This window comes from Streptomyces sp. NBC_01506 (assembly GCF_045040295.1).
GTDB lineage: Bacteria > Actinomycetota > Actinomycetes > Streptomycetales > Streptomycetaceae > Streptomyces.
In genome coordinates this window covers 6,360,940-6,473,339 of the sequence record NZ_CP109422.1, presented here as the reverse complement: position 1 = coordinate 6,473,339, position 112,400 = coordinate 6,360,940, and the positions used below count along the sequence as shown (strand labels likewise).

The following is a 112,400-nucleotide window of genomic DNA, read 5'->3' as shown; positions in this document are numbered from 1 at the left end:
TCGCGTCCGTGGACGCCCCCGGAAGACGTCCATGGACGCGGTCCGGAAAGCGTCCGTGGCGGGGGTGGACCATATCCCCTCTACCTACGGTAGAGACCCACTCCCTGACGAAGACGCCGCTGGCCTTTCACCTCAGCCACAGGCCGTGGGGGCGCGCGCGGACGAGGGAACGGTTCCTCCCTCCGAACAGCCGGACGCCCCCGAGCAGGACCCGCCGACGCTGCACGCCCTGCCGACGCCGCCCGGTGCCCACGCCAGGCCACAAACCGGCGGCGGCCAGAGGCCGTTACTGCTCGCTGTGCGTACGGCCGCTGCGGTCAGCCCCGAGGAACGTGCCGCGCTGCGCCGCGACGCCACGCCGGACGAGATCCGCCAGGCCATCGCCGAGCTGGGCCGCACAGAGGCCATCGCCCTGTACGGCCTCCTGCTGACCTCCCCGTACCTCATCGACCACGGCCTCGAAGGAGACGCCCGTGAGACCGCCCAGTAGCCACGTGACCACCTGCCGACGGTGCCCCGCCCCCATCTGCTGGGCGCTCACCACCGCCAACGGCCGCCGCCAGCCGGTCGACGCCGAGCCGAACTCCGCAGGCAATCTCGCCGTCTCACGAGGCCCGGACGACGTCCTGTACGTCCGCGCCCTGACCACCGACCGGCCCGAGCTGAAGGCCGGCGAGTGGCAGGCGATGCCCCATCACGCCACGTGCACGAACCCGCCGCCCAAGCGCAGCGGCAGCGGGGGGCAGCGCCGCCGTACGAGCGTGCGGCCCGCCCCGTGGCGGGGGACGGCAGCATGACGGCCGCGCCCGATGAGTCGCTGTTCGCCAAGCCGTTCCGCCTCCACCACAGCGGCCAGGTCTTCGACGGTGTCGAGTTCCCCGGCGGCCGGGTCATGGTGCTCGATGACCCTCAGTTCGGTATCTGCACCGGGGCCGAGTCGGTGGAGGCCCTGCTCGCCGGATACCACCGCAGCCACATCGAGTGGCCCGGCCCGCGTCGCTGCCGCATCCCCGGCTGCCGCAGCGACGCCGTACGGCACAGAACGCTGTGCAGCCTCCACCGCGGACGCACCTACCGCCACGGCGACCCGCTCCAAGAACGGGCGCTGCCTGATCCGTTCGTCGTCGCTGCGGCGGTGCAGGAACGCCGCGCGCTTCCCGGCATGACCCGCAAGGAACGCACGGCCGCCGGCCTGGCCCTCACTGGCCTCGGACTCCCCGCTACGGAGATTGGCCGCATTTTCAACGTCACCCCACGCACCGTCACCCGCTGGCGCGCCGCCGCCACGAAAGAGCTGACATGACCGACCAGACCATGCCCGACCCGCTCGCCTACGGCCCTACCGGATACCTGTGCGGATACGGCAAGAACGCCCACTCCAACCTCGTCCCCTGCCAGCCCGGCCCAGATCCGGATTCGCTGACTCCCGAGGTAGTTCTGCCGCAGGGCGGCGATCCGGACTGTGAACGCTGCGACGGCACCGGCCTCGACCCCGACGCCTACACCGAGCAGCAGAACCCTGACGGCGACATCAGGTACCACGCCGAGCCGTGCACCGGGCTGCTGTGCACTGCCGCCCGGCACGGTGTGGAGCAGTGACCGCGTTGCTGGACGCGCTCGCGTTCATCGCTGTGGTCATCTCGGCCACCAGCCTGCCGCTGGCCCACCATCTGATCGAATGGCGCCGCCGATGACCGCTGAACGGTTCGCCGGTGCCACACCGGTGCTGGTGATCCTCGCCTCCGGGATCGTTCTCACGGTCCTCGTCATCGGTGAGGCCCGCCGCGTCCGCCGCGCCGAGGCCCGCGCGGCCGAGCGCGCCGCCCGGCCGCACAGCGTGCATGTCGCCACCGCCGTCCAGGACGCGGCAGCCATCACCCAAGCCGCCATTGACGCCGCATCACTCGAGCACCACGGAGCACACGATGGCTGAACCCCTCGTCACACCCGCGCGCTGTCTCCTGTGCCACCGAGCGGGCGACAGCGGCTATCTGTGCGTCGGCTGCACCAAGGACACCGTCGTACGGCTCGAGGCGCTGCCGGTCCTGTACGAGGGCCTGGCGCTCTTTCTCGCTCCTGCGGTCACCGGTGGGCCGGGGCGCGGCGCTGCGCCGGTCTGTGCCCCGCTGCCCGTCGTGCTGGACATCCTCGATCTGCGCGGGCCCGGCGGCATCGTCGGCGTGGTCGAGAGCTGGCTCGGCATCATCCGGCAGGCCAGGCGCCACTCGCCGCCATCGCGAAGCCCTCTCGCCATCGAAGCCAGGGTCACGTCAGGAGTCGCCGCCCTGATCGGGCACATGCCCTGGGTCTCGGTCTCCTGGCCGGACGCCGGCGCCTTCGCTGCGGACATCCGCGAGCTGACCCGGTCGCTGTCCTCGATCATCAGGCCCGGCGAACCAGCCGACCGGGGAACGACGTTGGGACCGTGCCCGGCGGATGTCGGCGACGGCGCGCTGTGCGGCGCGGTCCTGCGGCTGTACGAGGGTGCCAAGGTCGTGACGTGCGCCTGGTGTTCGAGTACCTACCCGCCGGCCACGTGGGCGGGGCTGAAGGTCCTGATGGACGCGGACGAGAAGGCAGCGGCCGGTGCCGCCCGAGGCTGGACTATCACTGCCCCCCAGTGATACGGTTCGGGGGATGGAAGCGAAACCCTGGCGGGACCGCGTACGAGAGGAAGACGAGCTGCTGGAACAGCTCGCCACCCTCACCAGCGAGGCCGCCAAACGCAGGGCGGCAGCCCTCGCCGAGGGCGTCGCCGAACTCGGCAGCGTCTACAAGGTCGCGAAGGACCTCGGTAAGGGCTGGACCACCGTTGACCAGGCGATCAAGAAGAACGGACCCGCTGGAACGGGCTCCACCACAACCCCATAACGCAGAACGGGAGCCAGCCGACAGCTCCCCCCGGTGCTGGAACACCGGAGGGGCGCGCGCGTCGCCCGACTCCCTGACCGAAGAACCCCTGATCTCACCAGGAGGACTCGGCTATGCCGAATCGTATTGCTACAGCAACACGCGAGTCACACCCCACCGCGCCCCCGCCCGACCGACGTCTGATCGCCGTCGGTACGATCACCCGCCGCGACGGCCGCACCACCACCGTTCGCGCCACCCCGGCCGGCGTCACCGGAAGCATCACCCTGGCGGTGAAGCGGTGAACACCCCGCCCACCGTCACGGCCGCCGACGACGTCCGCGAGATTCTGCTCGCTCTCGCCGACCAGCTCGCCACCGGCCCGCACTACCGCATCCTCACCGAGGCCGACCGGCTCGCCCTGATCCTCAACGAGGTCACCACCCGCCACGGCTACGGCGTCCCCGCGCTCAACCTCGACCAGGAGGTCCGCCGGCACGCTCCGGCCGTCGACTGGGAGATCAGCCGCGGCGAGTACGCGCTCATCGTCCGCCGCGCCGCAGGGGGCGCGCTGTGAACGCGATCCCCGAGCCGACCCATGACCTGCTTACCGCAGCCCTCGAAGCGCTCGACATCCCGCACCCCGCGACGGTGGGCGATGGTGAGGCTCACGCGAAGGTGCTCGCCGACCGCGTGATGCACACCGTGATCGCACTGCGCAACGTCCTGGACGGCTACCCGCTCGGCATCGAGTGGACCACCGAATACCTGCGTGAGCGCCTGGCCGAACACCCCCCGACCGGATACCGCGCGTGGGGTGCCCCGAGGGACGGGGCTGGCCAGTGAAGCGCGACCCGCTGCTCTGGGGCGCCCTGGTGGCCGTCCTCGTCGTCCTCGCTTCCGCCGAGTACGAGCTGGCCCGCGCGTGCGGGTTCGGGAAGTACGTCGCCGCCGGCGTCCCGGCCGCGCTCGACATCTACGCCATCAAGGCGCTCCGCTCGAAGCGCGATGTCCCGCTGGCCGTGATTGCGCTGATCGCGGTGAACGCGGCGTCGCACCTCGTCGCATCCGGGCTCCTGCCCGTCGACTGGCCGCTGATCGTCGCCGTGTCCGCGATCGCCCCGCTCGTGCTGTGGCGTGTCCACCGGCTCAGCGAAGAACCCTCCGTTGCCCAGACGGCAACGGAGGTCGAGGCCAGTCGTGTCGAGTTCGACACGACAAGCGAGCGACGCAGCGATCCGGTGGTCACCTCGCACCGCCTCGAGGTGGTACCCACCGGGGTCGACCTCCTGCCCATCGTGTCCGTACGCGATACCACCGAGATGACCATCGAACGGGTCGACACCCGGCCCGAGCAGGTGGTCACCCGGCCCGCGATCGAGACCGGCTGGAAACCCCTCGAGTGGCCGATCGCGGCTACCTCGGGCCGCCTTCGCCCGGAGACCGCGGTGACCGTCTCCGTGCCCGCTGCGGATCTCCGCCAGGTGGTCACGGTGCCGGTCACCATCACACCTGCTGAACTGCGCAAACAGGCCCGGAAGCTCAACCGTGAAGCGGTCAGCGACACCGGTCGCCCCGTGACCATCGCCGCCCTCATGGACGGGCTCAACCTCTCCCGCCGGGACGCCACCGACCTTCGCCGTCACGTGGTCGACGGGAGCCGGTCATGAGCGACCCGCGCATCATCCCGCCGCCGCCGAACTACCCGCCCAACGCCGGGGTCCACCAGGCGCCCGCCGAGCCCACGATCATCGTGGTCACCTCCGAGACCGCCGCCGAGCACAAACCCGGTTTCCTCGCGAGCCTCCGACCGGTGCGCAACCTGACCGCGCTCGGGGCCGCGCTCGCGCCCGTGTTCGACGGCTACAGCCTCGCCACCACCACCGGCACCGCCCTCCACGAGATCGTCAAGGACGGTCACCTAAGCGGCGCCTGGACCATCGACGTCGCCGTCCTCGCCATCACCGCGTACCTCGACCACACCCGCGACGGCTGGGTCTACCGGGTTCTGCTGTCCGCCGCGATCCTCGGCACCCTCCTGGCCCTGCCCTTCCTCGACGCCGTGCTGTACCTCATGACTGGAGTCACCCGATGACTACGCCCCTGACCGTGGGCGGTCTCGCCGTCGGCCTCTCCGTCCTCGTCTGGTACCTGCTCCGCTGGTGGCACTCCCAGAGGGCCGGCAAGACCAAGGACTGGCGCAGCCTCGCCCCGTTCGGCTCCGGCATCGCCCTCGGCATCCTCGCCGCCTCGTGCGCCGGCGGGATCCTCGGAACCGTCGCCGGATGGATCCGCGGCCTCTCCAACACCGCAGGCGACAAGGTCGTCACCGGAGCCACCGGCACCAACGCCCAGACTCTCGGCACCGCCGGCATCCCGCAACTCACCGGCGGCGGCGCCTTGCTGACCGTCGTGGCGTTCGTCGCGCTCGCCGCGCTCTGGAAGAAGATCAAGGACCCGTCCAGGAAGCCCCTCGGGTTCGGCTCCGTCTGTGGCTGCACCCTCGGCATGTCCTCCGGCATCGCCGGAAGCATCGCCCTCGCCCTCATCCCCCTCGTCAACAGCGCGGGCGACAGCGTCCTCGGGGTGATCTGATGACCCCGCTCCAGCGCGCCACACGGCGCCTCGTCACCGGCCACCGTCTCAACATCGCCAACCTCACCGGCTGGGTGAAGGAGAAGCGCGAGACCAAGTCCACCGTCCTCCGTACCGCGGTCCTTGCCGCCACCGCCTGGATCCTCTGGCAGACCATCGGCCGAACCCCCGGCATCCTGTGGGCCGTTGTCCTCGGCTGGCTCGTCACCGCCTGGCGTACGGCCAAAAACGCGCCCGCCGAGAAGCCCACCCCGGCCGCCAAGACGCCCACCCCCGCAGACACACCCCAGCAGTCCATCGCCCGCTGGATCGCCGAACGGATCGGCGACCGCCCCGGCATCCACCTCGCCGAGCTCTACCCCGCGATGCGCGATCTGGACGGCATGGCCACGCACGACGACCAGGCGCTCCGCAGCGCCCTCCGAGAGCTGAAGATCCCCGTCGAGCGGACCATCCGCGTCGGCGACGTCGAAGGCCGCTCCGGCATCCGCCTTAAGGACTTGGCGCCTCTCCTCTCCCCCACCAGGGAGACCACCCGATCTCCGGACGGAGACGCAGGTCAGGAGAGTGGAGAGCGCCCGGAGAGCAGTGTGGAGAGCCCTGGAGACCGGTCCGGAGAGGAGGCGAAGGCCGCATGATCCGCCAACTCATCCGGGCCCTGCTCACCTTCGAGCAGCCCACTCTCGACTACTGCCCGCAGCACGGCGGCTGGTACCCGCCGTCCCACTGGAACGACCACTGAGCATCCAAACCCACCAGCACCACCGGTAACGAAAACGGGCAATCGGCTGCCCCATCACCACCACGGCCCTTACATAGAACCCAGGTCCGCACAGCACCGACCGAAAGGATCACCACGATGAGCGAGTCCTACATCGGAGACGACGCGGAGCCCGACGCCCATCGCGACACGCTCCTCGGCCAGACCTTCCCCGGCCTCAGCCCCGAGTCGTCCGACCTGGTGCGCGCGGAGATGGCACGCCGAGAGGCCGCCGGCCTCCCTGCCGTCCCCGAGATGTCCTGGGAAGACTGAACCCGCCATTGGGTTGTCAGACCCGGCCAGTACGCTGCCCGCGTCCACGTTGCTGGCTGCTGCTCGGACCCCGGCCCCGCCGCGCACCTCGCGCGGCGGGGCCGTTCTGCGAGATCATGGCCGCATGACCGCACGACTCACCACCGCCCTGGCCGCGCTCAACTGCGGCGTCCGGCCGGCCACCATCCGCGACTGGGTACGGCGCGGCATCCTCACCCCCAGCGGCGGCACCCCCAAGCGCCCGCTGTACCGCCTCGAGGACGTCGAGAACGCCCGCCGCGCACCCAAGCCCAACCGAGCCGGGCAGCGCGCCACAACCGCCGCTTGACGTGCGCCGAGCCGTGCGCCACGATTTGAGCACAACAAGCATGTCCAGACATACGGACACCAAGCCTTGACCGTCGGTCAGGGCCTTCGCCATTTCCAGTCTTGGAAGAGAAGGACGGCACACAACTCGCTTGCCTGGCGCACGCGACCCCGGAGGCGCTATGTCCGCCTGGACCCTTCACCATGGAGACGCCCTCACCATCCTCCCCAACCTCACTGGACCTGTCGACGCGGTCATCTGCGACCCCCCGTACAACAGCGGCGGGCGCACCATGACTGAACGCACCACCCGTACGGCACGCCAGAAGTACCTGAGCGACGACGGACGCAACCACGGCCACGACCTGGGCGACGTCACCGGCGACAACCGTGACCAACGCAGCTACACAGCCTGGCTCGCACTCATCCTCGCCGAGTCCTACCGCCTCGTACGGCCCGGCGGCGCCGCGCTCGTCTTCACCGACTGGCGCCAGCTCCCCGCCACCACCGACGCACTCCAGGCCGCCGGGTTCACCTGGCGCGGTATCGCCGTCTGGCACAAGCCGATCGCCCGCCCCCAACCCGGCAAACCCAAGCAGGACTGCGAGTTCATCGTCTGGGGCAGCGTCGGCGCAATGATCCCCGGCAACGAACCCGTCTACCTGCCCGGCCACTTCACCGGCAGCCAGCCCCGCGGCGACGCACGGCTACACATCACCCAGAAGCCACTCGACGTGATGCGCCAGCTCGTACGCATCGTTCCGCCCGGCGGCACTGTGTTGGACCCGTTCGCCGGATCCGGCACGACCGGGGCCGCCGCCCTCGCCGAAGGCCGGGCATTCATCGGCATCGAGGCGTCGGCGCGCAACGCAGGCATCATCCGAACTCGGCTCACCGCATCTCAGCCATAGCGTCACCTTCGCCCAGCACCCCAACGCCAATCGGGGACCTTCTCAATCCCGCCACACGCACACCGGACATGGCGGAAGATGTCCCCCTCATCACGCAACGTCCTTGGGGGGACAGCATGGGCTTCATCAACGACGCCAAGGCTCAAGAGGCCGGCAAACGCGCACGCCAGGCATTCGACAACGGCGACTACGTCCTCGTCTACAAGTTCATCGAGGCCAACACCAACAGCAAAGCCACCGCGCCCATGACCGGCATGGCCGGCCAGATACAGGCAGTCGAGTCCAACGGGTGGATGCTGTCGAACATGGCGGCCTCGGAAGGCAAGGCATTGACTGGCGAACGCGTCGCGCTCATCTGCCTGTTCCGCCGCCGCCCCTGACTCACCAGCCCCACGCAGGCCCGGCCCGCGCGCCACCACGCGGCCGGGCCTTCGCACGCCCGGAGGTGAGCGTGGCCGACCGTACCGACCTCACCAGCTACGACTACCGCAAGGCCAGGGCCCGCGTCCTCGCCGAGTCCGACACCTGCATCGTCTGCGCCCACGGTCAGGCTGACGCCGTCGACCACATCCAGCCCGTGGCACGCGGCGGCGCCAAGGCCGACCCCGACAACCTCGCCCCCATCCACGGTGTCAAGGGCTGCCCCACCTGCGGGCGCAAGTGCAACAACGAGAAGGCCGACAAGTCCCTGGCCGCCGTCACCCAACTCGCCACCTCACGCGACTGGTACGCCAGCCCCTGACCCACGGAACGCCATGCCCGAGACCGAGCCGTGGACCCTCGAACACAAGGTCACCTGGTTCGTACAGGTACGCACCCTCAACAGCCGTCCCGACAGCGAGGGCGCGCGCTGGCGCGAGACCGAGGCCACCGGCCTGGTCCTCGCCGTGTGCAACTGCGGACTCAACACCGGCTGGATCCCCAAGGCCGACATGACCGCGCAGCCCGCCCTCGCCGACGTCCAGCAGCACGCCGCGCTCATCGCCCAGGCCGAAACCGATAGGAGCCAGCGATGCCGGAGCTGAACACCGAGCACGTCACACACCACGTGGTCCGCCTCACCGCCACGGAGCTGGAGTCGCTGCGCGAAGCCGCACGCATCGCCCTCGACACGATCGACGGCCCGTGCGTGCACACCACCGACTGGCAGGCCCTGCGCCGACTCGGCCTCGGCCCGACACGCAAGGCACACGACCTCAACACCCTCGCGATCAACGGACTAGATGAGGCACTGCCTCGCAGATCAGAGGCATGATCACGTCCCGATCCGAGCCCGGAACTCCCTCCGTTTTTGGGGAGATCATCTTCTCAGCCCCGCGCCCAGCTTTTATTTTTCTCTCCCCGGCCCGATGAGGGGCCGCCATGATGGCGGGCGCGTGCGCCCTGTAACCGGCGGGAGGTGCCCGGATGGCGTCGCGCACCCTGCAACTGGGCCTCGTCGGCGAGCACTTGGCGACTGTGGTGGCCGAGCTGCGACGTCAGCGGACGTGGGACCAGCGCACCCTCGCCGCCCGGGTCACCAACTGCGGCCGGCCCATGAGCGCGTCGGTCGTCGGCAAGGTGGAGGCCGGCACCCGTCGGGTGGACGTGGACGACCTGGTGGCGATTGCCGCCGCGCTCGACGTCCGTGCTTCCCGGCTGCTGCCCCCCAGCGCCGACGACAACCAGGACGTGGAGCCCGACCTGTTCGCCCTGGGCCTCGTACGGGCCCGAGTGTTGGACGACATCGCCGCCCTGGGCGACCTCGAACAGCTCGACGCGACGGCGCCGACGCTGGCCGCGGTCGCGGTCCGCCTCGCGCAGCAGATCGACGCCCCCGACGCGTTCGCCCTGCACTCGCTAGCCAAGGAGCTGCGCGCGGTCCTGGCCGAGCTGCGCTCGCTCGCGCCGGAGGAGCCGGACGATGACGACGACCTTGGAGACCTGGCCTCTCCAGACTGACGGCGAGCCCTCGTGGCGCCCGCCGCCCGAGTTCGCCGAACAGTGCCGCGAGCTGTACGGGCTCACCTGCCCGCCGCTGTGGGGGACACCGCGGCGCCCGGAGTTCCCGACGCTCGGGCACAAGGTCGCCATCGTGATGGAGCGACTGGGCTACACGCCGATGCCGTGGCAGCGCTACGTCTGGGACGTCTCGCTGGAGATCAACCCGGCGACCAAGGTGTTCGCGTACCGCAACGTCGGACTCAGCGTTCCGCGGCAGCAGGGCAAGACCGGCAGCATCCTCGCCGTCAAGGTCCACCGTGCCCAGGCCTTCAAGCGACAGCGGATCGTCTACGCCGCGCAGACCCGGAGCATGGCCCGTGAACGGTGGGAGGATGAGTTCTGGGCGACGATCGAGGCCTCCCGGATCGCGCGCCGGTTCGTCATCCGCAAGGCCAACGGCCACGAGGCGATCATCAGCCGCGCGACCCGTTCGCGGATCGGCATCACGTCCAACACGGAGAAGGCCGGGCACGGCCCGCCGCTGGACCTCGGTGTCATTGACGAGGCGTTTGCCCACGAGGACGACCGGCTGGAGCAGGCGTTCTCCCCGGCGATGCTGACCCGTCCGATGGGACAGCTCTGGTGGGCGTCCGCCGGCGGCACGGAGAAGTCGGTGTTCCTGAACAAGAAGCGTGCTGCGGGGCGCGCGCTCATCGAGGAGCTGTGGCGTACAGGGGTGCACGGGCGCGCCGCGTACTTCGAGTGGTTCGCCCCCGAGGACATGGACCGAGCGGACCCGGCGACCTGGCGGGCCACGCTGCCGGCACTCGGCTACACGGTCACTGAGGAAACGATCCAGGCCGAGTTGGAGACCATGCACCCGGGCGAGTTCGACCGGGCCTATCTCAACCGGACCCGCAAGGCCGAGCCGCCGGCCGACCCGAACGTCCCCAAGGGCAAGTGGCCGGGGCTCGTTGACAAGGAGTCGAGGACCGGGCCGCGGGTGGCGTTCGCCATCGACGTGTCGAAGGACCGCGCCTCCGCGTCCATCGGCGTCGCCTCCGTGCGGGACGACGGGCGAGTGCACCTGGAGGTCGTCGACCGGCGGCCCGGAACGGACTGGGTCATCCCCGCCGTCGTGCGCCTAGCCCGGTTGTGGAAGCCGCTCGTCATCGCGGTGCCCAGCAGCGGCGCCCCGGCCGGGTCGCTGATCGACGGCCTCGTCACCGCAGGGATCACCGTCCCCGAGGACACGGACCGGCCGCACCGCGGACACCTGGTTGTCATGCGGACCAACGACAGCGTGGAGGCCTGCGGTCAGTGGGCCGACGCCATGAACCAGGGGACGGCCGTGCACCTGGACCAGACGCCCCTCACTGCCGCGGTGAACGGGGCCCGCACTCGGCGGGTGGGCGACGCGTGGGTGCTGGACCGTACGGGCTCCCTAACCGATGTCTCTCCCCTGGTCGCGGTGACCCACGCCCGTTGGGCGCTTCTCACCAAGGGACCCGCCGCAATGGACGACTACGACGTACTGGATTCAGTGCTGTGAGGAGGGATCTGTGGTGAGCCCGACTCGAGGCCCCGAGACGGCCGGTGGATGGCGCCGGGCAGGGCAGATGCTGGCGGCCCCGTTCCGGTGGCTGGCCAGCGTGAGCAAGCGCGCGATCACGTCCGTGCCGTGGACGGCGTTCGGGCAGGGCACCGGATCGGTGTCGTCCCGCCGTGCGCTGACGCTGATCCCGCTGTTCGCGTGCGTGCGGATCCTCGCGGACTCGATCGCGTCCCTGCCGATCCAGACCTACCGCAAGAACGGGGCCTCGCGGGAGATCCTGACGTTCGTCCCCTCGCTGCTGTTCCAGCCGGCCGCCCGGGACAACCTGTTCGAGTGGATCCACAAGTGCGTCATGTCGATGGCGCTGCGCGGCAACGCCTACGGGCTGATCACCGCGCGGGACGACTTCGGATACCCGACCTCGATCGAGTGGCTGAACCCTGATGAGGTGTGGGTGGACGAGCTGCGGCCGACGCAGCCGGTCTACTACTGGCAGGGCCACGTCGTGCCGCGCGAACAGATCGTCCACATCCCGTGGGTAGTCCTGCCCGGCAAGGTCGTGGGCCTGTCCCCGGTGCAGGACTTCGCCCGCACGATCGGCATCGGCCTGTCCGCCACCGAGTACGGACTGTCCTGGTTCGACAACGGCGGCACACCGCCGTGGACCATGAAGAACAGCAGCAAGGCACTGAACGCGGACGAGGCCGATGAGATCAGCGACCGCCTGGCCGCCCGCGTCCGGGCCCGCAAGCCGCTGGTCTACGGCGCCGACTGGGACTTCAACGCACTGAAGGTGAACCCCGAAGAATCTCAGTTCATCGAGACGATGCGGCTCAACGCCTCGCAGATCGCGGCGATCTACGGGGTGCCGCCCGAGATGGTCGGCGGCGACTCCGGCGGCTCGATGACCTACGCCAACGTCGAGCAGAACGCCATCAACTTCACCGGCTTCACCCTCCGGCCGTGGCTGGCCCGCCTGGAGGCCAAGCTGTCCGCGCTGATGCCGGGCAAGGAGTTCGTGAAGTTCAACGTGGACGCCATGATCCGTGTCGACCTCATCTCGCGCTACACGGCCTACGGCATGGCGCTGGGGCAGGGCTGGCGCAACCGCGACGAAGTCCGTGCGATCGAGGACCTTCCGCCACTGCCGGACGGGCAGGGGCAGGTTTACCTCCCCGTGGCCATGCTCGGCGGCCCCGAATCCGAGGCCGAGCTGGCGCCCGCTCCCCCCGCTCCACCCGTCCCCGGGCCCGAGCCCCGAACCACTCTCGGAGCGACGGCCCGTATGGCGCTGCTCGCCCGCGAGGGATCACCCAGCATTCCCATACAGTGAGGAGGCCGACCGTGGCCGATCTGGAGAGGCGCTACACGCCGGTGCCCGTCGAGCTGCGGGCAGCCACCGAGCAGCGCACCATCAACGGCTATGCAGCCGTCTTCAACCGTGAATCGTCCAACCTCGGCGGGTTTGTTGAGGTAGTCGACTCCCGCGCCTTCAACAAGTCGCGCGGCGACGGCTGGCCGGACGTCATCGCCCGCTACAACCACGACGACAACATGCTCCTCGGTACGGTGGCCGGCGGCACGCTGCGCCTGTCCGTGGACGACACGGGGCTGATGTACGACGTCGACCCGCCTGCGGCACGGTCCGACATCCTGGAACTCGTCTCGCGCGGCGATGTCCGCAAGTCGAGCTTCGCGTTCCGCACGATCACCGACGACTGGGGCATGACCGACCAGGGGTTCCCCAAGCGCACGCTCGTCGCCGCGCAGTTGGTCGACGTCGCTCCGGTCAACGTCCCCGCCTACCCCGACAGTTCGGCCGGTCTGCGGTCCCTGGCGGTGCGCATGGGCGCGGAGTTCGAGGAGGTCCGGTCGCTGGCCGCGAAGGACGAGCTGCGGAAGTTCTTCGTCCGCACCGACGGGCCGCCCGGACCGGAGAAGCCCAAGACCCTGGGCGCTGCGGCCCGTATGGCGCTGCTCGCCCGGCGGGAGTCCCCTCACGCGTAACGCCCAACCCCTGGGGCAGGCCGACAGCCACCCCAACGCCCGTTTCACCGGCCCGCCTTTGTGCGGGCCTTTCGCATGCGCGAGGCAGGCCGACAGCCACCTCGGACCCCCATCACCCAGGAAGCAAGGAGACCGGACGATGTCCGAGGTAACGAAGGCCCTTCAGGAGCGCCGGGCGCGCGTCTGGGAGCAGGCCAAGGCGCTGGCCGACACGGCGGCGGACGAGAACCGCAACTTCTCCGGCGAGGAGGAGTCGTCGTGGCAGACCCTGAACGCCGAACTCGACGCGCTCGACAGCCGTATCAAGGCGGTTGTCGACGGCGAGCAGCGCGCGAAGGACGCCGAGGACGCCATGACCAAGCTGCGCGGCGAGCCGCGCGGCCAGGGCGGTGGGCCGGGCAGCGTCGACACCGACGAGCTGCGCGCGTTCCTGCGCGGCGACACCAGCGCCCGGACGTTCGCGATCGCGGCGACCCCGGTCCACCGGCGTGACCTGAGCAGCACGACCGGTTCGGCGGGCGGCAACACCGTGCCCACGTCGTTCTACGGGCAGCTCGTTGAGCACATGACCGAGTCGGCGGCGATCCTCCAGTCCGGCGCGACGATGCTCAACACCGCCGGCGGCGAGACCCTTCAGATTCCGAAGACCACGGCGCACACCACGGCCGCGATCCAGACCCAGGGCAGCACGTTCACCGAGGCCGACCCGACGTTCGGCCTGGTCGAGCTGGGGGCGTACAAGTACGGGCGCATGGTCCAGGTCCCGCGTGAGCTGGTGGACGACACCGGCGTGGACCTGGAGGGCTACCTCGCCAAGTCCGCCGGCCGTGCGCTCGGTGACGCGTTCGGCGCGCACGCCATCGTCGGCACCGGCTCGGGCCAGCCGCGCGGCATCGTCCTGGACGCGTCGGCCGGCAAGACCGGCCCGGCCGCGGTCGGCGGCGGGTTCGGTACCCAGTCCACGGCGGGCCAGGGCGGGGACCTGCTGATCGACCTGTTCCACTCGGTCATCGCCCCCTACCGGCGCAGCGCCGCGTGCAACTGGATGATGAACGACCAGACCGCCGCGTCCGTCCGGAAGATCAAGACGACGGAAGGCGCTTACATCTGGCAGCCGTCGCTCATCGTCGGCCAGCCGGACACCATCCTCGGCAAGCCCGTCCTCATCGACCCGAACGTCGCGGACATCGCGGTGGCCGCCGAGTCGGTCCTCTTCGGTGACTTCTCCGCGTACTACGTGCGCCTCGCGGGCGGTATCGCCTTCGAGCGCTCCGACGACTTCGCGTTCGGCGCGGACATGATCACCTTCCGGGCCAGGATGCGCGCGGACGGCGCCCTGGTCGACCTGACCGGCGCCATCAAGACCTTCACCGGCGGCGCGGTCAGCTAACCGCACACCTTGCCCCTGGGGTGCGGGCCGCCTCACTGCGGCCCGCACCCCGGGGCGTCCTTGAGGAGGGACACGTGTCTGTGTACGACAGGACGATCACCAAGGTGGCAGTGGCCCCGGCGCTGCTCACGAACGGCACCGTCAACGGCACGGCCGTCGACCGCACCGCGAACGGCGGCATGCGCGACGGCATGCTCATCGTGACCACCGGTGTGATCACCGACGGGTCCCACGCCGTCGCACTCCAGGACTCCGCCGACGGCTCCACCGGCTGGACAGCCGTGGCCGCCGGGCTGTTGCAGGGCAGCGCTCCGACCGTCGTCGCCGCGAACGACAGCACGGTCTTCGAGGTCGGTTTCGGCGAGACCCGCCGCTACGTGCGCGCGGTCGTCGTCACCTCCGGCGCCACGACCGGCGGCATCGTCGGCTGCCACATCGCCCTCAGCTCCCCCCGGTACGCGCCGGTCACCCGCCCCTAGAGAGGACACCCGTGAAGATCCGCATGAAGGTCCAGATGTCCGGGACCCGCAACGGCCAGCGGTGGCCCAAGGTCGGCGAGACCGCCGACATTCCCACCGGCGAAGCGACCCATCTGGTTGCCTCCGGCATCGCCGAACAGGCCCCGGACGAGCAGCCCACGCAGACCGCGACCACCCCCGACTCGGAAGTCACCGAGCCGCCGGCCGCCGCAGTCACGGAGCCGCCGACCGCGACGAAGCGGGCGGGCCGGGGACGGAAGCCCGCTCCGGCCGGGGCCGACACCGCCAAGGGGTAAACGGTGGCCAACGAGTACGCCGACCGGGCCACGCTGAAGCAGCGCATGAACATCGAGGTGGACGACACCACCCGCGACGAACTCCTCGACGGCGTCCTCGCGGCAGCGTCGCGTGGGATCGACACCGCGACCGGCCGCCGCTTCTACCGGGACGAGACGGCCACGGCCCGCACTTTCGGGATCTCGGGCCGTCTGGTCCGCCGAGACGGCGCCGTGCGGCTGCTGGTCGATGACATCGGCGCCGACCCGGTGCTCGTAGAGACCGGATTGGGCGGCTCGTGGGCCTCCCTCTCCGACTACGACACCGCGCCGGACAACGCCCTGATCCGCGGGCGCCCCATCACCGCGCTGGCCCGTCCCTCTTCGTGGGGCAGCGCCTCGCGCGCACGCGTGACCGCGCGCTGGGGGTGGCCCGCCGTACCGGCCGAGATCACCGAGGCGACGCTCATCCAGGCATCCCGCCTCTACAAGCGCAAGGACAGCCCCGAGGGTGTGACCGGCTCGGCCGAGTGGGGCGTCGTCCGGCTCTCGCGCCGCGACCCCGACGTGTGGGCGCTGATCGAGCACTTCGTGCTCCCCGGTTTCGGATAGGAGACGCCATGCAGATGTCCGGCATTCGTGAGGCCATCGCGGAGGCGGCACGTGTGGTCGTCCTGCCCGAGGGGATCGCCAAGTTGACCTGCTCCGGGTACACCCCGGACTCGGTGACGGCCCCGCACTTCTTCGTCGGAGAGTTCTCCGTCGACTTCGACCGGGCGATGCGCCGATCCCTGGACGAGGCCGAGATCACCGCCCGCGTCCTCGTGGGGCTGAACGACGACCGGGCGGCGCAGCGCATCCTCGACGCGATGCTGTCCGGCGCCGGCCCCGCCTCGCTCAAGCAGGCGATCGAAGCGGCGCGCGGTGCCCCCGGTGAGTACGCCCTCGGCGGCCTGGCCCACGACCTGCACGTGAAGCGCGTGCAGGGATACCGCTGGTACGAGCACCAGGGGACCCAGTACATCGGCGCCGAACTGATCATCCGCGTCATCGGAGAGGGAGGCTCGTGATGGCCCACATCCTGCTCAACTGCCGCCTGTTCGCCGTGGGCGCCGACCTGTCCGGCCACTCCAACAAGATCGAACTCTCGGCCGAGGTGGAGGACAAGGACGCCACCAACTACCGTTCCGGCGGCTGGACGGAACTCCTCGGCGGCCTCGGCTCGGCCGAGATCTCCGCCGAGGGCCAATGGGAAGCAGGGGATCCGTCCCTTGTGGACGATGCGTCGTGGGCGCAGCTCGGCGGCGTCGGCCCGTGGACCGTGTGCCCGCAGGACTCCACCGTCGGGGCGCTCGCGTACTTCACCAAGGCCCTGAGCGCGGACTACCAGATCGGTGAGGCCGTCGGGGAGATCGCCCCATGGACCGGCACCGCCAAGTCCAGTTGGCCGGTGGTGCGCGGGCAGATCGCCCACCCGCCGGGCCTGGCCCGCACCGCGAACGGATCCGGCACCGCGCTGGAACTCGGCCCGCTCGCAACCGGCCGGCGCCTGTACGGCGCCCTGCACGTCCTGTCCCTGGCGGGCACAGGCACGCCGGCCATCACCGGCCGCATCGAGTCCGACGCGGACCCCGCGTTCGGCTCGCCGACCACCCGCCTGACCTTCAACGCGGCGACCACCGCGGGCGGGCAGATCCTGCGCACCGACGGTGCCGCCATCACGGACACGCACTTCCGGGCCGCCTGGACCGTATCCGGCACCACCCCCTCGTTCATGTTCGCCGCCTCACTGGGAATCAGGTGATCCGCTATGCCGAAGATGGTTCTGCTGGCCGAGTACGTCAGCCTCGCCGGGAACGACCTCTCCGAGTACACGCGCAAGGCCGAAGTGTCGGTGGAGGTGGAAGACAAGGACGTCACCACCTACGCCAGCCTCGGATGGAAGGAACTCCTCGGCGGTCTCAAGTCCGGCGAGCTGGGCCTGGAGTTCCTTCAGGACGTGGCCGCCTCGGAGATCGACGCGATCATGTGGCCGCTGCTGGGCACGGTCGTACCCTTCGAGGTCCGCCTCGACAACGCCGCGGTCGGGACCTCCAACCCGGAATACTCCGGGAGCGTTCTGATCAACGGATGGAACCCGATCGAGGGGTCCGTCGGTGACGAGGCGTCGGTGTCCGTGGGCTACCCGACGTCGGGGGCCGTGGCCCGCGCGACCGCCTGATGACCGGGAGCGGCCCGCCGTTCCAACTGAGCTGTACGCACGAGGGCCTGGACGCGCTCGTCAAGGCGATCCGCCGCGAGGCCGACGGCAAAGCGCTGCGTAAGGACCTGGCGCGCAACATGCGCGAGGTCCTGAAGCCCGCGGCCGCAGAGGCCAAGTCCTCGATCATGGCCATGGGTTCGTCCGGCACCGGCACCGGTCCCGGCCTGCGGTCGGGCATCGCGAAGAAGATCCGCCCCGAGGTCAAGCTCGGCGGCCGATGGACCGGCGCCCGCATCAAGGCGTTCAAGACCCCCGGCCTGCGGCACTTCCCCAACGCCGCGAAGCGCACCAACCGCCGCAACGGCGGGTGGCGCACCCTCTCCTACGGCCGCGAGCCGTGGCGTACCCAGGACGGCAAACGCAACTGGTTCGACAGGTCCTTCGAGGGCCGGGCGAACGAGTACAGCCAGGCCGTGAAGGACGCCATGGACGACATGGCCCGCCGGCTCATTGCCCGCATCCCATCCGGATAGGACCTGCGATGTTCCTGATCTACCAGCCCGAGGGCGCCGACGAGCCCACCAAGTGGCGCTACAACCCGAAGAAGCTCATGTCGGTGGAGCGCGAGGACATCGAGCGCCGCACCGGCAAGAACTTCACCGACTTCACCACCGCCGTCCTCCAGGGCAACTCGCTCTGTCGCAGGGCCCTGTTGTTCACGTTCCTGCGGCGCGAGCACCCCAAGACGCGCTTCGAGGACGTCGACTTCGCATGGGACGAACTGACACTGGACTACTCCCGCCAGGAGTACGAGCGGATGCGGGAGAAGGTCCTGGAAACCCAGCATGGCGACGCGCTCGCCACAGCCCTGGCCGGGATCGACAAGGCCCTCGAGGACGCGTACGACGACACGGCCGAAGAGGGAAAAGCGGGACTGCCGATCGCCGACTGAGGCAGCTCGGCAACGCCGCCCACCTCCTCGGCATCCGCCCCTGGGAGTGGGACCTCATGACCGTTGAGCAGGCGGACGCGGCCCTGAGCTGGCTCGACGCGTACAAGAAGGCCAACGACGAGGCCGCCGCCAAGCTGAAGTGACGCACAACTGACACAGGAGGTGATCCTGTGTCGGACACCTCCCTGGTCTTCAACCTCGTGGCGCGCGACCAGGCATCCGGCGAAGTGTCCGCGATGGGCGAGCGCTTCAACACCGCGGCCGCCGGCATCGGCCTCGGCTTCGCCGCCGTCCTCGGCGCGTCCGTCATGCAGGCCATGGACATGGAGGCGGCCGGGGACAAGCTGGCCGCACAGCTCGGGCTCGGACCGGCAGAGGCCGCCGAGGTTGCCCAGGTGTCCGCCGGCGTCTTCAAGGCCGGGTGGGGCGACAGCATCGAGACCGTCAACCTGGCGGTCAAGGGTGTCTACCAGAACATCGGCGACACCAGCACCGCCGAGGGCGGCCTCGAGGGAGTCACCACCAAGGCCCTGGCGCTGGCGTCGACGTTCGACCAGGACGTCACCGTGGCCACGGCCGCAGCCGGTCAGATGATGCGTACCGGCCTGGCCGACAACGCCGACGAGGCGTTCGACATCATGACCGTCGGCCTGGGCACGAGCGCCGACAAGGCCGGCGATCTGCTGGAGACGATCAATGAGTACTCCACACAGTTCCGGCGCGTTGGTCTGGACGGGCAGACCTCGATCGGTCTGATCACGCAGGCCATGGCGAACGGCGCGCGGGATGCCGACCAGGTCGCCGACGCGATCGGCATTTTCGGCGAGACCGCGCTCAAGGGCGGCACCGCCGTGGACGCCGCGTTCACGAGCATCGGTCTCAGCTCCGCCGACATGTCGACGAAGATCGGCGCCGGTGGGGCCAGTGCCGAGCAGGCGTTGCAGATGACCATGGACGCCCTGCGCGGAACCGGTGACGAGCAAGTCCGGCTCAACGCGGCAGCCGCCCTGTTCGGCGACCCGGCGAACACCATGGGCGACGCGCTGTACGCGCTCGATCCGGCGACCGCCGCTGCTGCGGCGGGCATGGACAAGGCGGGCGGCGCGGCCGACCGCATGGCCAAGCAGGTCGGCGACAACCCCAAGGCCGCGTTCGAAAGTTTCAAGCGGACCGTCATGGTCGAACTCGGCGAAGCCGCCGGGTTCATCGGTCAGTTCGCCATGGAGAACCAGGGCGCCATCAAGCCGCTCATGTACACGTTCGCCGCCCTGGCCGCCCTGGTGCTCGTCGTCAAGGGCGCCTTGATGGTCTACGCCGCCGTCTCAACGGTTGTCACGGCCGCGCACACGGTCATCTCGGCGTCCTGCTGGACCGTCATCGGCAACTGGACCCGGATGATGGCGATGGGCCTCATGGCCTACGCCCGCATCGCCGGCGCCGCAGTGCTCTCCGCCGCGACGACCGGCGCCGCGTGGGTCGGCAGCGCCCTGGTGTCGATCGGTACGTGGATCGCGGCCGTCGTCCGAGCCGCCGTCACATCGGCCGCGCAGTTCGTTCTCATGGCCGCGCGCGCCGTCGCGTGGGCCGCCATCATGGCCGCACAGTGGATCATCGCCATGGGCCCGATCGCCTGGGTCATCGCGCTCGTCGTCGGCCTGGTCGCCCTCATCATCCTCAACTGGAACAAGATCAAGAGCGCGACGTCCACCGCGTGGGCGCTGGTCTGGTCCAAGATCAAAAGCTTCGGGTCGATGATCCTGGGCGTCATCAAGGGCCTGCCCCTGGTCAGCTCCTTCATCCAGCACTGGGACCGGATCAAGTCCGGCACCGTCTCCCGGATCTCGGGCCTGATCTCCACCGTGAAATCCATCCCCGGACGGATCAAGTCCGCGATGGGCGGGCTGGGATCCCTCCTGCTCGACAAGGGCAAGGACGTCGTACGCGGACTGCTGCGGGGCATCGTCAGCATGGGCGGCTGGCTCAAGGGCCAGCTCATCTCGTTCGCGAAGAACATGGTGCCCGGCCCCATTGCCAAGGCGCTGGGCATCGGCTCGCCCTCGCGGGTCCTCGCGGACCAGGTCGGACAGTGGGTGCCGGCCGGTATCGCCATGGGCGCCGAGGACAACCGAGGCGTCCTCGACAAGGCCATGTCGTCGCTCGTCAGCATCCCCTCACCAGCGGGCGCGATGAGCATGGGCCGCGGCATGGCCCCGGCCATGGCGGCACCGATGTACGGGCCCGGCTACGGCGGCGGGCAGCAGGTCGTGCGCTTCGAATTCACCGGCGCCGACCGCGAGTTCCTGACGTTCTTCAAGAAAATCACCCGAACAGACCGGGGCTGACCCCGTCCCTGAACAGTGAAGGAGGGGGGCTGTGGCGTTCCCCCACGACCCGCTGGAGACCGACGTCAGCATCCTCATCGACGGCCAGTGGGAACAGGTCGCCGCCGAGGTCTACACCCGGTCGCCGATCTCCATCGAGCGCGGGCGCGCCAACGAGGCGTCCGCCGTCGCCCCGTCCAAGGCCACGCTGGTCTTCAACAACAGGAGCGGAGACTGGTCGCCGCGCAACCCGCGCAGCTCCCGCTACGGAAAGATCGGCCGCAACACCCCGCTGCGTATCGCCCTGCCCGGCACCGTGCCGTTCCTGGCGCTCACCGGGGACCCCGCCGACTTCGCCGCCACCCCTGACACGGCCGCCCTGGACGTCGTCGGCGATCTGGACTTGAGGGTGGAGTTCACCGCCACCCGGAACGGGCCCGCGACACAGAACCTGATCGGGAAGTGGGACGACACCGCCGGAACGCAGATGTCGTACCTGCTCCAGCTCTCCACCACCGGACAACTGCGCCTTCGCTGGTCGTCGGACGGGGCCGGTACCGGGGCCAAGAGCTACACGTGGCCCATACCCGCAGAGCTGCCGCGCCGTGTGGCGGTGAGGGCCGCTCTGGACGTCGATGACGGGGCGTCCGGTTACATCGTCCGCATGTACTGGGCGCCGTCCCTGGCGGGGCCCTGGGCCCGGTTCGACGCCGATGTGCGAGGCGCCGGGACCACCAGCGTCCACGCCGGAACCGCGCCCCTGAGCATCGCGCCCACCAGCCCGGCATCGGTCACACCGGGCGTTCCCCTGAACGGCATGGTCCACGCGGCCGAGGTCTACAACAGCGCGGGCACCCTCGTCGCCTCGCCCGACTTCACGGCCCACCCGGTCGGCACCACAACGTTCGCCGACGACACCGGCAAGGTGTGGACCCTGGCCGGCGGGGCGGAGATCACCAACCGCCGGTTCCGGCTCCACGCAGAGGTGCCGTCCTGGTCCCCGCGCTGGGACGTCTCGGGCCAGGACATCGAAACCCCGGTCGAGGTCGCGGGCATCATGCGCCGGCTACTTCAGGGCGACAAGGCCCTCGACAGTGCGCTGCGCCGCAGCGTGCCGACCTCTCAGGGGATATTGGCGTACTGGCCCATGGAGGAGTCGGCCGGCGCCACACAGGCGTACTCGCCGATGGCGGGCGTCAAGCCGATGAAGGTCACCGGCATGCAATTCGCCCAGGTCGACACCCTGCCGTCGTCGTCTCCGCTGCCCACCCTCAAGGCTCCGTCCTCGATCCTGGCTACCGCCCCGGCCCCGCCCGCCGGTTCCACCGGTTGGTGTGTGACCTGGCTCTACCGGCTGGACCAGGCCCCGGCGGTCGAGCGCACGTACATGGGCATCACCGGCAGCGGTACGGTGCGCCGGTGGGCGTTCACGTTCGCTGCCTCGATCTCCCGCATCGTCGGCTACGACTCCGAGAGCAACGAGGTCGTGAATCAGGCGGTCGCCACGTCCGGCGACTTGTTCAACCAATGGGTACAGGTGATGTTCCGCGCGCGGCAGTCCGGCGGATCGGTGGAGTGGCGCATCGACTGGCAGGACCCCGGTGGCGACGCCGGCGGCTTCTCGGCCACCTACACCGGAACGATCGGCCGGTGCACCGGAGTCACCAGCCCCTCGGCGGGCTTCCACGCGGACCTCGACGGCATGGCACTCGGGCACATCGGAATCTTCTCGCTCTACCAGCCCGCCGCCTACGCCGGCGCGGTCACCGGCTACGCCCCCGAGACGGCCCTGTCCCGGATGGCCCGGCTCACGTCCGAGGAATCGAACGTGCCCCTGTCATGGGTCGACGGCAACAACGAACAGGACTCGGAATGGATGGGCCCCCAGCGACCCGGCAAGCTCATGGACCTGCTCCAGGAGGCGGCCGACGCGGACGGCGGCGTGCTGTACGAGAACCGTGACGCGCTCGCCCTCATCTACCGGGACCGCGGCACCTTCTACAACCAGACACCCGGCCTCGTCCTTGACTACGCGGCCGACGGCGAGGTGGCCCCGCCGCTCGAGCCACTGGACGACGACAAAGACGTACGCAACGACCGCACCGTTTCACGCCTGGGCGGATCCAGCGCACGCGCGGTTGTCGAAGACGGGCCGCTGTCCGTCCACGCCCCGCCGCTGGGCGTCGGCACCTACGACGACAGCGTCACGCTCAACGTGTTCTCCGACGCACAGACCGAGCGGATCGCCAACTGGCGGGCGCACTTGGGCACGTGGGACGAAGCCAGATACCCCTCCGTCCACGTCAACCTCGCCGCCGCACCGCACCTGATCGACCACGTCCTCGACCTCGACATCGGCGACCTCATCCGCATCAACAACCTGCCCGAGTGGATGCCCCCGGGCCCCGTCGACCTGCTCATCCAGGGCTATTCGGAGGTCATCGACCAATACGCCTGGGACATCACGTTCAACTGCACCCCGGCCGGCCCGTGGGAAGTCGGTATCAGGGATGACGCGAACCAGGGCCGACGGAACACCGCAGGGTCCGCGCTGGCCACCGCAGTGGACGAGGACGACACCACCCTGTCCGTAACGACGACGGCCGGCCCGCAGTGGGTGGACGCCTCCGTCGCGTACGAGTTCCCCCTGGACGTCATCGTCGGCGGGGAAGCCATGACCGTCACGGGGATCACCGGGTTGGTGCAGGACGTCTTCGCCCGCACCGTCACATCCGGCTGGGGCATCGCTTCCAGCGGCCAGGCGTGGACCACCACCGGCGGGGCCGCCGCCGACTATGCAGTACAGGGGGCGTGACGTGGCTGACCTGTATCCCTCCTACGCGGCCCTCGCGGCGGCCGAGACCGAGGGCGTCGACTACACCCGTACGTCGGTCATCCCCTCGGGCGCGACGTGGGCGTCGATCGCGATCCACGGCGGCGGAATCGAACCCGGCTCGGGGGAAATGGCGAAGGAAGTCGCCGGGACCCGGATGAGGTTCTTCGAGTTCGCCGGGATCAAGACCAGCGGGAACGTCGACCTCCACCTGACGTCCACCGTGTACGACGAGCCGACCGGTATCGCGCTCGTCGCCGGGGCCCGCCGCTGCCTCAGCTTCCACGGGTACGCGGGGGATACGGATGTCGCGGACACGGCGGTCGGCGGTCTCGATGCGGTGCTCGTCTCCCGCGTCTCGATGGCGCTGCGGGCCGCTGGTTTCTCCGTGGTCGACGCGCCGTCGGAGATCGCGGGCACGGACCCGCTCAACATCTGCAACAAGACGACCACCGGTGCCGGTGTGCAGTTGGAGTTGTCCCGCGCGCAGCGGGCCGCGTTCTTCCCGGGCGGCGACCTCAGCAGGGCCATGAGGGACAGCGGGCAGAGAACGCCCGCCTTCTACGCCTACGCCGCGGCGGTGCAGTCCGTCTACGAGGGCCGTGGCCTGGTGTCCCTGACGAGCATCAACGTCAGCCGGTACACGCTCATCCCCGCACCGGGCGCCGATGTCGACCTGACGGCCACGGTCAGCACGGACAAGCTCGCCGTCGGCGGCAGCCACCTCCCCACCCTCGTCGCCCGCTACGCCGACGCGTCCAACTCCTACCTGGCCCGGCTCGACTTCACGGGCACGCAGACCGTGATCCTGACGCTCCGCAAACGCCTGGCGGGCACCGAGACCCTTCTCATCCAGCAGACAACCGACTTCACCCACGCCGCCGACCGGCGGTTCCGCATCCGATTCCAGATCCTGGGCACCACGCTGCGCGCCAAGACGTGGCTCGACGGCCAGGGCGAGCCGCCCGCGTGGAACACCGAGACCACCGACACCAGCCATTCGGCGGCCGGGCAGATCGGCACGCGCTCGATCCTGTCCACCCTGAACACCAACGTCCTTCCCGTCACGGTGTCGTGGGGGGACTTCCTCGTCGCCGGACCGCAGACCTTCACCGTGACCCGCTCGGTCAACGGCATCGCCAAGCCGCACGCGGCCGGGGCCGGCGTCGAGGTCGTCCGGCCCACCGTACGAGCACTCTGAAAGAGGCAGCATGCCCGATCTGCTGGCGGGGTCCACCGTGACCGGCCTGGATACGCCTGCGACGCAGTACGACGACGACCAGACCGACGTCAGTGTCAGCGGCATCGCGTTCGTCACCGGAAGTCCGGTCGTCGGCGTCGCCTTCACCGCACCCACCACCGGACGAGTACGGATCGACTGGCACTCCCGATTCCAGCCCGCCACCGCCAACCACATGCAAGTCGGGTTTGCCCTGCGCACCGGCGCCATCATCGGCAGCGGAACCCTGATCCAGGACGGATTGAACGAGACGTGCCTGGAAGCGCCTCCGGTGTCCGGCCCGTCCGGGCGGGTACAGGGCGCCATGTTCATGATCCTGTCCGGCCTGACACCAGGGGCGACGTACAACGCCGTCACCTGCCACCGCATGGTCGTCGCCGGTACCGGAACAGCCTTCTCGCGATCCATCGGCGTCACCCCCTGCACCTGACGAAAGGGCCCACTCCAATGGCGAACCATGTCCTGCTCACCGAGGCGGGCGCGCGGCTCGCGCTCCTGTCCTGCGTACTCCGCAACACAGGCAGCGGGTGGGAGATCCTGGCCGACACCGGGCACAACCCCTCGGGCGTCACGGGGGTGACGCAGCACGCCACGTACCTGGAACTCCAGCACACGACCACCGCCGCCAAGGTGTCGTCAATGCAGGTGACGCCGGACGAGACGTTCGCCGCGCGCGGACTGCGCGTCGGCGCGTCCGTGGGCTTGGCCACGACCCGCCTGTATCTGTACACCGCGCTGCCCACCGGCGGCGCCGCGGTCCCGCCGGCCGATCCGGCGACGGTCGTCGCGTCCAGCGGCAACCTCTGGGTGAGCGCGTTCATGGAACTCCCGCCCGCGCCGTAGACCCACCCCGCGTTCCGAGCCTCGAGCCGCGACGGCCGGGGCTTCCGTCATGCCCCGAGGAGGGCCCATGAAGCTCGTCACGCGCTCCCAGTGGGGGGCCCGCGCCTACCTGACACCCAACGGCGCCACCCTGTACAGCCGTTCACGGCGGGGCGTGAAGGTCCACTACCTCGGCACCGCCTACACCGACCGCGCACACGACAAGTGCGCCGCCTACGTGCGGCAGATCCAGGCGCAGCACATGGACGGCAACGGCTGGTCCGACATCGGGTACAGCTTCGTCGTCTGCACGCACGGCTACGTGTTCGAGGGTCGCGGCCTCAAGCGCCGCAACTCGGCGAACGGCAACACCGCGCTGAACGAACAGGACTACGCCGTCATGGCCCTGGTCGGCTCGTCCGGCCTCACGAAGCCGACCGGTCCCCAGCTCGACGGCGTCCGCGACGCCATCGACCACTGCCGCGAGACCGGCCCGGCCGGTAACTGGCTCGGCGGGCACCGCGACGGCTACGCGACCGCCTGCCCCGGAGCCGCCCTGTACGCGTGGGTCCAGAAAGGCGCCCCCCGCCCCACCACCAAGGAAGAGGACGACATGCCCATCAGCGATGCCGACGCCGAGAAGATCGCCACGAAGGTGCTCACCATCGACGGGGTGATCGACAACCCGAACACGGCCACCGCGAAGGCGAATCCGTACATCTCGGCGGAGACCGCGCTCCGCAACATCGAGATCGTTGCCCGCCGCACGGAGACCAGGGTCGCCGCGCTCGCCGCGACGAACACCGAACTCGTCAAGACCGTTGCGACCCTCGCCGCCGGCCTGGGCGATCTCGACCCCGAGGCGATCGTGGCCGACCTCACGGCCGCGATCGAGGGCATCGACATCCGCCTCGACGCCACCACCTGAAGAAAGGGCACCACCATGAGAGTTTCCGCCTTCGCCAAGGCCGTCGCTGCGGCGTTCGCCGCCGGTTCCGCCGCCGTCGCCACCGCTGTCCAGGACGGCACGTTCACCACCGGGGAGGGCGTGACCGTCGCCCTGGCCGTCCTCGGCGCCCTGGGCATCACCTACGCGGTGCCCAACAAGCAGCCGGCCGCCTGATGGCAACGCCCGATCCGGGCGTGTACATCAGCCCGGCGCAGACCTATCAGGAGGTACGGGACCTGGCCAGAACCGTCGACCGCATCGAAGCAAAACTCGACGGCGTCCTGGACGAACAGCGCGACATCCGCAACGACGTCGCCGACCACGAGACCCGGCTCCGCACCCTGGAGCGGGCCCGCTGGCCCCTGCCCACCGTCGCCGTACTCGCCGGAGCAGCCGGCACCGCCACCGGCGTCCTCGCCCTCCTCCGCTGACACGCACCGCGCCCCCTGTCTGGCCTCTTCGGAGGCCGGACAGGGGGCGCCTTCGTCGTGTGTGCGTGGTCAGCGGGTGCCCCGGACTCCTGCCGCGCGGCAGATCTGCCGAACCCGCTCTCGCGACAGCCCGGTGATGGCCACGATGTCCTGTTGCTTCGTCCCAGCTTTCGCGGCGTCGGCGATCGCTTCGTGAAGGGTGCGGAGCGCGGTGTCGGTGGCGGCCTTGAGCCGTTCGTGTTCTGCGTGGGCTGCGGTGACGGTGGTGAGGGGGTCTGTGGCCATGACCCCAGTATGCCACTGCCATTTGGCGTAGGCCAACTCTACTTGACATGCCAAACGGAGTTGGCATAAGATGGTGTCACACCGAGAGAGAGGGGAGGGAACAGAATGAACCGAGAGGATGTGGCCTTCATCGCCACCATCGCCGGTGCGATCCTTACAGGGATCGGCGCGATGGGGTCGGTGGTCGCCGCGTGGTTCGCCCGCGAAGCTGTCAAGCGTCGCGGACGGCACCGCCGGTGACAGGCCGGAGGGGGCGAGATCTAGTCGCCCCCTCCGGGGTCCCATCCTCTCAGACCGCACACCACCCAGCAGCAGGAAGGAGAAACCAAATGAAGCAGACGCTCATCCGGTACGGCGACGTCATCGCCGTCGCGGCCGGCGGAATCACGATCGCGGCGGCCGGCATCCTCGCGCCGGCGCACCCCGCCGTCTGGATTGCCTGGGCCGTCGCGGCGATGGCAGTCGCCGCGGCGAGGCTCTACCGGCACCAGCTCCGCCGCCGGTGACCTCAGCCCCACCTTCCGCGCCCCGCCCTCCTCGAGGGCGGGGCGCCTTCGTCGTCCATGGACGTATGCCGCCGCCGGGCGCACGCTCGTACCCTGGCTACACGCGACAGCAGACGAAGGGGCACACCGTGGACATCCCCGACGACCTCAGCACCGGCGAACGGATCAAGGTCCTGCGCGAATCGCGGGGCATGTCCCGCGCGGTCCTCGCCGGCCTCTGCTCCCGAGGTCCTGACTGGCTCAAGAAGATCGAATCGGGCGAGCGGGAGATCGACTCCCACACGCAGCTCATGCGCCTCGCCGTCGGGCTCCAACTCGCCGACCTCAGCATCCTCACCGGCGTCCCTGGCGGTGTCGCGCAACCCGTACCGCTGGGCAGGCTCAACCATCCCGGCATGCCCGGCATCTGGGCGGCCATCATGAACCGAACGCTCGCGGTTACCCTCGGCGCCCCCGAGGCCGCCACCGCACTCCAGGCACGCGTTGACCAGACGTGGAAACTGTGGCACACCTCCAGCCACAACCGCACGGAGGTCGCCGCGCTCCTGCCTTCCCTCATCCGGGACGCCGAGGCAGCCACACGTGCACACGGCGGCGGCGACCGACGTGCCGCCCTCGTCGCCCTGTCCGACGTGTACCGGCTCACCGGGCAGGCGACCGCCTACGTGGCACCGGCCGAGTTGGCGTGGGTCGTTGCTGACCGCGCGCTCACGGCTGCGCAGAACGCCGACCACCCGGCCGCCATAGCGGCAGCCGCCTGGAACATGGGCAACATCCTCCGAGAGACCTCGTATCCCCATGAGGCCCTGCGGGTGGTGAACGAGGCGGCCGACCTCATCCGCCCACATCTCGACGGCGCCCCGGACGACTGGCGCGGCGTGTACGGCGCCCTCCAACTGCACGCCGCGGTGACGGCCGCCCGCGACGGCCAGGACGGGGACGCCTGGCGGTATTGGGACGCGGGCGACCAGGTCGCCAAGTCGCTGCCGGTGTCGTACGTCCACCCGAGTACGGTCTTCGGCAGGGCCAACGTCGACTTCCATCAGGTCTCCGTGGCCGTGGACTTGAAGCAGTCTCGGAGCGCGCTCTCCCGCGCCGACGACCTGGATCCCGACATCATGCCGTCGACCGAGCGGCGCGCACGCCTGTGGGTGGAGGTCGCTCGCGGGCACCTCCAGCGGGGCGACCGCACGGCCGCGCTGAAGGTCATGCAGATGGCCCATGACATCGGCGCCGAGACGGTTGCTTACACGCCGTCCGCCCGCACAGTGGCCGCCGACCTCTGGCGCAACTCGCCGCGCTCCATGAGGGGCGAGACGGCGGCACTCGCTGAGAAGGTCGGCATTCCCACCGCCGGATAGGGGGACAGGCTGGGACAGGGGGACAATCTGTCCCCCTTCTCACCCGCTCAGCCCCTTACGGTGACGGACCGTCAATCACCCGTCACCACAAGGGGCTTTTCATGTCGTTCACCGCCTCGCACGCCTCCCCACAGCGAGCGGCCTTACCGACCGGTGATCACCTCACCGGCGAGGTACGCGTACCCCTGGCCGTGTACGCGCTCGACCAGGTCCAGGCGCACGTTCCGCTCGTCCTGTCTCGGCGTGAAGCGGAGGATCTGTTCGCGCGCCTGGCCGACCTGCTCGCGCCCGCCGGGCGTCTCGTCGGGGTACCGCGGTGACCGGGCCAGCGGCCACCGAGCTGCCTCCCGTCGAGTCCCTGACCGAGCGCCAACTGCGGGGCGTCGACTGCGTGCTGTGCCAGACGCGCCTCAACAACGCCACGGCCGTTGACCTCGGCCGACGCGAGGTCGACGCGCACGGCATGAGGACGCTGTGGTACCCCCGGACGTGCGCTGGATGTGCGCCGTGACGCGCCTCGGCTGGCAGGTGCGTGACCGGCCGTCCGGCGACGCCCTGTACCGGCAGCGCGTCACCGTTACCGGCGCCGCCGACGTGATGGTCAAGGAACCGGCGCCGGGCGAGGCGGCCCTGCACGCGCTCATGGACCACACCGACAACTGCACTGCCTGCCACGTGCGTACGGACGGCGGGTTCTGCCAGGCCGCCGCCGAACTGGTGCGCGCAGAGAGGAAAGCCAGACGATGACGATATTGGGATCCGGGACAACGCTCGGCCTCAAGCCCCTGTGCTGGGCACTCAAGCCCAGGACACAAATCCGGTGTGTGCGGATCGGCCCCAACCACGACGGCGACCACACCAACACCTACCGCGACGGCGGCGTCGCCTGGCCACAGGTGTCTGAGGAGAAGCGGTCACCGAACAGCGCGGCTGCCTGAGACTCCCTCGCCCGTGGTTGCGGCGGCGCGCCACGGGCGAGGGGCTGAACTGCCCCGGCCGGTGTCCACCCCCGTTCGCCGACCGGGGCGCTCCTTTCGGCTCGTGCGCGTATCCGAGCCGAGAGGAGTACCAAGACCCCCGCCTGGCCGGGCGTATCCCGGCCAGGGCGGTGACCGAAAGCAAGTACGTCTACGGAAGGGGACACCTCATGGGGCACACACTGAGCGCATGCGACCACGAATGGACCGAGTGGAGCGGCAAGTCCCGCTGCCGTAAGTGCGGCGAAACGCAGCAGTAACCGAGTTGGCGGGGGCGTCGGCAATCCCGGCGCCCCCCTTGCGCTACGGAGGGGACACATGATCGAGCGCGTGGAGTGGGAACAGCTACCCGCCGGCCTCCGGGTATCTGTGGAAGTACGGACGGGCGCCGTGGTCGCGGCGGAGCTGGTGCCTCAAGGGCTCAACTGCACGGTCGCGTTGGCACTGACCACACAGCGCGGGCCGCTTTTTTTCAAGGGCGTCCGCGAGGACGACACCGAAGGCGTCGCCGCGCTCCGCTGGGAGGAACAGCTCAACCCCACAGTCAGGGGCGTCAGCCCCACCATCCGCCACACCTTCCGCTCGGACGGCTGGTACTGCGCGGCGTTCGACTACATCGAGGGCAGGAACGCAGACCTCGGACCCGGCTCCGCAGACCTGGACACCGTGGCGCTCACCCTCCACCGCATGCACCAACTCCGCCTGCCCGACCTCACGATCCCGCCGCTCGCCGACCGGTTCAGCGGACATCTGCTGCCAGGCGAGGAGCAGGCACTGGCCGGCGGACACCTCCTGCACACGGACACCAACCCGCACAACATCATGATCAGTGGCGGTAACGCCTACGTAGTCGACTGGGCCATGCCCGCAGTCGGCCCGGCCTGGGTCGACGCGGCATACACCGCGGTCCGCCTCATGGAGTACGGCCAGTCTCCGGCCACGGCGCTCGCGTGGCTGAACACGATCCCCAGTTGGCGCCGCGCGGACCCGAAAGCTGTCGCGGCATTCACCTCCGCCACCTGCCGACGGTGGACAGCCACCGTCGGCGAGAAAAGCGCGGCAGCCAGCAACACCCGGATTCAACACCTCACAGCCTAAACGGGCCGCCAAACGGCGCCCTGGGCTCCGTGTGTGCTCTGCTCCCGGCCGCTGTGACGGCTGGGGTACGTCGCGGTGCGATCCTCTGCGCGAGGTGTCTTCCACCCAGATGGTGGAGCCGCGGCGGCCGGTCTGCCTCGGATCCCTGCGATGGGGTCCGAGGCAGCCCCGCTCGGGGGGCGATTCTCCGTCGAATCATTCACAAACTCAGGCCAAGCGCCTTTCCCTAGATTGGTCCGACGCCACCAGCGTTTATGCAGGTGAGCACATCGCTAAAGCTCGCACACCTTCTAAGCGCTTGGCCGCAGGTTCGAGTCCTGCCGGGGGCGCCACCGACTCTCTCGCCCGACGGGCGTTCGTGGAGTCCGGCGGGCACCGCACCGTCGGGGCCCCCGGGCTCCGGTCAGAGACGATGCGCCGCGTCGGCTTTCGCGGGTGGAGCGGGCCATGACATCAGAAGGTCGAGTGCCTCCCGGATGAGGCCGGTCAGTTTCTCCGCCGGCTCGTCCCGGCCGCGCAGCCACTGTTCTTTCGCGGTCTGCACCGCGGCGCCCACTACTCCGACGGCCAGGCGCGGGTACATGTCGGCTTCGGGGTCCACCCCCATGCGTGCGGCGAGCACACCCGCCAGCGTGTGGCCCTGCTCCGTGATCCGTTCCAGGCTTCTGGCCAGCAGAGGCGGGTTGGCCATGATCAGGCGCTGGACTCTCAGGTAACGCTCGCCGTCCTCTCCCGAACTGCCGTCGATCACGGCGAGGGTGGCGGCCCGTAGTGCCTCCAGCGGGGATTCCGTGGCCGGACGTGCGGCGAGTTCACGGAGCAGGGCGGCGTTGTTGTCGTCCTCGTACCCGAGGATCACGCCTTCCTTCGAGCCGAAGTAACGGGTGAGGGTGCGGGGCGAGATCTCCACCACCGCCGCGATGTCCTCCAGGGATGTCGCGCGGAAGCCCTTGCGCTCGAACAGGTCGGTCGCCGCTTCCATCAGCGCCCGGCGCGTGAGGAGCTTCTTCCGTTCCCGTAGCCCTGTCGTTTCCGGGGCATTCGCACTCACGAACAGCCCAGACCTTTCCTGTGTACGAGGCGTCGCCGCAAAGTACCCCCGGCCGGACACCGATGCAACCGATCCGGCCACCTCCTGGCAGTCGGGTGCGGAGCATCATCACGAGTGCTAATTTGTCGCTCGCGGACATTTTGCATCTCGTGCACCAATCTTCCAACTGATGGGTACGCCATGGCAGTTACCGCCTACAGCACCCTCTCCAACAGCGGGGCTCCGCTTCCGATGCCGGTTCCACGCGAACAGGAATGCCCCTTCGGTCCGGCTCCCGAGGTCGCCTCGCTCAGGACAGACCTCCCGGTGGCCCGCGTTGTCGGCCCCACCGGCGTCGAGGCATGGCTGGTGACCCGCTATGCCGACGTACGTGAAGTGCTCGGCGACCCCGAGCGTTTCAGCAACCGTTCCGGACAGACGCCGCACATCCTGGCCGACCCGCCGCCCGACGCACCCGTGACGGAGGGGGCGTTCTCACGGATGGACGGGGCCGATCACCTGCGGTTCCGCCGGATCCTGGGGCCCGAACTCTCCTCGGTCAAACGCATCGAGCGGCTCCGCCCCACGGTGCAACGGCTCGTGGACGAACGGCTGGACGCGCTCGGCGACTCGGCCCCGCCGATCGACCTCTACCACCAGTTCGCCGTACCGCTCACCTCCACCATCATCGCCGACCTGCTCGGAGTCCCCGCCGCCGAGCACGCGCTGTTCCAGAACGCCGGGGCCGCGCTCTTCAACGCGAGCGCCCCGGAGCGGAAAGCCGCCGCGTACAAGGCACTCTTCGACTATCTGCGCCCCCTCGTACAGCAGCGGCGACTTGAGCCCGGTGATGACGTCCTCAGCAACCTCATCGCACGCGGCGACCGCAGCGACCAGCCGTTCACCGACACCGAGTTGGTCATGGCGGCGGCCGGCCTGCTGATCGCGGGCTTCGACACCACCGCCAGCATGATCAGTTACGGCGTACTGGCACTCCTGCACCACCCCGACCAGCTCACCGCTCTGCGAGAAGACCCCGCACTGGTACCGGGCGCGGTGGAGGAACTGGTGCGGTTCCTCGGGGTCGGCGTGGGCATCATGCGCCAGGCCACCCGTGACACCGAGATCGCCGGACAGCGCATTCCGGCGGGCGATTTCGTCGTCGCCGCCATCCAGTCCGCGAACCACGACCCGGACCAGTTCCCACAGGCGCACCTCCTCGACGTGACGCGCGAACCCACCAGGCACATCGGATTCGGCCACGGCCCGCACCAGTGCGTCGGCCAGCAACTCGCCAGGCTCGAACTGAAGGTCGTACTCGACACATTGCCGCGCCGAATCCCCAGCCTGCGCCTGGCTGTTCCGTTCGCGGAGATCGAATTCAAGACCGACACCGTGGTCACCGGCCCCACCGCTCTCCCGGTCACCTGGGACGAGGTGCTCTGATGGCTCTGATGGCTCCGACGCGCGTGCGCACCGAGGCCGTGATCCGACTGGACGACGGCGCCTGAGAACGGCCCGATCTACCGAGCCACCCCACCGTTCATCGAAACCGTTCATCGAAAATAGAGTTTTCGGAAACTTGATTTTCGATGAGCTGGATGCCTACAGTTCTGATGTCGGTTACGGACGAATGGGGTGTGGCATGGCGGAGGTGCTGGCGGCGTCGGGCCGCCGCAAACTCACTCCGGAGCGGGAGCGTGAGCTGCTGCGGGTGACGGCGGAGCTGGTCGGCGAGATCGGGTACGACCAGGTGACCATGGCCGCTATCGCGCGGCGGGCCAGGTGCAGTACGGCGACGCTCTACCGGCAGTGGGAGAGCAAACCGCGGCTGGTGGTCTCGGCGTGGAGGGTCCATGAGGCCGAGAGTGGGCGTGAGCTGGCCCAGATCGACACGGGCAGTCTGCACGGGGACCTCAAGGGCGTCGTGCGGTATCTGATGGCCGGGGACCCGACCAAGGACACGTTCGCGTCGATGTCCGCCGCCCTCGTGCGGGACGAGGATCTGATGGAGATCGTCCGCGAGATCCTGATCCATCCGATCCTGCGGGATCTCGCCCAACTGCTTGACCGCGCGGTGGCCAGAGGTGAGATCTCGGCCGGCAACCCGGTGATCGCTCTGGCGCCCCAGATCCTGCTCGGCCCATGGCTCGCACAGGACATCCTCTACGGCACCCCAGCCACGCCGGAACTGATGGAGACCATTCTCGACACGGTTCTCCTTCCCGCACTGGCACCGCAGGCCGCCCCCCTGTGACCTGACCTGACCTGACCTGACCTGACCTGATCTCCGCGCCCCCCCGCTGGGGGGGCAGTCCCCCGGCGGTGTGCCGACCGTATCCGTCGGCGATCTCCGAACCCGAAGACCGGCCTGAGCGCCGCCTCTCTACTTCCGTCTGCCCTTCGAAGCCCCGCACCCGCCCCGCACCACGTGGCGTGCCGGGCTCACGGCACCGCACGTCCAAAAGCACCTCGATTGGAGACCAACCCCCCATGGCTACCTTCCTTCACGGGATCGGACGCGCAGGTACTCGGCATGATCCTCGACATGCGTCCGCCACCAGGACGGTGACGGCCACGGCCCTCACTCAAGGTGTTGCGCGGCGCACGCTCAATGACAGTGGAAGGGGCGTTGGGGTTGGTCAAGCGGTCCTGCAGAGCGCCGTCGTAGACCTCCGTTTCTCGCGCGAACGCCTGGGGCCGGCGATGCCGCTCGATCACCCCGATAAAGCCGCGTAAGCGCCCACCAAGAGGTCCTGCTCGTGCGTCAACGCGGCCGAGCCTGAATCTCCCTAACCGAATTTTCCCGAATCGTCGATCGCCTCGAAGAAGTCTCGGATACTTGATTGAATATACGGAGACTTATCATCAAGGATATCGAGAAGCTCCTTCACCTCACCGACGAGATCAGGAAAAGAGCGCCAGATTTCCGATCCGCGAGTCAGAACTGCAGTCAGCAGGTCGTCATCGTAGAAGCCACCATCGGATTGCTCCTGGGCAGTATCCTGTAGGATTTCCAGAGCTAGCGGAAGAAGCCAAGGCAGTCCCACGTCCTGCCCAATCATTCTTGCCATTTCGTGCGCACTTAGGCTACCGATGGGGCGCTTTCGCATAGCATACACAGCGCGCATCAACCCCGTCGCATTTTGAGGCACTTCGGGCCAGGAGACTCCTTCCAGGTCCTCCAGGGACTTTCCCTGGTCAGGCGTTCCATTCATTGCAGCTCCACTTCCCGTAACTGAGGCACTCACCAAGAAAGAATTCACTGAAACCGCAATGGATCAGCGCGCGACATGAATCAACGATGGCCGATCGAATGAAGGAACCCGTTGAGGTTATTGAGTAGCTTGTTCACTTCACTTCGCTTTGCCAGTAGCACATCGAGCCCTCGGTCCGTAATCGAATCCGGAACATTTCTGATCTCCAGGTCGATCACCTTCCGTATCCTGTCCAGTCCATTCCTCGCCTGAGTCAAATCAGAAATATGGTCGAAGGGAACGCCGTCCGGCCTCCTTGCGACCACCTCGCCGCTTGCCTCCCTCCTCGCCGCATCGTAATGATTGTGATTGGGCAACGAGTTTATCTCACCCAGTGGGTCTCGCCTGATATTTTCCAACTTCTCAAATGCTAGCTGTGCCGCCCTACTCAGCCCCAACCCTTCGTATGGGGCCAGCCCGAGAGGGTCGGACCAAGTTGTGGGATTCTGCACGTAGACGCAAGGATTCGCAGTAGGAAGCAACCCCAGCGGGTCACCGGTGAGATAGCGACCGGATTCCGTCTCGTAGTAGCGCAGTAGATTGTAGTGTAATCCAGTTTCGAGGTCACAGTACTGCCCCGGGAAACGGAGTGGCGTGTGGGTGCTGCTTTTTACGGCCCACGCCGTAGCTCCCCACAATGTACTCCGTGCGTACCAAGCGATCGCTCCATCCTCGTCGACAAGCTCCGTCGAAGTTCCGATCGCGTTCGTTACGATCGAGAAAAATCTCTCATTGATTGTGTGTGGCGAGGAGCCGTTGGAGAGAATCCGTTCCGTCTGCGCCAAAGGGTGCAGACCCTGATGGTCCCACGTCAAAACAATTTGGTTGCGCAACGCCTCAACTTGTTTGACTTCTTCACACAGCGTAATTCCGTCCCAGGCGAATGTCACCCGTTCCCGGACCGCTTTCCCATCCTCGGAAAGGCGCTTTTTGGCAATGCGCCGGCCCAGCGGGTCGTACTGGTAGCGCCATACCACCCCATCCGGTGTGGTCGCCGAGTGCATGCGGTCCTCGGCATCCCACTCGTATCTCCAGGTGTCCGGTTTTCTGGAGAGGCGGGTCTGCTGGCGGAGAGTGATGCGACCGAGTGCATCGTGTTCGTACCGGACGTTGCCCGCGCGGGTGATCGTGGTGCCGGAGTAAGCGCGAGAGCCTGCCGCGTCCTGGCCAGGGTGCGTTGCCGGCCATGAGGCTTCGGTCTGGTTGCCTGCTTGGTCGTATGTGTAGCTTTCCGTCCAGCCCGCCGCCCGAACGACGGTCACGCGGCCGACTGCGTCGAGGGTGAAAGTCTTCGTGCCGGAGAGTTGGTCGGTGAGGCCGGTCAGGTGGCCGTCGGAGCGGTAGGTGTAGTCGCGATGTTGGATGGTGCGGCCCGCTCCGGTGACCTGCTGGGTGGTGAGGCGGCCCATCTGGTCGAACTGTGAGGTCAGGCTGACGCTGTCGCCGATATGCCGGCCAACCTCCTGGCCCGCCGCATCGTGTTCGAATTGGAGGACTCGGCCCGATGTGGTGAGTGAGGTGCGTCGACCTGCCGCGTCATATGTCCAGGTGCTGACCGCGCCGTTGGGGGTGGTGCGGCCGATCCGGCGTCCGAGCCGGTCGTACTCGAATGTCATCGTCCGACCGTTGACGGTCTCGGAAACGAGGCGCCCGTATCGGTCCCGGAGGTATGTGACGGTCGCGTCCGCGTTGACTGCCTCGGCGAGTTGGTCGGAGAAGTCGTAGGCAAAGGTGGTGACGGCTCCGGCGGCGTTCTTCGATACCACCCGGTCCAGTTCGTCCCGCTCGTAGCGGATGGTCTGGCCGAGGGCGTCGGTGCGCGCGGTCAGGCGGCCTGCCATATCGCGGTCGTAGACCAGGGTGCGGTTGTCGAAGTCTGTTTCGGAGACGAGGTGTCCGGCCGCGTCGTAGACGTAGTTCCAGGTCAGACCTTGGGGGTTGAGGACCTGGGTGAGGCGTAGTTCGTGGTCGTGGGTGAATTCGTAACGCACGCCGTCGGGGCCGGTGCGGGACGTCATGAGGTCGAAGTGCGTGTATTCGAAGCGGGAGACGGCACCCATGGCGTCGGTGTGGGTGAGGCAGTTGCCCTCGCCGTCGTAGGTCCAGGACTGTGTGGTGCCGTCAGCGTCGATGCGGCGGGACAGTCTGCCCTCAGGAGTCCACTGGAGGCGGGTGACCGCACCGAGCGGATCGGTGAAGGTCGCGGGGCGGCCGAACGCGTCCCGCGTGAGGCGGGTGGTTGCGCCGAGCGGGTCGGTCACCTCGACGGGCAGGCCGACCGCATCACTGCGGATACGGGTTGTGTTGCCGAGCGCGTCCGTCACCGAGGTCGCGTGGCCGGCCTCGTTGTAGGTGGTGCGTGTCACGGCGCCGGATGCGTCGGTGACAGCGAGACGGTTACCGCGCTCGTCCCACTCCTGGCGGACCACGGTCCGGTCCGGATTGGTGACCCGCGCAGGGAGCCGCAGGTCGTTGTAGCGTACGGACACCTCCCGGCCGTCCGGGCGGACCGCCTTGGTCATGCGGCCTGACGCGTCGTATTCGAAGCGGTTGGTGCGGCCGAGCGGGTCCGTGCGGGACAGCAGGCGGTTGTAGCGGTCGCGTTCGAAACGGGTGGTCGCACCCAGTGGGTCGATCTCGGCGACCACCTGGTGGCTGTCATTGACCACGTAGCGGTGGACAGCTCCGCCGCTGCTGGTGACGGTGGTGACGCGCATCCCGCTCTCGGGATCGATGTTGTCGTAGTCCAGGCGCAGTGCCATGTGGCCTGCGGCGCCGCCTTCGGTAACGCACCGGTCCCGGTCGTCGTAGGCGTAGTCGTACCGGCTGTTGTTGGTGTCGGTCCAGGAGATGACCCGCCCGCGGTCGTCGTAGGCGAACCGGAGCGGGCGCCCTGAGGAGTTGATGACCTCGGTGAGGTGGCCGTCGGTGTAGCGGTAACGGAGGATTTCCTGGTCGGTACCGTCCGGGCCAGCACCCGCGAGGTGGAGTGCGGTGATCCGGCCCTCGCTCGTGGTGAGTTTCAGGTGGTAACCGCCGCCGTGGACGATCGAGGCCGGCGCTGCGGTCTCGTCGTACTCGAACTGGATCCAGTTGCCGTTACGGTCGTCGATCTGCGCCAGAAGCGCGACACTCCCAGCGGCATCCGAGGTGAAGTGCCGTATTCGCCCGCTGTCCGGATCGGTGATCCTGTAATCCCCGGCAGAGTCCAGATCCATTGGCCACCGCGGGCCATGACTGGGCATGACCGGTACACCCGGCGCGGGGTGCGGATAGGACAGCAGCAGACCGTCCTCGCAGACGAAGACGACCCCCTGGGAGTCGATCTCCAGCCGCTGATCGGCCGTGGAGGACCACGAGGGCCCGAACCACCGGCCCGCGCGGTAGTCGGAGGCGACCCTTCGGCGGAAGATCAACGGCAGCGTCCCCGGCAGGATGATGTCCGTCTGGGGCAAGTACATCGTTCCCGTGGCCAGATCGACCGGGTCCGTGGGGTCTCTCTCCACTCCCCTGTCCGGCTTCGACGACTTCGCCGGGTCCTCGGCACCCCTGCGCGCGGCGCTCTCCGCACCATCGGTCACCCCGTGCCGCAGGCCGCCTTTGATCAGGCCGCCGCCTTTGGTGCCGGCCAGTTCGGGGACGAGCCGGCCGACGAATTCCGACGGGTCGCTCTTGGCCGAGTCCAGGGCGTTCTTCAACGCGCGGTCCGGGTTGGCGACAGTGGAGACGAGGCCGGCGAGCGTCGTGTTGACGCCTTTGTTGTACTCGGCCGGGTGGGTCAGGTTGTACGGATCCTGGGGGTTGACCGAGCGGACGAAGTTCACCAGCCCCGCGGTGCCCTTGACGACACCACCCGCGAAGTGCGTCAGCTCAAGGCTCTGGCCGACCCCGAAGTCCATGAACTCCTGCTTCGCCCGGTCCAGACCGGTGGGCTCCTTCGGGGCGTGCGCCATCGCAGCGGTGACCGCCGCCTTCGCCGCCTCGGCCGCCTCATTACGCGCCCGCCGGGCACGCTCCAACATCTCCCGCGCATGCCCGCGCTTCACCGCGCCCGGGTCGGTGAACGTTCCGGGGTGGGGAAGGGGGGCGTCGCTGGTGCGGGCGGCGTTGTACGCGTCGGCCTTCTCGTTGAACGCGGCCGCCGCAGTTTCGTAGTCCGCCCTACCCTCCTTGAACAGGGCGACCGCCTCACCGGCCCTGGCCTGCGCACCGGTGACCGTCTGCGCATACGTCTCCAGCGCCTTGGCCGCGGCCTCGAACGCGTCCGCCGCGCGCAGCCAGTCCGTCGGCAGCGTCTCGAATTCGGCCCGGAAGGCATCGGCCCCCTCGCCCTTCCAACGGCCGGCGTCGAGCTTCTTCATCCCGCCGCCGACGAGATCGAACGCCTTCTGGAAGTCCCGGAGGTTCTTCACCGCCGCGGTGATCTTCTCCGGCCTGCCATGGACCAGCTCGTTCGCTTCCTCACTCTGCCCGAGCTGCCGCTCCCCGACCTGCGCGCCGAGCGCCGAGGCGGTCTCGTCCCCCCAGTCCTCGACCGCGTCCGCCCACCCCTGCGCGCCGACCCTCTCCAGACCCGAGCCGACGACATCGGTGCCCTTGTCGATGCCCTCACCGACAAGCTCCTTGCCCTTGTCGACCAGCTTGCCGGCACCGTCGTAAAGGTCTCCGCCGATCTTTCCCCAGTCCGTCATCAGCGGTCCTGCCCCCACCGCGGCTGCCCGGCCTGATCGATCGTCTCCTGCGACGGGTCGAACCGCTCCTTCAGCTCCTCGTCCACCGCCGCCCGCACCTCCGGGTCGAGGAGCCCGCTGCGTTCCATCGAGTCCAGCGCCGAGTCCTCCGCGTCGTAGATGGTGTTCTGCCAGGTCTGCTTCACCTCGGCGTCGGCCTCGCGCATCGACTCCTCGCTGAAGTCCGGGTCGTCGAACGCGGACTGAGTACTGATCGTGTCCCAGCTCATGCCCTTGACCTCGTCCTCGGACAGATGCGGATTCCCGTTCAGCGAGTTCACACCGATCTTGATCGAGTCCTTCACGTAACTCTCCTGCTCCGCGTACGAGCCCGCCGACAATCCCACCCCCTGAGCGAACCCGTTCCCCTTCAGCGTCAGCGCCCGCACACCCCACTCCCACCGCTCACAGAACGCCTTGAACTCCGACGCCAGCCCGCCGTGCCCCAACTCCAGCCCCGACAACACCAGATCCGAAAACCCCCGCCCCACCGACGCCTCACCGATCATCCCGAGATCCTTCAACTCCGCATGCGCCAGATCGATCCCCTTCACGATCGCCGCCAACGCCTCCGCAGGCACCTCAAGACCCGGACCCTCCCCACTCACCGCAAACCCCCGCCATCCACCGCGACCGCCTCCGGCACGATCCCCGCCACCGGCGGGAACAACACCCCACCACCCTCACCACCCGCATCCAGAGCCACCCCCGCCGGCCCCGGCAACAACGGCACCACCACATCCAGCAACCGCGCACCCAACACCGCCCGGTACACCCAATCCCGCCCGCCCTCACCACGCGCCCGCGCGAACCTCCCCAACGCCACCTCGTCCGAGAACGCACAAATCCAACGCACACCACCCTGCTCCGCCGACCACAAATCCCCGGCCTCATCCAACGGCACCAACACCGCCGAACGCCGAAACTCACCCAGCAACACGGCAAACTCCCGCCGCCCCACCACCACCGGATCAAACTCCACCGTCCTGACAGTCAGTTGTTCCGGTGCCTCGCGCGATGCCGGAAGCGACTCCGAACCATCGCCGTCAGCCAAATCCGCGATCTTCGAACGCCGAACAGGAAACTCCGCCACGTCATCCCCGCAATCGAACATGACCAAATGCTGTCACGACCCGAACACCAAGAGCAACGAGTCAAAGGAGCCAACCAGCCACAACCCGGATTCGGCCCCTCGGTCGGCGATCACCATCGAGTCGGAATCCGGGACGCGCCCCCTTCCCGCTCTCCTTGAAAAGGGCGATCCCACATACCTCCCACAGACCTCGTGACGCTTCGTCGGGTAGACCTATCGTCACCGCCTACGCCAGGGCGTCATCGGCGCGCAGGCAGACGCCGCCCGGGCGCCGCGGACTTCGGCGCGATCCTTGCGCAACTCGTCGTTGAAAGGCGCGGCGCGCCGGGTATGGACCTGGTGTCGTGGACGATTCCCCACCCCGCCCGGCTCTCGGACGAGGAGATCATCCACCAGCTCTACTGCTTCGTCGGAGCGGGGACCATCGGGCACCATCCCCACCGCCGCGTGGATCGCCTCGGCTCTGCCGCTCTCCTGGCCGACGACGAGGACAAGTACGAGTACGAATACACCAGGGCTCTGAGCGGCGGCACCGTCACCATCCGCCGCGCCGTGGACGAGGTGTTGTGGACGTAGTCGTCGCTCGCGAACTTCGCCGTGTACCAGGCCGTACGTCCCACGACGCCTTCGGGGACATCGCCATCCCGCCCGCCACCGATGAACCCGCCGTATCCGCAGCGTCTTCAGGAGGTCCCGCATGAGCACACCGATCATCCTCGACACCACCGGCCACCGCCTGTACGAGCAGATGGACGAACTACGCGCCGGCGGCCCGGCCGTGCGGATCGTCATGCCGCAGGGCGTCACGGGCTGGTCCGTCAGCCGGGGCGACATCGCCAGGAAACTCCTGCGCGACCCGCGGATATCGAAGGACGCCCGCAAGAGCTGGCCCGACTACCAGCCGTGGTCCATACCGTGGCTGGCCCCGTGGGTTGACGTGATCAGCCAGTTCACCTCCGACGGTGCCGACCACGCCCGGCTCAAGGGTTTAGTGGGCAAGGCGTTCACCCCGGCCCGCATCGAGGCCATGCGCCCGGCGGTCGAAGCACTCGTCGACCGGATCCTTGACGAAGTCGAGGCCCAGGCCCAGGGCGGGGACGGTGACGGGGACGGTGAGGCCGTCGACCTGCGGGCCGCATTCTCCTACCAGGTGCCGACCCGGGTGATCTGCGACCTCTTCGGCGTCCCCGAAGACCAGCGGCCCGCGATGCTGCGCGTCATCGACACGCTCCTCGACGCCGGCACCTCCGTCGAGCAGGACCAGACGACCCGTACCGACATGTTCGCCGCGATGAACCATCTCATCGACACCAAACGCGGCACCCCCGGCGACGACATGACCAGCCTCCTGCTCAGACAGCACGAAGACGAGGACCGCCTCACCCACGACGAACTCGTCAGCACCCTGGTCCTGATGATCGGAGCCGGCTCGGAGACGGTCGTCGCCCTGCTCAACCACGCCGTCCTGGAACTCCTGAGCCACCCCGACCAGCTCGCGGCCGTCCTCGCCGACCCCGCCCGCTGGAACGACGTGATCGACGAGACCCTGCGCCAGCACCCGCCGATCATGCACCTGCCCCTGCGCTACGCCACCGAAGACATCGACCTCGGCGACGGCGTCACCATCCCCAAGGGCGCCCCGGTCCTCATCGGGTTCGGCGGCCACGGCCGCGACCAGGGGGCCAACCCCGGCCCGGACAACTTCCGCATCGACCGCGAAGACCGCCAGCACCTCGCCTTCGGACACGGCATCCACTACTGCCTCGGCGCCCCACTGGCGCGCCTCGAAGCCGGTGTCGCCCTCCCCCGGATCTTCGCCCGCTTCCCCCAACTGCGCCTGGCCACCCCGCAGACACCCCTTTTACGGCGGCCCTCGTTCATCGGCAACGACTACCAGGACGTCCCCGTCGTCCCCGGACCCGCCGCCTGACCGCCTGACCGCACCGGCCCGCCTCCCACGGGCTGGGTGCCCCGGACACCCTCACGCAGGTGTCCGGGCCGCTCAGCCCGTACCGCCTACCAGTGCCTCGCCGAGCGGGGTGCGCCGGTAGAGCACCGACCGTCCGGACCGGGCGCGGACGAGCAGTCCCGCGCCTCGCAGGATGGCGAGGTGGTCTCCTACCGCGCCGGGTGCCATGGCGAGGGTTCGGGCGAGGTGGCTCGTACTGGCCGGGGCGTCCAGCACCAACAGCAGCCCGTGACCCATCCGTGTTCGCCGATCACACCCACCCGGTGCACGACGTCACGCTCACAGATCGCGCGCAGTTGCGGCCAGTCCGGGGTGAGCAGTTCGTGCCACGCCTGGTCCATCGCCTCGGCGATCCTGGAGACGGCGTCCGTCGAGTCCAGCACTGCGCGTACGCGGGGATCACGGGCGGACGGGCCGGTCGCGTTGGTGGCGATTTCGTGGCGGGCCGCTTCCAGCGGTGTGGCCCGGATCATGGCGAGGTCGTCTGCCCAGGTCTGGTTGAGGCCGCGCGGGGGCGGGGCGACGAAGTTCGGTCCGGATTGCGGGGTGTGCAGGGCGAGGGCGGCGTTCAGTTCGCTCTCGCGGCGAAGCCGTTCAAAGGCCGGCATGAGTCGGGTGGCCCAGGCTCGCGGCAGCGACCTGTCCTGGCCGGCGAGCGAGCGCAGCAGGAAGCACAGGTCCATCGCGGGCGACAGTGCGAAGCGGCTGCGCAGCAGGTCCTCGACGGAGACTTCGAAGCGGAGCACCTTGCCATGCTACCGAGGGACGTCTGTTCCGATTCGTCCAGCGACGAATCATTGGTGAGTGGCGTGAGCGCACGGCGAGGCTGCGCGTCATGACCCCAACCGCCGAACCCGCGCAAAGCAACCACCGTGCCACCTACCGGGAGGTGCTGGCCGAGCCACGATTCCGGCTGCTCTTCTCGACCCGCACCGTGGCGATCACCGCGGACGCGCTGCCCACCGCTCGGTCCACGGCCGCCTGGTCGAGGCGATGGCAGACCTTGCGGCGTCCGTTGTCGTGGACGACGGGGCGGTACCCGGCGCCCACCTCGGCCCCTTGAGCAACCGCCCGCGGTACGAAACTCCCGGTATAACTGCCGCACATCTTGACGTTAATGGTCCAGACCAATACCTTCCTGTGCGCACCGTCGAACACCGCTCCCTTCCGGCACACGCACAGGAAACGAGCCTCATGCCTCGAAAGAACCGTTCCCGGCTGACCATCGCCGCCCTCGCTCTCGGTCTGGTCGCCACCCTCGCCCCCTCCGCAGGCGCCAACTCGGCCGACTCCACCGCGTCCGCCTCCTCCGCCTCGTCCGCCTCCTCCGGCGGCAAGGGTGGCTCGCGCCCCGCGTACAAGCAGGTCGGCTACTTCGCCCAATGGGGTGTCTACGGGCGGAACTACCAGGTCAAGGACATGGACACCAGCGGGGCGGCGGCCAGGCTGACCCACATCAACTACGCCTTCGGCAACGTGAGCGCCGAAGGAAAGTGCTTCACCGGCAACACCCCGGGCGAGTCCGACGCCTGGGCCGACTACGGGCGCCCGCTGGACGCGGCCGGCTCTGTCGACGGCGTCGCCGACACCGACGACCAGCGCCTCGCCGGGAACTTCAATCAGTTGCGTGAACTGAAGGCGAAGCATCCCGGTCTCAAGGTCATGATCTCGCTGGGTGGTTGGAGCTGGTCGAAGAACTTCTCGGACGCGGCCCTGACTCCCGCCTCCCGCAAGGCGCTGGTCTCCTCCTGCATCGACCTCTACATCAAGGGCAATCTGCCCGTCGACGGCGCTCGCGGCGGCCCGGGATCCGCCGCTGGCCTCTTCGACGGAATCGACATCGACTGGGAGTGGCCCGGTTCGGCCGGCGACGCCGGCACCGTATTCCGTCCCGAGGACAAGCAGAACTTCACGGCGCTCGTACGGGAGTTCCGCAGCCAGCTCGACGCCTACGCCAAGTCCGGGAAGGGCAAGGACAAGGACAAGCGCAAGCACTACGAGTTGAGCGCCTTCGTCCCCACGGCCGCGGCCAAGATCGACGCGGGCTTCGAAGTCTCCAAGATCATGCGGGACTTCGACTTCGTGAACCTCCAGGGATACGACTTCCACGGCACCTGGGAGCCCACGACCGCCCAGCAGTCCGCGCTGTTCGCCGAGCCCGGCGACTTCAGCGTCGACCAGACGGTCAACGACTGGCTGCGGCGCGGCGCCCCGGCCCGCAAGCTCGTGGTCGGCATGCCCTTCTACGGCCAGGGCTGGACCGGCGTCTCGGGCGACGGCAACGGCATGGGCCAGCCCGCGACCGGCGCCGCCCCGGGCTCCTGGGCGAACGGCAACGAGGACTACGAGGTACTGAAGAAGCTCGCGGACTCGGGGGCGTACACCGTGCACCGCGACGTCAGGAACGGCCACGCCTGGCTGTTCGACGGCACGACGATGTGGACGTACGACGATCCGCAGGTGCTGCGCACCAAGTCGGCGTACGTCCGCGCCAAGGGACTCGGCGGCGCGATGTTCTGGTCGCTGGACGGGGACACCCCGGACGGCGAGCTGATCAAGACGGTCGACCGCACGCTCGGCCGGCGCTAATCGCCTGACGTCTCCGGCGGGGGATCCCCGGTTTCGATGACCGGGGATCCCTCGTGTCCTTGGAGGACCACCGCCAGGTCCGCGCCCGCTCGCAGAAGCGCCACGGCCCGTAGCGCGATCTGGTCAAGACGCTGCCGCAGGACGCGTTGGGCCTCGTCCAGCCCGTCGAGCCGAACCGGGCGCAGGGAGTCCATGATCTCGCGCACCGCGGGAATGCCGTATCCGGCGGTGCGGAGTGCGGCAACGATTCGGGCGGCTCGCACCGCCGAAAGATCGTAGCGACGCGCTCGCAGCGACGTCACCCGCTCGGGCGTGACAAGCCCTTCCTGCTCCCAGAACCGCAGAGTCGAGGAGCGAACGCCGAGCGCTCCGGCCAGCTCCGTGATCGTCATCGCGTCGCTCTCCCGCTCCTGCGACTGCTCCTGGGACTGCTCCTGGGACTTATGTGGGTTCGCCTCGGCCTCGATCGCGTACAGCGCTTGTTGAGCGCGCAGGGCCTCGTCTCGTTCCCGAGCGAGCCCGACGTGCACCGCGCTGATCGCCGAGGCCGCCTCCGCCAGGGTCTGTGTACGCAGCCCCGCGAGCGTCTGCCGGGCCGCGACAGGCCCTACGGCGCCTGCGAGTCCCCGGTAGGCGCGCAGCGCGTGCACGTGAATCGGTGAGAAGGAACGGTAGCCGTTGCTCGATCGAGCGGCCGGCGGAATGACCCCCAGCCGCTCCAGGTCACGGACCTGTTGCACCGAGTAACCCGACTCTCCGGCGACATCGACCGTTCGGAGCGTCGCTCCTCGCTGCGAACCGCTCGGCGGCTCCCGCATGAGCCAACCCCACATAAGCACTTGAAGGTGATCCTTGAACCATGAGTATGGAACAGATCATCGCGACAGTGCGAGGCTTCGACGGCGCGCTCGTGTTCGTCCCGGCGGCGGAAGGCGACTTCCCCGAGATCACGTGGGGGGACGCGTTCTTCTACTACGCCCCCGACGGACAGATGCCACGGAACGTCCAGCCCTACGGGACGATCGTCACCAAGAACTACCCCGACGACGCCGCCTCGGACCTTGATCCTCCGGGCCGCTGGCGTGTGAACATCCAGGTCGACCGGCCGACGTTCCGGGACCTCACCGGCGAGGAGCCGCGCGGCCTCAGCCGCCCTCGCGACCACTCGGCCGCCGACAGTGTCATGCCGCACCCGGTGTACGGGGCGCTCGGCTGGATCGCTGTCGTCAATCCCGGTGAGCGGACGACGGACACTGTCGTGCGGCTTCTGCGCGAGGCCCATGACGCCGCGCGTCGCCGGTTCGAGCGGCGGCGACATGAACGTGAGCCGTAAAGGGCGGTAGAGGGCGGTACGGGACGCGTACGGGAGCCAGTCACCGCGTCCACGGTGTCGGCCGCCGCGTCGTCCGCCAGTACTGTGGATCGCCGCATGAACCGGGGCCGGCCGGAGGGAAGGATTGCTCGTTGCTCGCACGCGTGAGATGCGATAGAGGCACAATGGCCGCGATCCGCGATCCGCGATCCGCGATCCGCGATCCGCGATCCGCGATCCGCGATCCGCGATCCGCGATCCGCGATCCGCGATCCGCGATGATCGGCATCGGGCAGGGTTACGTGGTTTCCCGGGGGCGCCGTGCACACTAGCCCGCACCTGCGCGTCCCCGTGGGCCCAGATGCCCGGCGGTGGAGTACCTTCCACGCCGAGCGGACCCTGGTCGTAGCGGCCCGTACGGTCACCTCGACCGTACGCGTCCTGGAGTGCCTGCCAACGCTGGTACGTGACGACAGCCGGATCTCCGTCGTCTTCGCCCACGATGCCACCTCGGCTTTCAGCGACGGCGTCCTGGACCTCCTGCGCGATACGGGCTGCCGCGTCATGCCCTGGTCCCAGTTGAGTGAGGCGGCGCCCGATCTCATCCTGTCGGCCAGCGAGAACATCGACGTCCCCGCGGGCGACTGCCCCGTACTCGTACTGCCGCACGGCGTGGGATTCCAGAAGATGGTGCCCGACTCACGCACGCCCGGCGTCCGGCTGTCCGGTGTGGTGCCGGACGCGCTGCTCGAGACCGGCAGGGCCTGGCTGGCGCTCTCGCACCCCGACCAGGAACGGCAGTTGCTCGCCGCGCATCCGGGGACGGCCGGACGGACTCTCCTGGTCGGTGACCCCTGCTTCGACGAACTCGTGGGCAGCCGGGCCCAACGGGCCTCGTACCGCGCCGCGTTGGGCGTCGACGGCCCGGATGGGACGGAAGACGCGCGGCGGCTGGTGATGGTCAGCTCGACCTGGGGCGCCACGTCCCTCATCGGCCGGGAGCCGGACCTGCCGGCCCGTCTGCTGGCCGCACTCCCCTACGACGAGTACCGCGTCGCTCTGATACTGCATCCCAATGTGTGGGCCGCACACGGCCCGTGGCAGATCCGCGCCCTGCTGGCGTCCGCGCTGGAAGCGGGGCTGATCCTGGTGCCGCCCGTCCATTCGTGGCGCCCTGCCCTGGTCGCCGCCGATCTGCTGATCGGCGACCACGGGTCCGTGACGCTCTACGGTGCCGCGCTCGGGACCCCCGTACTCCTGGGAACGTTCGGCAGCGACGCCGTGGCCGGTACGGCGGCCGGGGTCCTCTCCCGCGCCGTACGTCTCCTCGACTCGCGCGCGGATCTGTACCGGCAGGTCGTGGACGCCGTCGACAGCCACGACCCGCGCCCCGGCGCCGCCCTGGCCGAGCAGGCGTTCGCCGATCCGGGGAATGCCCACGCGAAGCTGCGCGAGGCCCTGTACCAACTGCTGCGTCTGTCCGAACCGCCCTGGGCACCGCCTGGGCCGCCGATCCTGAGCCCACCCGATCCGGCATCGGCGGCTTCCCGGCCGGCGCTGCGGGTCCTCACCACTGTGACCGCCGAGGCGATGACTGGCGGGCGGACCGGCGGGCGGACCGGCGGGCAGACGGTCACCGTGCGCCGTGTTCCCGCGTCGGTCGCCGGTCCCGTAACCGAGGACGACGACACCTACGGGCACTTGGCGGTCGGCGAGGCCGAGAAGGACCGGTACCTCGCCGAGAGCGCGTCCGTCGTCCTCGCCGAGCGCCCGGCACCGACCACCGTCGGAGCGCTGCGCTGGATCTCCGACACCCTCGGCCGGTTTCCCGGCTGCCTGCTGGCCGCTACCGCTACCGCTACGGCCGGCGGCGACTCCCGTACGGTCCTTGTCGGCGTACGGGACGGCCGCGTCGTCGCGGCGACGGTGACAGGTCCCGCTCCGGATCCCGGGCAGGTGGCGGCCGTCGTGTACGCGTTGCTCCGCGCCGCTCGCGCCTTCCCCGACGAGCCGGTGACACTGCGTCTTGGCGAGCGCACGGAGGACGTCTTCCTACGCGTACGCCCCACCAAGTCCCCGTAACAAGTCCCCGTAAGGGGAACGGGATTACGCTCCCGTCCCTTCGGGATCCTCCACGCGGCGCAGCCGTTCCCGCAACTCCTCGACGCGCGGGCTGCCGCCGTCCTCGTGGATCCGCAGCGCCCTCGACAGATACCCCCGCAGTCGCGTCCGCGACACCGCGCGGTCGCCGCCCGGCCGCTCCGCGATGGCGGCCAGTTCCAGCAGCGCCTCCGCCTCGTAGTGCGTCGCCTTCCGCTCCCGTAGCACCCGGGCCGCTTCGCCGAGCGCCGCGACCGCCTCTTCCGTCTGCCCGAGGTGATCGTGTGCCCGGCCGATGGCGAGGAGCGCGCGGGCCGCCATCCGCAGGTCGGGCTCCGCGCCCGCCGACTCCCCCGCCGACGTACCTGCCGACTCCCCCGCCGACAGCGCCTCGTGGGCGTGCCGCAGGGTCACCAGCGCCTCGTCGGAATTCCCGGCGGCATCCTGCGCGCTGCCCAGGAACAGCGACGCGATGGCCGCTCCTCGTACCTGGCCGGCCTCCGTACTGAGGTCGAGAGCGCGCTGGTAGATCTCAACGGCTCGCGAAGGGTCGACCCGGTCCCAGTAACGTCCGTAGAACTCCATGACCGATGCCAGCAGATCACGACGGCCGGAGACCTCCGCGCACGCGACCGCCTCCTCCAACTGAGAACGCGCCGCCTCCAGTTCGCCCAGATCCATCAGCGGACGGGACAGCAGGGCACGCAGTCGCGCCTCGGCGGCGGGGACGAGTTCGTCGGACGCCGACGCAGCCGCCACCCCCAGCTCCAGCGACTCCCTCCAGTCCGGAAGGACCCTGTTGTGCAGGAACAGCACGGTGAACGCCTCGGCGAGCTGCCACACCTGGGTATGCAGGCCAACGGCATGGCCCTCGCGCAGGACGGCCAGGATGTTGTCCCGCTCCGCGTTCAGCCAGTCCAGCGGATCGGGCGCACCGGCCGCCGCGAACGGGTCCGTGCCGCGCGCCAACAGCTCGTCCAGCTCGGCGATACGCAGCCGGTCCGCCCGGATCTTCCGGTCGGCGAACGCCGTCAGCGCGAGGTAGTGGGTGATCACTCGTTCGACGATCGCCCGCTGTGTGCCGGCCGGTTCTTCTACGGAGGCGTGTTCGCGGGCATGCAGGCGCACGAGGTCGTGGAAGCGGAAGCGGCGGTCGTCGCCGGTGGTTGTCAGCAGGCTCGCGTTCACGAGAACCGCCAGCGTCGACTCGGCGGTTGACGTGTCGGTGCCCGTCGCGACGGCGGCGGTGCCCGCGTCGAACGTACGGCAGGGCAGCCAGCCGAGCCGTCGGTAGAAGCGGGCCGCGTCGGCGGCGAGCGGGCGGTAGGCGGAGTCGAACACTGCGGACACCGAGCCCTCACTTCCCGGGGATCCCAAGGACATCGCGGTCAGTCTGCGGGCTTCGTCGGACAGTTCGTCGGCCAGGCGTGCCATGGTCAGCCGCTCGTCGGTCAGCAGCCGCGAGGCCACGACGTGCAGCGCGACCGGCAGCCCGCCGCACAGCTCGACCAGCCGCCGGGCGGCCTGCGGTTCGGCGGCGACGGCCTCCTCGTCGCACCGGTCGGCGAGGATACGCAGCGCACTGTGCGTGTCGAGGGGGTCCAGGGGCAGCGGCCTCGCCCCGTCGACGGTGAGTTCACCAAGGGTGCCGTTGCTCGTGACGATCACCGCGCTGCCCGGTCCCTGCGGCACCAACGCCCGTACCTGGGCAGGCTCGTTGACATCGTCCAGTACGAGCAGAATCCGCCGCCCGGCCGAGCGCGTACGGAAGAGACTGATCCGCTCCTCCAGGGAACGCGGCATGTACGGGTCCTTCACCCCCAGCGACCGCAGGCACTTCTCCACGGCCGCGGACACGTCACCGCCGCCCCGCTCACCGCGCCGCTCGGCGAAGTCCACGTACAACTGACCTTGCGGGAAACGCTCCCGGGACTGGTGGGCCCACCGGGTGGCCGTCGCCGTCTTGCCGACGCCCGGCGTCCCGCGCAGCACCAGGACGTCCACATGAGCCGAATCGCCGCCGAGCCGGGCGACCGCCCTGTCCATCCGGGCCAGCTCCACCTCTCGGTTGACGAACCGCACCCGTAAGGCCGGAACCTCGTCCGGCACCGCCTCGGGCGGCGCGGGCGGCTGGACGTTGTACGTGATACCGCCATGGATCTGGGAGTTCTGGAACGCCCCGTACTGCACCCCGCCTCGGATCACCGCGACGCCTGCCCCCGGCGCCGCGCCGAGATCGGCCAGCAACTGCCGTAGTTCCTCGGCTGCTTGGGGCTCCCTCGCGAGCAACTGGCCGAGCCTCAGGCGCCAGTCCGCCTCGATGCCGGCCACGGTGCCCTCGTCGTCCGCGTCCCGGGCCGCCACGAGCTGCGCGCGCCCCTCCTCAAGGGCTTGACTCGCCTGACTCGCCTCACCGGCCTCACCCGCCTCGTCCTCGGGCTCGCCTTCAGGCTCGCCCGACCGGCCGCGCCGGGCGAGGAACCGCGCCACGCGCGTCCTCGCCTGCCCCCACGACTCGGTGACCATCGCACCCACCAGCGCCGTCGCCCCCGACGCGGCGAGCGCAGCCAATTCCGCTTCCACAGGGCCCCCTTGCCTCACACCCGCACACCGACCTGCCAACTCACCCACCGTAGAGAGGTCATCACGACATGGACAGTCCGACACCCGGGACCGCCCCGCCAGGTCCTGGCAGTGAGGGGTCGCGGGCGAGCCGGACATTCCCCGCGAGCCCGCCGTGCCCGGCAGTAGTGACGGTCGTGGGTTTCGGCTCACGGTGCCGGATGCGCCGGATCGACAGAAAGGAGACCGTGAAGAAGAACGCGCCCACGACGACGGCGATCGGCGCGGTGAGGAGCGACACGAGCGCACGACCGAGCGCGGGCCCGCCGATCTGCGCGGCGGATCTGCTGCCCTCCAGCGAGCTGTTGTCGTGCCCAACTGATCGCGTTTCACCAGTCGTACGAGAGCGGCCTGGTAGGCCACGTCGAAGAACACCGTGGGTACGCCGACGAGGAAGGCGACCAGGATCGCGGCCAGCCCCGCCGCCCGCCCGAAGTCCGCAAGCACCATCAATTTGCGCGCTCGCCAACGGCCCACCCACACGCCGGCGAACAGCGAGAAGAGGAGGATCGGTATCTGCTGGGCCGCGCGGAGCGCGCCCGGAGTTGAGTGGCGTCGGCGTTCAGCGCCACACGGCGAGCTGGGGCAGCGTCACCTGGCTGGCCTGCGCCCCGAGTTCGGACGCGCTCTGGCCTGCCCAGCCTTGATCACCGGTCGGTCCGTCCTCAGCCCCAGGTGAGGGGGTCGAGATGGAGGTAGAACTTCTCCCGGTCACGGTCGAGCACGATGCCGTACCGCTCGGCGAACGCCTCGTCCGCGGAGTTGGCCTGTCCTTCGTCGACCCATGTCTCCCGGGAGTTGGCGAGAAGGAGAGCGATGTCGGCGTACGGGTCGGCCGCTCCGAGGCGGCCGAGGTCGATGAAGCCCGCCACCTTCATGGTCGCCGGGTCGAGCACGATGTTGGGCAGGCACAGATCCCCGTGGCAGACGACGCTCTCGGCGGCCTCCTGGGCGAGGCGCTGTTCGAGCTGTGGCTCGATGCGCGCGAGCAGGACGTCGGCGGGCGTCCGCCGCTGGTCCTCGGGAAGGAACTCCGGATTGACCGCACCTCGCGCGACGACATCACGGGCGGTCGCGAACATCCTGGAGAGATCGCGGGTGAACGGGCACTGCCGCACCGGCAGTTCGTGCAACCGCCGCACGACATCGGCGATCGACTCCCAGGCCGTCTGGAGTCGCGCGGCCGGAACACGGTCGGCGGGGACTCCCACGACGGTGCTGGTCACCAGGCAGGCCGCGTCGGGGGTGACACGCCAGTCGAGTACGCGCGGACCTGGAACGCCCTGCCCACTGAGCCAGTCGACGCGATCGCGTTCTTCCTCCAGTGAGGTCGCCGCGTCGGCGGGGACGCATTTGGCGTACCGCGAGCCGTCCTCGGAACGGAAGACACCGGCCTCGGACTCGCCGTCCGTGACGGGCTCCCACGCGCCGCCGGCGCCGTCGGCGGCGGCCCTCAGCGCTGCCCGATACATCGAATCGATCACGCCCCCACCCTAGCCAGCGCACCCCTCGTCGCACCCGGCATTAAACGCGGACCTGGCGGAAGCGGTACGTGGGTGGGGCCGGCCCGACGAGTCAAACCTCCGCCAAGGGTGACGCCGCTGCCTGAGCGGGTTGTGCGGGGGTACTCCGCGAATCGTGAACGCTCCCGATGCCCTCTGTGGCCCGCCACCTCAATTGACTACCTTCAGTAGCGAATCGAGCGCATACAGCGACATTCGTAAGTCGCTGCCGCGGCAACGGAATCTGTGAATCGGAATCGGAGACAGTGAGCATGAAGTCTTACAAGCGGTGGACTGTGGGCCTGGGAGCCGTCGTGGTCAGCGCCGGGCTGATGTCGAGTTCGTTCAGCCCGGCGGTCGCCGACGACGCCGCAGGAGCTTCCACAAGAGCGCCCGCGGACGCGGCCCCTCGGTCGATCGTCGCCGAGCAGTTCACGCTACGGCTGGCCAGTGACCCCAGACAGGTCGCCAACGTACGGGGAGCCGGCACGGACAACGGCGTCCCGGTCATCCAGTACCCGTGGTCGGGCAAGGCCAACGAACGCTGGGAAGCCGACTCCGCCTTGGGCGGCTACTACCGCTTCAAGTCCGTCAACAGCGGCAAGTGCTTGAACGTCGCGGGCGGCGGCACCGCCAACGGCACCGAGGTCATCCAGTACACCTGCGGAAACGCCAATAACGAACTGTGGAGGTTCGTGCCCAAGGGCATCGGCTACCAAGTCGTCGTCAAATCCAGCAACAAGTGCCTCAACGTCGCCGGCGGAGTCGGCGTGGGGAACTCCCTCATCCAGTACGACTGCACTGCCCAGGGCGCACCCAACGACGTCTGGCTACCGGTCTGGGAGCCCGCCACCCTCTGAGCCTCCGCCACCCCCACACCCCCCACATGCGGCCACGACCGCGCCGAAGCCGACACGGCGCGGTCGTGGCCCCCATTGGACCCGTATAACAGGTCACCAGTGGTCCTGGTGGCCGGGCCGCCCAGGCGGTCGGATGGAACGCGCAAGTCCCGTCCGACCTCTGGAGGACCCACACCGTGAGCAGCGCCGCCGCCGACTTCGACCGGTGGATCAGGAACGACTTCGTCGCTCTCAATACGGGGTTGGAGGAGGCGTATTTCGCGGCCGGGGCGCAGATCCTGCACGGCCGGCCGGAACTTGAAACGGCCAAGGAGAGGATCGGCCACGAAGGCGCCGAGCTGATCCGCCGAATAGCGGAAAGCGCCTCGGCGACCTCATCACCTTCGATGTCCTCGGCGTCCTCGGCGTCCTCGGCGTCCTCGGCGTCCTCGGCGTCCTCGGCGTCCTCGATGTCCTCGATGTCCTCGACGCGCTCCACCCACCCGAATCCCTCGATCCCCGTGGATGACGACGAGCGGTACGAACTCCTGGGCTCGGTGGGGCTCTACCTCGGCGCGTGCCGCCGCCATGAGATCGACGGGCCGCAGTCCGCCGCCTGGCCGCTCGCCCAGTTGCTGGCGTCGTCGCTCGGCGTCGCGCCGCGATTCGTCTTCGCCCACCAAGCTCTGTACAACCGGGCGGTCGGGGACTCCTTCCGTACGTTCACCGCGCTCGCGGACGAACATGCCTTCATCCTGTACAACGGCCTGTCGGTGCTCGCGTACCAGCGCACGGCCGCCGCGCTGCGGCGCGTCCGGACGCTCGGGGTCTCCAGCCCGCTGACGGCGTATCTGCTGCGGGAGGCGCGGTCCGGGCTGGACGACGTGCTGGACCTGGGCCGGACGCTGAGCAAGACGCTCGACGTCGACCGCTTCTTCCTCAACATCCGGCCGTACTTCAAACCGCATCGCGTCGGCGGCGTCGAGTACCGGGGGGTGAACGCGGGCGACTTCGCGGCGATCAACTCGATCGACCTGCTGCTCGGTCTCTGTTCGCCGTACGACCCCTTCTACCAGTCGCTGTTGACGGAGAAGTACCCGTACATGCCTCCGGAGGACCAGGCGCTGCTACGGACCACCGTCACCGCCGAGCCGCTGCTCGACGCCTTTCTCCGCGAGACGGCGGACGGACCGCTGACACCCCAACTGCGCGACAACGCCGAGCTGTTCCTCACCGTCTGCCGTCTGCACGGCGCCGCTTCCGCCTTCCACCACCACCGGCTCGTCGTCCCCTTCCTCCAGGCTCCCGCCGCACGCGCGGAGCAGGGCCAGGGCCAGGAACCGGAAGCCGCCGACCTCACGACGAGCGGGCCACCGCTCCACGTCGTCATGGCCACTCTGGCGCGCCTGGTCGACCTCAGGACCGCCCGGCAACGGCCAGGCACTGACGACGGCGGCGGCACCGCGCGCCCGTCACTCGACCGACTGCGGTACGCACTGGACGCCGACCGGGACGCCCATCGGGACGCTGCCCCCAACTCCCTTTAGCGGAAGGCCGGGCAGGCCAGGCAGCCCCAGCCGCCCCTCTCCGCCCTACACGCCGAGGGGCCACAGGGTGAAGCCCGCGCTTTTCGCGAGCGACACCAGCTCGTCCACACGTCGAGGGCTCACGCACGCCACCGGATAGCAGTCCGACTCGATGTCGAGGACGACCAGGGCCGTGCCGACCTCGCGGTAGTGCCGGCCGCACACCTGGAGGAAGTCATGGGTCGTCAGCTCCATCTCGCCGTCGTCGAACAGCACCCAGGGATCGACGGACGGACGTGAGGCCAGCCCGCCCATCCGCCACCGGATCTCGTCCACGCCCTCCTTCCAGTCGAACTCCGCGAGCAGCTTCCGCTCATGCAGCGCGTCGACCAGGGCTATCCAGGTCAGTCCCGGAAACGGCTCGTATATGCCACGGTCCTCCAGCCGGATCGCCCACGTACGCACATAACCCTCGGGGTCCTCGTGGGCGTGCCGCACCTGTTCGGCGACGGTCGGCTGATCGGGTGCCAGCAGTGACGCGACGGCTGTCAGAGACGAGAGGACTCCGCCGTCGGCGGGACCGGGACCGGGACCGGACATGGGTGTGCTCCTCCTGCGGCAAGGGGTCAACGGGTAGAGCGGCGCGCGTTGTTCGGCACCTGAAAACACCTTGCCACAGGGGTACGACAACGGGCCCTGACCCCCGCCACGGCTACGGTCCGGCCGGCCCCGTCGCCCCCCGGCGGGCGCCCCGCCGAGTGGTCCGCGCCACACGAAAACGTATGTGTAACCGGCGGCGCGTAGGGCAGTCGCACTCCAGGTCCCGCCGCGTATCCCCCGTCGCGGCGGGACCACTCACCCCTCCTGGCCGGGCCAGGTGATCTCGTAGAACTTCAGCCGGCCGTCGTCGGCGATCAGTCGCATGCCCGCCGCGGCCATGACGTGCTGGGATCCGATGTTGTCGTGATCGGTGTCGCCTCTTACAGAGGTGACACCGCCGGCCCGCGCGAACAACAGCAGGCCGCGCAGCGCCTCGGAGGCGTAACCCTTGCCCCGTACGGACGGAACGAGGCCGTAGCCGATGGTCACGGCGCCGCTCTCGTCCGGCGGGCCGTGGAAGTCCACCCCGCCGACCGCCTGACCGGTCTCCTTGAGGCGGATCTCGTACGTACCGAACGGCCGGGGGTCGCCGGCGGTCGCGCAGGTGGTCAGGAAGCGCGTGGCGCCGGAGACATCGCCCTCGTCGGGGTAGTCGGGCGCCCAGTGGGTGCCGCTCGTCCGGTCGACCACGACGAGGCGTACGGCCTCCGGCGGGCTGAGCGGATGGAGCAGCAGACGCTCCGTCTCCAGATCACTCACGCCTCGTTGGCTCCTGCCTCGTTGACTCCTGCGCCGTCACGCGTCCGCACCGACTCACTCTGCTCCCCTCGCTCCCCCGGCCCGGACAGCGCGGCGGGATGCGGCGCGGACGGGTCCTGCGTACGCGGCAATATGTTGGCGGTGTAGTCCGCGATGGTCGCGTCCAGCCCCACATCGTTCCCGGCGCCCTCGGACAGATACCACCGGTGTTCCAGCACCTCGTGGTAGATCTGCGCGGCGTCCGTCCTGCGGCGCAGCTCCAGCGGTACGGCCCGTACGGTCGGCCGGAACACGTCCCGCACCCAGCGGTGCGCCAGGACCTCCGGGCGGGCTCCCAGCGGGTCGCCGGGCGCGTAGTCGTCCTGGCCGGCCATCCAGGTCTCCAGGTCGCAGAGCAGTCGGCACGCCTGGTTCTCCTCCGCGTCCAGGCCCGTCAGCCGCAGCAGTTGGCGCTGGTGGTGGCCCGCGTCGACCACCTTGGGGAGGAAGGTGACGGTGTCGCCCGCCGGCGAGCGCTCTATCTGCATCTCCGCGACATCGAAACCCAGATCGTTGAGACGGCGGATCCGGCGGTTGATGTAGTGCCTCTTGTCTGCGGGGTAGACGGACTCACGCGTCAGCTCGTGCCACAGGTCCTCGTAGCGCTGGACGATCGCCGCCCCGAACGGCACCGGGTCGACGGACGGATGGAGCGAGCCGGAGGCTTCGAGGTCCATCAGCTCCCCGGCGATGTTCACGCGCGCCAGTTCTATGTCGTAGTCACGCTGGCCACGGCTGAGCGTCGGCTGGATCTGCCCTGTCTCGGCGTCCACCAAGTACGCGGCGTACGCGCCCGCGTCGCGCCTGAACAGGGCGTTGGACAGCGAGCAGTCGCCCCACGCGAAGCCGGTCAGATGCAACCTCACCAGGAGGACGGCGAGTGCGTCCATGAGGCGCTTCACGGTGCTGGGGCGCATGGTCGACTCGAACATCGAGCGGTACGGCAGCGAGCCCTCCAAATGCCGCGTGATCAGCGCGGACTCCAGCGGCCTGCCGTTCACGTCCTCCCGCCCTGTCACCACGGCGACCGGGTCGACCGCGGGTATGCCCAGCCGGTGCAGATCCCTGAGCAGCCCGAACTCGCGCACCGCCGGACGTTCGGCGATCTCCTTGACCGCCAGCACCTCGGACCCGGCGTCGGCGAAGCGCACCACATGGCGCGAGATGCCGCGTGGGAGGGCCACCAGGCAGTCCTCGGGCCACTCCTCGAGCGGGAGGCACCAGGGCAGGTCGAGGAGCACGGCCGGCCGCTCCGGGTTGGTCGCGCTGATCTGGAGCGCCATGACTCCTGCCTCCGACGTTCGTTGCCTCTTCGTGCCGTTTATTCTGCTTGTACTGTTTGTGCTGTTCGTTCATGCGGTCGACCAGGCGGCGGCTAGGGCCTGACCTGGACGAGCGCGTGCGTCCCACTCGTACGCCACGCCTGGTTCGCGCCGTCCCCCACGCCCCCGCTCGCGCCCGCGTCCTCCAGTTGCGCCACAGTGCGCGGGTGGAGGCCGACGATCACATCGGACTTCAGAGTACGCAACGCCGCCACCGGCCCCGGGAAGTGCGCCGTGCGCTCGGCGAACGATGTGGTGGGTGCCCAGAGTCGATCACCGACGAGGCGGCGGTAGTTGAGGTCGCCCTTCACGATCGTCAGGGCGGCGCCCGCGAACTCCCGCCGCAGATCGGCGGGCATCTCGCTGTACGGAAGCGGCGCGCGGTAGAAACCGTGCGCGCGTACGGCGAGCCGCCCGTCGCCCATCGCGGCCCAGAGCCGCTTCCCGGCCTCACGTGCGGCGCCTGCCGCCTGGACGAGGCGGCGCGCGCAGTCGACAACGTCGGCCATGGTGGCGTCGGAGACGTAGTACGGATACGGCTTGACGTGCAGGACGACGTCGTCCGCGCGCCCCGTGGTCAGGAAGTGGTCGATGAGGACGAGGTCGGGGATCAGCTCACGTCCGGAGTTGTCGGCGATGAGATGGACGGTCCGCGCGGTACCGGGTGAGCTGCCGGCAGGCAGCAGCGACCACAGCGCGTCGCTGTCGTCCGCGACGAGGGGCGGCGGGTCCTCACCGGCGGAGCCGCCCTCGGAGGCATCGCCGGAGTCGCCGGACCCGTCCGCGAGGCGCGCTCCGTCCGGCGAACCGACGGCGAAGCCGAGGTCCGCGCGGTTGCCCCAGAGCGAAGCCCGGAGATAGGCGGCGGCCCGCTCCTGGACCGGCCGTCGGGCGAGCGCGTCGAGCGCCGCGAGTTCGTCGTCGACGAGCGAGCCGCGCAACTCCGCCTGCTTGAAGGGCCCGAAGGGATCGACGCCCTGCCACGGCCCGGGAGCGAAGTAGCCGGTCGCGTCGAGGAGTCGGCGGTAGAAGTAGCTCTCGGACCAGAGGAACGGCACGTCGAACCACGAGCGGCCGAAATACTCGCCGCCCCACTCGTCCCACCGCTCACGGTCGTGCGCCTGCGGACCCAGCGGTTCGATCACGCCCTCCGTACAGGAGATGAGCAGCGCGTCGAGCGCCCGGTGCCGTTCCGGGGACCACGGGAAGGCGTCCCGTACCTGCTGGATGAGGGCGGGATGGCGCTCGGCCAGCACGCTCCGCGCGAACGAACCGGGCGCGTTGCTCACGATCACGGGCGCGTCATCCGCTTCAGGCATGATTCCGGTGTCCTCCGAGCTGGTGGGCGGTGTCGAACGGAGCGTACGCAGTACTACTCACGCGCCGCCCGAGTAGCCGCGCGGATACCGAGAGCCGCGTTCCGGGCCGACGCTGATGCGCATGACGAAGACCAAGGCAGAGACCAGGACGAGGAAGCAGACCCGGCCGGACGCGACCCGGACCTCGCCGGACCGGACGACGGGCCCGCTGAAGCGCGCCCGGTGGGCGGCGATGCGTGCCCTGCTCGGCACTGTCGGCCGCGCGAGCGCCGGGATCCGGATCGGATACCGGCACGGCTTCGACAGCGGTTCGATGCTGGACTACGTGTACGTCAACAAGGCCGGCGGTTTCCCGGTCGTCGGGCACCTCATCGACCGCGTGTATCTGAACGCCGTCGGATGGCGCGCCATCCGGGCCCGTCGTGAACTGCTCAAGGACGTCCTCCGTAAGGAGATCGCACGGCGCGACGGCAGCGACGGCAGCGGCAGCAGTGGCGACACGAGGGCCGGAGCCGAGGCCGCCGGCGGTGTGCGCGTACTGGACGTGGCGTCGGGGCCCGGACGGTATCTCCAGGACGTGCTCGCGGAGTACGAGCCCGGCACCCTCCATGTCGAGTGCCGCGACCTGGACCGCGCGGGTCTCGCGCAGGGCGAGCGCCAGACGGCCGAACGGGGGCTGACGGGGATCTCGTACGTGTACGGAGACGCGCTCGACCCGGCGCCCGCCTCCCCCGCGCCCGACATCGTCGTCGTGTCGGGGCTCTACGAACTGCTGCTGGACGACGCCGTCATCGCCTCGTCCGTCGCGCACCTGCGCGGCATGCTCGCCCCCGGCGGAGTGCTGGTCTTCACGACGCAGACCCACCATCCTCAGTTGGAGTTCATCGCGAACGTGCTGCCGAACCGCGACGGCGTCCTGTGGGAGATGGAGTGCCGACCCGTGGAGCTGGCCGAACAGTGGGCCGTCCGGGCCGGGTTCGCGGAGGTCACGAGCCGGCGCGAGTCCGTGGGGCTGTTCACCGTCACGACAGCGAGGCGCTGACGATCAGCGCGAACCCCGCGACGGCGAAGAACGTACGGACGGCGTGGAAGCGGTTCCAGCGGCTCTCGAAGGCCGCGCGGACGGCGCTGTCGGGGGTGGCCTCGGGCGAGGTCTCGGACGACGCGAGAGCGTTGTTGAGCGGGATGTTGCCCGCGACGGTGACGAGGTGGTTGACCACCACGCAGATCAGGCCGGCCAGCAGCAGCCACCGGTGGGTGTCCGAGCGGCCGTCGACGGGGACGGCGAGCGCGGCGACCGGGAAGGCCACTTCGGCGAGGAACACGAGCAGGAACAGCCCGCGCGGGACCTCCTCGTTCATCCGGCGCATGGCCACCACGAACTGCCCGTCCGTGAGCCGGGCCAAGGCGGGCATGATCCCGGTCAGGAAGATGAGCATCATGCCGGCGTACAGACCGGTGAAGACGACAGCGAGCGCGAGCAGGACGGTGGCCATGCGCACATCATGGACCGACGGGAGGGGGCGGCGCAGCACGGTTTCTCCGCCGTAGCACCGCCCCGCCCCGACTCAGCCCCGGACGCGGCTCGCCTGATCGATCGCGTCCGCCAGCTCCTCCACCGATCCGTCCTCCGTGGAATCGGCCAACGCGCGCGCCCGCTCCTCCAGTTCACCGAGACCGGGAGCGCCGGGCAGCGAGCCGTCGCCCGTCGACCCACCACGCAGCGCCTCGGCGAAGTACGCGGCGACGGCCGTGACCTGGAGCCGAGGCTTCGCGTCGCCCCAGAGCCGGGAGCCGACCGCGCCCGCGCCCACCGAGCCCGACCGCTCGCGCGGCGCCCGGGTCTCGGGGTCCAGCCAGCGCACCGTAGCCCTCGCCACCTCACCGCTCGCGCCGGGCCGCAGCCTGACGGCGTACAGCGCCGTCACCGTGTGCCCCGGCCCGACCTCGCCGCCGTCGACCCGGTCGTCGCGGAAGTCCTCGTCGGCGACGGCCCTGTTCTCGTAGCCGATCAGCCGGAACTGTTCCACCGCGTCACTGTCGAACGCCACTTGCGCCTTGGCGTCCCTCGCGCGCAGTTCGACGTTCATGGGGAGCTGGTCCACGAAGACCTTCCTGGCCTGCTCTGTGTCGGAGACGTATGTCGTGTGTCCGTCGCCCTTGTCGGCCAGCCGTTCCATCAGGGCGTCGCCGTAGTCGCTTCCGACGCCGACGCCGAAGAGGGTGATGCCGTGCTCGGTACGCGCGTCCGCGACGCGTTCGAGGATCGCGTCCGCCTCCGTCTCGCCGGTGTTGGCCAGCGCGTCCGACAGCAGGACGACCCGGTTGGTCGCGCCGCTCCTGCGGCCGTCCACGGCCTCGCCGTAGCCCGTCTCCACGCCCGCCCCGACGTTGGTCGAGTCGGACGGTTCCAGCTCCTCGATCACATCGTGGATCCGCGAACGGCTGTCGCCGACGCGGGTCATCGGCAGTTGGGTCTCGGCCTCGGCGCTGAAGGTGACCAGGGCGATCGAGTCGTCGCCGCGCAGCTCGTCCGTAAGGATGCCGAGCGATTCCTTGACGAGGTCGAGCCGGCCGGCCTCGGCCATCGAGCCCGAGGTGTCGATCACGAACGTGAGAGCCGCAGGCGGGCGTTCACCTCCGTGGTCGGCCTGGCGGGTGGCGAGGCCGACGCGCAGGAGCGACCAGTCGTCGTCAGCGCCGGGCGCCGCCGCGCCGTCCACCGTGACGGAGAAGCCGTCCCCCTGGGGCCGTTCGTAGTCCTGGCGGAAGCTGTTGACGAACTCCTCGGGCCGTACGGTGCCGGGATCGGGCAGCCGTCCTTCGCCGAGGGTGCGGAGTGCGTATCCGTAGGAGGCGGTGTCCACGTCCAGGGCGAAGGTCGACAGATAGTCCGGTTCCGGTGCGAACTGCCCGGCGGACCGCCCCCTGTCGTCCTGTTTCTGTTCGCCTTCCTGCCGCCCTTCGCCCTGCTCGACGCCGTCGGCCGGGCCGGCGGCCCCCGAGCCCGCCGTGGACCCCGAGTCCATCCCGGGCGCGCCCGCGCCGGCCGGCCCGTCGGCCGTCCTTTTCGTGTCCTGCGAGACGTCGCCGGAGCAGCCGGCGAGCAGCAGGCCGCCCGCCAGCAACAGGCCCACCACGCCTCGATACGTCGTTGTGTGGAGCTTCATCACGGTCCCCCCTGGAATCGTCAGCACTCGTGAATGTGACGTTCGAGGCGGCCGAGGGGACCGGCACAGGAGGTTGCGGATGAATCTCAATGCGGCAACGGGACAAGGGAGTTGCCCGTCACGTCCCGCTGTTCGCACCGCCTTCGCGTGAACTCGTGTACCGGTCGGCGCCGTTGATGCGTGATCCGACTCTGTTGGCAAGGAGTCGCCACTCTCTGAACTGGCACTTGTCACGGTGTGCAGTCTCGTGAGTACATGGAGTGGCGTACGGCTCCGAGGGGATGGCGGGGGTGGTCAGCCGTGGCACATGTTCCGGGCTCTGTACTCAACAGGTCGGCCCTACCGAGAAGCGCACTGCGGGGGGAGGCGGTGGAGACTCTGCGACCGGCCGGCCGGCCGGTCCTCGGCGCCCACCAGGTGGCCGCCGCGCTGGCCGCGCTCGTGCGTTCCGCGCGTCATGAGCTGCTGACGTTCGACGATCCGGGCCGTTCCCTGGGGAAGGGCCTGCCGCCGCCGTTCCTGGAGTTCGCCACCGCGTGCGTACGGGCTGCCGCCGAACGGGCGGATCCGGAGGCGCGCCCCGGCGCGGGGGACGGCACACCCGATGACACGGGAGCCGGTGTGCGTTCCGACGCCGGGACCGCTCCCCTGCCCGCCCACGCGCTCACGGTCCGCCGGATCGTGCCGCGCCAGGGCCTGGTGGGGCTGCCGTACGCGCTGCGGGTGCTCGCCCGGGGAGCGCGGCAGACGGAGTCGATCCCGTTCAAGATGGTGCTCGTGGACCGTACGACGGCCGCGCTCCCCCTTGACTTCGATCTCCACTTCAACGGGGTGCTGTTGATCAAGGACCCTGTCGTCGTCGGGGCCCTGGTCCGTATCCATCAGCACTGGTGGGACCAGGGCGAGGACCTTCCGGTGAAGCCGGATCTCCCGGTGGGTCCGCAGTGGGACCCGTCGACGGGCCCGGCACCGGCCGTCGCGGAGCCCGTTCCCGGGGCCGACTTCGGGACCGGTCCTGGGTCCGGCGCCCTTCCCCCTCAATTACGGCCCGTGCTCGACGCCATGCTGTTCGGCCTCACCGACGAGGCGGCGGCGGCCCGGCTCGGCATGTCGCCCCGCACCTACAGCAGACGGGTCGGTGAGCTGCTGACCGCCCTCGGCACGACGAGCCGCTTCCGCGCGGGGGCGGAAGCGGCTCGTCGGGGCTGGGTATGAACGCGGCGCGCGGGCCGGCTCACGGCGTCGGGGCACCGGCTCGCCCCGACGACCGATCGGCGCAGAACGACCGATCGGCTCACGAGGACCGCTCAGCTCACGATGTCCTTGCGGGAGAAGTTCCTGAAGGCGAGCGCGAACAGCACCAGGGCGTACGTGACCGAGATCGCCGAGCCTTTCAGCATGCCGCTCCACTCCAACTGGGGCTGGACGGCGTCCGCCCAGGCGAACTGCCAGTGCGCCGGCAGGAATTCCCGCCACGTCCCCAGCGCCGTCACCTGGTCCAGGACATTGCCGATGATCGTCAGTCCGACCGCGCCGCCGACCGCGCCGAGCGGGGCGTCGGTCTTCGTGGAGAGCCAGAAGGCGAGGCCCGCCGTGACCAGTTGGGAGACGAAGATGAAGCCGACCACGATCGCCAGCCGCGGCACGGTCTCGGCCGTGCCCAGCGACCCTCCGGTGGGCAGCTCCAGCGGCCCCCAGCCGTAGGCGGCCGTGCCCGCGACCAGCGCGACGACCGGCAGCAGCACCATCGCCGCCAGGCTCATCGAGAGCGCCACCGACAGCTTGCTCCACAGCAGACGGGCGCGCGGCACGGGCGCGGCGAGCAGATAGCGCAGGGAGGACCAGCTCGCCTCGGAGGCCACGGTGTCCCCGCAGAACAGCGCGACGGGGACGACCAGCAGGAAGCCCGCCGAGACGAAGAGGCAGGTGGCGGCGAAGTTGGCCCCGGACGAGGTCGCGGTGTCCATCAGGTTCAGCCGGCTGCCGCCCCCGCCGCCGTTCTCGTCGGCTCCCGGCGTCCCGCCGATGGCGAAGGCCACGATCAGTACGAAGGGCAGGACGGCCAGGATCCCGCCCATCGCCATCGTCCGCCTGCGCTTGAGCTGTCGTACAAGCTCCACGCGGAACGGGAGGGTGCGGCCCGCCCGGTAGCCCGGAGCCGATTCGGTCAGCGCGCTCATGCGGAGGCTCCTGAGATGAGGGTGAGGAAGGCGTCCTCCAGGCGGCGGTGCGGTCCGACGCCGGTCAGCACCACGTCCATCCGGATCAGCTCGGTCACCAGGGTGTTGGTGCCGGCCCCGTCGAGCCGTACGAGCAGCCCCTCGTCCGTACGGATGGCGGATCCGATCCCGGGCATCGCGGCGATCTTGTCCACGACCGGTTCGGGCACCTGTCCGGCCGTGGTGACGAGCACGGTGTCGCCGGAGCCGGTGATCTCGGTGACCGGACCGGCCTGGACGAGCCGGCCGCGGTCCATGACCACCAGATGCGTACAGGTCTGTTCGACCTCGGAGAGGAGGTGGCTGGAGACGATGACGGTCCGGCCGTCGGCCGCATAACGGATCATCACGTCACGCATCTCGCGGATCTGCGGCGGGTCGAGACCGTTGGTCGGCTCGTCCAGGATGAGCAGGTCCGGCAGCCCGAGCATGGCCTGCGCGATCGCGAGGCGCTGGCGCATGCCCTGCGAGTAGGTGCGCACGGCGCGGGCGAGCGCGTCGCCGAGCCCGGCGATCTCCAGGGCCTCTTCGATGTGCGAGTCCTCGGCGGGGCGGCCGGTGGCCCGCCAGTACAGCTCCAGATTGTCGCGCCCGGACAGGTGCGGCAGGAAGCCCGCGCCCTCGACGAAGGATCCGACATGGGACAGCACCGGTGCGCCCGGCCGGATGGAGTGCCCGAAGACCCGGATGTCTCCGGCGTCGGGGGTGATGAGGCCCATCAGCATGCGCAGGGTCGTGGTCTTGCCCGCGCCGTTCGGGCCGAGAAGCCCGAGCACCTGCCCCTTCTCGACACGGAAGGACAGATCCCGTACGGCGTAGCGGTCGGCGGATTTGGCGTAGCGCTTCGACAGATCCGTGATCTGGAGGGGCACGTCGGCGAGTTGCGGGTCGGGCGCCGGCGCGCTGACCCGGCGGCGCGCGGTGAGCAGCAGCGCGGCGGCAATCAGTACGCCCGCCAGGGGCAGGCCCCAGACCCACCAGGCGAGGGTGGGCGCGGCGGTGCTGAGGGCGGGCGCCGTGGGTACGGACAGATCGCCGTCCAGGGTGACGGTGTAGGTGGCGGGGGTGGCGGGTGAGGCGTAGGCGAGATCGGTCGCGGCGAAGACGACGCGCAGCCGGTGCCCGGCCTCCACCTTGTGATCGATGGCCGGCAGCGTCACGTCGACGGTCTTGCCGGCACCCGCGTCGACTCCCTCGACCCGTACGGGGGCGACGAGTTGTGAGGGCAGCACCTGCTGGCCGCCGTCAGGGCCCACGTCGTAGACCTTGGCGAAGAGCACGGCGTCGTCGGTGTCGGCCTTGACGGTGACACGGACGGTCGGTGAGCCGGTCACCTGGAGCGCTGTGTCGAGCGGCCGGGAGTCGAAGCGTGCGAACTGTCCGGGGAAGTCGAGGGCCAGACCCATACCGAACGACGACAACTGGGACAGTCCGCTGCCGAGGCCCGGCACGGTGGAGATCGCGGGCGGGCTGGCGCCGGCGGGATTGTCGAACGACTGCTCCCGCCCGGTGAGCGGGATGTTCGCTATCCCGCTCCGCAGACCCGGGTAGCTGTCACTGCTCGCGCCCCGCAACAGCGCCTGCCCGTCGGTGGAGTCGACGCCTCCGGTCCGGCTGACGCGGAACGCGGGCCCGGTGTCGGCGCCCTTGTCCTGCTTGAGGTAGTGGTCGAACCACGAGTTGATACGGCTCTCGATACGGCCGGTCTCGGCGTTCCCGCCGTCGTGGCCGCCGGCCATCCAGTCGACGGCGACGGGCGCGCCGTTGTCCTTGATCGTCTTGGCCATGGCGTCGGACTGGCCGAGCGGGAAGAGGGAGTCGGTCTGGCCCTGGATGATCAGCGAGGGCACCTTGATGCGGTCGCCGATCGCGGACGGGCTGCGCTCCGCGAGGAGTTCACCGGCCGCCGCGTCGGGCTTCCCGGCGACGGCGACCCGGTCGTACATCTCGCAGAGCTGCTTCTCGAAGGTGTCGCAGCCACCGCTGGTGGAGAAGAAGATCCCGGCCCAGAGCTTCTTGAAGACGCCGTCCGGGAAGAACGAGTCGGCGAGATTCCAGTAGGTGATCACGGGCGCGATCGCGTCGACGCGCGGGTCGTAGCCCGCGCCGAGCAAGGAGATCGCTCCTCCGTAGGAGGCGCCGCTCATACCGACGCGTGGGTCGCCGTCGGCGTCGAGTTCGACCTCGGGGCGCGCGGCGAGCCAGTCGATCATCCGGGAGACGTCCTTGACCTCGTAGGCCGGGTCGTTGAGTCCGATCTTGCCGGTGGACTCCCCGAACCCCCGTGCCGACCACGTCAGCACGGCGTATCCGTCGCGCGCCAGCTTCTCGGCCTGCTCCCGTACGTCGTTCTTGCTGCCGCCGAATCCGTGGCCGAGCAGGACCGCGGGCCTGGGGCTGTCGTCGCCGCTGGCACCCGCGGTGAAGTACGAGGTGTCGATCCGGGCGCCGGGCATGTCCATCATCTGGTCGTCGCGGTGCACGGTGGGCGTGCTGTCCGAAGCGACGGCGTTCCAGGTGCCGGCGCCGACGAGCACGGCGGCCGCGGCCACGCCCGCGAGCCATCGTCTGCGCAGCCGTGGCCGTCGGGGGGTTGGGATCTCCATGCTTGAACCCTAAACGGCCCCTCGTGCCGCCCGCGCTGACACCGGTCGGAACTCATGAGCCTCCTTGAGGAGTACGGGGTAGCGTCGCCGTACACCAGCCGTGGTACGGCGCCCCGACACGACACGACACGAGGCCCGACGCCGACGCCCGACGCCCGACGCCCGAGGAGTGACGAGCGACATGAACGGCATGGAGATCCGCCGAGCGACGACGGTCGGCGAACTCGTCGCCGCCCAGCATCTGTACGACAGCCCGGCCCGTCCGGAGTGGGCGGAGCGCTTCCTCGCCGCTCCGGGGCATCTGATGCTGATCGCCTCCGTCGAAGGCACCCCGGCCGGATTCGTCTCCGGCATCGAGATGCTGCATCCGGACAAGGGCGTGGAGATGTGTCTGTACGAGCTGTCCGTGGCCGAGCCGTACCGCCGGCGGGGCATCGGGCGGGCGCTGACCGAAGCGCTCGCGGAGATCGCCCGTGAGCGCGGCTGCTACGACATGTGGGTGGGCGTGGACACCGACAACGAGCCGGCCCTGGCGACGTACCGCGCGGCCGGGGCGCGTGACGAGGGCCGCTTCGCCATGCTGGCCTGGGAGTTCCCGAAGTCCTAGGGGCGCTCGGCGGTGACGAGCCACTGGCGGCTGGTCAGCCGTACGCCCTGCCGGGTCTCGAAGGCGTGGAACGCTTCCGTGGCGGCGTCGTGCGCCCGCGCACGGGTCCGCTCGTCGGCGTCCGCCAGGGTCAGCCAGTGTTGCAGGGGTCCCCACCCCATCAGAAAGGCGGAGGCGTCGGAGGCGTCCTTGCCCCAGTGCTGGGTCAGCGCGAGGGCGCGCAGCCCGATGCTTTTGAAGCCGGCCTCGCTCAGCACCCGCTCGGTGTGCGCGGGATCCGCGAAGGAGGCGGGCTGGTGCTTGCTGTCCTCGTTGAGCGCGGGCAGCGTGACCTGGGTGCCGATCGCGGCGAAGATCACCGCCTGATCCATGAGGCTGAACGACTGTGGGCAGACGAAGGCGAGCCGCCCACCGGGCCGTAACGCCCCCGCGATGTTGCGGAACGCGGCGGCGGGATCGGCGAAGAACATCACCCCGAGGCGGCTGACGGCGATGTCGAACGACGCCTCCTCGAAGTCGTACACCTGCGCGTCGCCCTGCACGAACGTGACGTCCTCGACCTCCTCCGCCACCGCGGACGCCCTGGCCCGCGCCAGCATCGGGGCCGACAGATCGATCCCGACCGCCCGAGCCCCACGGCGCGCCGCGAGCCGCGCGACCCGTCCGTTCCCACACCCGATGTCGAGGACCCGGTCACCGTCCTTTATGCCCGCCGCTTCGAGCAGCGGGGCGTTGGCCGCGTCGTTCAGATGGTCGTACCGATCCTGGTGTTCCGCCCAGTGCCTGCCCTCGTAGCCGTTCCACGCCTCGGCCTGGGCTGAATTCACCATGTCCGTCATGCCCTCCATACTGCCGCTCCTCCCGTCTTGCGCCCAGACCATGGCGAGAACTCGACGCACTCGGCGCGCCTGCTTCCCGACGACGGCCACGGGGCTCATACACCGCCCCCGCGGACGGGCCCGGCTCACGGGCTCGGAGGCCGAAGCGACTCACCGTCCGTCTCCGCCGTACAGGCCGCCTCCACCGGCAACAGCCCTTGTGCTGAGGTCAGCTCGCCGTCCTGGACGAGTACGCCCGGGTCTGCGAGGTGGAAGACTTCGCCGCCGTGATCCCGATCCCCGGTACGGTCCACCCCGCGGGCGTCCGCGACCCGACGCCCGCCGCCGAAGGACTCTCCGCCCCCTAAAGTGCGCAGTGGCCCGTTTGTACTGTGCAGGCCTGAACATCCGAAAGGAAAGCCGTCGTGAAGACCTTCACCATGCCCGGCACCGACATCCTCGCCCCGAACGTCGTGCTCGGCCTGATGCGTATCGCCGACAAGACGGACGACGAAGTCCGCGAACTCGTCCGCACCGCGCGTGATGCGGGCATCGACTTCGTCGACCACGCCGATGTCTACGGCGGCGAGCTGCACAACTGCGAACGCCGCTTCGCCGAGGCGATGGCGCTGAGCCCGTCGCAGCGCGACGAGATCACGATCCAGACCAAGGCCGGGATCGTGACGGACGGGCCGTACTACGACTTCTCTTACGAGCACATCGTCAAATCGGTCGAGGGCTCACTCGCGGCCCTGCGGACCGACCGCATCGACATCCTGCTGCTGCACCGCCCCGACGCGCTGGTCGAGCCCGAGGAGGTCGCCCGCGCCTTCGATGAACTCGAGTCCTCGGGCAAGGTGCGCGCCTTCGGTGTGTCGAACCAGACGCCACGCCAGATCGACCTGCTGCGCAAGTACGTGCGCCAGCCCATCGTGGCCAACCAGCTTCAACTCTCCCTCACACACGCGCCGATCATCGCTCAGGGCGTCGCCGCCAACATGCTCGCGGAGCAGCAGTCGGTCACCCTCGACGGCGGAGGGATCGTCGACTACTGCCGGCTGAACGACATCACCGTCCAGGCGTGGTCCCCCTTCCAGGCCGGCTTCTTCACGGGTGTCTTCCTCGGCTCGCCGGACTACCCCGAGCTGAACGCCGTTATCGACCGCCTCGCCGGCCGGTACGACGTCCCCGCCATCGCGATCGCGACTGCCTGGATCACCCGCCACCCCGCTCGGATGCAGGTCGTGCTCGGCACCACCAGCCCCGAGCGCGTCGCGGGCGCCGCCCAGGGCTCCGACCTTCCGCTCACCCGGGCCGAGTGGTACGAACTGTTCCGCGCCGCGGGCCACCTCGTCCCCTGACCGCCCGCCTCTTTGAGAAGGCGTCGCAACGCTGCGGCGGCCCGCGCGGAATAGGGGTACCGTGCGGGCCGCCGCGGTCTGGGGTGGAGGCGGTGTTCGTGCCTCAGTGGTTGCGGGGGAAGCCCAGGTCCACGCCCGAGGGGGCGTCCGCCGGGTCCGGCCAGCGGGTCGTGACGACCTTGCCGCGCGTGTAGAAGTGCACGCCGTCGTTGCCGTAGATGTGGTGGTCGCCGAAGAGTGAGTCCTTCCACCCTCCGAAGGAGTGGTAGCCCACCGGCACCGGGATCGGCACGTTCACGCCGACCATGCCCGCCTCGATCTCCAGTTGGAAGCGGCGGGCCGCGCCGCCGTCGCGGGTGAAGATCGCCGTGCCGTTGCCGAAGGGCGAGGCGTTCATGAGGGCGACGCCCTCGTCGTACGTCTGCGTGCGCAGCACACACAGCACCGGGCCGAAGATCTCGTCGCGGTAGGCGTCGGAGTCGGTGGAGACGTGGTCGAGGAGCGACAGGCCGATCCAGTGGCCGTCCTCGTAGCCGTCGACGCGCAGGCCGGTTCCGTCGAGGACGACTTCGGCGCCCTGCGCGGCGGCGCCCGTCACGTACGACGCGACCTTGTCGCGGTGGGCCGCCGTGATGAGCGGGCCCATCTCGGAGGCCGGGTCGTTGCCGGGGCCGATCTTGATCTTCTCGGCCCGTTCGCGGATCTTCTGTACGAGTTCGTCGCCGATCGCGCCGACCGCGACGACCGCCGAGATCGCCATGCAGCGTTCACCCGCGGAGCCGTACGCCGCCGAGACGGCCGCGTCGGCCGCCGCGTCCAGGTCCGCGTCCGGGAGGACCAGCATGTGGTTCTTGGCGCCGCCGAGGGCCTGGACGCGCTTGCCGTTGGCCGACGCCGTCGCGTGGATGTACCGGGCGATGGGCGTGGAGCCGACGAAGGAGACGGCCGCGACGTCCGGGTGGGCCAGGAGGGAGTCCACGGCCACCTTGTCGCCGTGGACGACGTTGAGCACCCCGTCCGGCAGCCCCGCCTCGGACGCCAGCTCGGCGAGCAGATTCGCCGCCGAGGGGTCCTTCTCGCTCGGCTTCAGTACGAAGGTGTTGCCGCAGGCGATGGCCAGCGGGAACATCCACATCGGCACCATCGCGGGGAAGTTGAACGGCGTGATGCCGGCGACGACGCCCAGCGACTGCCTGATGGAGGAGACGTCGACCCGGTTGGAGACCTGCGTCGACAGCTCGCCCTTGAGCTGGGTGGTGATCCCGCAGGCCAGCTCGACGATCTCCAGCCCGCGCGCGACCTCGCCGAGGGCGTCGGAATGGACCTTGCCGTGCTCGGCGGTGATCAGCGCGGCGATCTCGTCCCGGTGCGCGTCCAGCAGCGCGCGGTAGCTGAACAGGATGCCGGTGCGTGTGGACAGGGAGGACGTGCCCCAGGTGCCGTACGCGGCCTTCGCCACCGCGACGGCCGCGTCCACCTCCTGCGCCGAGGCGAGCGCCACCTGTGTGGTGACCGCGCCGGTCGCGGGGTCGGTGACCTGGCCCCAGTTGCCCGACGCGCCCTCGACGGTCTTGCCACCGATCCAGTGGTTGACGGTCTTCATTACGTCTCCTTCGGGTCCATCTGGTCCATCGGCGCGGGCGGCGCCCGGGGGTGCTCTGTCAGAGGTGGCGGCGGCGGGTAGCGGCCTTCCGGTCGTACTCCTCGCGTGCCGTGACCGCGGACGCGCGCGTCGCCGTCTCGGCCACGGGAACATCCCACCACGCCTGTGCGGGAGGCGCGCCCGACACAGTGTCTGCCGTTTCGGTCTCCGCGTAGACACATGTGGGGACGTCGGACTCACGCGCGACGGCGAGGGCTTCGCGCAGGTCACGGATGGTTTTGGTGCGGATGACGCGCATCCCCAGCGAGGCCGCGTTGGCGGCGAGGTCGACGGGGAGCGGATCTCCGGTGTACGTCGGCGAGCCGACCGTGTCGGCCTCGCGGAAGCGGTACGCCGTACCGAACCGTTCCGCGCCGACGGACTCGGAGAGCCCGCCGATCGACGCGTAGCCGTGGTTCTGGAGGATCACCAGCTTCAGTGGGAGGCGCTCCTGGACGGCGGTGACGATCTCGGTGGGGTTCATCAGATAGGTGCCGTCGCCGACGAGCGCCCAGACGGGGCGGCCCGGGTCGGCCAGCATCACACCGATGGCGGCCGGGATCTCGTAACCCATGCACGAGTAGCCGTACTCCACGTGGTACTGGTCGCGGGAGCGGGACCGCCACAGCTTGTGGAGGTCGCCCGGGAGCGATCCGGCCGCGTTGATGACGATGTCCTCGTCGGTGACGAGCGCGTCGAGCAGGCCGAGGACCTGCGGCTGGGTGGGCCGCAGAAGGTCTTCGGAGGTGTCGAACGCGGCGTCGACGCGGTGCTCCCAGCGCTCCTTGTCGTCGGCGTACTCGGTGGCGTAGGCGGCGTCGACGCGGTGGCCGGTGAGCGCCGCGGTGAGTCCTTCCAGGGCGGTGCGGGCGTCGGCGACCAGGGGTGCGGCGGCGAGCTTGTGCGCGTCGAAGCCGGTGACGTTGATGTTGAGGAAGCGGACGGACGGGTGCGAGAAGAGAGTCGCCGATGCCGTGGAGAAGTCGGACCAGCGGGTGCCGACGCCGATCACCAGGTCGGCGGTGCGGGCCAGTTCGTCGGCGGTGCCGGTGCCGGTGTGGCCGATGCCGCCGACGTCCGCCGGGTGGTCGTGCCGCAGGGAGCCCTTGCCGGCCTGGGTGGAGGCGACGGGGATGCCGGTCGCGGTCGCGAAGGCGGCCAGCGCGTCCTCGGCCGCGCTGTGGTGGACGCCGCCGCCCGCGACGAGGAGCGGACGGCGGGCCGCGCGGACGGCCTGGGCGGCGTCGGAGAGTTCGTACGGATCGGGGCCCTGCCTGCGGACCCGCCAGACGCGCTCGGCGAAGAACTCCTCGGGCCAGTCGTACGCCTCCGCCTGGACGTCCTGCGGCAGGGCGAGGGTCACCGCGCCCGTCTCGGCGGGGTCGGTGAGGACCCGCATGGCGGCGAGCGCGGCCGGCACGAGCGCCTCGGGCCGTGAGACGCGGTCGAAGTACTTCGACACGGGGCGCAAAGCGTCGTTGACGGAGATGTCGCCCGCGTGGGGCACTTCGAGCTGCTGGAGGACGGGGTCGGCGGGGTGCGTCGCGAAGATGTCGCCGGGCAGCAGCAGCACGGGCAGCCGGTTGATGGTGGCGAGGGCCGCGCCGGTGACGAGGTTGGTGGCGCCGGGGCCGATAGAGGTGGTCACGGCGTGGGCGGAGAGGCGGTTGCTCTGCCGGGCGTAGCCGACGGCGGCGTGCACCATGGCCTGTTCGCTGCGTCCTTGGAAGTACGGCATCTGCGGGCCTGCCTGGACGAGCGCCTGGCCGATGCCCGCCACGTTCCCGTGGCCGAAGATGCCCCAGGTGGCGTCGATCAGGCGGCGGCGGTTGCCGTCGCGTTCGGTGTACTGGCGGGACAGGAAGGCGATCAGCGCCTGAGCCACGGTGAGACGGCGCGTACTCATCGGGGGGTCTCCTTGTCCTCGTCCTCATAAGGAGGTTGGCTCGGCGGGCCCGGTGACAGCCGAGGCTGAGGGGCTTCGTACATCGGCAGTCGGGGGTCGACCACCTGGCCGGGCCAGGTGTCGCGGATCCAGCCGTGGTCGGGATGGTCGCGGATCAGCCACTGTCTGGTCGCGCCCGGTCCGGCCATCACGTTCAGGTAGTACATGGTGCGGCCGGGAGCGGCGATGGACGGGCCGTGCCAGCCGTCGGGGATCAGGACGGTGTCGCCGGTGCGGACCTCGGCGAGGACGTCGGTGCCGCCGGGCCTGGAGGGCGAGACGCGGTGGTAGCCGAGGCCGCCGTCCTCGATCTCGAAGTAGTAGATCTCCTCCAGCTCGGACTCGGCGCCGGGGTGGTTCTCGTCGTGTTTGTGCGGCGGGTACGAGGACCAGTTGCCGCCGGGTGTGAGGACTTCGACGGCGATCAGCCGGTCGCAGTCGAAGGTGTCGGCGGCGGCGAAGTTGTTGACCTGGCGGGAGCAGGTGCCGCTGCCCCGCAGTTCGACCGGAACCTCCGGTGCGGAGCCGTAGCGAGCGGGGAGTCGTCGCTCGCACTTCGCTCCTGCCAGGGCGAAGCGGCCTCCCGCACCGGAGGCGATCTGGGCGTGGGCGTCACGCGGAACGTACGCGAAGTCCGTGACGGAGCTGAACACGCTTTCTCTGCCCAGCAGTTCAAAGATCTCGCCCTGCGTGTGCACCGTACAACCGCCGCTGAGGGGAAGCACGATCCATTCGCTGTCCCCGCTGTCCAGCGTGTGTGTGCCGCCGGGCGGCAGATCCAGGACGCGCAGCGAGCTGTGCAGCCAGCCTGCCCGCCGCGGCTCGATGTCGAGCGCGTACGGCCCGCTCGCCGCGCTGCCCGCGCGCACGTGCCGCTCCAGGAATTCACCGTCGAAGCCCGCGTCGGTGTCGGTGTCGGTGTCCGTCGTCATGGTCGTTCCGTATCCCTCCGCACGTCTGCCTACTCTCCCCGTGTCCCCTACAACCCCCTGGCGCTACGGCGGTCCGGCGGCTGCCGCCCTACAACAGGCCCACGGCGGTGTCGACGGCCGCCGCGACGTCGCCGTCCACCGGGTAGAGCAGCGAGCGCCCCACGACCAGGCCCTGCACGGTGGGCAGCCGCAGCGCCTTGCGCCACTTCTCGTACGCGCCCTGCTGGTCGTCGCCGATCTCGCCGCCGAGCAGCACGGCGGGCAGGGTGGACGTCTCCATCACCCGGGCCATGTCGTCCGGATCCGCGGTGACCGGCAGCTTCAGCCAGGTGTACGCGGATGTGCCGCCGAGGCCGGAGGCGATGGCGATGGAGCGGGTCACCGCCTCGGCCGAGAGGTCGTTGCTGAGCCGTCCGTCCCTGCGGCGGCAGATGAACGGCTCGACGAAGACGGGCAGCCGGCGCTGCGCCATGGCGTCGACGGCGCGGGCGGCCGACAGGAGGGTGTCGGGTGAGCGCGCGTCCTCGTAGTCGATCCGCAGGAGCAGCTTGCCCGCGTCGAAGCCCAGGCGGGCGATGTCCTCGGCGCGGTGGCCGGTGAAGCGGTCGTCGAGTTCGAAGGCGGCGCCCGCGAGGCCGCCGCGGTTCATCGAGCCGATGACGACGCGGTCCTCCAGGGCGCCGAGGAGCAGCAGGTCGTCGAGTATGTCGGCGGTGGCGAGAACGCCGTCCACGCCGGGCCGCGACAGCGCGAGACACAGGCGCTCCAGCAGATCGACGCGGTTGGCCATGGCGAGCCGGCTGTTCCCGACGGCGAGGGCGCCGCGGGCCGGATGGTCGGCCGCGACGATCATCAGCCGTCCGCCGGGGCGCAGCAGGGGACGGCGGCTGCGGCGGCCGGCCGCCTCGGCGACCGCCTCGGGGTGGTGCGTGCGGATGCGTACGAGTTCCGACGCGTCGACTCGGGTCACAGTGCGGCCTCCGGTGGCAGCGTTCCCGGTGTCGGGACGGGGCCTCCGCCGAGGACCTGGACGACTTCGCGGGCGTAGGGCATGGCGGAGGAGCAGGCGAGCCGGGCGGCGACGATGGCGCCCGCGGCGTTGGCGTACCGCATGACGCGCTCCAGGTCCCAGCCGGCCAGCAGTCCGTGGCACAGCGCGCCGCCGAAGGCGTCCCCGGCGCCGAGGCCGTTGACGACCTCGACGGGTACGGGCGGCACCTCGGCGGTGGTGCCGTCGCGGTGGACGGCGAGGACGCCCTTGGGGCCCTGTTTGACGACGGCCAGTTCGGGTCCGGCGGCGAGGAGGGCGCGGGCGGCGGCGTACGGTTCGCGCTCCCCGACGGCGACTTCGCACTCGTCCAGGTTTCCCACGGCGACCGTGGCGTGGCTCAGGGCTCGCGCGTACAGGGGCCGGGCCACCGCCATGAGCGCCCGCGGATCGTCGGATCCGTCGGATCCGTCGGATCCGTCGGCTCCCTCGGGGGCGGAGCCGCCGGTCGGGGCCGTCTGCGGTGCCTTCCAGAACATCGGGCGCCAGTCGAGGTCGAAGACCGTGATGCCCGTGCCGGGCCGCCGCCCGGAGTGCCGTTCCTCGGGGCTGTGTGCCCGCGCCTCGCTGCGCGTGCGCAGGGCGGTCAGTGTCGAGGCCCGGCTGGGCTCCTCGCACAGGCCGGTGCCGGTCATCCAGAAGATCCGCGCGGCCCTGATGGCGTCCAGGTCCAGCTCATGCGGATGGATCTCGAGATCGGGGGCCTTGGGCTGCCGGTAGAAGTACAGCGGGAAGTCGTCCGGGGGGAAGATCTCGCAGAACGTCACCGGTGTGGGCCACCGGTCGACCGGTGTCACCCACCGGTCGTCGACCTCGAACTCCCGCAGCGCGTGGTGGAGATAGTCCCCGAACGCGTCACGTCCGGTGCGGGTGATGACGGCCGTACGGCGGCCGAGCCGCGCGGCGGCCACCGCCACGTTCGTCGCCGAGCCGCCGAGGAACTTCCCGAAGGTGTCGACCTGCGCCAACGGGACTCCCGTACGCAGCGGATAGAGGTCCACGCCGATCCGCCCCATGGTGATCACGTCGTACGGCTCAGGCATGCGTGTCCCCTCGTTTCGACAGCCGTTCCCAGGTGTAGTGCTCACTCCCGACCCCTGTCAACGTTTTGTCCTTACATTCGGACGAACGCTTGACACTCTTCTCGGACGGCCGCGAGGCTGACCGGTATGACCTCCTCCGTACCCCCGCTGGACCGCATCAGGGTCGGGTCGGCACCCGATTCCTGGGGCGTGTGGTTTCCCGACGATCCGCAGCAGGTTCCCTGGCAGCGTTTCCTCGACGAAGTGGCCCGAGCCGGCTACGAGTGGATCGAACTCGGTCCGTACGGCTACCTGCCGACCGATCCGGCGCGTCTCGCCGACGAGACCGCCGCGCGCGGCCTGAAGGTCTCGGCCGGCACCGTGTTCACCGGACTTCACCATGGGCCCGCCGTGTGGGACCGGACCTGGGCGCATGTCGCCGACATCGCCGCGCTCACCAGGCGGATGGGCGCGGACCATCTCGTCGTCATCCCGTCGTTCTGGCGTGACGACAAGACCGGGCAGGTGCTGGAGGACCGGACACTCACCGCGGCGCAGTGGCGCGAGCTGACGACTCAGACCGAGCGGCTGGGCCGCGAGGTGCGGGACCGCTTCGGGCTGAACATCGTCGTCCACCCGCACGCGGACACCCACATCGACACCGAGGAGAACGTCAGCCGTTTCCTCGACGCCACCGATCCCTCGCTGGTGTCACTGTGTCTGGACACCGGGCACTACGCGTACTGCGGCGGCGACAGCGTCAAACTGATCGAGACCTACGGGGAGCGGATCGGCTATCTGCACCTCAAGCAGGTGGATCCGGACATCCTCGCGGACGTCGTCGCCGACGAGGTGCCGTTCGGGCCGGCCGTCGCACGCGGTGTGATGTGCGAGCCGCCGGCCGGAGTGCCCGCGCTGGGGCCGGTGTTGACGGCGGCTCAGAGACTGGATGTCGATCTCTTCGCCATCGTCGAACAGGACATGTATCCCTGCCCGCCCGACAAGCCCTATCCGATCGCCGAGCGGACGCGCCGGTTCCTGCGCTCGTGCGGCGCGTAACCCCCGTCCCCTGTCGAACAGTTGGACCATCGATCCCCGTTTCTCCCATGCGCGGTTTCTGTCACAGAGATCCGCCTGGCGTCACACTTGTCTCCATTACGCGGGTTTTCCGTCACAGGGGCGCGACAGCCCCTCCCTCACCATCACTCTGCGTCGTTCAACGGGCACAGGCTCAGTGATCACCAGCGTTTCAGTCGCAGCTCTTCCGACGGCCCCCCGGCCGCCGCTGCGGCGGACGCAGGGAGGTGCCACGCATGACGGACAGAAGTCTCTGGTCCTACAAGGAGATCGCCGCACACATCCGGGTACAGCCGGACACCGTCCGTTCGTACCGCAAGCACGGTCTTCTTCCGCCGCCGGACCACGTGGAGAACGGCAAGCCCTACTGGTACGCGGACACCGTCCGCGCCTGGGTGGCCAAGCGCCCGGGAAACAGAGGCCGCAGAGAGTGAGGCGCGGGATCTGACTCCGCGCCGGGTCCGCTCCGGACCGGTTCGCGAGGGCCCCGTACTCCACACCACCGGTGGATGTACGGGGCCCTCGGGCGTGAGGTCGAAGTCCCGCCCTTCGCACGGGTCAGGCTCGGAACCCGACCTTGTCCCGCTCACCCGCCCCGGCCCCGGCCCCGTCCGCGCCCTGCGTCTCGGCCGGCGGCCGGGACTCGCCCTCGCTGACCCCGAACCGCTCGTGGAAGCGGCGCAGCGGCCCCGGTGCCCACCATGTGGCCTTCCCCGTCAGCTTCATCACCGCCGGGACCAGCAGACTGCGCACCACCATCGCGTCCATGACCACCGCGAGCGCGATCCCGAGACCGAGCATCTTGGTGTTGGTCACCCGCGAGGTGCCGATGGCGACCATCACCACCGCGAGGATCACCGCCGCCGCCGTGATCAGCCCTCCTGTGCGCTGGAGCCCGTAGACGACGGACCGCTCGTGGTCACCGCCGCGGTCGTACTCCTCCTTGATCCGGGATATCAGGAAGACTCCGTAATCCATGGAGAGTCCGAAGGCGACGCAGAACATCAGCACCGGAAGGGTCGTCTCTATGTCACCTGTTGAGGTGAAACCGAGGAGTCCGGAGAGATTGCCGTCCTGGAAGACCCAGACGACCGCTCCGAACATCGCCGTCAGGCTGAGGGCGTTGAGCGCCACCGCCTGGATCGGGATGAGGACGCTGCCGGTGAGCAGGAAGACCAGCAGCAGCGTCACCACGACGATGATTCCCGCGGCCAGTGGAAGCCGGTCGGCGATGGCGTCCTTCGAGTCGACCAGCACGGCTGCCGTGCCGGTGACCGAGGTGTCGAAGGCGGCGGGCGCGGCCCGCAGTTCACGCACGAGCCGCTGGGCCTCCTGCCCCACCGCCTCGCCGCGCGGCAGCACGGTGAAGTACGCGTGGTCGCCGGAGACGACCGGACCGTCGATCCGCTCCACACCTGGCAGAGCCGCCACCCGCTCGCGGTAGTCCGCGTACTCGGCGGAGGTCGCCCCGCCTTCCCCCAGCACTTCGAGCCCACCGCCGGGGCTGCCGGGGAAGCCACCCCTGATGTCTTCCTGGACCACTCGGGCCTCGGCACTCGACGGCAGTTGCCGATCGTCCGCCGTGCCGAACTTGACGCCCAGGAAGGGCAGTCCGAGCAGCACCAGGGCCGTGGCCGTCGCGACGGCGAAGAGCGGAGCCCTGCGCATCACCAGCGCCGCCGTGCGCCCCCAGCCGCCGGTGGATCCGGCCGCTGCTCCCGGCCGGGATCCGGTCCCGGTCCCGTCGCCGCGCACCGGCTCCTTCCGCCCCCTGCGGAACAGCCGTCGCAGATCGAGGGAGTTGACCCGGTGACCGAGCAGCATCAGCGCGGCCGGCAGCAGGATCAGCGCGGCAGCGGCGGCGAGCAGCACCACCGCTATCCCCGCGTAGGCGAACGAGCGCAGGAAGTACTGGGGGAAGACCATCATGGCCGCGAGCGACACCGCCACCGTCAGCGCGGAGAACAGCACCGTCCGCCCGGCGGTGCGCAGCGTGGTGCCCACCGCGTCGCGCACCTCGGCACCCTCGGCCAGCTCCTCGCGGAATCTGCGCACGATGAACAGGGCGTAGTCCACGGCCAGTCCGAGGCCCAGAGCCGTGGTGAGGTTCTGCGCGAAGACCGAGACATCGGTGATCTCGGTGATCCCTCGCAGCACGGCATTCGTACCGAGGATGGCGACGATGCCGACACCCAGGGGCAGCAGGGCGGCGATCGCGCTGCCGAAGACCATCACGAGCAGGACCAGCGTCACCGGCAGAGCGATCAACTCGGCGCGCAGCAGGTCCTCCTGGATGATGACCTGCATCTCGTGCCGCACGGCGACCGGCCCGCCGATCGAGACCTCCAACGGCCCCTGTGTGCCCCGGAATTCGGGCGCTATCCGCTCCAGGGTCTCGCCGGCCTCTTTCTCCTTGCCCACGATCCTGGCCGCGATCAGCGCCTCACCCCCGTCCTCGGCGCGCAGCGCGGGTGCTCGCGTCTGCCAGTACGACCCGACGCCCACGACGCCTTCCTCGGCGGCAAGGCGCTCGGTGAGCCGCTCGGCCTCCGCGGCGACGGCGGGATCGTCCACCCCCTTGTCTCCCGTGTCGACGAGCAGCAGGAGATTCGGCTGGGAGGCCGGGAATTCACGCTCCAGCGCCTGTGTGGCGTACGTGGACGAGGCGGCCGGGTCTTCCCAGCCACCGCTGCCCATCCGGTCGCCCACGCCGCTCCCCGCGACGACCGCCAGCGCCGTGATCACCAGGGCGACCAGGAGCGAAAGCCGTGGGCGTGCCGTGACGAACCGGGTCCAGCCGCCGATTCGCGACCCCCCGTTGACTTCGGACATAGTGCGGTGTCCCCTTCACCGTGACCCAGCGCATGGGTCGGCGACTGCCATAGAATGACAAACACGAGTGATCGCTCGCATTAATCAAGAATGCGAGCGACGACTCGCGTTTGTCAACTGTCGTCATCCGATCGAGGGATCCTGGGGATTCACGCACCTGAAGCGAGGAGAGGCGGAGCCGTGGAGCAAGACAGCCAGGACGGCGCGGTCAAGGGCGGCCCCGGCGACGCCACGGGGAAGCCGCGCCGCCGCCAGGCCCGCGGCGAGCGCCGTATCGCCCAGCTACTCGAAGCCGCGGGCCGCGTCTTCTGCGCGAGCGGCTACACGGCGGCGAGCACCAACTCCATCGCCCGCGAGGCCGGCGTCTCCCCCGGCACGCTCTACCAGTTCTTCCCGAACAAGGAAGCCATCGCCGTCGAGCTGGGCGACGTACTGCTCAATCGCTGGCGCGCGACGTACGGCCAGGCGTTCACGCTCACCCACCTGGACTTGCCGCTCCCCGAGATGCTGGACGCCATCCTCGACCCCCTGATCACGTTCAACTGCGAGAATCCGGCGTTCGCGGTCCTGATGCACGGGTCGGAAATCCCGGGACAGGTGACGGAGGAGCACGACCTCCTGCACTCCACCCTGCTCACCCGGGTCGAGGAGCTCCTCAGCATCTACCTCCCCGACACCCCCCGGGCGGAGCGCGCCAGGACGGCGGAGTTCGCCTTCGTCCTGTTCAAGGGCGGAATGGACCTGATTCTTTCGCACGAGGGCGAGGAGCGGGATGCCTACATCGGGGAGTTGAAGAGCGCCATGTTCCGCTATTTGTGCCCTCTTGTCGGCGACGCGCTCCCGCAGTGTCCGCCGCCCCAGGAGAGCGCGAGATCGGACTCCTGACCCCGCGCGCGAACCAGGCACTGCTACCCAGGGCTCGCATTTATACCCCCTAGGGGTATAGTGTGGTGAGTGTCAGGGCGTCGCGGCTTTCCCGTCGCCCTCTGGCGCACCACGTTTCGCACGCTCGCCCCCCGGAGGAGAACGCCATGACCGCAGAGACGAAGATCGAGACGGAGACCGCCCAGGCCACCGGTTCCTGCTGCTCGCCGACGGGCTCTTGCCACGACGGCGCCACCGAGACCGCGACAGGCGCCGTCACCACGGTGTACGCGGTCACCGGCATGACATGCGGCCACTGCGAAGGCGCGGTCTCCGGCGAGATCTCCGCGCTCCAGGGCGTCACGTCGGTGAAGGCGGAGGCCGCCACCGGCCGGGTGACGGTGACCTCCGAGGCCCCGCTCGACGAGAGCGCCGTGCGCGCGGCGGTCGACGAGGCGGGCTACGAGCTGACCGGCCAGGTCTGAACGAGCACCCGCAAGGGCCGTACGCGACCGGCTTTCGTCCCGGCCGGGTGCGGCCCTTGCGCCACTTCGGCCACCCTCGACACAACAGCCCCGCCCGGCCCCGCGATCGGGCGGCGCGACGGAGACGTTGTCATGCGTTTTCGTAGTAACCAACAATTTGCGACCCCGCTCCTTCACATGAGGCACAGGACCTTCACAAAGAGATCTAGATCACATAGATTTAGGGGTAACCATCCGGGCAGCTCGCGAGTCTAAGAGGCGATGCCGAGAACGTCTTGGGGGACGTTCATGAGATGTCTTGGGGGATGTCTCAGGCAAGCGTTGGCCGGGGGACGTGCAACTGGGGAGCTTTGAGCGGCCCCCCTGGTTCCTACGTACCCCGGCAGACCGCGTGAACTGGCTTCTGCCGGCAACCGCAGACGCCCGGCCCGGATCCCGTGGGGGGAATCCGCACCGGGGATATGGGAAGCGCCCCGCTATACCGACCCGTGGGGGGATCGGGAAGCGGGGCGCTTTCTGTTGCGCGGGGGCGGCCGTCGTCCTCGCGGAGCCGTCGGCGGGACCGCGAGGACCCTTCGCCGAGGGCTCAGCGGCTCTCGACCGGGACGAAGTCGCGCAGGACCTCGCCGGTGTAGATCTGGCGCGGGCGGCCGATACGGGAGCCGGGCTCCTTGATCATCTCGTGCCACTGGGCGATCCAGCCGGGGAGCCGGCCGATCGCGAAGAGCACGGTGAACATCTCGGTCGGGAAACCCATGGCCCGGTAGATCAGACCCGTGTAGAAGTCCACGTTCGGGTAGAGGTTGCGCGAGACGAAGTAGTCGTCGGAGAGCGCGTGCTCCTCCAGCTTCAGGGCGATGTCCAGCAGTTCGTCGGACTTGCCGAGCGCCGAGAGGACATCGTGCGCCGCCGCCTTGATGATCTTCGCCCGGGGGTCGAAGCTCTTGTAGACGCGGTGGCCGAAGCCCATCAGCCGGACGCCGTCCTCCTTGTTCTTCACCTTGCGGATGAAGGAGTCGACATCGCCGCCGTTGGCCTGGATGCCTTCGAGCATCTCCAGCACCGACTGGTTGGCGCCACCGTGCAGCGGTCCCCACAGGGCGCTGATGCCGGCGGAGATCGAGGCGAACATGTTCGCCTGCGACGAACCGACCAGGCGCACGGTGGAGGTCGAACAGTTCTGCTCGTGGTCCGCGTGCAGGATCAGCAGCTTGTCGAGGGCCGAGACCACCACCGGGTCCAGGTCGTACTCCTGGGCGGGGACCGAGAAGGTCATGCGCAGGAAGTTCTCGACGTACCCGAGGTCGTTGCGCGGGTACACGAAGGGGTGCCCGATCGACTTCTTGTACGCGTACGCCGCGATCGTCGGCAGCTTGGCCAGCAGCCGGATCGTCGACAGATGGCGCTGCTTCTCGTCGAACGGGTTGTGGCTGTCCTGGTAGAACGTCGACAGCGCGCTGACCACGGAGGACAGCATGGCCATCGGATGCGCGTCACGCGGGAAGCCGTCGAAGAAGCGCTTCACGTCCTCGTGCAGCAGCGTGTGCTGGGTGATCTCGTTCTTGAAGGACGACAGCTCGTCGACCTTGGGAAGTTCACCGTTGATGAGCAGGTAGCCCACCTCGAGGAACGTCGAGCTCTCGGCCAGTTGCTCGATGGGGTAACCGCGGTAGCGGAGAATGCCCTGCTCACCGTCGAGATAGGTGATACCGGATTTATAGGCGGCGGTATTGCCGTAGCCGCTGTCCAAAGTCACCAGGCCGGTCTGGGCCCGCAGCTTCCCGATGTCGAAGCCCTTGTCGCCGACGGTGCTGTCGATCACCGGGTAGGTGTACTCGCCATCGCCGTACCGCAGTACTACAGAGTTGTCGCTCACGTCATCCCTCACCGACGTAGTGCCTCTTCTTCGAGGTGCCCTGACTGTCTCTACCATCCCCCATTTGGCTCAGGAGAGTGCACTCGGGGTCGACCATTGGGCCTATTCGCGGCACTGAGTGCCGCCAACTTTCACATCCTGCCCCCTTCGCCCCGGTTCCGAAAGTCCGGGGTGGCATTCCCGCCGCCGGACACTCCCCTGGGGGAGGACGATCCGTCTCGAAACCGCCCACCGCGTCGCCCCGGTCCCGCATGGTTTGCGAGTGATCCCGCCCGGTCGGCCGGGACTTAGAAATTCCCGGCCCGGAGGCTGCCGGACAGCCGGTGGTCCAGGGCGGTGAAGCGCCGGCCCGCGGAGACCGTACGGACCGCCTGGCCTATCGCCTTGCGGGAGCCGACCAGGACAACGAGCTTCTTGGCACGGGTGACCGCCGTGTACAGCAGATTCCGCTGGAGCATCATCCAGGCGCCGGTGGTCACGGGGATGACCACGGCCGGGTACTCGCTGCCCTGCGAGCGGTGGATCGTCACCGCGTAGGCGTGCGTCAGCTCGTCCAGCTCGTCGAAGTCGTACGGAACTTCCTCGTCCTCGTCCGTCCGCACCGTCAGGCACTGGTCGTCCGGATTCAGCGCGGTCACGACCCCGACCATGCCGTTGAAGACCCCGTTCCGCCCCTTGTCGTAGTTGTTACGGATCTGGGTGACCTTGTCTCCGACGCGGAAGACGCGGCCGCCGAGCCGCTTCTCCGGCAGCTCGGGCCGGGCGGGGGTGATGGCCTGCTGGAGCAGGCCGTTGAGGGTGCCCGCGCCGGCCGGACCGCGGTGCATCGGGGCCAGCACCTGGATGTCGCGGCGCGGGTCGAGCCCGAAGGTGGCGGGGATCCGGCGGGCCGCGACATCGACCGTGAGCTTCCCGGCCTCCTCCGTCTCGTCCTCCACGAACAGGAAGAAGTCGCTGAGGCCCTGGGTGATGGGCTGGACCCCGGAGTTGATGCGGTGGGCGTTGGTGACCACCCCCGACTGCTGGGCCTGCCGGAAGATCCGGGTCAGCCGCACCTGCGGCACGGGCCCGTCCTCGGCCAGCAGGTCCCGCAGCACCTCGCCCGCCCCGACCGACGGCAACTGGTCGACATCACCGACGAGCAGCAGATGCGCACCGGGGGCCACCGCCTTGACGAGCTTGTTGGCGAGCAGCAGATCGAGCATGGACGCCTCGTCGACCACCACCAGATCGGCGTCGAGCGGGCGGTCCCTGTCGTACGCGGCGTCCCCGCCGGGTTTGAGTTCCAGCAGCCGGTGGACGGTGGACGCCTCGGCCCCGGTGAGTTCGGCGAGGCGCTTGGCCGCGCGGCCGGTGGGCGCCGCGAGGACCACCTTGGCCTTCTTGGCCCGCGCCAGCTCCACGATCGAGCGGACCGTGAAGGACTTCCCGCAGCCCGGACCGCCGGTCAGGACGGCGACTTTACGGGTGAGGGCGAGCCGCACCGCGGCTTCCTGCTCGGGTGCCAGCTCGGCGCCTGTGCGGCCCGCGAGCCAGGGCAGGGCCTTCTCCCAGACCACGTCCTGGAAGGCGGGCATCCGGTCCTGCGCGGCGCGCAGCAGCCGCAGCAGTTGGGCGGAGAGGGACAGCTCGGCACGGTGGAAGGGCACCAGATAGACGGCGGTGACCGGCTCGCCCCCGTCGGGGCCCGGCACCTTCTCCCTGACGACGCCCTCGTCCTCGGCGGCCAGCTCGGCCAGGCAGTCGATGACCAGACCGGTGTCCACCTGGAGGAGCTTCACCGCGTCCGAGATGAGCTGCTCCTCGGGCAGGAAGCAGTGGCCCTGGTCGGTGGACTGGGACAGCGCGTACTGGAGTCCGGCCTTGGCGCGGTCCGGACTGTCGTGCGGGATACCGACGGCCTGGGCGATGCGGTCGGCGGTGAGGAAGCCGATGCCCCAGACATCGGCGGCCAGCCGGTAGGGCTCGTTCTTCACGACGGAGATCGAGGCGTCGCCGTACTTCTTGTAGATGCGGACGGCGATCGAGGTGGACACACCGACGCCTTGAAGGAAGATCATGACTTCCTTGATCGCCTTCTGCTCCTCCCAGGCGGCGCCGATCAGTTTCGTCCGCTTGGGGCCGAGGCCGGGGACCTCGACGAGCCGCTTCGGCTCCTTCTCGATGATCTCCAGTGTGTCGACACCGAAATGCTCGACGATCCGCTCGGCGATACGCGGACCGATGCCCTTGATCAGACCGGAGCCGAGATAGCGGCGGATGCCCTGGATGGTCGCGGGCAGGACCGTCGTGTAATTCTCCACCGTGAACTGCTTGCCGTACTGCGGGTGCGAGGCCCAACGGCCCTCCATGCGCAGTGACTCCCCCGGCTGCGCGCCGAGGAGCGAGCCGACCACGGTCAGCAGATCGGCGCCACGGCCGGTGTCAACGCGGGCGACCGTGTAGCCGTTCTCCTCGTTGCTGTATGTGATCCGCTCAAGAACGCCTTCGAGCACGGCCGGATTGGACATGATCCGACGCTACCGCCTGGGTCCGACAGTCGGCCCACCCTGTGGAAAACCTCGCCGTCGGTCCGCCGTGCCGGTGGACAACTCCCCGTCGGGCAGGGCGCCGAGAAGACGGCCGGAGAAGCTTTAGGGGCCCGGTCCACCGGACCGGGCCCCACGCGCTCCCCCCTCCGAACAAAGCTTCCCGATCCCCCCGGACCCCTCCCCGGAAGCCTTGATGCCCTGTACGACCGCCGTCACCGCGAAAGGGTTGCACGGTTGCGGGCAGTTATTTTCTCTGCCATCAGAAACGATGACAGAAGATGACAGACGCATCTATTTGCCTATGAGGACGGCTTCGTCGGGACAGAGGGGCGTCCCTTACAACGCATGCCTCACATACCGCCGCGCGACGTCGGCCAACAACTCCGCGCCGTCGCGCACCCACAGCGTGTCGTTGAAGAGTTCGACCTCGATCGGCCCGTCGTACCCGGCCGCGTCGACCCGTTCGCGCCATGCCCGCAGATCGATGACGCCGTCACCGATCAGACCGCGGCCGTTCAGCACCCCGGCGGGCAACGGGGTCGTCCAGTCGGCCAGTTGGAAGGAGTGGATCCGCTCCGCCGCCCTGGCGATCGCCGCCGGAGCCCGGTCGTCCCACCAGAGGTGGTAGGTGTCCACGACGACACCGACCTGCTCGGCGGGGAAGCGCTCCGCGAGATCCAGCGCCTGGTCCAGCGTGGAGACGACACAGCGGTCGGAGGCGTACATGGGGTGCAGCGGTTCGATCGCCAGCCGAATCCCGCGCTCCCCGGCGTACGGCGCCAGGACCGCGAGCGCGTCCGCGACGCGTTCACGTGCCGCGGGCAGATCACGGCTGCCGGGCGGCAGCCCGCCCGACACCAGGACCAGCGTGTCGGTGCCCAGGGTCACGGCCTCGTCGATCGCCGCGCGGTTGTCGTCCAGGGCGGCGGCCCGGTCCGCGGGATCGCTCGCCGTGAGGAAGCCGCCGCGGCACAGGGTGGTGACGGCGAGTCCGGCGTCGTGTACGAGCTTGGCGGCGGCCTCGGTGCCGTACGCCTGCACCGGCTCCCGCCACAGCCCCACGCCCGGCACACCGAGCCGTACGCACGCCTCGGTGAGTTCGGGGAGGGTGAGCTGTTTGACCGTCATCTGGTTGATGCTGAAACGGCTGAGGTCGCCCGGCGGTCGGGCCGCGCCCGCGTCGGTCGGGTCGATCTCGTAGGCCGCTTCTGTCACGTCGGTCGCCTCGTTCACGTCCGTCACTGGTCCACTCCGTACACGCCGAGCAGGGACTTCATCCGGGCTTCGGCCAGCGCCGGGTCCGGGAACAGGCCCAGCCCGTCGGCCAGTTCGTACGCCCGCGCGAGATGCGGCAGCGAACGGGCCGACTGAAGGCCGCCGACCATGGCGAAGTGGTCCTGATGCCCGGCCAGCCAGGCCAGGAACACGACGCCCGTCTTGTAGAAGCGCGTGGGCGCCTGGAAGAGATGGCGCGACAACTCGACCGTGGGGTCGAGGAGTTCCCGGAAGCCCTTCGCGTCACCCGTGTCCAGGACGCGTACGGCCTCGGCGGCCACCGGCCCCAGTGGGTCGAAGATGCCCAGCAGCGCGTGGCTGAAGCCGCGTTCGTCGCCCGCGATCAGCTCGGGGTAGTTGAAGTCGTCGCCCGTGTAGCAGCGCACGCCCTGCGGGAGACGCCGGCGCAGCTCGACCTCGCGACGCGCGTCCAGCAGCGAGACCTTGATCCCGTCGATCTTGTCCGGGTGTTCGGAGATGACCTCCAGGAATGTCTCGGTGGCCGCGTCGAGGTCCGCGCTGCCCCAGTAGCCTTCCAGCGCCGGGTCGAACATCGGGCCGAGCCAGTGCAGCACCACGGGTTCGCGCGCCTGCCGCAGCAGATGGGCGTAGAGGCTCAGATAGTCCTCGGGGCCCTCTGCCGCGGCGGCGAGCGCGCGTGAGGCCATGAGGATGGCCTGGGAGCCGGTCTCCTCGACGAGGGCGAGCTGTTCCTCGTACGCCGCCCGCACGACGCCCAGGGAGTGCGCTCCGGGCGGGAGTTGGTCGGTGCCGACCCCGCACGCGATCCGGCCGCCGGTGGACCGCGCCTCCGCCGCCGAACGGCGGATCAGCTCGGCCGCTCCCGCCCAGTCCAGGCCCATGCCGCGCTGCGCGGTGTCCATGGCCTCCGCGACCCCGAGGCCGTGCGACCACAGGTGGCGGCGGAAGGCGAGCGTGGTGTCCCAGTCGACGACGACCGGCGCTCCGGGGCTGCTGTCGGCGTACGGGTCGGCCACGACGTGGGCGGCGGAGAAGACCGTACGGGAGGCGAGAGGCGCGTCGGCGGCGCCCTTGGTGGTGAAGGCGGCCGGTTCGCGGCGCGGCTGGTAGGTACGCAGTCGGCCGTCCGCGTCCGGGAGCCGCAGCCCCTGCCCCGGCCTCCTTACGGAGGGCGGGCCGGACTCCGTGGCGGATGTGGTTCGGGTCGTCACAGTGAGAGCTCCGGTACGTCGAAACGCCGTCCCTGCGCCGAGGACTTGAGCCCGAGCTCCGCGAGCTGTACGCCGCGCGCGCCGGCGAGCAGGTCCCAGCGGTAGGGCTCGCCGAGTGTGACGTGACGCAGGAAGAGTTCCCACTGCGCCTTGAAGCCGTTGTCGAACTCGGTGTTGTCCGGGATCTCCTGCCACTGGTCACGGAAGGACTCGGTGGCGGCCAGATCCGGGTTCCAGACGGGCTTGGGGGTGGCACTGCGGTGCTGGACGCGGCAGCGGCGCAGCCCGGCGACGGCCGAGCCGTGGGTGCCGTCGACCTGGAACTCCACGAGTTCGTCGCGGTTGACCCGTACCGCCCAGGAGGAGTTGATCTGCGCGACGATGCCACCCTCGAGCTCGAAGATCCCGTAGGCGGAGTCGTCGGCGGTGGCCGCGTACGGCTTGCCCTGCTCGTCCCAGCGGCGCGGGATATGTGTGGTGACGTGCGCCGAGACGGAGTTGACCTTGCCGAACAGCTCGTGCAGGACGTACTCCCAGTGCGGGAACATGTCGACGGTGATGCCGCCGCCGTCCTCGGTGCGGTAGTTCCAGGACGGGCGCTGCGACTCCTGCCAGTCGCCTTCGAAGACCCAGTAGCCGAACTCGCCTCGTACGGAGAGGATGTCGCCGAAGAAGCCGCCGTCGATGAGGCGCTTCAGTTTCAGCAGGCCGGGAAGGAAGATCTTGTCCTGGACGACGCCGTGCTTGATGCCGGCGCTCTGGGCGAGGCGGGCCAGGTCGAGCGCGCCTTCGAGGTCGGTCGCCGTCGGCTTCTCCGTGTAGATGTGCTTCCCGGCGGCAACGGCTTTCTTGATGGCTTCGACCCGCGCGGAGGTGACCTGCGCGTCGAAGTAGATGTCGACGGTGTCGTCGGCGAGGACGGTGTCCAGGTCGGTGGACCACTCCGTGAGGCCGTGTCGCTCCGCGACTTCCCTGAGGGCGTGTTCACGGCGGCCGACGAGGACGGGCTCGGGCCACAGCACCTCTCCGTCGCCGAGGTCCAGGCCGCCCTCTTCGCGGATCGCGAGGATGGAACGCACCAGGTGCTGCCGGTACCCCATCCGCCCCGTGACGCCGTTCATGGCGATCCGCACTGTCCTGCGTGTCACGAAGTTCCCTCCATACGGCCGTAGCAAGCGCTTTCTATAGGGTATGAAGCTAGCCTGCCGAAAGCGACCGGACAAGAGTCCGGCGCCGATCCACGGCAACACCCACCTTCCGGAGGAACCGCCGATGACAGTCACCCTGGCCGATGTGGCGGCCCGTGCCCGGGTGTCGCCCGCCACCGTTTCCCGCGTGCTGAACGGCAACTACCCGGTGGCCGCGTCCACCAGGGAGCGGGTACTGCGGGCGGTGGACGAGCTGGACTACGTGCTGAACGGACCGGCCAGTTCGCTCGCCGCCGCCACGTCCGACCTGGTCGGGATCCTGGTCAACGACATCGCCGACCCGTTCTTCGGGATCATGGCCGGGGCCGCGCAGACCGAGATCGGCGGCCAGGAGGGCACCGGCCGGGCCGGCGGCGAGAAACTCGCCGTCGTCTGCAACACCGGCGGCTCCCCCGAACGGGAACTGACCTATCTCACCCTCCTCCAGCGCCAGCGGGCCGCCGCCGTGATCCTCACCGGCGGGGCCCTCGAAGACCCCACTCATATCGCGGCGATGTCGGCCAAGCTGACCAAACTCGCCGACGCGGGGACGCATGTCGTGCTGTGCGGGCGGCCTCCGCTGCCGGGCAGCAGCGCGGTCGTCGCGTCGCTGGCCTTCGACAACCGGGGTGGCGGGCGGCGGCTCACCGAGCACCTGCTGGCGCTGGGGCACCGCAGGATCGGATACGTCGCGGGCCCGGCGGAGCGCACCACCACCCGGCACCGGCTGGAGGGCCACCGGTCGGCGCTGACCGCCGCGGGACTGACGGACGACCAGGGCCCGCTGACGGTGCACGGCCCCTACGACCGGCGCTCGGGCTACGAGGCGACGCTGGAGCTGCTGCGGCGCTCGCCGGACCTGACGGCGGTGGTCGCCGCGAACGACACGGTGGCGCTGGGCGCCTGCGCGGCGGTACGTGACCAGGGGCTGCGTATCCCGCAGGACATCTCGGTCGCGGGCTTCGACGACCTGCCGTTCTCGGTCGACGCGGTGCCGGCGCTGACGACGGTGCGGCTGCCCCTGTACGAGGCGGGGGCACGGGCCGGGCGGCTCGCGATGGGCACGGAGGCGCCGCCGCCCGGCGGGATCACGACGATCGCCGCGGAGTTGATGGCGCGGGCTTCGACGGCGCCGCCGCGGGGCTGAGGGTGGGCGGGGGGCGAGATGGGGCCAAGGTCGGTCGGGGTGGGGCCGGGGCGGGCCGGGGCCTGGGTTCACCCGATCGAGTGTCTTGCCGATCTTGGCGACCCCGACGTACCGTTGACTCAGTCAAGGAAAAAACTGGATGAGCGAAGGGGGTCTGGGGGCCATGACGATTCAAGAAATCCGCGCGTTCAACCGCTTCTACACCAACCTCATCGGCGCGCTGAATTACAGCAAGCACCTCTACACGCCGTACACGCTGACGGAGTCACGGCTGCTCTACGAACTCGCGCACACGCCGCGCACGGACGCGGCCGAGCTGCGTGCCGAGCTGTCGCTGGACGCGGGCTATCTGAGCCGGATGCTCACCAAGTTCGAGCGGGACGGACTGGTGGAGCGCGCCCCGTCCGAGCAGGACGCCCGGCGGCAGCGGATCACCTTGACACGGCAGGGGCGCGGGACCGCCGCGCTGCTCGACGAGCGGTCGCGTGACGCGGTCGGGACTCTGCTGGACCGGGTCGAGCCGGATGATCGCCCGCGCCTCGTGGAGGCGTTGCGGACGGCCAGGGAAATACTGAGCGCGGGCGAGGCGTCCGCCGACGGCCGACGGGCCGCCCGCCGCGACGGCCCTGTGCTGCGGGGCCCACTCCCGGGCGATCTGGGCTGGATGGTGCAGCGGCACGGCGCGGTGTACGCGGCGGAGTACGGGTGGGACGCCCGCTTCGAGGGCCTTGTCGCCAGGATCGTCGCCGACTTCGCCGCGGATCATGACGAGCGGCTGGAGCGGGTGTGGATAGCCGAGCTCGACGGGCGGCCGGTGGGCTCGGTGATGTGTGTACGGGACGAGGCGCCCGGCACCGCGCGGCTGCGCCTGCTCCTCGTCGAGCCGGAGGCACGTGGGCACGGCCTGGGCGAGCGAATGGTCGAGGCGGTAGTGGATTTCGCCCGCGATGCGGGGTATCGGGAGGTGGTGCTGTGGACCAACGACGTGCTGAGCGCTGCCCGGAAGCTGTATGTGCGGGCGGGATTCACCCTCGTCGCCGAGAAGCCGCACCGTTCCTACGGGGCGGACCTGGTCGGCCAGGACTGGCGGCTCCCGCTTGTTGACGAGTCCGTCGTGGACTCACCCTCGTGAAAGGAAACATGGAGTGAAATTCGCCTTCTCGACCCTCGGTGTCCCCGGCCTCCCCATCCCGGAGGTCGCCGCCCTCGCCAGTGGGGCCGGCTACCAGGGTGTGGAGTTGCGCGCCCATCCGGAGGAGCCCGTGCACCCCGGTATCGGTGCGCGGGAACGGGCCGCCGTGGTGGACGAGTTCAAGCGCCACGGGGTGGAGATCCTGACGGTCGCGGGCTATGTGCGGGTGGCCGCCGAAGGCGGTGACGAGGAACAGCTCAGCCAGGAGCTGGACGAACTGATCTGGCTGGCACGCGACTTGGGTGCGTCGTACGTACGGGTCTTCCCCGGCGGCGGCGACCAGGACCCCGAGGCCGCCGACGCGACGGCCGCCCGTCGACTGGCCGCGGCGGCACCCCTCGCCGCGGAGTCGCGGGTGCGGATCCTGCTGGAGACGCACGACTCCCATCGCACGGGCGCCGATGTGACCCGGGTCCTCGGTCTTGTCGGCCACAAGCAGGTGGGTGCGATCTGGGACGTGGTGCACCCCTGGCTCGGCGGGGAACGCCCGGTCACCAGCCACGCGTCGCTGTCGCCCTACCTCGGTTACGTACAGGTCAAGGACGTCGCGTCGGCGCAGGACACCACGCCGTTGGCACTTGGTGCGGGAGTGCTGCCGTTGGGCGAGTGCGTCAGCCTGTTCGCCGGTGACGGGGACGACGGGTGGCTCTCCTGGGAGTACGAGAAGCGCTGGTATCCGGATGCGGCGGACCTCCCCGACCTGCTGATCCCGGGCCGCGAGTATCTGGAGGCGCTGCTGGCACGGGGGCACTGACCGAAGGCCGGGGGAAGTTTGGAGGGTCAGGACTGCTCAGGGAGTGGGAGTGGGGGCTTGCGGGCCAGGACGCAGGCGTGGGGGGTCGGCTCCGCGTCGTAGGGCTCGCGCAGGAGTTGGGCGGTCGGCTGGAAACCGGCCCGCTCCAGCAGCTCGGTGACCCGGTCGGGGGACAGCCTGTGGAAGTCGAGACAGACGCGGTGGCCGAACGCCTCGTCGTAGTGCCGGGGTTCGTCGCCGACCTGGAAGGCGAGCAGCAGCCGGCCACCGGGGGCCAGGACCCGGTGGAACTGCGCGAAGACGTGGGGCAGTTGCTCCGGGACGATGTGAATGATCGAGTACCAGGCGACGAGGCCGCCGAGAGATCCGTCCGGCAGATCCAGATCGGTCATCGATCCTTCCACGAACCGCAGGTCCGGGTAGGTCCGGCCGGCCATCGCGACCATCACGGGCGACAAGTCGATGCCGGAGATGTCGAGGCCGAGTGTGCGCAGGTGGTCGGTCATCTGGCCGGGTCCACTGCCGACCTCGACGACGGGACCGGCACCGTCGGCCCGTACGTACTCGGCGAAGGTGCCGAGCATGGCGCGACCCAGCGGGTCGGCCTCCGGGTGGGGCTTGCTGAGCTCGGCGTAGTCGACGGCGATGGCGTCGTAGCCGGACCGGGTGTCGCGGAGATAAGAGGCTTCATCTGTGGTCATGGGCGAGGAGGTTAGCCGCCTGCCCGACAGCCGGCGGGGAGGGGGGTACGGCTGCCCGGCCGCCTCCCTCACGGCCCAGGGAGGTCAGCCCGACACCGCCCACCAGCAAGGCAGCCGCGCACCAGCGGAGAGGGGTGATGTGCTCGTCCAGCAGCAGCGCGGCCGAGGACATGCCGAACACGGGAACCAGAAGGGAGAACGGCGCCACCGACGAGGCCGGGTAGCGGCGGAGCAGGAAACCCCAGGCGCCGAAGCCGAAGAGGGTCGTGATCCACGCGACGTAGAAGACGGTGCCTACGCCGGTGAGGTCGAGCGCGCGCAGGGCGGTGAGGCCCGCGTCCGGGCCTTCGATCAGCAGGGAAAGGGCCAGCAGGGGCAGGACGGGGACGACGGACACCCAGACCATGAAGTTCAGCGCGTCCGGCGGGGATGCCTTTCGGGTCACCACGTTGGAGGCACCCCAGCAGACGGCGGCGCCGACGACCAGGGCGAAGGCCGCCAAGGGGCCCGAAGTCCCTTCGTCCACCGCCGCGACGGCGATGCCGGCCAGCGCGACGGCCATGCCCGACAGCCGCACACGACCGGGCCGTTCGCCGAGAACGATCGCGGCGAAGACCGCCGTGAACACCGCCTGGACCTGGAGGACGAGAGAGGACAGCCCGGCGGACATGCCCTGGTCCATCCCGACGAACAGCAGACCGAACTTGGCGACGCCGAGTATCAGCCCGACGCCGACCACCCATTTCCAGGCGACCTTGGGGCGGCCCACGAAGAAGACCGCGGGCAGAGCCGCGGCGAGAAAACGAAGGGCGGAGAAGAACAGTGGCGGAAAGTGGTCGAGGCCCACCTCGACAACGACGAAGTTCAGTCCCCAGACGGCGGCGACCAGAACGGCGAGAGCCTTGTGTGCGGTACGCATACGGCGAGGATCACCGACTCTGACCATGTAGCACCAGCACGAATATCTTCATGGTTCGATTGAGCACTGCTTACTGATAAGCGCCGTCGCAGCGGTGGCGCCGAGGAGTGAACATGCTTGATCTGGGCCGGCTCCGCGCCCTGCACGCCGTCTCCGTCCACGGGTCGGTCGCGGCGGCGGCCTCCGCGCTCGGGTACACCTCGTCGGCCGTGTCGCAGCAGATCACCAAGTTGGAGCGGGAGACCCGTACGACCTTGCTGGAACGGCGGGGGCGGGGCGTCGCGCTCACCGAGGAGGCGCGTCACCTGGCCGCCACCGCCCAGGAGTTGCTCGCGATAGTCGAGCGCGCCGAGACCACTCTGGAGGAGCGCAGGGGGCGGCCGACCGGCCGGCTCACCGTCGGGGCCTTCGCGTCCGCCGCACGCGGTCTGCTTCCCGGCGTCCTGGCCGAACTGGCCCGGCGCCACCCGGGACTCGACGTACGGCTCCAGGAGGTCGACCCGCACCTGTCCGTCGATCTGGTGGCTCGGGGCATGCTCGATCTGGCCGTCGCGCACGACTGGGACATCGCGCCGCTGCCCGCACCCGACGGGGTCGAGCAGGCGGTCATCGGGGACGACGCGTGCGACGTTCTCGTACCGGAGGAACATCCGCTGGCCGCGCGGGCCGCCGTGCGGCGGGAGGATCTGGCGGACGAGCGGTGGATCACCCAGCCACCGGGCACGGTGTGCCACGACTGGCTGACGCGTACCCTGCGCGCGGCCGGCTACGAGCCGCACATCGCTCATCAGGCCGAGGAGAACCACACTCAACTCGCGCTGGTGGCGGCCGGTCTGGGCATCGCGATGATCCCGAGGCTGGGGCGTGGACCACTGCCGGTCGGGGTGCGCGCGGTCGCGCTGGAGCCGGTGCCGATGCGGCGGCTGTACGCCCTGTGGCGCACGGGCGCGGCACGCCGCCCCGCCGTCACGGCGGCGGTGGAGACGCTGCTGCGGCACTGGCCCGACGCGGAACGGGCCTAGAACGGGGGCGGGGTTGGGGGGAGGGGGAGGGGGAGGGGCCCCACCCCCCTGCGGCCTCGAGCCCCAACTCACCCCCACCCCCGCCCCCACCCGTGTGTGGCTCTGGGCTTGCCGCGGCTTTTTTGGGAAATGGGCGGAATCTTCGCTTCCCGGGAACCTCCCGCCCCGGTCGTCCGTCCTTTAAAACATGTGCTCCCGTCGGCTTTCCGCAGCGCGGTGTCGGCCCTCGTAATCACTGGCTACGATCGCTGACTCCCCTCTCCAGGCCGCCTGCGGCCGGGCAGCACACCGCCACCGGTGCGCCCCCCCTTGTTTGCGCCGGTGGCGGTCCCGTGCTCGCGGGCTACGGACGCAGCGTCGGCATCCGCTCCAGGTCCTGCTTGTCGAGCTTCGCGTCGTACGCGGCCAGCGGCTTCGCCTTGGCGGCGTCCTGCTCCACCGTGGCCGGTGTGACATCCGCCCAGTCGAGGATCCGGGCCGTGGCCTGCGCCCGCTCGTCGGCCACGAGACCGGCGACGTTGGCACCGTGGTTGGCGCCCGGCGCGGTGTAGACGTGGGTGTCGTGCGTGCCGCGGCCGGGGCGGAAGCGTTCGGCGCCCCACGGGTCGTTCTCGCCGTAGACGAACATCATCTGGTTCGCGTTCTTGCGGACCCAGTTGTCGACGGACGGCATCTCCCACGGCCTGAACTTCATGGGGATGTCCCTCGGGACGAAGTTCCGCGGCGGCTGGTAGCCGTAGCGGCTCAGGTTGCCCAGATGCGGCTGTTTGATGGAGGGCGCGCCCAGTTCGGTGCCGGCCTGGTAGTAGTACGGCGTGTATCCGGACAGGCCCTGGTCGGTGTAGAAGGAGAAGCCGGAGATCGCGTCGATGATGTTGTAGATCTCCTCGTCCGACGCGGTGGCCGGCGGGATGTCCGCGCAGTCGGCTTCCAGGCTGTACTGCCAGAAGGCCCAGACGAAGTCGAGCACCACGGCCTCGTACGCCTTGTCGAGCGAGCCGACGGTGGTGAACGTCGCGCCTTCCGCCGCGGCCCACGTCTCGTACATCTTCTCCAGTGGCTCACGCCTGATCAGCGCCTCGCGCTGCACGGCGTTGAGCTTGGCGCGGCACTCCGCGGTACCGACCTGCTCGAAGAAGCGGTCGTAGGCGGAATCCTCCTTGTTCACCACGTCGTTGGGGGCGACGTACGCGACGATGCCGTCCATGTCGCGCGGGTGGAAGCGCTCGTAGTACGTGGCGGTCATGCCGCCCTTCGAGCCACCGGTGGCGAGCCACTTCTCCGGGTAGATCTTCTTCAGCGCACTGAAGATCCGGTGCTGGTCGGCCGCGGCCTGCTCGTAGTCGAGCGTCGACCAGTCGGCCGGATCGGGCCGGGACGGTGTGAAGAAGCGGTACTCGAGCGAGACCTGGTTGCCGTCGATGATCCGGGTCGGCTCGCTGCGGCTCGGGTTGGTGGACACGCCGTACCCGCTCGTGAAGAACACGGTGGGACGGCTGGTGTCCTTGTGCAGCAGCGTGAGGCGCTGCTTGAAGGTGCCCTTCGACGGTCGATCGTGGTCGACGGGCTGGGTGTAGTTGAGGACGAAGTATCGGTAACCGGGGTAGGGCTTCTCCTCGATCAGGCTCATCCCCGGGATGGCGAGGATCCGGTCCTTGATGTCGGGGGCCGCGGATCCCGCGTTCCCCTCGGCGGCTGTTGCCGCACCGGCCGCGCCCAGCGTGCCGACGAGCAGCACGAGCGACAGCAGCCATCTCAGCGCCTTGCGCATTCACACTCCCTGTGTTCATGACAGACGCCGTGAACCTAGCCGGGGAGGTGCCCGCGCCGCCAGCCCCGCGAGGTCGTCATACCCGGATGGCGCCCGCGCAACGCGCCTCCTGACGGCACCTCCGGTGGGCATTCGACGGGACACCCACCGGGGCATCCGCCGGGCCATCCACGAGGCGGCGAACTCGTCGCTCGGCAGGAGTTCTCACGCTCCCGCGACGGTGGCGCGCTCCTCGTCGGGCTCCCCCTCCGGCTTCCCCCCGGCCCCGCCCCCGGCCTCGGCCTCGGCCTCGCCGATGAAGCTGCGCCACAGCCGCGCGTACGAGCCGTCGAGCGCCAGCAACTCCCCGTGCGTACCGTCCTCCACGACCCGGCCGTGGTCCAGCACGACCACCCGGTCCGCGCGCGCCGCCGTCGTGAGCCGGTGCGCGACGACCAGTGTCGTGCGCCGCCCCGACAGCCGGTCCGTCGCCTGGTTGACGAGGGCTTCGGAGGCGAGGTCGAGCGCGGCGGTCGCCTCGTCCAGGAGCAGGACGTCCGGGTCGACCAGTTCCGCGCGGGCCAGCGCGATCAACTGCCGTTGTCCGGCGGAGAGGTTACGGCCCCGCTCGGCGACCTCGTGCAGATAGCCGCCGTCCAGCGTGGCGATCATCTCGTGCGCGCCGACCGCGCGGGCCGCCGCCTCCACCTCGGCGTCGGTGGCCCCCGGCCGCCCGTAGGCGATGGCGTCGCGCACCGTACCGGCGAAGAGATACGCCTCCTGGGGTACGACGCCGAGCCGGTGCCGGTACGCGGTCATGTCCAGGTCGCGCAGGTCGGTGCCGTCCGCCGTGACGCGCCCGGACGTGGGGTCGTAGAAGCGCGCGACGAGCTTGACGAGCGTGGACTTGCCCGCGCCCGTCTCACCCACGAAGGCGACCGTCTGGCCCGCCGGTATACGGAGGTTGATGCCCATGAGGGCGGTCGCCTCCTGCACCGGGGTCTTCGTCAGGACCGGGGCCTTCGTCAGGACGACGGCTCCGTCCGGGGCGCCCGCGCCGCCGCCCTCCGCCAGGCCGCCGGCGCCCTCCAGGGTCCCGTACGCGAAGTGCACGTCCTCGAAGGCGATCTCGCCCCGCAGCGCCGGCACGTCCAGCGGTGCGGCCGCCTGCGCCGTGGACGTCGGCTCGCGCAGCAGCTCCTGGATGCGCCCCAGCGAGACCGTGGCCTGCTGGTAGCCGTCGAAGACCTGTGACAACTGCTGCACGGGCGCGAAGAACAGCTCGATGTACAGCAGATACGCGACGAGCGCGCCGGTCGTCAGCGTGCCCGCCTCCACCCGCCCCGCGCCGACGATCAGCACGGCCGCGGCGGCCACCGAGGACAGCAGTTGGACGAACGGGAAGTAGACGGAGATCAGCCACTGGCCGCGTACCCGCGCCTGCCGGTAGTGGTCGCTGCGGCCCGCGAACCGCCGCGCCCCGTCCTTCTCCCGCCCGAACGCCTGGACGATACGCAGCCCGGACACCGACTCCTGGAGGTCGGCGTTGACGACGCTGATCCGTTCGCGCGCCAGCTCGTACGCCTTGACGCTCTTGCGCCGGAAGAAGACGGTGCCGACGATCAGCACGGGCAGGGTCGCGAAGACCACCAGTGCCAGCTCCAGATCGATGACGAGCAGCACGACGAGGATGCCGAAGAAGGTGACGACGGAGACGAAGGCCGTGACGAGTCCGGTCTGGAGGAAGGTGGACAGCGCGTCGACGTCGGTCGTCATGCGGGTCATGATGCGGCCGGTCAACTCGCGCTCGTAGTAGTCGAGTCCGAGCCGCTGGAGCTGCGCGAAGATTTTCAGGCGCAGCGAGTACAGGACGCGTTCGCCGGTGCGGCCGGTCATCCGTGTCTCGCCGATCTGGGCGATCCACTGGACGAGTACGACGACCAGTCCCAGCAGGGACGCGGCCCACACCGCGCCGAGCGCGAGCTGTTCCACGCCGTTGTCGATGCCGTGTCTGATCAGGACGGGCAGCAGCAGGCCCATACCGGCGTCGACGGCGACGAGGGCGAGGCTGGCCGCCAGGGGCGGTCCGAAGCCGCGCAGCAGCCTGCGCAGCCCGTAGGACGACTCGGCGTCGACGGCGCGGGCCTCGTCTATGGACGGGACGTCGGTGGCCGGCGGCAACGCCTCGACCTGTGCCAGGAGTTCGGGTGTGGCGCCGGGGGCGGCCGATTCCTCGGCGGGTGTCTCCTCGCGTTCCCACAGGGCGGGGGTGATGCCGCGTTCGGCGTCGAACTCGGCGTCCATCTCCTCCTGGACGGTGCGGTCGTCCTCGGCGGCCGTGGAGGCGACGACGGCGGGGGTGTGGCCGGGGGACACGCCGCCGAGTTCGTCGGGGTCGGTGAGCAGGCGCCGGTAGAGGGCGGAGCGTTCCTGGAGTTCGTCGTGGGTGCCGATGTCGGCGAGGCGTCCCTCGTCGAGTACGGCGATGCGGTCGGCGAGTCCGAGGGTGGAGCGGCGGTGGGCGATGAGCAGGGTGGTGCGGCCGGCCATCACCGAGCGCAGCGCTTCGTGGATCTCGTGTTCGACGCGGGCGTCGACGGCGGAGGTGGCGTCGTCCAGGAGCAGCAGGCGCGGGTCGGTGAGGATGGCGCGGGCCAGGGCGATGCGCTGGCGCTGGCCGCCGGAGAGGGTCAGGCCCTGTTCGCCGACCGTGGTGTCGTAGCCGGCGGGCAGTTCGGCGATGAAGCGGTCGGCCTGGGCTGCGCGGACGGCGCGTTCGATCTCTTCGTCGGTGGCGTCGGGTTTGCCGTAGGCGATGTTGGCGCGGACGGTGTCGGAGAAGAGGAAGCTGTCTTCCGGTACGAGCCCGATGGCGGCGCGCAGGGAGCCGAGGGTCAGTTCGCGTACGTCGTGGCCGCCGACGAGGACGGCGCCGTGCGAGACGTCGTAGAAGCGCGGCAGGAGCAGGGAGACGGTGGACTTGCCGCTGCCGGAGGAGCCGACGACGGCGACGGTCTCGCCGGGGCGGATCTCCAGCGAGAAGCCGTTCAGGACGGTGCGGCCGTCTCCGTAGGAGAACGTCACGTCGTCGAACTCGACGGATGCCTCGGCGTCGGCGGGGAGGTCCTTCGTGCCGTCCTGGATGGACGGCTGGGTGTCGATGAGTTCGAGGACCCGCTCGACGCCGGCGCGGGCCTGCTGGCCGACGGTGAGGACCATGGCGAGCATCCGGACGGGGCCGACGAGCTGTGCGAGGTAGGTGGAGAAGGCGACGAACGTGCCGAGGGTGATCTGGCCGCGGGTGGCGAGCCAGCCGCCGAGCGCGAGCATCGCGACCTGTCCGAGGGCCGGTACGGCCTGGAGGGCGGGTGTGTAGCGGGAGTTGAGCTTGATCGTACGCAGCCGGCCCGCGAACAGTTTGCGGCCGGCGGCGCGCAGTTTGCCGGTCTCCTGGGCCTCCTGGCCGAAGCCCTTGACGACGCGTACGCCGGAGACGGACCCGTCGACCACTCCCGCGACGGTCGCGGCCTGTGACTGGGCGTACCAGGTGGCGGGGTGCAGCCGGGTGCGGCTGCGGCGGGCGATGTACCACAGGGCGGGGGCGACGGCGACGGCGACGAGGGTCAGGGGCAGTGACAGCCACGCCATGATGACGAGGGAGATGATGAACAGCAGGACGTTGCCGATGGTCATCGGCAGCATGAAGAGCAGGCCCTGGATGAGCTGGAGGTCGCTGGTGGCGCGGCCGATGACCTGTCCGGTGGACAGTTCGTCCTGGCGGCGGCCGTCGAGTCCGGCGATGGTGCCGTACATCTCCGTACGGAGGTCGTGCTGGACGTCCAGGGCGAGGCGTCCTCCGTAGTAGCGGCGGATGTAGGTCATGGCGTAGATGACGAGGGCCGCGGCTATCAGGAGGCTGGTCCAGACGGCGATGGACCGGGTGCCGGTGCCGATCACGTCGTCGATGACGACCTTGGTGATCAGCGGGACGAGGGCCATGACGGCCATGCCGGCGAGGGAGGAGCCGAGGGCGAGGATCACGTTGCGCCGGTAGCGCCAGGCGTAGCCGACGAGACGGCGGGCCCAGCCCGCCGTCTGCGGCTCACGCGCGGTCTGCGGCTCGCCCGCGGCCTGCGGGTCGCCGACCGTCCCCGGCTCGCCCGCCGTGCTCTCGCCGGGCTTCTCGCGCTCCGGGTCTGTCCGCTCCGCCGCCACTGTTGCCGCCTCCCGTTGCCCTGCCGCTTGCCCTGCCACGCTTGCCCTGCCGCTCGTCGCGGTACGTGGGCGTCCCCCGTGGACCCTGCGTGGACCACCTGTGTCGGTGGACCACCTGCCGGATGGCATCAACGCGGCCACGTGCGGATTTCATCCCACCGCAACAAATACCCGCCGTTGGTCGCAGGTGCTCGTCGCAGGGACCAGGACTGGTCGTAGGTCTGATGACCGGGTCGGCGCGGTCCCATCACGCGGCAGGCGGCAGGCGGCAGGCGGCAGGTGCGTGCGTCGGGCCCGTTACTCCACCGGCAGGTGCGTCGGGGCGAACAGCTTCAGCAGGGCCGGGAGCACCACCACCGACGGGCCGGGGGCCGCCAGTGCCTTGGACAGGTCCTCGCGCAGCGCCTCGGGGGTCGTACGGACGGCGGGCACCGAGAAGGACTCGGCGAGCGCGACGAAGTCCGGGCGGGCCAGCTCGGTGCCGGTGGTCTCGCCGAAGGCGTCCGTCATGTACTCGCGCAGGATGCCGTAGCCCCCGTCGTCCACGATCAGCCAGGTGACGGGAAGGTCGTACTGCCGAGCCGTGGCCAGCTCGGCGATCGAGTACATCGCGCCGCCGTCGCCGGAGACGGCCAGGACTGGTTTCGTACGGTCGGCCGCCGCCGCGCCCAGGGCCGCCGGGAAGCCGTAGCCGAGACCCCCGGCGCCCTGGCCGGAGTGCATCGGGCCCGGCCAGGCGGACCAGGCCCAGTAGGCGAGGATCGTCATGTCCCAGAAGCTGGGCGAGGTGGCGGGCAGTGCTTGTCTTACGGAGGCGAGCACCCGCTGTTCCAGTGCCAGGTCCTGGGCGTCGATCCGCGTCCGTACCTTCGCCAGCACCGTACGGACCTCGTCCCGCGCGGACTCGGCGCCCTCGCGGCCGGTGACGGATTCCAGCAGCGCGGACAGGGCCTCCCGCGCGTCCGCGTGGATGCCGAGCGCCGGGAGGTTGGACTCCAGCTTGCCGAGGTCGGCCTCGATCTGGATCAGCCGGCCGCGCGGGCGGAACGTGTAGTAGTTGGAGGACAGTTCGCCGAGCCCGGAGCCGACGACGAGCACGACGTCGGCGTCCTGAAGGAAGTCGGTGGTGTGCCGGTCCTCCAGCCAGGACTGGAGCGACAGGGGGTGCTCCCAGGGGAACGCGCCCTTGCCACCGAAGGTGGTGACGACGGGGGCGGCCAGCTTCTCGGCGAGGGCCCGCAGCTTTCCGGCGGCGTCCGCCCGTACGACCCCGCCGCCCGCGATGATCACGGGGCGCTCCGCGTGGGACAGGGCGTGCGCCGCCACGGCGATCAGCTCCGGGCGCGGCAGCAGTTCGCGCGGGGTGGCGTCGACGGCGGTGACGAGCGGCAGGGTCGTCTCCTTGAGGAGGACGTCCTGCGGGATCTCGACCCAGACGGGTCCGTGGGGCGCGGTGAGCGCGGACTCCCAGGCCGCCGCGATCGCGGACGGGATCTGGGAGGCCGTACGGACCAGGTGGACGGACTTGACGATGTCGCGGAACGACGCCTGCTGGTCGCGCAGTTCGTGGAGGTAGCCGTGCCGGCCGCCGCCGAGGCCCGCCGACGGGATCTGGCTGGAGATCGCGAGCACGGGCGAGGACGCCGCCGCGGCCTCCTGAAGCGCGGCGAGCGAGGTCAGCGCGCCCGGCCCGGTGGACAGCAGCAGGGGCGCGACCTCGCCGGTGACGCGGCCGTAGGCGTCGGCGGCGAATCCGGCGTTGTTCTCGACGCGCAGCCCGACGTAGGCCAGGTCGGAGCGGCGCAGGGCGTCGAACATGCCCAGCGCGTGCTGGCCGGGCAGTCCGAAGACGGTGGTGGCGCCGAGGCCGTGCAGGGTCTCCACGACGAGGTCGCCGCCGTTGCGTCCGGCGGGCGGGTTCAGGGCCCGCGCGGTCTGCTCGGGGGTGTAGCGGGGGATCTCGTGGTGGTGGTCGTGTGTCACTTCGCGCGGACCTCCGCGATCTGGCGGGACATGATCGTCGTCAGTTCGTACGCCGTGTGGGAGGCGGCGACGGACGTGATCTCCGCGTGGTCGTACGCCGGGGCGACTTCGACCACGTCGGCCGACACGAGGTGGCAGGAGGCCAGGCCCCGGAGGATTTCGAGCAGTTCGCGGGAGGTGAGCCCGCCGGCCTCGGGCGTGCCGGTGCCGGGGGCGTGGGCCGGGTCGAGCACGTCGATGTCGATGGAGATGTACAGCGGGCGGTCCCCGACGCGCTGCCGGAGCTGGTCGGCGACCTCGTCCACGCCGCGCCGCATGACGTCGGCGGAGGTGACGATGCCGAAGCCCATCCGGTGGTCGTCGTCCAGGTCCTTCTTGCCGTAGAGCGGCCCGCGTGTGCCGACGTGGGACAGCGCCTCCGTGTCGAGGATGCCTTCCTCGACGGCGCGGCGGAACGGGGTGCCGTGGGTGTACTCGGCGCCGAAGTAGGTGTCCCAGGTGTCCAGGTGCGCGTCGAAGTGGAGCAGCGCGACCGGGCCGTGCTTCTTGGCGACGGCGCGCAGCAGGGGCAGCGCGATCGTGTGGTCGCCGCCGAGGGTCATCAGGCGGGCGCCGGTGGCGAGCAGTCCGTCGGCCGCCGCCTCGATCGTGTCGACCGCCTCGTTGATGTTGAACGGGTTGGCGGCGATGTCACCGGCGTCGGCGACCTGCGCGAGCGCGAACGGCGACGCCTCCTGGGCGGGGTTGTACGGGCGCAGCAGCCGGGACGCCTCGCGGATCGCGTTGCCGCCGAAGCGGGCGCCTGGCCGGTAGGACACCCCGCTGTCGAACGGCACTCCGACGACGGCGACGTCGGCGGCCCCGACCTCGTCCAGCCTGGGGAGGCGGGCGAAAGTGGCGGGCCCCGCGAACCGGGGCACGCGGGAGGAGTCGACGGGCCCGCGCGGGCCGCGTTCCGGGCTCTGGGCCGCCCCGGCTTCGGGGGTGTGGGGTCCTGCTGCGCTGCTCATGCTGGTGGAGCCCTTTCGTGGTGCGTGTTCGTATCCAGCATGCCCCCGCCCACCGACAGCGCTCACAGCGGCGCTGCCGCTGGGCGGGTTGCCGGGCGTGCGGGGCATGCGGGGCATGCGGGGCATGCGGGGCTCAGCTTGTGCTTCCGGCCGGGAGGGACGGTTCCCGGGGACCGTCCCCGGCCCCGCCGCTCTCGTCCGCGCCCTCGCCCGCGAGGCGGGCGCGCCACGCGGCCAGCACGGCCGCGTCCGTGGGCTTGGTCGCCAGGCTGACGACGAGGTAGACCGCCAGCGAGGCGAGCAGCCCGTAGTAGATGGGCTCGTTGGCCAGGATGCCGTACGCCGACATCAGGGCGATCACGGTCAGTCCGCCCACGACCATCGCGGCGAGCGCGCCCTGCACGGTGCCGCGCTTCCACAGGAGGCCGCCGAGGATGGGCACCAGCAGGCCGCCGACGAGCAGGTTGTACGCGACGGTCAGGGCGCCGACGACGTCGTTGAGGGCGATGGCGATGCAGATGACGGCGAGGCCCATGACCAGGATGAATGCGCGGTTGTCCCGCACCTCGTCCCGCTCCCGCACCTCGTCCCGCTCCCCCACCGCGTCCGCCCGCCCCTCGCGCCGCCCGACCAGTTCCCGCAGCCGCGCCCAGATGTCGTTGTTGGCGACGGTGGCGCAGGCGATCAGCGCGCCCGAGGACGTCGACATCACGGCGGCGAGGGCGGCGGCCAGCACCAGTCCCCGTACGCCCGGCGGGAGTTCGTCCTTGACGATGGTGGCGAACGCGTCGTCGGCGCTCGGCAGCTTGGGGTAGAGGACCTTGGCCGCGGTACCGATGACGGCTCCGGCGATCGCGTAGAGGAGGCAGTAGGTACCGGCGACGGTGCCGCCCCAGCGGGCGGTGGTGTCGCTGCGCGCGGTGAACACGCGCTGCCAGATGTCCTGTCCGATCAGCATGCCGAAGGTATAGATCAGCACATAGGTGAAGATCGTCTCGCCGCCGATGCCCAGCGGGTCGAAGTACTCCGTAGGAAGCTTCGCCTTCATCTCGCTGAAGCCGCCCGCCTTGACGACGGCGATGGGCAGCAGGAGCAGCAGCACACCGATCGTCTTGACGACGAACTGCACCATGTCCGTGAGCGTGATCGACCACATGCCGCCGAGCGCCGAGTACGCGACGACGATCGCGCCGCCCAGGATGATGGCGACGGTGCGGTGCATGTCGAACAGGACGTCGAAGATCGTGGCGTACGCGATGGTCGAGGTGACCGCGAGCATCAGGGTGTAGCCCCACATCACCAGTCCGGAGATGATGCCGGCGCGTCCTCCGTACCGAAGGTCGAGCATCTCGGAGACGGTGTAGACCTTCAGCCGGGCGATGCGGGCGGAGAAGAACACCGACAGGGCCAGCAGTCCGAGGCCGATGGTGAAGACCATCCAGGCGCCGGAGAGACCGTACTGGTAGCCGAGGCCGACGCCGCCGATGGTGGAGGCGCCGCCGAGCACGATGGCGGCCATCGTGCCGGAGTACATCCAGGGGCTGAGCCGGCGGCCCGCCACCAGGAACTCGCTCTTGGACTTGGCGCGGCGCATGCCCCACCAGCCCATGGCGAGCATGCCGGCGAGATAGACGGCGATCACCGCGTAGTCCACAGCCATGGGGCTTCCTCCTGCTCCTGGTCAACTCCGGGGTGCTGCCTTGTGCGAGTCGACGGTAGGTGGCCGGAAAGGAACGCTGAAGTGTACGTTTCATCCATCCTTCTCCCTGCCGATGGATGGACCATCCATGCCGGAACTCTCCGCTCCGCCCACCCCGCCGGTCTCGCTGGCCGCACTGCTCGCGGACGACACGCTCGGCCTGCGCCTGATCGCGGGTCTGCCGGACGCTCCTACGGAGGGCGTCGCCGTCCACTGGGTGCACACCTCGGAGATGGCCGACCCGTACCCGTATCTGCTCGGCGGTGAGCTGCTGCTGACGGCGGGCGTGCAGCTCACGGACGCGCACGCCGACACGTATGTAAGAAGGGTCGTCGAGGCGGGCGCGGCGGCGCTCGGCTTCGGGGTCGCGCCGGTGTACGACACGGTCCCGGACAGCCTGGTCGAGGCGTGCGGCCGGCACGGGCTGCCGCTGCTGGAGATCCCCCGGCGCACCCCGTTCACCACCGTGGCGCGCGGGGTGTGGCGGCTGATGGCCGAGGCCCGCCACCGCGAGCTGCGCCGGGTCACCGAGGCCCAGCAGGGGCTCGCGGCTGCCGCCGCCCGTCCCGACCCGGTCCCGGCGGTGCTGCGCCAGCTCGCGGTACGGCTCGGTGGACGCGCGGTGCTGTTCGCCCCGGACGGCGCGGAGTTGCACGCCACGGGCCGCGACCCGGCGCCGGGATCCCGTACGGCGCTGGCCCGGCTGGCGCGCGTGGTGAACCCCCCGGGCGGAGCCCCCGCGCCCAGAGGATCCGCGTCCGCCTCCACGTCCGCCTCCGTGCCCGCCTCCGCGCCCGCCTCCGCCACCGACACCGTCGGGGACGCCCGTCTGGCCGCCTACGCGCTGGGCGGCGGCCAGGGCCTCGTCCTGGGCGTCGCCGCCGGGGGCCGGGAGGCCGGGGACCACACCGTCACAGGCATGGCCGTCGTCCTGCTGTCGCTGCTCACGGCGCCGCACCAGGGCGCGGCGGAGGCCGCGCGCTCGGCGGCGCTCGTACGGCTGCTGCTGGGCGCCACGCCCGCCGAGGCGGCGCCGCTGCTCGGCCCGGGGCCCTGGACGGTCGTGCACGCGCACGGCGGCGACACACCCTTCGCCGCGTCCGCGCTGGCGGCGGCGCTCGGCAGCGCGCTGGCCGACACGGACGGCACCACCGTCCGCGTCCTCACCGACCGCCCGGTCACCGCGCAGCCCGGCTGGACGCTCGGAGCGAGCGCCCCCGTCACCCCCGTCGACGCCGCCGCCCTGGCCGAGGCCGACACCCACGCGCGGCGCGCCCTGCGCCGCGCGGAGGCCACCCGCGCCGACGTCGTACGCCACCGTGAGCCCGGCCCCGACGCCCTCACCGCGCTCGTGCCTCCTGAAGAGGCCGCCGCCCACGCCCGCGCCCGGCTGGCCCCGATCACCGGCTCACCCGCGCTGACCGAGACGCTGCGCACCTGGCTGTCGCTGCACGGCAGTTGGGACCGTACGGCGGTGGCCCTGGCCGTCCACCGCAACACGGTGCGCCAGCGCATCGCCCGCTGCGCGGCGCTGCTGGACGCGGACCTGGACGAGGCGGACGTCCGGATGGACCTCTGGTTCGCGCTGCGCCGGCTGTGATGCCGCCGACATCCCCTCTGTCTGGACACCCGTGCGAACCGCCGGGTAACTTTGACTGAGCAAGCGCTTAGCCAGTGCCCTTGGAGCATGCTCGAAGCGTGCGCCCGCAGCGCGTTCGACAGGTCGATACAGGAGGCTTCACGTGCGCCGTACGGTGTTCAACGAGGACCACGAGGCGTTCCGGGAGACCCTGCGCGCCTTCATCGAGGCCGAGGTCGTCCCCGTCTACGACGAGTGGTACGCGGCGGGCCTGGTGCCCCGCGAGTTCTACTACAAGCTCGGCGAGTTGGGCATCTTCGGTATCGAGGTGCCCGAGGAGTACGGCGGCGCGGGCGAGGAGTCCTTCAAGTTCCAGGCGATCGTCTCCGAGGAGTGCGCCCGCGCGGGCGTCTCCTTCGGAGGTTCCAGCGTGCATGTCGCGCTCTGTCTGCCGTATGTGAAGGCGTACGCCACCGAGGAGCAGAAGAAGCGGTGGCTGCCCGGCTTCGTGACCGGCGAGACCATGTACGCCATCGCGATGACCGAGCCCGGCACCGGCTCCGACCTCGCGGGCATGAAGACCACGGCCAAGCTCTCCGCCGACGGCACGCACTACGTCCTCAACGGCGCGAAGACCTTCATCACCGGCGGCGTGCACGCCGACCGCGTCATCGTCTGCGCCCGCACCGCCCCGCCGAGCCCCGAGGACCGCAGGCACGGCATCTCGCTCTTCGTCGTGGACACCAGGTCCGAGGGGTACGCGGTGGGCCGCAAGCTCGACAAACTGGGCCTGAAGTCCTCGGACACCGCCGAACTGTCCTTCAGCGACGTCAAGGTGCCCGTCGACGACCTGCTCGGCGAGGAGAACAAGGGCTTCTCCTACCTCGGCCAGAATCTGCCGCAGGAGCGCCTGGGCATCGCCTTCGGCGCGTACGCGCAGGCGTCGGCCGCCATCCGGTTCGCCCAGCAGTACGTGCAGGACCGCACGGTCTTCGGCAAGACCGTCGCCTCCTTCCAGAACACCAAGTTCGAACTGGCCGCCTGCAAGGCCGAGGTCGACGCCGCCGAGGCGGTCTGCGACCGCGCCCTCGAAGCGCATGACGCGGGCGAGCTGTCCGCCGCCGAGGCCGCGTCGGCGAAGCTGTTCTGTACGGAGGTCGCGCACCGGGTGATCGACAAGTGCCTCCAACTGCACGGCGGCTACGGCTATATGAACGAGTACCCGATCGCCCGTCTGTACGCGGACAACCGCGTCAACCGCATCTACGGCGGCACCAGCGAGGTCATGAAGATGATCATCGCCAAGTCCATGGGCCTGTAAGAACGATCGCCGCCATGAACGCACTTCAGTCGCTTGTCGATCTGCTCGACCTGGAGCGGATCGACCAGGACATCTTCCGGGGTCTGAGCCGCCCGGCGGCGATCCCCCGTGTCTACGGAGGGCAGGTCGCCGCGCAGGCCCTGGTGGCCGCCGGCCGTACCGTCCCCGCCGACCGCCCGGCCCACTCCCTGCACTCGTACTTCCTGCGGGCGGGCGATCCGGGCGCGCCGATCGTCTACACGGTCGACCGCATCCGCGACGGCCGGTCCTTCACCACGCGCCGGGTCGTGGCCGTCCAGCACGGCCGGCCGATCTTCCATCTGTCGGCGTCCTTCCAGACGTACGAGGAGGGCCTGGAGCACCAGGCGGAGATGCCGCCGGCGCCGGACCCCGAAAGCCTGCCGCCGGCCGAGGAGTTGCTGCCCCGCTACGCGGACCGGTTCGCCGACCCGTCCGTGGCGCAGCGGCTGCTTCAGGCGCGGGCGGCGGTGGATCTGCGCTACGTGGACGCCCCGCCGTACGCCACGGCCGGGGAGCCGCGCGAGGCCCGCTCCCAGGTGTGGTTCCGCACGGCCGGCACGCTCGCGGACGACCCGCTGCTGCACGTCTGCATGGCGACGTACGTCTCCGACATGACGTTGCTGGACTCGGTGCTGCTCGCGCACGGCAGAGGCGGCTGGGCGACCGGTGACATCGTCGGGGCGAGTCTGGATCACGCGATGTGGTTCCACCGTCCCTTCCGCGCGGACGAGTGGCTGCTGTACGACCAGACGTCGCCGTCCGCGTCAGGCGGCCGTGGGCTCGGCCAGGCGCGCATCTACACGAAGGACGGGCGGCTGGCGATCTCGGTGATCCAGGAAGGCGTCATGCGCGTGCCCAGGGAGTCCGGGACGGGGCGCGACTGAGCCCGGCCGCTGTTCTTCAGCGCCGGGCTGCTGTGCTGCCTTGGTGCTGCCTTGGTGCCGCTCGGGGAATCTGGTGCGGGATCTCGTGCGGGTCTTGTGCGGGGTCTCGTACGCCGCTGCCGGGGGTGGTGCGCGGCGTCCGTCCCGTCCGGCCTCAGACGGTGTTCGTGAGGCCCGCCGCGTTCAGCAGGTACTCCGTCATGGGGTCGTAGAAGCGCGGGTCCGTCACATGGTCGTCCAGCGGGACCGTCACCTGGAGGGTGCCCTCCGCCTCGCCGATGAACAGGGCCGGGTCGTTGCAGTCCGCGTACCCGATGGAGTCGAGCCCCCGCGCGCCCGCGCAGCCCGCCCAGCCGTGGTCGGCGAGCACCAGGTCCGGCTGTGGTCTGCCGTCGCGCTCCAGACCGTCCAGGATGGCCCGCATCGGCTCCGGCGAGTGGGTGTGCCACAGCGTCGCGCCGCGCTCCAGCATCGCGACTCCAGCGAACTGGAAGACCATGCCCTCGTCGGCCATGAGCCCCCCGGGAATCCGGATAATCTCGCAGCCCGCCAGCCGCAGCGCGTCCGCCGTCTGCCGGTGCACGTCCAGCAGCCCGCCGGGGTGGCCGGTGGCGAACAGCACCCGCTCGCGGCCCGCCGCCGCCTTGCGCAGCCGCGCCGCCATCCGCTCCAGGGCGTCGACGGTCAGCTCGGGATCGATGGTGTCCTGGCCGTGCCGGTGCTCCGGATCGTCGCTGACACCGCACCGTTCGGCCATCACGGCGAGCACGTCCTGCTCGTCGGTCCAGCGGTCGCCGAGCTCCAGGCCCAGCCAGAAATGGCGGTCGCCGTTGGCGAGCTTGCGATAGTGGGAGAGGTTGTTGTCCCTGGGAGTGGCCACGTCTCCGGCGATACGCGTGCGGACGAGGTGGTCGACGAGAGCTTCGCGGCTGGGTATCGGCATGAGCCCATTGTGCCGTCAGGTGTCCGCGCGGTGCCGCTCGTCCCGGTGACTGGACGCTGACCGCACCTACCGCACTTACCGCACACCCGAACCAGCGAGGAGCTTCTTGTGGCAGCATCACCCGGCCTTGGCCGTCCGGTGGAGGACTTCGCCCTGCCCGGCGGAGTCCTGGACGCGGACGGCACCTTCGTACGGAGGGAGTACCGGCTCGAGGAGCACCGGGGCCGTCCGCTGGTCCTGGCCTTCTACCCCGGTGACGACACCAGCGTCTGCACCAAGCAGTTGTGCTCGTACTCCAGCGGCCTGGAGACGTTCACCGAGCTGGGGGCCGAGGTCTGGGGCATCAGTCCGCAGGACGTCGACAGCCACGAGGCGTTCGCCCGTAAGTACAGCCTGCGGATCCCGCTGCTCGCCGATACCGGCCGGACGGTGGCGCGGGCGTTCGGGATCGCCGCACCGGGGATCGGGCTGCGCCGCGCGGTCTTCCTGATCGCGCCGGACGGCACGCTGCACTGGAAACATGTGGCGCTGCTCGGCGCGACCTTCCAGCCGGTGGAGACGCTGGCCAGGGAGCTGGCCACGCTGAAGGACTAAGGACTGAGGACCAAGGGCTAAGGGCTAAGGGCCAAGGGCTGAAGGACCAAGGGCTGGTCAGCTCCG

Annotated in this window: 115 protein-coding genes and 1 pseudogene (2 of these 116 only partly in view); 75 read left to right on the top strand and 41 right to left on the bottom strand. The window is 69.9% G+C overall.

What is annotated here, in order from left to right; all coding sequences use genetic code 11:
- The 42 genes from OG329_RS28865 to OG329_RS28660 form a co-directional block, all read left to right on the top strand.
- Positions 1-490, top strand: the 3' end of a protein-coding gene (locus OG329_RS28865) for a helix-turn-helix domain-containing protein (RefSeq protein ID WP_405799326.1). Its footprint begins 497 nt before the window's first position; only the last 490 of its 987 coding nucleotides appear in the window; the start codon falls outside the window, past its left edge; the stop codon is at positions 488-490.
- Complete coding sequence (locus tag OG329_RS28860; protein WP_405799324.1) at positions 474-797, top strand: hypothetical protein; 324 nt, start codon at positions 474-476, stop codon at positions 795-797. The genes OG329_RS28865 and OG329_RS28860 overlap by 17 nt, the downstream gene beginning before the upstream one ends.
- On the top strand, positions 794-1,303 hold the full coding sequence (locus OG329_RS28855) for a hypothetical protein (RefSeq protein WP_405799322.1): 510 nt from the start codon (positions 794-796) through the stop codon (positions 1,301-1,303). Before OG329_RS28860 ends, OG329_RS28855 begins: the two co-directional genes overlap by 4 nt.
- Positions 1,300-1,599: a hypothetical protein gene (locus tag OG329_RS28850; protein WP_405799320.1), complete on the top strand. Its 300-nt coding sequence runs from the start codon at positions 1,300-1,302 to the stop codon at positions 1,597-1,599. The genes OG329_RS28855 and OG329_RS28850 overlap by 4 nt, the downstream gene beginning before the upstream one ends.
- A gap of 91 nt (positions 1,600-1,690) precedes the next feature.
- A complete protein-coding gene (locus tag OG329_RS28845) occupies positions 1,691-1,933 on the top strand; it encodes a hypothetical protein (RefSeq protein WP_405799318.1) in 243 nt (80 codons plus the stop codon).
- Positions 1,926-2,624 (top strand): hypothetical protein, encoded by a 699-nt coding sequence (locus OG329_RS28840; RefSeq protein WP_405799316.1) that lies wholly within the window; start codon positions 1,926-1,928, stop codon positions 2,622-2,624. The genes OG329_RS28845 and OG329_RS28840 overlap by 8 nt, the downstream gene beginning before the upstream one ends.
- Positions 2,625-2,637: 13 nt before the next feature.
- The gene (locus OG329_RS28835; protein WP_405799315.1) at positions 2,638-2,871 is read left to right on the top strand and encodes a hypothetical protein; all 234 of its coding nucleotides are present in this window, start codon (positions 2,638-2,640) and stop codon (positions 2,869-2,871) included.
- 113 nt (positions 2,872-2,984) lie between these two features.
- The gene (locus tag OG329_RS28830; protein WP_405799313.1) at positions 2,985-3,155 is read left to right on the top strand and encodes a hypothetical protein; all 171 of its coding nucleotides are present in this window, start codon (positions 2,985-2,987) and stop codon (positions 3,153-3,155) included.
- The gene (locus tag OG329_RS28825; RefSeq protein ID WP_405799311.1) at positions 3,152-3,427 is read left to right on the top strand and encodes a hypothetical protein; all 276 of its coding nucleotides are present in this window, start codon (positions 3,152-3,154) and stop codon (positions 3,425-3,427) included. Before OG329_RS28830 ends, OG329_RS28825 begins: the two co-directional genes overlap by 4 nt.
- Positions 3,424-3,696: a hypothetical protein gene (locus OG329_RS28820; protein WP_405799309.1), complete on the top strand. Its 273-nt coding sequence runs from the start codon at positions 3,424-3,426 to the stop codon at positions 3,694-3,696. Before OG329_RS28825 ends, OG329_RS28820 begins: the two co-directional genes overlap by 4 nt.
- Positions 3,693-4,520, top strand: coding sequence for a hypothetical protein (locus OG329_RS28815; RefSeq protein WP_405799307.1), 828 nt, complete (start codon positions 3,693-3,695; stop codon positions 4,518-4,520). Before OG329_RS28820 ends, OG329_RS28815 begins: the two co-directional genes overlap by 4 nt.
- Positions 4,517-4,945, top strand: coding sequence for a hypothetical protein (locus OG329_RS28810; protein ID WP_405799306.1), 429 nt, complete (start codon positions 4,517-4,519; stop codon positions 4,943-4,945). Before OG329_RS28815 ends, OG329_RS28810 begins: the two co-directional genes overlap by 4 nt.
- Complete coding sequence (locus OG329_RS28805) at positions 4,942-5,445, top strand: hypothetical protein (protein WP_405799304.1); 504 nt, start codon at positions 4,942-4,944, stop codon at positions 5,443-5,445. Before OG329_RS28810 ends, OG329_RS28805 begins: the two co-directional genes overlap by 4 nt.
- Entirely contained in the window at positions 5,445-6,083 is a 639-nt protein-coding gene (locus OG329_RS28800) for a hypothetical protein (protein ID WP_405799303.1), read from the top strand. Before OG329_RS28805 ends, OG329_RS28800 begins: the two co-directional genes overlap by 1 nt.
- Positions 6,084-6,304: 221 nt before the next feature.
- Entirely contained in the window at positions 6,305-6,478 is a 174-nt protein-coding gene (locus OG329_RS28795) for a hypothetical protein (RefSeq protein WP_405799302.1), read from the top strand.
- A 124-nt stretch (positions 6,479-6,602) separates the two neighbouring features.
- Positions 6,603-6,806, top strand: coding sequence for a MerR family transcriptional regulator (locus OG329_RS28790; RefSeq protein WP_405799300.1), 204 nt, complete (start codon positions 6,603-6,605; stop codon positions 6,804-6,806).
- Between the two features lie 160 nt (positions 6,807-6,966).
- Entirely contained in the window at positions 6,967-7,695 is a 729-nt protein-coding gene (locus OG329_RS28785) for a DNA-methyltransferase (protein ID WP_405799299.1), read from the top strand.
- Positions 7,696-7,811: 116 nt separating this feature from the next.
- Positions 7,812-8,075: a hypothetical protein gene (locus tag OG329_RS28780; protein ID WP_405799297.1), complete on the top strand. Its 264-nt coding sequence runs from the start codon at positions 7,812-7,814 to the stop codon at positions 8,073-8,075.
- Positions 8,076-8,146: 71 nt separating this feature from the next.
- A complete protein-coding gene (locus OG329_RS28775) occupies positions 8,147-8,437 on the top strand; it encodes an HNH endonuclease (protein WP_405799295.1) in 291 nt (96 codons plus the stop codon).
- A 13-nt stretch (positions 8,438-8,450) separates the two neighbouring features.
- Complete coding sequence (locus tag OG329_RS28770) at positions 8,451-8,720, top strand: hypothetical protein (RefSeq protein ID WP_405799294.1); 270 nt, start codon at positions 8,451-8,453, stop codon at positions 8,718-8,720.
- Entirely contained in the window at positions 8,708-8,950 is a 243-nt protein-coding gene (locus OG329_RS28765; RefSeq protein WP_405799293.1) for a hypothetical protein, read from the top strand. Before OG329_RS28770 ends, OG329_RS28765 begins: the two co-directional genes overlap by 13 nt.
- Positions 8,951-9,102: 152 nt before the next feature.
- The gene (locus OG329_RS28760) at positions 9,103-9,636 is read left to right on the top strand and encodes a helix-turn-helix domain-containing protein (RefSeq protein WP_405799291.1); all 534 of its coding nucleotides are present in this window, start codon (positions 9,103-9,105) and stop codon (positions 9,634-9,636) included.
- Positions 9,599-11,170, top strand: coding sequence for a terminase (locus OG329_RS28755; RefSeq protein ID WP_405799289.1), 1,572 nt, complete (start codon positions 9,599-9,601; stop codon positions 11,168-11,170). Before OG329_RS28760 ends, OG329_RS28755 begins: the two co-directional genes overlap by 38 nt.
- A gap of 13 nt (positions 11,171-11,183) precedes the next feature.
- Positions 11,184-12,506, top strand: coding sequence for a phage portal protein (locus OG329_RS28750; protein WP_405799287.1), 1,323 nt, complete (start codon positions 11,184-11,186; stop codon positions 12,504-12,506).
- An 11-nt stretch (positions 12,507-12,517) separates the two neighbouring features.
- Positions 12,518-13,180, top strand: coding sequence for an HK97 family phage prohead protease (locus OG329_RS28745; protein WP_405799285.1), 663 nt, complete (start codon positions 12,518-12,520; stop codon positions 13,178-13,180).
- Positions 13,181-13,319: 139 nt separating this feature from the next.
- Entirely contained in the window at positions 13,320-14,570 is a 1,251-nt protein-coding gene (locus tag OG329_RS28740) for a phage major capsid protein (protein ID WP_405799283.1), read from the top strand.
- Between the two features lie 74 nt (positions 14,571-14,644).
- Positions 14,645-15,049, top strand: coding sequence for a hypothetical protein (locus tag OG329_RS28735; protein WP_405799282.1), 405 nt, complete (start codon positions 14,645-14,647; stop codon positions 15,047-15,049).
- 11 nt (positions 15,050-15,060) lie between these two features.
- Positions 15,061-15,345, top strand: a complete 285-nt coding sequence (locus tag OG329_RS28730) for a hypothetical protein (RefSeq protein WP_405799280.1) — start codon at positions 15,061-15,063, stop codon at positions 15,343-15,345.
- Between the two features lie 3 nt (positions 15,346-15,348).
- Positions 15,349-15,936, top strand: coding sequence for a phage gp6-like head-tail connector protein (locus OG329_RS28725; RefSeq protein WP_405799278.1), 588 nt, complete (start codon positions 15,349-15,351; stop codon positions 15,934-15,936).
- A gap of 14 nt (positions 15,937-15,950) precedes the next feature.
- Entirely contained in the window at positions 15,951-16,394 is a 444-nt protein-coding gene (locus OG329_RS28720; protein ID WP_405799276.1) for a hypothetical protein, read from the top strand.
- Positions 16,394-17,128 carry a hypothetical protein gene (locus tag OG329_RS28715; RefSeq protein WP_405799275.1) on the top strand — a complete coding sequence of 245 codons (735 nt, stop codon included), beginning with the start codon at positions 16,394-16,396 and terminating at the stop codon, positions 17,126-17,128. The genes OG329_RS28720 and OG329_RS28715 overlap by 1 nt, the downstream gene beginning before the upstream one ends.
- Positions 17,129-17,134: 6 nt before the next feature.
- Positions 17,135-17,545 (top strand): hypothetical protein, encoded by a 411-nt coding sequence (locus OG329_RS28710; protein ID WP_405799274.1) that lies wholly within the window; start codon positions 17,135-17,137, stop codon positions 17,543-17,545.
- Positions 17,545-18,060: a hypothetical protein gene (locus OG329_RS28705; protein WP_405799273.1), complete on the top strand. Its 516-nt coding sequence runs from the start codon at positions 17,545-17,547 to the stop codon at positions 18,058-18,060. Before OG329_RS28710 ends, OG329_RS28705 begins: the two co-directional genes overlap by 1 nt.
- A gap of 8 nt (positions 18,061-18,068) precedes the next feature.
- Positions 18,069-18,479 (top strand): hypothetical protein, encoded by a 411-nt coding sequence (locus tag OG329_RS28700; RefSeq protein ID WP_405799271.1) that lies wholly within the window; start codon positions 18,069-18,071, stop codon positions 18,477-18,479.
- A 170-nt stretch (positions 18,480-18,649) separates the two neighbouring features.
- Entirely contained in the window at positions 18,650-20,821 is a 2,172-nt protein-coding gene (locus tag OG329_RS28695; protein WP_405799270.1) for a phage tail tape measure protein, read from the top strand.
- Positions 20,822-20,852: 31 nt separating this feature from the next.
- Positions 20,853-23,615, top strand: coding sequence for a hypothetical protein (locus tag OG329_RS28690; RefSeq protein WP_405799269.1), 2,763 nt, complete (start codon positions 20,853-20,855; stop codon positions 23,613-23,615).
- 1 nt (position 23,616) lies between these two features.
- The gene (locus OG329_RS28685) at positions 23,617-24,834 is read left to right on the top strand and encodes a poly-gamma-glutamate hydrolase family protein (RefSeq protein WP_405799267.1); all 1,218 of its coding nucleotides are present in this window, start codon (positions 23,617-23,619) and stop codon (positions 24,832-24,834) included.
- A 10-nt stretch (positions 24,835-24,844) separates the two neighbouring features.
- Positions 24,845-25,303, top strand: a complete 459-nt coding sequence (locus tag OG329_RS28680; protein ID WP_405799266.1) for a hypothetical protein — start codon at positions 24,845-24,847, stop codon at positions 25,301-25,303.
- Between the two features lie 17 nt (positions 25,304-25,320).
- Positions 25,321-25,716, top strand: coding sequence for a hypothetical protein (locus OG329_RS28675; protein ID WP_405799265.1), 396 nt, complete (start codon positions 25,321-25,323; stop codon positions 25,714-25,716).
- 67 nt (positions 25,717-25,783) lie between these two features.
- Positions 25,784-26,623 carry an N-acetylmuramoyl-L-alanine amidase gene (locus OG329_RS28670; protein WP_405799263.1) on the top strand — a complete coding sequence of 280 codons (840 nt, stop codon included), beginning with the start codon at positions 25,784-25,786 and terminating at the stop codon, positions 26,621-26,623.
- Positions 26,624-26,638: 15 nt separating this feature from the next.
- Positions 26,639-26,818, top strand: coding sequence for a hypothetical protein (locus OG329_RS28665; RefSeq protein ID WP_405799262.1), 180 nt, complete (start codon positions 26,639-26,641; stop codon positions 26,816-26,818).
- A complete protein-coding gene (locus OG329_RS28660) occupies positions 26,818-27,075 on the top strand; it encodes a hypothetical protein (protein WP_405799260.1) in 258 nt (85 codons plus the stop codon). Before OG329_RS28665 ends, OG329_RS28660 begins: the two co-directional genes overlap by 1 nt.
- Before the next feature lie 69 nt (positions 27,076-27,144).
- Here OG329_RS28660 and OG329_RS28655 read toward each other — a convergent pair whose 3' ends face one another.
- Positions 27,145-27,360, bottom strand: a complete 216-nt coding sequence (locus OG329_RS28655) for a hypothetical protein (RefSeq protein WP_405799258.1) — start codon at positions 27,358-27,360, stop codon at positions 27,145-27,147.
- 105 nt (positions 27,361-27,465) lie between these two features.
- On the opposite strand from OG329_RS28655, the gene OG329_RS28650 reads away from it, so the two are divergent.
- The 8 genes from OG329_RS28650 (at position 27,466) to OG329_RS28615 (ending at position 31,302) form a co-directional block, all read left to right on the top strand.
- Positions 27,466-27,600 carry a hypothetical protein gene (locus OG329_RS28650; protein WP_405799257.1) on the top strand — a complete coding sequence of 45 codons (135 nt, stop codon included), beginning with the start codon at positions 27,466-27,468 and terminating at the stop codon, positions 27,598-27,600.
- 89 nt (positions 27,601-27,689) lie between these two features.
- Positions 27,690-27,866: a hypothetical protein gene (locus OG329_RS28645; RefSeq protein ID WP_405799256.1), complete on the top strand. Its 177-nt coding sequence runs from the start codon at positions 27,690-27,692 to the stop codon at positions 27,864-27,866.
- Positions 27,867-27,994: 128 nt separating this feature from the next.
- Positions 27,995-29,227 carry a helix-turn-helix domain-containing protein gene (locus OG329_RS28640; RefSeq protein WP_405799254.1) on the top strand — a complete coding sequence of 411 codons (1,233 nt, stop codon included), beginning with the start codon at positions 27,995-27,997 and terminating at the stop codon, positions 29,225-29,227.
- 101 nt (positions 29,228-29,328) lie between these two features.
- On the top strand, positions 29,329-29,547 hold the full coding sequence (locus OG329_RS28635; protein WP_405799252.1) for a hypothetical protein: 219 nt from the start codon (positions 29,329-29,331) through the stop codon (positions 29,545-29,547).
- The gene (locus OG329_RS28630; RefSeq protein ID WP_405799251.1) at positions 29,544-29,738 is read left to right on the top strand and encodes a hypothetical protein; all 195 of its coding nucleotides are present in this window, start codon (positions 29,544-29,546) and stop codon (positions 29,736-29,738) included. Before OG329_RS28635 ends, OG329_RS28630 begins: the two co-directional genes overlap by 4 nt.
- The gene (locus OG329_RS28625; protein WP_405799250.1) at positions 29,735-29,974 is read left to right on the top strand and encodes a hypothetical protein; all 240 of its coding nucleotides are present in this window, start codon (positions 29,735-29,737) and stop codon (positions 29,972-29,974) included. The genes OG329_RS28630 and OG329_RS28625 overlap by 4 nt, the downstream gene beginning before the upstream one ends.
- Complete coding sequence (locus OG329_RS28620) at positions 29,971-30,165, top strand: hypothetical protein (RefSeq protein WP_405799248.1); 195 nt, start codon at positions 29,971-29,973, stop codon at positions 30,163-30,165. Before OG329_RS28625 ends, OG329_RS28620 begins: the two co-directional genes overlap by 4 nt.
- A gap of 357 nt (positions 30,166-30,522) precedes the next feature.
- On the top strand, positions 30,523-31,302 hold the full coding sequence (locus tag OG329_RS28615; protein WP_405799246.1) for a phosphotransferase: 780 nt from the start codon (positions 30,523-30,525) through the stop codon (positions 31,300-31,302).
- A 403-nt stretch (positions 31,303-31,705) separates the two neighbouring features.
- Here the strand turns inward: OG329_RS28615 and OG329_RS28610 are convergent, their stop codons facing one another.
- Positions 31,706-32,353: a TetR/AcrR family transcriptional regulator gene (locus OG329_RS28610; RefSeq protein ID WP_405799244.1), complete on the bottom strand. Its 648-nt coding sequence runs from the start codon at positions 32,351-32,353 to the stop codon at positions 31,706-31,708.
- A 180-nt stretch (positions 32,354-32,533) separates the two neighbouring features.
- On the opposite strand from OG329_RS28610, the gene OG329_RS28605 reads away from it, so the two are divergent.
- A complete protein-coding gene (locus OG329_RS28605; protein WP_405799242.1) occupies positions 32,534-33,778 on the top strand; it encodes a cytochrome P450 in 1,245 nt (414 codons plus the stop codon).
- Positions 33,779-33,977: 199 nt separating this feature from the next.
- Positions 33,978-34,589 (top strand): TetR/AcrR family transcriptional regulator, encoded by a 612-nt coding sequence (locus OG329_RS28600; protein WP_405799241.1) that lies wholly within the window; start codon positions 33,978-33,980, stop codon positions 34,587-34,589.
- A gap of 535 nt (positions 34,590-35,124) precedes the next feature.
- Here the strand turns inward: OG329_RS28600 and OG329_RS28595 are convergent.
- From OG329_RS28595 to OG329_RS28580, 4 genes are all read right to left on the bottom strand, one after another.
- The gene (locus tag OG329_RS28595) at positions 35,125-35,550 is read right to left on the bottom strand and encodes a contact-dependent growth inhibition system immunity protein (protein WP_405799239.1); all 426 of its coding nucleotides are present in this window, start codon (positions 35,548-35,550) and stop codon (positions 35,125-35,127) included.
- An 80-nt stretch (positions 35,551-35,630) separates the two neighbouring features.
- Positions 35,631-40,280 (bottom strand): putative T7SS-secreted protein, encoded by a 4,650-nt coding sequence (locus OG329_RS28590; protein WP_405799237.1) that lies wholly within the window; start codon positions 40,278-40,280, stop codon positions 35,631-35,633.
- Positions 40,280-40,927, bottom strand: coding sequence for a hypothetical protein (locus OG329_RS28585; RefSeq protein WP_405799235.1), 648 nt, complete (start codon positions 40,925-40,927; stop codon positions 40,280-40,282). The genes OG329_RS28590 and OG329_RS28585 overlap by 1 nt, the downstream gene beginning before the upstream one ends.
- Positions 40,924-41,433, bottom strand: coding sequence for an SseB family protein (locus OG329_RS28580; protein WP_405799234.1), 510 nt, complete (start codon positions 41,431-41,433; stop codon positions 40,924-40,926). Before OG329_RS28580 ends, OG329_RS28585 begins: the two co-directional genes overlap by 4 nt.
- Before the next feature lie 309 nt (positions 41,434-41,742).
- Here OG329_RS28580 and OG329_RS28575 point away from each other — a divergent pair, with 309 nt between their 5' ends.
- Together OG329_RS28575 and OG329_RS28570 are read left to right on the top strand one after the other, a co-directional pair.
- A complete protein-coding gene (locus OG329_RS28575; protein WP_405799233.1) occupies positions 41,743-41,988 on the top strand; it encodes a hypothetical protein in 246 nt (81 codons plus the stop codon).
- A gap of 121 nt (positions 41,989-42,109) precedes the next feature.
- Positions 42,110-43,342: a cytochrome P450 gene (locus OG329_RS28570; protein ID WP_405799231.1), complete on the top strand. Its 1,233-nt coding sequence runs from the start codon at positions 42,110-42,112 to the stop codon at positions 43,340-43,342.
- A 72-nt stretch (positions 43,343-43,414) separates the two neighbouring features.
- Here OG329_RS28570 and OG329_RS28565 read toward each other — a convergent pair.
- Positions 43,415-44,127 (bottom strand): annotated as a pseudogene (locus tag OG329_RS28565) (ArsR/SmtB family transcription factor).
- 133 nt (positions 44,128-44,260) lie between these two features.
- On the bottom strand, positions 44,261-44,431 hold the full coding sequence (locus OG329_RS28560; RefSeq protein WP_405802243.1) for a hypothetical protein: 171 nt from the start codon (positions 44,429-44,431) through the stop codon (positions 44,261-44,263).
- Positions 44,432-44,575: 144 nt separating this feature from the next.
- Between OG329_RS28560 and OG329_RS28555 the strand changes: the two genes are divergently transcribed.
- Positions 44,576-45,970, top strand: a complete 1,395-nt coding sequence (locus tag OG329_RS28555) for a glycoside hydrolase family 18 protein (RefSeq protein WP_405799229.1) — start codon at positions 44,576-44,578, stop codon at positions 45,968-45,970.
- Here the strand turns inward: OG329_RS28555 and OG329_RS28550 are convergent.
- Complete coding sequence (locus tag OG329_RS28550) at positions 45,967-46,788, bottom strand: MerR family transcriptional regulator (protein ID WP_405799228.1); 822 nt, start codon at positions 46,786-46,788, stop codon at positions 45,967-45,969. The two genes, OG329_RS28555 and OG329_RS28550, sit on opposite strands and share 4 nt — an antisense overlap.
- 47 nt (positions 46,789-46,835) lie before the next feature.
- Between OG329_RS28550 and OG329_RS28545 the strand changes: the two genes are divergently transcribed.
- Together OG329_RS28545 and OG329_RS28540 are read left to right on the top strand one after the other, a co-directional pair.
- Positions 46,836-47,303, top strand: coding sequence for a DUF6194 family protein (locus OG329_RS28545; protein WP_405802075.1), 468 nt, complete (start codon positions 46,836-46,838; stop codon positions 47,301-47,303).
- Positions 47,304-47,603: 300 nt separating this feature from the next.
- Positions 47,604-49,364 (top strand): hypothetical protein, encoded by a 1,761-nt coding sequence (locus OG329_RS28540; RefSeq protein ID WP_405799227.1) that lies wholly within the window; start codon positions 47,604-47,606, stop codon positions 49,362-49,364.
- A 24-nt stretch (positions 49,365-49,388) separates the two neighbouring features.
- On the opposite strand, the gene OG329_RS28535 is transcribed toward OG329_RS28540, so the two are convergent.
- The 3 genes from OG329_RS28535 to OG329_RS28525 form a co-directional block, all read right to left on the bottom strand.
- On the bottom strand, positions 49,389-51,965 hold the full coding sequence (locus OG329_RS28535) for an ATP-binding protein (RefSeq protein ID WP_405799225.1): 2,577 nt from the start codon (positions 51,963-51,965) through the stop codon (positions 49,389-49,391).
- Positions 51,966-52,026: 61 nt separating this feature from the next.
- A complete protein-coding gene (locus tag OG329_RS28530) occupies positions 52,027-52,245 on the bottom strand; it encodes a hypothetical protein (protein ID WP_405799224.1) in 219 nt (72 codons plus the stop codon).
- A gap of 424 nt (positions 52,246-52,669) precedes the next feature.
- Positions 52,670-53,476, bottom strand: a complete 807-nt coding sequence (locus tag OG329_RS28525) for an APH(3'') family aminoglycoside O-phosphotransferase (protein WP_405802074.1) — start codon at positions 53,474-53,476, stop codon at positions 52,670-52,672.
- Between the two features lie 302 nt (positions 53,477-53,778).
- Here OG329_RS28525 and OG329_RS28520 point away from each other — a divergent pair, with 302 nt between their 5' ends.
- Positions 53,779-54,366 carry an RICIN domain-containing protein gene (locus OG329_RS28520; RefSeq protein ID WP_405799223.1) on the top strand — a complete coding sequence of 196 codons (588 nt, stop codon included), beginning with the start codon at positions 53,779-53,781 and terminating at the stop codon, positions 54,364-54,366.
- Positions 54,367-54,542: 176 nt separating this feature from the next.
- Positions 54,543-55,892, top strand: coding sequence for a monodechloroaminopyrrolnitrin synthase PrnB family protein (locus OG329_RS28515; RefSeq protein WP_405799221.1), 1,350 nt, complete (start codon positions 54,543-54,545; stop codon positions 55,890-55,892).
- Between the two features lie 45 nt (positions 55,893-55,937).
- Here OG329_RS28515 and OG329_RS28510 read toward each other — a convergent pair whose 3' ends face one another.
- The 4 genes from OG329_RS28510 to OG329_RS28495 all read right to left on the bottom strand — a co-directional run bounded on the left by OG329_RS28510 (position 55,938) and on the right by OG329_RS28495 (position 59,910).
- Complete coding sequence (locus tag OG329_RS28510) at positions 55,938-56,471, bottom strand: hypothetical protein (protein WP_405799219.1); 534 nt, start codon at positions 56,469-56,471, stop codon at positions 55,938-55,940.
- Positions 56,472-56,726: 255 nt separating this feature from the next.
- Entirely contained in the window at positions 56,727-57,230 is a 504-nt protein-coding gene (locus OG329_RS28505) for a GNAT family N-acetyltransferase (protein ID WP_405799217.1), read from the bottom strand.
- The gene (locus OG329_RS28500) at positions 57,227-58,552 is read right to left on the bottom strand and encodes a DUF4032 domain-containing protein (protein ID WP_405799215.1); all 1,326 of its coding nucleotides are present in this window, start codon (positions 58,550-58,552) and stop codon (positions 57,227-57,229) included. Before OG329_RS28500 ends, OG329_RS28505 begins: the two co-directional genes overlap by 4 nt.
- A 92-nt stretch (positions 58,553-58,644) precedes the next feature.
- Positions 58,645-59,910: a damage-control phosphatase ARMT1 family protein gene (locus OG329_RS28495; protein WP_405799214.1), complete on the bottom strand. Its 1,266-nt coding sequence runs from the start codon at positions 59,908-59,910 to the stop codon at positions 58,645-58,647.
- A gap of 121 nt (positions 59,911-60,031) precedes the next feature.
- On the opposite strand from OG329_RS28495, the gene OG329_RS28490 reads away from it, so the two are divergent.
- The gene (locus OG329_RS28490) at positions 60,032-60,952 is read left to right on the top strand and encodes a class I SAM-dependent methyltransferase family protein (protein ID WP_405799212.1); all 921 of its coding nucleotides are present in this window, start codon (positions 60,032-60,034) and stop codon (positions 60,950-60,952) included.
- Here OG329_RS28490 and OG329_RS28485 read toward each other — a convergent pair.
- Positions 60,933-61,406: a DUF1772 domain-containing protein gene (locus OG329_RS28485; RefSeq protein ID WP_405799211.1), complete on the bottom strand. Its 474-nt coding sequence runs from the start codon at positions 61,404-61,406 to the stop codon at positions 60,933-60,935. The two genes, OG329_RS28490 and OG329_RS28485, sit on opposite strands and share 20 nt — an antisense overlap.
- A gap of 72 nt (positions 61,407-61,478) precedes the next feature.
- Positions 61,479-63,080, bottom strand: coding sequence for a von Willebrand factor type A domain-containing protein (locus tag OG329_RS28480; protein WP_405799210.1), 1,602 nt, complete (start codon positions 63,078-63,080; stop codon positions 61,479-61,481).
- A 369-nt stretch (positions 63,081-63,449) separates the two neighbouring features.
- On the opposite strand from OG329_RS28480, the gene OG329_RS28475 reads away from it, so the two are divergent.
- A complete protein-coding gene (locus OG329_RS28475; protein WP_405799208.1) occupies positions 63,450-64,295 on the top strand; it encodes a DNA-binding response regulator in 846 nt (281 codons plus the stop codon).
- Between the two features lie 92 nt (positions 64,296-64,387).
- Here OG329_RS28475 and OG329_RS28470 read toward each other — a convergent pair whose 3' ends face one another.
- Both OG329_RS28470 and OG329_RS28465 read right to left on the bottom strand, forming a co-directional pair.
- Positions 64,388-65,260, bottom strand: a complete 873-nt coding sequence (locus tag OG329_RS28470; protein WP_405799206.1) for an ABC transporter permease — start codon at positions 65,258-65,260, stop codon at positions 64,388-64,390.
- A complete protein-coding gene (locus OG329_RS28465) occupies positions 65,257-67,905 on the bottom strand; it encodes an alpha/beta fold hydrolase (protein WP_405799204.1) in 2,649 nt (882 codons plus the stop codon). The genes OG329_RS28470 and OG329_RS28465 overlap by 4 nt, the downstream gene beginning before the upstream one ends.
- Before the next feature lie 190 nt (positions 67,906-68,095).
- Here OG329_RS28465 and OG329_RS28460 point away from each other — a divergent pair, with 190 nt between their 5' ends.
- Positions 68,096-68,512, top strand: coding sequence for a GNAT family N-acetyltransferase (locus OG329_RS28460; protein ID WP_405802072.1), 417 nt, complete (start codon positions 68,096-68,098; stop codon positions 68,510-68,512).
- Here OG329_RS28460 and OG329_RS28455 read toward each other — a convergent pair.
- Positions 68,509-69,360: a class I SAM-dependent methyltransferase gene (locus OG329_RS28455; RefSeq protein WP_405799202.1), complete on the bottom strand. Its 852-nt coding sequence runs from the start codon at positions 69,358-69,360 to the stop codon at positions 68,509-68,511. The two genes, OG329_RS28460 and OG329_RS28455, sit on opposite strands and share 4 nt — an antisense overlap.
- A 395-nt stretch (positions 69,361-69,755) precedes the next feature.
- Between OG329_RS28455 and OG329_RS28450 the strand changes: the two genes are divergently transcribed.
- On the top strand, positions 69,756-70,691 hold the full coding sequence (locus OG329_RS28450) for an aldo/keto reductase family oxidoreductase (protein WP_405799200.1): 936 nt from the start codon (positions 69,756-69,758) through the stop codon (positions 70,689-70,691).
- A 103-nt stretch (positions 70,692-70,794) separates the two neighbouring features.
- Here OG329_RS28450 and OG329_RS28445 read toward each other — a convergent pair whose 3' ends face one another.
- From OG329_RS28445 to iolC, 5 genes are all read right to left on the bottom strand, one after another.
- The gene (locus OG329_RS28445) at positions 70,795-72,294 is read right to left on the bottom strand and encodes a CoA-acylating methylmalonate-semialdehyde dehydrogenase (protein WP_405799199.1); all 1,500 of its coding nucleotides are present in this window, start codon (positions 72,292-72,294) and stop codon (positions 70,795-70,797) included.
- Between the two features lie 58 nt (positions 72,295-72,352).
- The gene (iolD, locus tag OG329_RS28440) at positions 72,353-74,239 is read right to left on the bottom strand and encodes a 3D-(3,5/4)-trihydroxycyclohexane-1,2-dione acylhydrolase (decyclizing) (RefSeq protein WP_405799197.1); all 1,887 of its coding nucleotides are present in this window, start codon (positions 74,237-74,239) and stop codon (positions 72,353-72,355) included.
- Positions 74,236-75,210 (bottom strand): 5-deoxy-glucuronate isomerase, encoded by a 975-nt coding sequence (iolB, locus tag OG329_RS28435; protein WP_405799195.1) that lies wholly within the window; start codon positions 75,208-75,210, stop codon positions 74,236-74,238. The genes iolD and iolB overlap by 4 nt, the downstream gene beginning before the upstream one ends.
- An 88-nt stretch (positions 75,211-75,298) precedes the next feature.
- Positions 75,299-76,180, bottom strand: coding sequence for a deoxyribose-phosphate aldolase (locus OG329_RS28430; RefSeq protein ID WP_405799194.1), 882 nt, complete (start codon positions 76,178-76,180; stop codon positions 75,299-75,301).
- Positions 76,177-77,301: a 5-dehydro-2-deoxygluconokinase gene (gene iolC, locus OG329_RS28425; RefSeq protein WP_405799193.1), complete on the bottom strand. Its 1,125-nt coding sequence runs from the start codon at positions 77,299-77,301 to the stop codon at positions 76,177-76,179. Before iolC ends, OG329_RS28430 begins: the two co-directional genes overlap by 4 nt.
- Before the next feature lie 126 nt (positions 77,302-77,427).
- On the opposite strand from iolC, the gene OG329_RS28420 reads away from it, so the two are divergent.
- Together OG329_RS28420 and OG329_RS28415 are read left to right on the top strand one after the other, a co-directional pair.
- Entirely contained in the window at positions 77,428-78,339 is a 912-nt protein-coding gene (locus tag OG329_RS28420; protein WP_405799191.1) for a sugar phosphate isomerase/epimerase family protein, read from the top strand.
- A 254-nt stretch (positions 78,340-78,593) separates the two neighbouring features.
- Entirely contained in the window at positions 78,594-78,791 is a 198-nt protein-coding gene (locus tag OG329_RS28415; RefSeq protein ID WP_023541603.1) for an AlpA family transcriptional regulator, read from the top strand.
- A gap of 124 nt (positions 78,792-78,915) precedes the next feature.
- Here OG329_RS28415 and OG329_RS28410 read toward each other — a convergent pair whose 3' ends face one another.
- Positions 78,916-81,189, bottom strand: a complete 2,274-nt coding sequence (locus tag OG329_RS28410) for an MMPL family transporter (protein WP_405799189.1) — start codon at positions 81,187-81,189, stop codon at positions 78,916-78,918.
- 180 nt (positions 81,190-81,369) lie between these two features.
- On the opposite strand from OG329_RS28410, the gene OG329_RS28405 reads away from it, so the two are divergent.
- Together OG329_RS28405 and OG329_RS28400 are read left to right on the top strand one after the other, a co-directional pair.
- Positions 81,370-82,074, top strand: a complete 705-nt coding sequence (locus OG329_RS28405) for a TetR/AcrR family transcriptional regulator (RefSeq protein WP_405799188.1) — start codon at positions 81,370-81,372, stop codon at positions 82,072-82,074.
- 146 nt (positions 82,075-82,220) lie between these two features.
- Positions 82,221-82,538, top strand: coding sequence for a heavy-metal-associated domain-containing protein (locus OG329_RS28400; RefSeq protein WP_405799186.1), 318 nt, complete (start codon positions 82,221-82,223; stop codon positions 82,536-82,538).
- 586 nt (positions 82,539-83,124) lie between these two features.
- Here OG329_RS28400 and OG329_RS28395 read toward each other — a convergent pair.
- The 5 genes from OG329_RS28395 to OG329_RS28375 form a co-directional block, all read right to left on the bottom strand.
- Positions 83,125-84,414, bottom strand: a complete 1,290-nt coding sequence (locus OG329_RS28395; protein ID WP_405799185.1) for a citrate synthase — start codon at positions 84,412-84,414, stop codon at positions 83,125-83,127.
- A gap of 287 nt (positions 84,415-84,701) precedes the next feature.
- Positions 84,702-86,924 carry an ATP-dependent RecD-like DNA helicase gene (locus OG329_RS28390; protein ID WP_405799183.1) on the bottom strand — a complete coding sequence of 741 codons (2,223 nt, stop codon included), beginning with the start codon at positions 86,922-86,924 and terminating at the stop codon, positions 84,702-84,704.
- Between the two features lie 357 nt (positions 86,925-87,281).
- Positions 87,282-88,073: a sugar phosphate isomerase/epimerase family protein gene (locus tag OG329_RS28385; RefSeq protein WP_405802070.1), complete on the bottom strand. Its 792-nt coding sequence runs from the start codon at positions 88,071-88,073 to the stop codon at positions 87,282-87,284.
- A 110-nt stretch (positions 88,074-88,183) separates the two neighbouring features.
- Positions 88,184-89,347, bottom strand: coding sequence for a dihydrodipicolinate synthase family protein (locus OG329_RS28380; RefSeq protein WP_405802068.1), 1,164 nt, complete (start codon positions 89,345-89,347; stop codon positions 88,184-88,186).
- A gap of 62 nt (positions 89,348-89,409) precedes the next feature.
- Positions 89,410-90,561: a Gfo/Idh/MocA family protein gene (locus tag OG329_RS28375; RefSeq protein WP_405799182.1), complete on the bottom strand. Its 1,152-nt coding sequence runs from the start codon at positions 90,559-90,561 to the stop codon at positions 89,410-89,412.
- Positions 90,562-90,685: 124 nt separating this feature from the next.
- On the opposite strand from OG329_RS28375, the gene OG329_RS28370 reads away from it, so the two are divergent.
- The 3 genes from OG329_RS28370 to OG329_RS28360 all read left to right on the top strand — a co-directional run bounded on the left by OG329_RS28370 (position 90,686) and on the right by OG329_RS28360 (position 93,693).
- Positions 90,686-91,747 (top strand): LacI family DNA-binding transcriptional regulator, encoded by a 1,062-nt coding sequence (locus OG329_RS28370; RefSeq protein WP_405799180.1) that lies wholly within the window; start codon positions 90,686-90,688, stop codon positions 91,745-91,747.
- Between the two features lie 163 nt (positions 91,748-91,910).
- On the top strand, positions 91,911-92,879 hold the full coding sequence (locus tag OG329_RS28365; RefSeq protein ID WP_405799178.1) for a GNAT family N-acetyltransferase: 969 nt from the start codon (positions 91,911-91,913) through the stop codon (positions 92,877-92,879).
- A gap of 13 nt (positions 92,880-92,892) precedes the next feature.
- Entirely contained in the window at positions 92,893-93,693 is an 801-nt protein-coding gene (locus tag OG329_RS28360; RefSeq protein ID WP_405799177.1) for a sugar phosphate isomerase/epimerase family protein, read from the top strand.
- Between the two features lie 26 nt (positions 93,694-93,719).
- Here OG329_RS28360 and OG329_RS28355 read toward each other — a convergent pair whose 3' ends face one another.
- Positions 93,720-94,394 (bottom strand): class I SAM-dependent DNA methyltransferase, encoded by a 675-nt coding sequence (locus OG329_RS28355; protein WP_405799175.1) that lies wholly within the window; start codon positions 94,392-94,394, stop codon positions 93,720-93,722.
- Positions 94,381-95,313 (bottom strand): EamA family transporter, encoded by a 933-nt coding sequence (locus OG329_RS28350; RefSeq protein WP_405799174.1) that lies wholly within the window; start codon positions 95,311-95,313, stop codon positions 94,381-94,383. Before OG329_RS28350 ends, OG329_RS28355 begins: the two co-directional genes overlap by 14 nt.
- A 113-nt stretch (positions 95,314-95,426) precedes the next feature.
- On the opposite strand from OG329_RS28350, the gene OG329_RS28345 reads away from it, so the two are divergent.
- The gene (locus OG329_RS28345) at positions 95,427-96,335 is read left to right on the top strand and encodes a LysR substrate-binding domain-containing protein (protein ID WP_405799173.1); all 909 of its coding nucleotides are present in this window, start codon (positions 95,427-95,429) and stop codon (positions 96,333-96,335) included.
- 343 nt (positions 96,336-96,678) lie between these two features.
- On the opposite strand, the gene OG329_RS28340 is transcribed toward OG329_RS28345, so the two are convergent.
- The 5 genes from OG329_RS28340 to OG329_RS28320 form a co-directional block, all read right to left on the bottom strand.
- On the bottom strand, positions 96,679-98,106 hold the full coding sequence (locus tag OG329_RS28340; RefSeq protein ID WP_405799171.1) for an aminopeptidase: 1,428 nt from the start codon (positions 98,104-98,106) through the stop codon (positions 96,679-96,681).
- A gap of 204 nt (positions 98,107-98,310) precedes the next feature.
- Complete coding sequence (locus OG329_RS28335) at positions 98,311-102,300, bottom strand: ABC transporter ATP-binding protein (RefSeq protein ID WP_405799169.1); 3,990 nt, start codon at positions 102,298-102,300, stop codon at positions 98,311-98,313.
- 297 nt (positions 102,301-102,597) lie between these two features.
- Positions 102,598-104,283, bottom strand: coding sequence for a thiamine pyrophosphate-binding protein (locus OG329_RS28330; RefSeq protein WP_405799167.1), 1,686 nt, complete (start codon positions 104,281-104,283; stop codon positions 102,598-102,600).
- Entirely contained in the window at positions 104,280-105,293 is a 1,014-nt protein-coding gene (gene speB / locus OG329_RS28325) for an agmatinase (RefSeq protein WP_405799166.1), read from the bottom strand. The genes OG329_RS28330 and speB overlap by 4 nt, the downstream gene beginning before the upstream one ends.
- Positions 105,294-105,426: 133 nt before the next feature.
- Positions 105,427-106,953, bottom strand: coding sequence for a sodium:solute symporter (locus OG329_RS28320; RefSeq protein WP_405799164.1), 1,527 nt, complete (start codon positions 106,951-106,953; stop codon positions 105,427-105,429).
- A gap of 127 nt (positions 106,954-107,080) precedes the next feature.
- Between OG329_RS28320 and OG329_RS28315 the strand changes: the two genes are divergently transcribed.
- The 3 genes from OG329_RS28315 to OG329_RS28305 all read left to right on the top strand — a co-directional run bounded on the left by OG329_RS28315 (position 107,081) and on the right by OG329_RS28305 (position 110,797).
- Positions 107,081-108,592 (top strand): PucR family transcriptional regulator, encoded by a 1,512-nt coding sequence (locus tag OG329_RS28315; RefSeq protein ID WP_405799162.1) that lies wholly within the window; start codon positions 107,081-107,083, stop codon positions 108,590-108,592.
- Positions 108,593-108,734: 142 nt separating this feature from the next.
- Positions 108,735-109,892 (top strand): acyl-CoA dehydrogenase family protein, encoded by a 1,158-nt coding sequence (locus tag OG329_RS28310; protein ID WP_405799160.1) that lies wholly within the window; start codon positions 108,735-108,737, stop codon positions 109,890-109,892.
- A 14-nt stretch (positions 109,893-109,906) separates the two neighbouring features.
- Positions 109,907-110,797, top strand: coding sequence for an acyl-CoA thioesterase (locus OG329_RS28305; protein WP_405799158.1), 891 nt, complete (start codon positions 109,907-109,909; stop codon positions 110,795-110,797).
- 154 nt (positions 110,798-110,951) lie between these two features.
- Here the strand turns inward: OG329_RS28305 and OG329_RS28300 are convergent, their stop codons facing one another.
- Positions 110,952-111,740 carry a phosphatase gene (locus OG329_RS28300; protein WP_405799157.1) on the bottom strand — a complete coding sequence of 263 codons (789 nt, stop codon included), beginning with the start codon at positions 111,738-111,740 and terminating at the stop codon, positions 110,952-110,954.
- Between the two features lie 108 nt (positions 111,741-111,848).
- On the opposite strand from OG329_RS28300, the gene OG329_RS28295 reads away from it, so the two are divergent.
- Positions 111,849-112,334 (top strand): peroxiredoxin, encoded by a 486-nt coding sequence (locus tag OG329_RS28295; RefSeq protein WP_405799155.1) that lies wholly within the window; start codon positions 111,849-111,851, stop codon positions 112,332-112,334.
- 57 nt (positions 112,335-112,391) lie between these two features.
- Here the strand turns inward: OG329_RS28295 and OG329_RS28290 are convergent, their stop codons facing one another.
- On the bottom strand, positions 112,392-112,400 hold the final stretch of the coding sequence (locus tag OG329_RS28290; RefSeq protein WP_405799153.1) for a TetR/AcrR family transcriptional regulator. Its footprint extends 612 nt past the window's final position; only the last 9 of its 621 coding nucleotides appear in the window; the start codon falls outside the window, past its right edge; the stop codon is at positions 112,392-112,394.

Bases quoted from the DNA above. Each gene is read 5' to 3' on its own strand.
- speB (WP_405799166.1), bottom strand. From the start codon at position 105,293: ATGAGCAGCGCAGCAGGACCCCACACCCCCGAAGCCGGGGCGGCCCAG.
- iolB (WP_405799195.1), bottom strand. From the start codon at position 75,210: ATGACGACGGACACCGACACCGACACCGACGCGGGCTTCGACGGTGAA.
- OG329_RS28855 (WP_405799322.1), top strand. From the start codon at position 794: ATGACGGCCGCGCCCGATGAGTCGCTGTTCGCCAAGCCGTTCCGCCTC.
- OG329_RS28590 (WP_405799237.1), bottom strand. From the start codon at position 40,280: ATGACGGACTGGGGAAAGATCGGCGGAGACCTTTACGACGGTGCCGGC.
- OG329_RS28570 (WP_405799231.1), top strand. From the start codon at position 42,110: ATGAGCACACCGATCATCCTCGACACCACCGGCCACCGCCTGTACGAG.
- OG329_RS28410 (WP_405799189.1), bottom strand. From the start codon at position 81,189: ATGTCCGAAGTCAACGGGGGGTCGCGAATCGGCGGCTGGACCCGGTTC.
- OG329_RS28660 (WP_405799260.1), top strand. From the start codon at position 26,818: ATGGCAACGCCCGATCCGGGCGTGTACATCAGCCCGGCGCAGACCTAT.
- OG329_RS28770 (WP_405799294.1), top strand. From the start codon at position 8,451: ATGCCCGAGACCGAGCCGTGGACCCTCGAACACAAGGTCACCTGGTTC.
- OG329_RS28355 (WP_405799175.1), bottom strand. From the start codon at position 94,394: ATGACCACAGATGAAGCCTCTTATCTCCGCGACACCCGGTCCGGCTAC.
- OG329_RS28595 (WP_405799239.1), bottom strand. From the start codon at position 35,550: ATGAATGGAACGCCTGACCAGGGAAAGTCCCTGGAGGACCTGGAAGGA.
- OG329_RS28315 (WP_405799162.1), top strand. From the start codon at position 107,081: ATGCCGGAACTCTCCGCTCCGCCCACCCCGCCGGTCTCGCTGGCCGCA.
- OG329_RS28555 (WP_405799229.1), top strand. From the start codon at position 44,576: ATGCCTCGAAAGAACCGTTCCCGGCTGACCATCGCCGCCCTCGCTCTC.
- OG329_RS28620 (WP_405799248.1), top strand. From the start codon at position 29,971: ATGACGATATTGGGATCCGGGACAACGCTCGGCCTCAAGCCCCTGTGC.
- OG329_RS28460 (WP_405802072.1), top strand. From the start codon at position 68,096: ATGGAGATCCGCCGAGCGACGACGGTCGGCGAACTCGTCGCCGCCCAG.
- OG329_RS28455 (WP_405799202.1), bottom strand. From the start codon at position 69,360: ATGGAGGGCATGACGGACATGGTGAATTCAGCCCAGGCCGAGGCGTGG.
- OG329_RS28850 (WP_405799320.1), top strand. From the start codon at position 1,300: ATGACCGACCAGACCATGCCCGACCCGCTCGCCTACGGCCCTACCGGA.
- OG329_RS28665 (WP_405799262.1), top strand. From the start codon at position 26,639: ATGAGAGTTTCCGCCTTCGCCAAGGCCGTCGCTGCGGCGTTCGCCGCC.
- OG329_RS28465 (WP_405799204.1), bottom strand. From the start codon at position 67,905: ATGGAGATCCCAACCCCCCGACGGCCACGGCTGCGCAGACGATGGCTC.
- OG329_RS28495 (WP_405799214.1), bottom strand. From the start codon at position 59,910: ATGCCTGAAGCGGATGACGCGCCCGTGATCGTGAGCAACGCGCCCGGT.
- OG329_RS28645 (WP_405799256.1), top strand. From the start codon at position 27,690: ATGAAGCAGACGCTCATCCGGTACGGCGACGTCATCGCCGTCGCGGCC.
- OG329_RS28525 (WP_405802074.1), bottom strand. From the start codon at position 53,476: ATGTATCGGGCAGCGCTGAGGGCCGCCGCCGACGGCGCCGGCGGCGCG.
- OG329_RS28365 (WP_405799178.1), top strand. From the start codon at position 91,911: ATGACGATTCAAGAAATCCGCGCGTTCAACCGCTTCTACACCAACCTC.
- OG329_RS28600 (WP_405799241.1), top strand. From the start codon at position 33,978: ATGGCGGAGGTGCTGGCGGCGTCGGGCCGCCGCAAACTCACTCCGGAG.
- OG329_RS28765 (WP_405799293.1), top strand. From the start codon at position 8,708: ATGCCGGAGCTGAACACCGAGCACGTCACACACCACGTGGTCCGCCTC.
- OG329_RS28485 (WP_405799211.1), bottom strand. From the start codon at position 61,406: ATGGCCACCGTCCTGCTCGCGCTCGCTGTCGTCTTCACCGGTCTGTAC.
- OG329_RS28400 (WP_405799186.1), top strand. From the start codon at position 82,221: ATGACCGCAGAGACGAAGATCGAGACGGAGACCGCCCAGGCCACCGGT.
- OG329_RS28675 (WP_405799265.1), top strand. From the start codon at position 25,321: ATGGCGAACCATGTCCTGCTCACCGAGGCGGGCGCGCGGCTCGCGCTC.
- iolD (WP_405799197.1), bottom strand. From the start codon at position 74,239: ATGAGTACGCGCCGTCTCACCGTGGCTCAGGCGCTGATCGCCTTCCTG.
- OG329_RS28350 (WP_405799174.1), bottom strand. From the start codon at position 95,313: ATGCGTACCGCACACAAGGCTCTCGCCGTTCTGGTCGCCGCCGTCTGG.
- OG329_RS28520 (WP_405799223.1), top strand. From the start codon at position 53,779: ATGAAGTCTTACAAGCGGTGGACTGTGGGCCTGGGAGCCGTCGTGGTC.
- OG329_RS28800 (WP_405799303.1), top strand. From the start codon at position 5,445: ATGACCCCGCTCCAGCGCGCCACACGGCGCCTCGTCACCGGCCACCGT.
- OG329_RS28550 (WP_405799228.1), bottom strand. From the start codon at position 46,788: ATGCGGGAGCCGCCGAGCGGTTCGCAGCGAGGAGCGACGCTCCGAACG.
- OG329_RS28370 (WP_405799180.1), top strand. From the start codon at position 90,686: ATGACAGTCACCCTGGCCGATGTGGCGGCCCGTGCCCGGGTGTCGCCC.
- OG329_RS28780 (WP_405799297.1), top strand. From the start codon at position 7,812: ATGGGCTTCATCAACGACGCCAAGGCTCAAGAGGCCGGCAAACGCGCA.
- OG329_RS28835 (WP_405799315.1), top strand. From the start codon at position 2,638: ATGGAAGCGAAACCCTGGCGGGACCGCGTACGAGAGGAAGACGAGCTG.
- OG329_RS28830 (WP_405799313.1), top strand. From the start codon at position 2,985: ATGCCGAATCGTATTGCTACAGCAACACGCGAGTCACACCCCACCGCG.
- OG329_RS28805 (WP_405799304.1), top strand. From the start codon at position 4,942: ATGACTACGCCCCTGACCGTGGGCGGTCTCGCCGTCGGCCTCTCCGTC.
- OG329_RS28715 (WP_405799275.1), top strand. From the start codon at position 16,394: ATGGCCCACATCCTGCTCAACTGCCGCCTGTTCGCCGTGGGCGCCGAC.
- OG329_RS28680 (WP_405799266.1), top strand. From the start codon at position 24,845: ATGCCCGATCTGCTGGCGGGGTCCACCGTGACCGGCCTGGATACGCCT.
- OG329_RS28755 (WP_405799289.1), top strand. From the start codon at position 9,599: ATGACGACGACCTTGGAGACCTGGCCTCTCCAGACTGACGGCGAGCCC.
- OG329_RS28635 (WP_405799252.1), top strand. From the start codon at position 29,329: ATGTCGTTCACCGCCTCGCACGCCTCCCCACAGCGAGCGGCCTTACCG.
- OG329_RS28655 (WP_405799258.1), bottom strand. From the start codon at position 27,360: ATGGCCACAGACCCCCTCACCACCGTCACCGCAGCCCACGCAGAACAC.
- OG329_RS28490 (WP_405799212.1), top strand. From the start codon at position 60,032: ATGACGAAGACCAAGGCAGAGACCAGGACGAGGAAGCAGACCCGGCCG.
- OG329_RS28500 (WP_405799215.1), bottom strand. From the start codon at position 58,552: ATGGCGCTCCAGATCAGCGCGACCAACCCGGAGCGGCCGGCCGTGCTC.
- OG329_RS28510 (WP_405799219.1), bottom strand. From the start codon at position 56,471: ATGTCCGGTCCCGGTCCCGGTCCCGCCGACGGCGGAGTCCTCTCGTCT.
- OG329_RS28740 (WP_405799283.1), top strand. From the start codon at position 13,320: ATGTCCGAGGTAACGAAGGCCCTTCAGGAGCGCCGGGCGCGCGTCTGG.
- OG329_RS28320 (WP_405799164.1), bottom strand. From the start codon at position 106,953: ATGGCTGTGGACTACGCGGTGATCGCCGTCTATCTCGCCGGCATGCTC.
- OG329_RS28420 (WP_405799191.1), top strand. From the start codon at position 77,428: ATGACCTCCTCCGTACCCCCGCTGGACCGCATCAGGGTCGGGTCGGCA.
- OG329_RS28650 (WP_405799257.1), top strand. From the start codon at position 27,466: ATGAACCGAGAGGATGTGGCCTTCATCGCCACCATCGCCGGTGCGATC.
- OG329_RS28575 (WP_405799233.1), top strand. From the start codon at position 41,743: ATGGACCTGGTGTCGTGGACGATTCCCCACCCCGCCCGGCTCTCGGAC.
- OG329_RS28785 (WP_405799299.1), top strand. From the start codon at position 6,967: ATGTCCGCCTGGACCCTTCACCATGGAGACGCCCTCACCATCCTCCCC.
- OG329_RS28710 (WP_405799274.1), top strand. From the start codon at position 17,135: ATGCCGAAGATGGTTCTGCTGGCCGAGTACGTCAGCCTCGCCGGGAAC.
- OG329_RS28340 (WP_405799171.1), bottom strand. From the start codon at position 98,106: ATGCGCAAGGCGCTGAGATGGCTGCTGTCGCTCGTGCTGCTCGTCGGC.
- OG329_RS28615 (WP_405799246.1), top strand. From the start codon at position 30,523: ATGATCGAGCGCGTGGAGTGGGAACAGCTACCCGCCGGCCTCCGGGTA.
- OG329_RS28445 (WP_405799199.1), bottom strand. From the start codon at position 72,294: ATGAAGACCGTCAACCACTGGATCGGTGGCAAGACCGTCGAGGGCGCG.
- OG329_RS28480 (WP_405799210.1), bottom strand. From the start codon at position 63,080: ATGAAGCTCCACACAACGACGTATCGAGGCGTGGTGGGCCTGTTGCTG.
- OG329_RS28545 (WP_405802075.1), top strand. From the start codon at position 46,836: ATGGAACAGATCATCGCGACAGTGCGAGGCTTCGACGGCGCGCTCGTG.
- OG329_RS28720 (WP_405799276.1), top strand. From the start codon at position 15,951: ATGTCCGGCATTCGTGAGGCCATCGCGGAGGCGGCACGTGTGGTCGTC.
- OG329_RS28415 (WP_023541603.1), top strand. From the start codon at position 78,594: ATGACGGACAGAAGTCTCTGGTCCTACAAGGAGATCGCCGCACACATC.
- OG329_RS28670 (WP_405799263.1), top strand. From the start codon at position 25,784: ATGAAGCTCGTCACGCGCTCCCAGTGGGGGGCCCGCGCCTACCTGACA.
- OG329_RS28795 (WP_405799302.1), top strand. From the start codon at position 6,305: ATGAGCGAGTCCTACATCGGAGACGACGCGGAGCCCGACGCCCATCGC.
- OG329_RS28760 (WP_405799291.1), top strand. From the start codon at position 9,103: ATGGCGTCGCGCACCCTGCAACTGGGCCTCGTCGGCGAGCACTTGGCG.
- OG329_RS28705 (WP_405799273.1), top strand. From the start codon at position 17,545: ATGACCGGGAGCGGCCCGCCGTTCCAACTGAGCTGTACGCACGAGGGC.
- OG329_RS28605 (WP_405799242.1), top strand. From the start codon at position 32,534: ATGGCAGTTACCGCCTACAGCACCCTCTCCAACAGCGGGGCTCCGCTT.
- OG329_RS28810 (WP_405799306.1), top strand. From the start codon at position 4,517: ATGAGCGACCCGCGCATCATCCCGCCGCCGCCGAACTACCCGCCCAAC.
- OG329_RS28470 (WP_405799206.1), bottom strand. From the start codon at position 65,260: ATGAGCGCGCTGACCGAATCGGCTCCGGGCTACCGGGCGGGCCGCACC.
- OG329_RS28790 (WP_405799300.1), top strand. From the start codon at position 6,603: ATGACCGCACGACTCACCACCGCCCTGGCCGCGCTCAACTGCGGCGTC.
- OG329_RS28580 (WP_405799234.1), bottom strand. From the start codon at position 41,433: ATGTTCGATTGCGGGGATGACGTGGCGGAGTTTCCTGTTCGGCGTTCG.
- OG329_RS28385 (WP_405802070.1), bottom strand. From the start codon at position 88,073: ATGACGGTCAAACAGCTCACCCTCCCCGAACTCACCGAGGCGTGCGTA.
- OG329_RS28300 (WP_405799157.1), bottom strand. From the start codon at position 111,740: ATGCCGATACCCAGCCGCGAAGCTCTCGTCGACCACCTCGTCCGCACG.
- OG329_RS28305 (WP_405799158.1), top strand. From the start codon at position 109,907: ATGAACGCACTTCAGTCGCTTGTCGATCTGCTCGACCTGGAGCGGATC.
- iolC (WP_405799193.1), bottom strand. From the start codon at position 77,301: ATGCCTGAGCCGTACGACGTGATCACCATGGGGCGGATCGGCGTGGAC.
- OG329_RS28700 (WP_405799271.1), top strand. From the start codon at position 18,069: ATGTTCCTGATCTACCAGCCCGAGGGCGCCGACGAGCCCACCAAGTGG.
- OG329_RS28345 (WP_405799173.1), top strand. From the start codon at position 95,427: ATGCTTGATCTGGGCCGGCTCCGCGCCCTGCACGCCGTCTCCGTCCAC.
- OG329_RS28390 (WP_405799183.1), bottom strand. From the start codon at position 86,924: ATGTCCAATCCGGCCGTGCTCGAAGGCGTTCTTGAGCGGATCACATAC.
- OG329_RS28845 (WP_405799318.1), top strand. From the start codon at position 1,691: ATGACCGCTGAACGGTTCGCCGGTGCCACACCGGTGCTGGTGATCCTC.
- OG329_RS28840 (WP_405799316.1), top strand. From the start codon at position 1,926: ATGGCTGAACCCCTCGTCACACCCGCGCGCTGTCTCCTGTGCCACCGA.